This is a genomic window from Planctomycetota bacterium, assembly GCA_021414025.1.
Taxonomy (GTDB): domain Bacteria; phylum Planctomycetota; class Phycisphaerae; order Phycisphaerales; family SM1A02; genus SYAC01.
This window is the reverse complement of sequence record JAIOPG010000002.1, coordinates 1-112,655: the sequence shown is the minus strand read 5'-3', so window position 1 is coordinate 112,655 and position 112,655 is coordinate 1. Positions and strand designations below refer to the sequence as shown.

119 protein-coding genes, 3 tRNA genes and 2 pseudogenes (1 of these 124 running past the window's edge) are annotated in these 112,655 nt (G+C 62.7%); 85 read left to right on the top strand and 39 right to left on the bottom strand.

Features of this window, described 5'->3' with window-relative positions:
• A protein-coding gene (locus K8R92_01090; protein ID MCE9618487.1) for a DedA family protein crosses the window boundary here: on the top strand, nt 1–789 show its 3' portion. 81 nt of this gene lie to the left of the window's left edge; the window shows 789 of its 870 coding nt (coding positions 82–870); the start codon falls outside the window, past its left edge; it ends in the stop codon at nt 787–789.
• A 103-nt stretch (nt 790–892) separates the two neighbouring features.
• Nucleotides 893–974 (top strand) — tRNA-Tyr (locus K8R92_01085).
• Nucleotides 975–1,152: 178 nt separating this feature from the next.
• Here K8R92_01085 and K8R92_01080 read toward each other — a convergent pair.
• The 7 genes and pseudogenes from K8R92_01080 to K8R92_01050 all read right to left on the bottom strand — a co-directional run bounded on the left by K8R92_01080 (nt 1,153) and on the right by K8R92_01050 (nt 8,070).
• Nucleotides 1,153–2,232, bottom strand: a pseudogene (locus K8R92_01080) (site-specific integrase).
• Between the two features lie 3 nt (nt 2,233–2,235).
• Entirely contained in the window at nt 2,236–2,484 is a 249-nt protein-coding gene (locus tag K8R92_01075) for a helix-turn-helix domain-containing protein (protein ID MCE9618486.1), read from the bottom strand.
• A 33-nt stretch (nt 2,485–2,517) separates the two neighbouring features.
• A complete protein-coding gene (locus K8R92_01070) occupies nt 2,518–4,488 on the bottom strand; it encodes an AAA family ATPase (GenBank protein MCE9618485.1) in 1,971 nt (656 codons plus the stop codon).
• On the bottom strand, nt 4,485–4,697 hold the full coding sequence (locus tag K8R92_01065) for a helix-turn-helix domain-containing protein (protein MCE9618484.1): 213 nt from the start codon (nt 4,695–4,697) through the stop codon (nt 4,485–4,487). Before K8R92_01065 ends, K8R92_01070 begins: the two co-directional genes overlap by 4 nt.
• Nucleotides 4,687–4,887: a helix-turn-helix domain-containing protein gene (locus tag K8R92_01060; protein MCE9618483.1), complete on the bottom strand. Its 201-nt coding sequence runs from the start codon at nt 4,885–4,887 to the stop codon at nt 4,687–4,689. The genes K8R92_01065 and K8R92_01060 overlap by 11 nt, the downstream gene beginning before the upstream one ends.
• A gap of 126 nt (nt 4,888–5,013) precedes the next feature.
• On the bottom strand, nt 5,014–6,096 hold the full coding sequence (locus tag K8R92_01055; protein MCE9618482.1) for a hypothetical protein: 1,083 nt from the start codon (nt 6,094–6,096) through the stop codon (nt 5,014–5,016).
• 882 nt (nt 6,097–6,978) lie between these two features.
• Nucleotides 6,979–8,070 (bottom strand): FTR1 family protein, encoded by a 1,092-nt coding sequence (locus K8R92_01050; protein ID MCE9618481.1) that lies wholly within the window; start codon nt 8,068–8,070, stop codon nt 6,979–6,981.
• Between the two features lie 391 nt (nt 8,071–8,461).
• On the opposite strand from K8R92_01050, the gene K8R92_01045 reads away from it, so the two are divergent.
• The 4 genes from K8R92_01045 to K8R92_01030 all read left to right on the top strand — a co-directional run bounded on the left by K8R92_01045 (nt 8,462) and on the right by K8R92_01030 (nt 11,952).
• Nucleotides 8,462–9,658, top strand: a complete 1,197-nt coding sequence (locus K8R92_01045) for a hypothetical protein (GenBank protein ID MCE9618480.1) — start codon at nt 8,462–8,464, stop codon at nt 9,656–9,658.
• A gap of 48 nt (nt 9,659–9,706) precedes the next feature.
• Nucleotides 9,707–10,177: a GntR family transcriptional regulator gene (locus K8R92_01040; protein ID MCE9618479.1), complete on the top strand. Its 471-nt coding sequence runs from the start codon at nt 9,707–9,709 to the stop codon at nt 10,175–10,177.
• Nucleotides 10,174–11,064: a hypothetical protein gene (locus tag K8R92_01035; protein MCE9618478.1), complete on the top strand. Its 891-nt coding sequence runs from the start codon at nt 10,174–10,176 to the stop codon at nt 11,062–11,064. Before K8R92_01040 ends, K8R92_01035 begins: the two co-directional genes overlap by 4 nt.
• 219 nt (nt 11,065–11,283) lie before the next feature.
• Entirely contained in the window at nt 11,284–11,952 is a 669-nt protein-coding gene (locus K8R92_01030; protein MCE9618477.1) for a hypothetical protein, read from the top strand.
• A gap of 116 nt (nt 11,953–12,068) precedes the next feature.
• On the opposite strand, the gene K8R92_01025 is transcribed toward K8R92_01030, so the two are convergent.
• The 3 genes from K8R92_01025 to K8R92_01015 are packed head-to-tail and all read right to left on the bottom strand — an operon-like array spanning nt 12,069 to nt 14,197.
• Nucleotides 12,069–12,284, bottom strand: a complete 216-nt coding sequence (locus tag K8R92_01025) for a hypothetical protein (protein MCE9618476.1) — start codon at nt 12,282–12,284, stop codon at nt 12,069–12,071.
• 1 nt (nt 12,285) lies between these two features.
• Entirely contained in the window at nt 12,286–13,323 is a 1,038-nt protein-coding gene (locus tag K8R92_01020; GenBank protein ID MCE9618475.1) for a formylglycine-generating enzyme family protein, read from the bottom strand.
• 43 nt (nt 13,324–13,366) lie between these two features.
• A complete protein-coding gene (locus K8R92_01015) occupies nt 13,367–14,197 on the bottom strand; it encodes a hypothetical protein (GenBank protein ID MCE9618474.1) in 831 nt (276 codons plus the stop codon).
• 193 nt (nt 14,198–14,390) lie between these two features.
• On the opposite strand from K8R92_01015, the gene K8R92_01010 reads away from it, so the two are divergent.
• Together K8R92_01010 and K8R92_01005 are read left to right on the top strand one after the other, a co-directional pair.
• Nucleotides 14,391–14,705: a hypothetical protein gene (locus K8R92_01010; GenBank protein MCE9618473.1), complete on the top strand. Its 315-nt coding sequence runs from the start codon at nt 14,391–14,393 to the stop codon at nt 14,703–14,705.
• A gap of 86 nt (nt 14,706–14,791) precedes the next feature.
• Nucleotides 14,792–16,048, top strand: a complete 1,257-nt coding sequence (locus tag K8R92_01005; protein ID MCE9618472.1) for a methyltransferase domain-containing protein — start codon at nt 14,792–14,794, stop codon at nt 16,046–16,048.
• Between the two features lie 7 nt (nt 16,049–16,055).
• Here K8R92_01005 and K8R92_01000 read toward each other — a convergent pair whose 3' ends face one another.
• Nucleotides 16,056–17,048 (bottom strand): hypothetical protein, encoded by a 993-nt coding sequence (locus K8R92_01000; GenBank protein MCE9618471.1) that lies wholly within the window; start codon nt 17,046–17,048, stop codon nt 16,056–16,058.
• An 18-nt stretch (nt 17,049–17,066) separates the two neighbouring features.
• A complete protein-coding gene (locus K8R92_00995; GenBank protein ID MCE9618470.1) occupies nt 17,067–18,137 on the bottom strand; it encodes a diguanylate cyclase in 1,071 nt (356 codons plus the stop codon).
• A gap of 75 nt (nt 18,138–18,212) precedes the next feature.
• Between K8R92_00995 and K8R92_00990 the strand changes: the two genes are divergently transcribed.
• Together K8R92_00990 and K8R92_00985 are read left to right on the top strand one after the other, a co-directional pair.
• Nucleotides 18,213–18,722 carry a DUF1801 domain-containing protein gene (locus tag K8R92_00990; protein ID MCE9618469.1) on the top strand — a complete coding sequence of 170 codons (510 nt, stop codon included), beginning with the start codon at nt 18,213–18,215 and terminating at the stop codon, nt 18,720–18,722.
• Entirely contained in the window at nt 18,722–19,258 is a 537-nt protein-coding gene (locus K8R92_00985; protein MCE9618468.1) for an isoprenylcysteine carboxylmethyltransferase family protein, read from the top strand. Before K8R92_00990 ends, K8R92_00985 begins: the two co-directional genes overlap by 1 nt.
• 36 nt (nt 19,259–19,294) lie before the next feature.
• Here the strand turns inward: K8R92_00985 and K8R92_00980 are convergent, their stop codons facing one another.
• On the bottom strand, nt 19,295–20,191 hold the full coding sequence (locus tag K8R92_00980; protein MCE9618467.1) for a LysR family transcriptional regulator: 897 nt from the start codon (nt 20,189–20,191) through the stop codon (nt 19,295–19,297).
• 356 nt (nt 20,192–20,547) lie between these two features.
• On the opposite strand from K8R92_00980, the gene otsB reads away from it, so the two are divergent.
• The 41 genes and pseudogenes from otsB to K8R92_00775 all read left to right on the top strand — a co-directional run bounded on the left by otsB (nt 20,548) and on the right by K8R92_00775 (nt 58,106).
• Entirely contained in the window at nt 20,548–23,100 is a 2,553-nt protein-coding gene (gene otsB / locus K8R92_00975; GenBank protein MCE9618466.1) for a trehalose-phosphatase, read from the top strand.
• The gene (locus K8R92_00970; protein MCE9618465.1) at nt 23,097–25,412 is read left to right on the top strand and encodes a trehalose-6-phosphate synthase; all 2,316 of its coding nucleotides are present in this window, start codon (nt 23,097–23,099) and stop codon (nt 25,410–25,412) included. Before otsB ends, K8R92_00970 begins: the two co-directional genes overlap by 4 nt.
• A gap of 284 nt (nt 25,413–25,696) precedes the next feature.
• Nucleotides 25,697–26,395 (top strand): pirin family protein, encoded by a 699-nt coding sequence (locus K8R92_00965; protein ID MCE9618464.1) that lies wholly within the window; start codon nt 25,697–25,699, stop codon nt 26,393–26,395.
• A gap of 59 nt (nt 26,396–26,454) precedes the next feature.
• Entirely contained in the window at nt 26,455–29,223 is a 2,769-nt protein-coding gene (locus K8R92_00960; GenBank protein MCE9618463.1) for a serine/threonine-protein kinase, read from the top strand.
• A gap of 178 nt (nt 29,224–29,401) precedes the next feature.
• A complete protein-coding gene (locus tag K8R92_00955) occupies nt 29,402–30,532 on the top strand; it encodes a hypothetical protein (GenBank protein MCE9618462.1) in 1,131 nt (376 codons plus the stop codon).
• 301 nt (nt 30,533–30,833) lie between these two features.
• A complete protein-coding gene (locus K8R92_00950; protein ID MCE9618461.1) occupies nt 30,834–31,133 on the top strand; it encodes a hypothetical protein in 300 nt (99 codons plus the stop codon).
• A gap of 3 nt (nt 31,134–31,136) precedes the next feature.
• A complete protein-coding gene (locus K8R92_00945) occupies nt 31,137–31,814 on the top strand; it encodes a hypothetical protein (GenBank protein ID MCE9618460.1) in 678 nt (225 codons plus the stop codon).
• Nucleotides 31,811–33,658, top strand: coding sequence for a DNA cytosine methyltransferase (locus tag K8R92_00940; protein MCE9618459.1), 1,848 nt, complete (start codon nt 31,811–31,813; stop codon nt 33,656–33,658). Before K8R92_00945 ends, K8R92_00940 begins: the two co-directional genes overlap by 4 nt.
• A gap of 220 nt (nt 33,659–33,878) precedes the next feature.
• Complete coding sequence (locus K8R92_00935; protein MCE9618458.1) at nt 33,879–34,835, top strand: YdaU family protein; 957 nt, start codon at nt 33,879–33,881, stop codon at nt 34,833–34,835.
• Nucleotides 34,835–35,323 (top strand): hypothetical protein, encoded by a 489-nt coding sequence (locus K8R92_00930; GenBank protein MCE9618457.1) that lies wholly within the window; start codon nt 34,835–34,837, stop codon nt 35,321–35,323. The genes K8R92_00935 and K8R92_00930 overlap by 1 nt, the downstream gene beginning before the upstream one ends.
• Nucleotides 35,320–35,550, top strand: a complete 231-nt coding sequence (locus K8R92_00925) for a hypothetical protein (GenBank protein ID MCE9618456.1) — start codon at nt 35,320–35,322, stop codon at nt 35,548–35,550. The genes K8R92_00930 and K8R92_00925 overlap by 4 nt, the downstream gene beginning before the upstream one ends.
• Nucleotides 35,547–36,002, top strand: a complete 456-nt coding sequence (locus tag K8R92_00920; GenBank protein ID MCE9618455.1) for a hypothetical protein — start codon at nt 35,547–35,549, stop codon at nt 36,000–36,002. Before K8R92_00925 ends, K8R92_00920 begins: the two co-directional genes overlap by 4 nt.
• A 33-nt stretch (nt 36,003–36,035) precedes the next feature.
• Nucleotides 36,036–36,260, top strand: a complete 225-nt coding sequence (locus K8R92_00915) for a hypothetical protein (GenBank protein MCE9618454.1) — start codon at nt 36,036–36,038, stop codon at nt 36,258–36,260.
• Entirely contained in the window at nt 36,253–36,459 is a 207-nt protein-coding gene (locus tag K8R92_00910) for a hypothetical protein (protein ID MCE9618453.1), read from the top strand. Before K8R92_00915 ends, K8R92_00910 begins: the two co-directional genes overlap by 8 nt.
• Nucleotides 36,460–36,696: a hypothetical protein gene (locus K8R92_00905; GenBank protein MCE9618452.1), complete on the top strand. Its 237-nt coding sequence runs from the start codon at nt 36,460–36,462 to the stop codon at nt 36,694–36,696.
• A 287-nt stretch (nt 36,697–36,983) separates the two neighbouring features.
• Complete coding sequence (locus K8R92_00900) at nt 36,984–37,400, top strand: hypothetical protein (protein MCE9618451.1); 417 nt, start codon at nt 36,984–36,986, stop codon at nt 37,398–37,400.
• A gap of 143 nt (nt 37,401–37,543) precedes the next feature.
• Nucleotides 37,544–37,882 carry a hypothetical protein gene (locus K8R92_00895; GenBank protein MCE9618450.1) on the top strand — a complete coding sequence of 113 codons (339 nt, stop codon included), beginning with the start codon at nt 37,544–37,546 and terminating at the stop codon, nt 37,880–37,882.
• A pseudogene (locus K8R92_00890) lies at nt 37,879–38,496 on the top strand (site-specific DNA-methyltransferase). The gene K8R92_00895 and the pseudogene K8R92_00890 overlap by 4 nt, the downstream one beginning before the upstream one ends.
• Before the next feature lie 162 nt (nt 38,497–38,658).
• Complete coding sequence (locus K8R92_00885; protein ID MCE9618449.1) at nt 38,659–39,156, top strand: hypothetical protein; 498 nt, start codon at nt 38,659–38,661, stop codon at nt 39,154–39,156.
• A 91-nt stretch (nt 39,157–39,247) separates the two neighbouring features.
• Nucleotides 39,248–40,279 carry a site-specific integrase gene (locus tag K8R92_00880; protein MCE9618448.1) on the top strand — a complete coding sequence of 344 codons (1,032 nt, stop codon included), beginning with the start codon at nt 39,248–39,250 and terminating at the stop codon, nt 40,277–40,279.
• 96 nt (nt 40,280–40,375) lie between these two features.
• A complete protein-coding gene (locus K8R92_00875; GenBank protein ID MCE9618447.1) occupies nt 40,376–40,981 on the top strand; it encodes a hypothetical protein in 606 nt (201 codons plus the stop codon).
• Nucleotides 40,978–42,030: an ImmA/IrrE family metallo-endopeptidase gene (locus tag K8R92_00870; GenBank protein MCE9618446.1), complete on the top strand. Its 1,053-nt coding sequence runs from the start codon at nt 40,978–40,980 to the stop codon at nt 42,028–42,030. Before K8R92_00875 ends, K8R92_00870 begins: the two co-directional genes overlap by 4 nt.
• Nucleotides 42,031–42,178: 148 nt before the next feature.
• Nucleotides 42,179–42,514 (top strand): hypothetical protein, encoded by a 336-nt coding sequence (locus tag K8R92_00865; GenBank protein ID MCE9618445.1) that lies wholly within the window; start codon nt 42,179–42,181, stop codon nt 42,512–42,514.
• 184 nt (nt 42,515–42,698) lie between these two features.
• Nucleotides 42,699–43,328, top strand: a complete 630-nt coding sequence (locus K8R92_00860; GenBank protein ID MCE9618444.1) for a ParB N-terminal domain-containing protein — start codon at nt 42,699–42,701, stop codon at nt 43,326–43,328.
• On the top strand, nt 43,318–44,751 hold the full coding sequence (locus K8R92_00855) for a methyltransferase domain-containing protein (protein MCE9618443.1): 1,434 nt from the start codon (nt 43,318–43,320) through the stop codon (nt 44,749–44,751). Before K8R92_00860 ends, K8R92_00855 begins: the two co-directional genes overlap by 11 nt.
• Nucleotides 44,748–45,224, top strand: a complete 477-nt coding sequence (locus tag K8R92_00850) for a hypothetical protein (protein MCE9618442.1) — start codon at nt 44,748–44,750, stop codon at nt 45,222–45,224. Before K8R92_00855 ends, K8R92_00850 begins: the two co-directional genes overlap by 4 nt.
• 74 nt (nt 45,225–45,298) lie before the next feature.
• Entirely contained in the window at nt 45,299–47,413 is a 2,115-nt protein-coding gene (locus K8R92_00845; GenBank protein ID MCE9618441.1) for a phage terminase large subunit family protein, read from the top strand.
• Nucleotides 47,414–47,749: 336 nt separating this feature from the next.
• A complete protein-coding gene (locus K8R92_00840) occupies nt 47,750–47,947 on the top strand; it encodes a hypothetical protein (protein MCE9618440.1) in 198 nt (65 codons plus the stop codon).
• Nucleotides 47,944–48,153 carry a hypothetical protein gene (locus K8R92_00835; protein MCE9618439.1) on the top strand — a complete coding sequence of 70 codons (210 nt, stop codon included), beginning with the start codon at nt 47,944–47,946 and terminating at the stop codon, nt 48,151–48,153. The genes K8R92_00840 and K8R92_00835 overlap by 4 nt, the downstream gene beginning before the upstream one ends.
• A gap of 27 nt (nt 48,154–48,180) precedes the next feature.
• Entirely contained in the window at nt 48,181–49,752 is a 1,572-nt protein-coding gene (locus K8R92_00830; protein ID MCE9618438.1) for a phage portal protein, read from the top strand.
• Nucleotides 49,752–51,776: a Mu-like prophage major head subunit gpT family protein gene (locus K8R92_00825; GenBank protein ID MCE9618437.1), complete on the top strand. Its 2,025-nt coding sequence runs from the start codon at nt 49,752–49,754 to the stop codon at nt 51,774–51,776. The genes K8R92_00830 and K8R92_00825 overlap by 1 nt, the downstream gene beginning before the upstream one ends.
• 56 nt (nt 51,777–51,832) lie before the next feature.
• Nucleotides 51,833–52,168 (top strand): DUF2190 family protein, encoded by a 336-nt coding sequence (locus K8R92_00820; GenBank protein MCE9618436.1) that lies wholly within the window; start codon nt 51,833–51,835, stop codon nt 52,166–52,168.
• A gap of 2 nt (nt 52,169–52,170) precedes the next feature.
• Nucleotides 52,171–52,551: a hypothetical protein gene (locus tag K8R92_00815; GenBank protein MCE9618435.1), complete on the top strand. Its 381-nt coding sequence runs from the start codon at nt 52,171–52,173 to the stop codon at nt 52,549–52,551.
• Nucleotides 52,548–52,991, top strand: coding sequence for a hypothetical protein (locus K8R92_00810; protein MCE9618434.1), 444 nt, complete (start codon nt 52,548–52,550; stop codon nt 52,989–52,991). Before K8R92_00815 ends, K8R92_00810 begins: the two co-directional genes overlap by 4 nt.
• Nucleotide 52,992: 1 nt before the next feature.
• Nucleotides 52,993–53,415, top strand: coding sequence for a hypothetical protein (locus tag K8R92_00805; protein MCE9618433.1), 423 nt, complete (start codon nt 52,993–52,995; stop codon nt 53,413–53,415).
• A 47-nt stretch (nt 53,416–53,462) separates the two neighbouring features.
• On the top strand, nt 53,463–53,942 hold the full coding sequence (locus K8R92_00800) for a hypothetical protein (protein ID MCE9618432.1): 480 nt from the start codon (nt 53,463–53,465) through the stop codon (nt 53,940–53,942).
• Between the two features lie 35 nt (nt 53,943–53,977).
• Nucleotides 53,978–54,187: a hypothetical protein gene (locus K8R92_00795; protein ID MCE9618431.1), complete on the top strand. Its 210-nt coding sequence runs from the start codon at nt 53,978–53,980 to the stop codon at nt 54,185–54,187.
• Nucleotides 54,184–54,462 carry a hypothetical protein gene (locus tag K8R92_00790; protein ID MCE9618430.1) on the top strand — a complete coding sequence of 93 codons (279 nt, stop codon included), beginning with the start codon at nt 54,184–54,186 and terminating at the stop codon, nt 54,460–54,462. The genes K8R92_00795 and K8R92_00790 overlap by 4 nt, the downstream gene beginning before the upstream one ends.
• A 160-nt stretch (nt 54,463–54,622) precedes the next feature.
• The gene (locus tag K8R92_00785) at nt 54,623–55,456 is read left to right on the top strand and encodes a hypothetical protein (protein MCE9618429.1); all 834 of its coding nucleotides are present in this window, start codon (nt 54,623–54,625) and stop codon (nt 55,454–55,456) included.
• On the top strand, nt 55,453–56,100 hold the full coding sequence (locus K8R92_00780) for a hypothetical protein (GenBank protein MCE9618428.1): 648 nt from the start codon (nt 55,453–55,455) through the stop codon (nt 56,098–56,100). The genes K8R92_00785 and K8R92_00780 overlap by 4 nt, the downstream gene beginning before the upstream one ends.
• Complete coding sequence (locus tag K8R92_00775; GenBank protein ID MCE9618427.1) at nt 56,100–58,106, top strand: phage tail tape measure protein; 2,007 nt, start codon at nt 56,100–56,102, stop codon at nt 58,104–58,106. Before K8R92_00780 ends, K8R92_00775 begins: the two co-directional genes overlap by 1 nt.
• Before the next feature lies 1 nt (nt 58,107).
• On the opposite strand, the gene K8R92_00770 is transcribed toward K8R92_00775, so the two are convergent.
• Both K8R92_00770 and K8R92_00765 read right to left on the bottom strand, forming a co-directional pair.
• Nucleotides 58,108–58,509: a hypothetical protein gene (locus tag K8R92_00770; protein MCE9618426.1), complete on the bottom strand. Its 402-nt coding sequence runs from the start codon at nt 58,507–58,509 to the stop codon at nt 58,108–58,110.
• A 2-nt stretch (nt 58,510–58,511) separates the two neighbouring features.
• On the bottom strand, nt 58,512–59,042 hold the full coding sequence (locus K8R92_00765; protein ID MCE9618425.1) for a DUF4339 domain-containing protein: 531 nt from the start codon (nt 59,040–59,042) through the stop codon (nt 58,512–58,514).
• 301 nt (nt 59,043–59,343) lie between these two features.
• Between K8R92_00765 and K8R92_00760 the strand changes: the two genes are divergently transcribed.
• Genes K8R92_00760 through K8R92_00745 form a run of 4 tightly spaced genes read left to right on the top strand, consistent with a single transcriptional unit; the run spans nt 59,344 to nt 62,460 of the window.
• Nucleotides 59,344–60,045 carry a hypothetical protein gene (locus K8R92_00760; GenBank protein ID MCE9618424.1) on the top strand — a complete coding sequence of 234 codons (702 nt, stop codon included), beginning with the start codon at nt 59,344–59,346 and terminating at the stop codon, nt 60,043–60,045.
• Nucleotides 60,046–60,047: 2 nt separating this feature from the next.
• A complete protein-coding gene (locus K8R92_00755) occupies nt 60,048–60,986 on the top strand; it encodes a hypothetical protein (GenBank protein MCE9618423.1) in 939 nt (312 codons plus the stop codon).
• Complete coding sequence (locus K8R92_00750) at nt 60,983–62,011, top strand: hypothetical protein (GenBank protein MCE9618422.1); 1,029 nt, start codon at nt 60,983–60,985, stop codon at nt 62,009–62,011. The genes K8R92_00755 and K8R92_00750 overlap by 4 nt, the downstream gene beginning before the upstream one ends.
• Nucleotides 62,008–62,460 carry a hypothetical protein gene (locus tag K8R92_00745; GenBank protein ID MCE9618421.1) on the top strand — a complete coding sequence of 151 codons (453 nt, stop codon included), beginning with the start codon at nt 62,008–62,010 and terminating at the stop codon, nt 62,458–62,460. Before K8R92_00750 ends, K8R92_00745 begins: the two co-directional genes overlap by 4 nt.
• Nucleotides 62,461–62,722: 262 nt before the next feature.
• Here the strand turns inward: K8R92_00745 and K8R92_00740 are convergent, their stop codons facing one another.
• The gene (locus tag K8R92_00740) at nt 62,723–63,010 is read right to left on the bottom strand and encodes a hypothetical protein (protein ID MCE9618420.1); all 288 of its coding nucleotides are present in this window, start codon (nt 63,008–63,010) and stop codon (nt 62,723–62,725) included.
• A 273-nt stretch (nt 63,011–63,283) separates the two neighbouring features.
• Between K8R92_00740 and K8R92_00735 the strand changes: the two genes are divergently transcribed.
• Genes K8R92_00735 through K8R92_00710 form a run of 6 tightly spaced genes read left to right on the top strand, consistent with a single transcriptional unit; the run spans nt 63,284 to nt 66,851 of the window.
• Complete coding sequence (locus K8R92_00735) at nt 63,284–63,877, top strand: hypothetical protein (GenBank protein ID MCE9618419.1); 594 nt, start codon at nt 63,284–63,286, stop codon at nt 63,875–63,877.
• Nucleotides 63,874–65,424 carry a hypothetical protein gene (locus K8R92_00730; protein MCE9618418.1) on the top strand — a complete coding sequence of 517 codons (1,551 nt, stop codon included), beginning with the start codon at nt 63,874–63,876 and terminating at the stop codon, nt 65,422–65,424. Before K8R92_00735 ends, K8R92_00730 begins: the two co-directional genes overlap by 4 nt.
• A 3-nt stretch (nt 65,425–65,427) precedes the next feature.
• Entirely contained in the window at nt 65,428–65,706 is a 279-nt protein-coding gene (locus K8R92_00725) for a hypothetical protein (GenBank protein ID MCE9618417.1), read from the top strand.
• Nucleotides 65,703–66,107 (top strand): hypothetical protein, encoded by a 405-nt coding sequence (locus K8R92_00720; GenBank protein MCE9618416.1) that lies wholly within the window; start codon nt 65,703–65,705, stop codon nt 66,105–66,107. The genes K8R92_00725 and K8R92_00720 overlap by 4 nt, the downstream gene beginning before the upstream one ends.
• 1 nt (nt 66,108) lies before the next feature.
• On the top strand, nt 66,109–66,444 hold the full coding sequence (locus K8R92_00715; protein ID MCE9618415.1) for a hypothetical protein: 336 nt from the start codon (nt 66,109–66,111) through the stop codon (nt 66,442–66,444).
• 8 nt (nt 66,445–66,452) lie between these two features.
• Nucleotides 66,453–66,851 carry a DUF2335 domain-containing protein gene (locus K8R92_00710; protein ID MCE9618414.1) on the top strand — a complete coding sequence of 133 codons (399 nt, stop codon included), beginning with the start codon at nt 66,453–66,455 and terminating at the stop codon, nt 66,849–66,851.
• Between the two features lie 15 nt (nt 66,852–66,866).
• Here K8R92_00710 and K8R92_00705 read toward each other — a convergent pair whose 3' ends face one another.
• Nucleotides 66,867–67,106, bottom strand: a complete 240-nt coding sequence (locus tag K8R92_00705; protein ID MCE9618413.1) for a DUF2188 domain-containing protein — start codon at nt 67,104–67,106, stop codon at nt 66,867–66,869.
• 337 nt (nt 67,107–67,443) lie between these two features.
• Between K8R92_00705 and K8R92_00700 the strand changes: the two genes are divergently transcribed.
• Nucleotides 67,444–68,556, top strand: coding sequence for a tyrosine-type recombinase/integrase (locus K8R92_00700; GenBank protein MCE9618412.1), 1,113 nt, complete (start codon nt 67,444–67,446; stop codon nt 68,554–68,556).
• Here K8R92_00700 and K8R92_00695 read toward each other — a convergent pair.
• Nucleotides 68,538–68,611: transfer RNA gene (locus K8R92_00695), tRNA-Pro, on the bottom strand. The genes K8R92_00700 and K8R92_00695 overlap by 19 nt on opposite strands.
• Before the next feature lie 193 nt (nt 68,612–68,804).
• Complete coding sequence (locus K8R92_00690) at nt 68,805–69,449, bottom strand: hypothetical protein (GenBank protein ID MCE9618411.1); 645 nt, start codon at nt 69,447–69,449, stop codon at nt 68,805–68,807.
• Nucleotides 69,450–69,986: 537 nt separating this feature from the next.
• On the opposite strand from K8R92_00690, the gene arnB reads away from it, so the two are divergent.
• The 5 genes from arnB to K8R92_00665 are packed head-to-tail and all read left to right on the top strand — an operon-like array spanning nt 69,987 to nt 76,836.
• Nucleotides 69,987–71,174 carry a UDP-4-amino-4-deoxy-L-arabinose aminotransferase gene (gene arnB, locus K8R92_00685; protein ID MCE9618410.1) on the top strand — a complete coding sequence of 396 codons (1,188 nt, stop codon included), beginning with the start codon at nt 69,987–69,989 and terminating at the stop codon, nt 71,172–71,174.
• The gene (locus K8R92_00680; GenBank protein MCE9618409.1) at nt 71,171–72,160 is read left to right on the top strand and encodes a glycosyltransferase; all 990 of its coding nucleotides are present in this window, start codon (nt 71,171–71,173) and stop codon (nt 72,158–72,160) included. The genes arnB and K8R92_00680 overlap by 4 nt, the downstream gene beginning before the upstream one ends.
• 45 nt (nt 72,161–72,205) lie before the next feature.
• The gene (gene arnA, locus K8R92_00675; protein MCE9618408.1) at nt 72,206–74,245 is read left to right on the top strand and encodes a bifunctional UDP-4-amino-4-deoxy-L-arabinose formyltransferase/UDP-glucuronic acid oxidase ArnA; all 2,040 of its coding nucleotides are present in this window, start codon (nt 72,206–72,208) and stop codon (nt 74,243–74,245) included.
• Between the two features lie 12 nt (nt 74,246–74,257).
• Nucleotides 74,258–75,163: a 4-deoxy-4-formamido-L-arabinose-phosphoundecaprenol deformylase gene (locus K8R92_00670; GenBank protein MCE9618407.1), complete on the top strand. Its 906-nt coding sequence runs from the start codon at nt 74,258–74,260 to the stop codon at nt 75,161–75,163.
• Nucleotides 75,160–76,836: a glycosyltransferase family 39 protein gene (locus K8R92_00665; protein ID MCE9618406.1), complete on the top strand. Its 1,677-nt coding sequence runs from the start codon at nt 75,160–75,162 to the stop codon at nt 76,834–76,836. The genes K8R92_00670 and K8R92_00665 overlap by 4 nt, the downstream gene beginning before the upstream one ends.
• A gap of 24 nt (nt 76,837–76,860) precedes the next feature.
• Here K8R92_00665 and K8R92_00660 read toward each other — a convergent pair whose 3' ends face one another.
• The 4 genes from K8R92_00660 to K8R92_00645 all read right to left on the bottom strand — a co-directional run bounded on the left by K8R92_00660 (nt 76,861) and on the right by K8R92_00645 (nt 81,362).
• Nucleotides 76,861–77,307 carry a GNAT family N-acetyltransferase gene (locus K8R92_00660; protein MCE9618405.1) on the bottom strand — a complete coding sequence of 149 codons (447 nt, stop codon included), beginning with the start codon at nt 77,305–77,307 and terminating at the stop codon, nt 76,861–76,863.
• Nucleotides 77,308–79,314: an HD domain-containing protein gene (locus K8R92_00655; GenBank protein MCE9618404.1), complete on the bottom strand. Its 2,007-nt coding sequence runs from the start codon at nt 79,312–79,314 to the stop codon at nt 77,308–77,310.
• A gap of 30 nt (nt 79,315–79,344) precedes the next feature.
• Nucleotides 79,345–79,417: transfer RNA gene (locus K8R92_00650), tRNA-Thr, on the bottom strand.
• A gap of 10 nt (nt 79,418–79,427) precedes the next feature.
• The gene (locus K8R92_00645; protein MCE9618403.1) at nt 79,428–81,362 is read right to left on the bottom strand and encodes a tRNA uridine-5-carboxymethylaminomethyl(34) synthesis enzyme MnmG; all 1,935 of its coding nucleotides are present in this window, start codon (nt 81,360–81,362) and stop codon (nt 79,428–79,430) included.
• Between the two features lie 100 nt (nt 81,363–81,462).
• Between K8R92_00645 and K8R92_00640 the strand changes: the two genes are divergently transcribed.
• A complete protein-coding gene (locus K8R92_00640) occupies nt 81,463–82,935 on the top strand; it encodes a leucyl aminopeptidase family protein (protein MCE9618402.1) in 1,473 nt (490 codons plus the stop codon).
• Here the strand turns inward: K8R92_00640 and rpiB are convergent.
• Nucleotides 82,910–83,386 carry a ribose 5-phosphate isomerase B gene (gene rpiB, locus K8R92_00635; GenBank protein ID MCE9618401.1) on the bottom strand — a complete coding sequence of 159 codons (477 nt, stop codon included), beginning with the start codon at nt 83,384–83,386 and terminating at the stop codon, nt 82,910–82,912. The two genes, K8R92_00640 and rpiB, sit on opposite strands and share 26 nt — an antisense overlap.
• 10 nt (nt 83,387–83,396) lie before the next feature.
• Nucleotides 83,397–83,849, bottom strand: coding sequence for a hypothetical protein (locus tag K8R92_00630; GenBank protein MCE9618400.1), 453 nt, complete (start codon nt 83,847–83,849; stop codon nt 83,397–83,399).
• Nucleotides 83,850–83,945: 96 nt separating this feature from the next.
• On the opposite strand from K8R92_00630, the gene K8R92_00625 reads away from it, so the two are divergent.
• Nucleotides 83,946–84,530 (top strand): hypothetical protein, encoded by a 585-nt coding sequence (locus K8R92_00625; protein ID MCE9618399.1) that lies wholly within the window; start codon nt 83,946–83,948, stop codon nt 84,528–84,530.
• A 24-nt stretch (nt 84,531–84,554) separates the two neighbouring features.
• On the opposite strand, the gene K8R92_00620 is transcribed toward K8R92_00625, so the two are convergent.
• Nucleotides 84,555–84,935, bottom strand: coding sequence for a hypothetical protein (locus tag K8R92_00620; GenBank protein MCE9618398.1), 381 nt, complete (start codon nt 84,933–84,935; stop codon nt 84,555–84,557).
• 127 nt (nt 84,936–85,062) lie between these two features.
• Here K8R92_00620 and dnaN point away from each other — a divergent pair, with 127 nt between their 5' ends.
• The gene (gene dnaN, locus K8R92_00615) at nt 85,063–86,172 is read left to right on the top strand and encodes a DNA polymerase III subunit beta (protein MCE9618397.1); all 1,110 of its coding nucleotides are present in this window, start codon (nt 85,063–85,065) and stop codon (nt 86,170–86,172) included.
• A 90-nt stretch (nt 86,173–86,262) separates the two neighbouring features.
• Here dnaN and K8R92_00610 read toward each other — a convergent pair whose 3' ends face one another.
• Together K8R92_00610 and K8R92_00605 are read right to left on the bottom strand one after the other, a co-directional pair.
• Complete coding sequence (locus K8R92_00610; protein MCE9618396.1) at nt 86,263–86,988, bottom strand: redoxin family protein; 726 nt, start codon at nt 86,986–86,988, stop codon at nt 86,263–86,265.
• 75 nt (nt 86,989–87,063) lie between these two features.
• Entirely contained in the window at nt 87,064–87,903 is an 840-nt protein-coding gene (locus tag K8R92_00605; GenBank protein MCE9618395.1) for a hypothetical protein, read from the bottom strand.
• A gap of 58 nt (nt 87,904–87,961) precedes the next feature.
• Between K8R92_00605 and K8R92_00600 the strand changes: the two genes are divergently transcribed.
• Nucleotides 87,962–88,435, top strand: coding sequence for a hypothetical protein (locus tag K8R92_00600; protein MCE9618394.1), 474 nt, complete (start codon nt 87,962–87,964; stop codon nt 88,433–88,435).
• 31 nt (nt 88,436–88,466) lie between these two features.
• Here K8R92_00600 and atpG read toward each other — a convergent pair whose 3' ends face one another.
• Genes atpG through thiE form a run of 3 tightly spaced genes read right to left on the bottom strand, consistent with a single transcriptional unit; the run spans nt 88,467 to nt 91,255 of the window.
• Nucleotides 88,467–89,342, bottom strand: coding sequence for an ATP synthase F1 subunit gamma (atpG, locus tag K8R92_00595; GenBank protein ID MCE9618393.1), 876 nt, complete (start codon nt 89,340–89,342; stop codon nt 88,467–88,469).
• A gap of 39 nt (nt 89,343–89,381) precedes the next feature.
• Nucleotides 89,382–90,203, bottom strand: coding sequence for an MBL fold metallo-hydrolase (locus K8R92_00590; protein ID MCE9618392.1), 822 nt, complete (start codon nt 90,201–90,203; stop codon nt 89,382–89,384).
• Entirely contained in the window at nt 90,200–91,255 is a 1,056-nt protein-coding gene (thiE, locus tag K8R92_00585; protein MCE9618391.1) for a thiamine phosphate synthase, read from the bottom strand. Before thiE ends, K8R92_00590 begins: the two co-directional genes overlap by 4 nt.
• A 240-nt stretch (nt 91,256–91,495) precedes the next feature.
• On the opposite strand from thiE, the gene K8R92_00580 reads away from it, so the two are divergent.
• On the top strand, nt 91,496–92,125 hold the full coding sequence (locus K8R92_00580) for a superoxide dismutase (protein MCE9618390.1): 630 nt from the start codon (nt 91,496–91,498) through the stop codon (nt 92,123–92,125).
• 10 nt (nt 92,126–92,135) lie between these two features.
• On the opposite strand, the gene K8R92_00575 is transcribed toward K8R92_00580, so the two are convergent.
• On the bottom strand, nt 92,136–92,789 hold the full coding sequence (locus K8R92_00575; GenBank protein MCE9618389.1) for a hypothetical protein: 654 nt from the start codon (nt 92,787–92,789) through the stop codon (nt 92,136–92,138).
• Between the two features lie 18 nt (nt 92,790–92,807).
• On the opposite strand from K8R92_00575, the gene K8R92_00570 reads away from it, so the two are divergent.
• From K8R92_00570 to rplS, 5 genes are all read left to right on the top strand, one after another.
• A complete protein-coding gene (locus tag K8R92_00570) occupies nt 92,808–94,343 on the top strand; it encodes an amidohydrolase family protein (GenBank protein MCE9618388.1) in 1,536 nt (511 codons plus the stop codon).
• Nucleotides 94,344–94,380: 37 nt separating this feature from the next.
• Nucleotides 94,381–95,046, top strand: coding sequence for a site-2 protease family protein (locus K8R92_00565; protein MCE9618387.1), 666 nt, complete (start codon nt 94,381–94,383; stop codon nt 95,044–95,046).
• Between the two features lie 206 nt (nt 95,047–95,252).
• On the top strand, nt 95,253–95,639 hold the full coding sequence (gene rpsP / locus K8R92_00560) for a 30S ribosomal protein S16 (GenBank protein MCE9618386.1): 387 nt from the start codon (nt 95,253–95,255) through the stop codon (nt 95,637–95,639).
• Nucleotides 95,640–95,660: 21 nt separating this feature from the next.
• Complete coding sequence (gene trmD, locus K8R92_00555; GenBank protein ID MCE9618385.1) at nt 95,661–96,395, top strand: tRNA (guanosine(37)-N1)-methyltransferase TrmD; 735 nt, start codon at nt 95,661–95,663, stop codon at nt 96,393–96,395.
• A 70-nt stretch (nt 96,396–96,465) separates the two neighbouring features.
• The gene (gene rplS, locus K8R92_00550; GenBank protein MCE9618384.1) at nt 96,466–96,891 is read left to right on the top strand and encodes a 50S ribosomal protein L19; all 426 of its coding nucleotides are present in this window, start codon (nt 96,466–96,468) and stop codon (nt 96,889–96,891) included.
• A gap of 90 nt (nt 96,892–96,981) precedes the next feature.
• Here rplS and K8R92_00545 read toward each other — a convergent pair whose 3' ends face one another.
• The gene (locus K8R92_00545) at nt 96,982–98,361 is read right to left on the bottom strand and encodes a DUF1080 domain-containing protein (protein ID MCE9618383.1); all 1,380 of its coding nucleotides are present in this window, start codon (nt 98,359–98,361) and stop codon (nt 96,982–96,984) included.
• Nucleotides 98,362–98,412: 51 nt separating this feature from the next.
• Between K8R92_00545 and K8R92_00540 the strand changes: the two genes are divergently transcribed.
• Nucleotides 98,413–99,117, top strand: a complete 705-nt coding sequence (locus K8R92_00540) for a hypothetical protein (GenBank protein ID MCE9618382.1) — start codon at nt 98,413–98,415, stop codon at nt 99,115–99,117.
• Nucleotides 99,118–99,216: 99 nt separating this feature from the next.
• The gene (locus K8R92_00535) at nt 99,217–99,846 is read left to right on the top strand and encodes an HNH endonuclease (protein MCE9618381.1); all 630 of its coding nucleotides are present in this window, start codon (nt 99,217–99,219) and stop codon (nt 99,844–99,846) included.
• A 54-nt stretch (nt 99,847–99,900) separates the two neighbouring features.
• Here the strand turns inward: K8R92_00535 and K8R92_00530 are convergent, their stop codons facing one another.
• Nucleotides 99,901–101,319 (bottom strand): CPBP family intramembrane metalloprotease, encoded by a 1,419-nt coding sequence (locus tag K8R92_00530; protein MCE9618380.1) that lies wholly within the window; start codon nt 101,317–101,319, stop codon nt 99,901–99,903.
• Nucleotides 101,320–101,471: 152 nt separating this feature from the next.
• On the opposite strand from K8R92_00530, the gene rplM reads away from it, so the two are divergent.
• On the top strand, nt 101,472–101,933 hold the full coding sequence (gene rplM, locus K8R92_00525) for a 50S ribosomal protein L13 (GenBank protein MCE9618379.1): 462 nt from the start codon (nt 101,472–101,474) through the stop codon (nt 101,931–101,933).
• An 8-nt stretch (nt 101,934–101,941) separates the two neighbouring features.
• Nucleotides 101,942–102,454: a 30S ribosomal protein S9 gene (gene rpsI, locus K8R92_00520; GenBank protein MCE9618378.1), complete on the top strand. Its 513-nt coding sequence runs from the start codon at nt 101,942–101,944 to the stop codon at nt 102,452–102,454.
• 71 nt (nt 102,455–102,525) lie between these two features.
• On the opposite strand, the gene K8R92_00515 is transcribed toward rpsI, so the two are convergent.
• The 5 genes from K8R92_00515 to alr all read right to left on the bottom strand — a co-directional run bounded on the left by K8R92_00515 (nt 102,526) and on the right by alr (nt 108,653).
• On the bottom strand, nt 102,526–104,184 hold the full coding sequence (locus K8R92_00515) for a hypothetical protein (protein ID MCE9618377.1): 1,659 nt from the start codon (nt 104,182–104,184) through the stop codon (nt 102,526–102,528).
• Nucleotides 104,185–104,187: 3 nt separating this feature from the next.
• Complete coding sequence (locus tag K8R92_00510; protein ID MCE9618376.1) at nt 104,188–105,063, bottom strand: menaquinone biosynthesis protein; 876 nt, start codon at nt 105,061–105,063, stop codon at nt 104,188–104,190.
• Complete coding sequence (locus tag K8R92_00505) at nt 105,060–106,172, bottom strand: type III polyketide synthase (protein MCE9618375.1); 1,113 nt, start codon at nt 106,170–106,172, stop codon at nt 105,060–105,062. Before K8R92_00505 ends, K8R92_00510 begins: the two co-directional genes overlap by 4 nt.
• Nucleotides 106,169–107,275, bottom strand: coding sequence for an NAD(P)/FAD-dependent oxidoreductase (locus K8R92_00500; GenBank protein MCE9618374.1), 1,107 nt, complete (start codon nt 107,273–107,275; stop codon nt 106,169–106,171). Before K8R92_00500 ends, K8R92_00505 begins: the two co-directional genes overlap by 4 nt.
• A 97-nt stretch (nt 107,276–107,372) precedes the next feature.
• Entirely contained in the window at nt 107,373–108,653 is a 1,281-nt protein-coding gene (gene alr / locus K8R92_00495; GenBank protein MCE9618373.1) for an alanine racemase, read from the bottom strand.
• Between the two features lie 58 nt (nt 108,654–108,711).
• Here alr and K8R92_00490 point away from each other — a divergent pair, with 58 nt between their 5' ends.
• The 4 genes from K8R92_00490 to K8R92_00475 form a co-directional block, all read left to right on the top strand.
• The gene (locus K8R92_00490) at nt 108,712–110,070 is read left to right on the top strand and encodes a DEAD/DEAH box helicase (protein ID MCE9618372.1); all 1,359 of its coding nucleotides are present in this window, start codon (nt 108,712–108,714) and stop codon (nt 110,068–110,070) included.
• On the top strand, nt 110,070–111,029 hold the full coding sequence (locus tag K8R92_00485) for a pseudouridine-5'-phosphate glycosidase (protein ID MCE9618371.1): 960 nt from the start codon (nt 110,070–110,072) through the stop codon (nt 111,027–111,029). The genes K8R92_00490 and K8R92_00485 overlap by 1 nt, the downstream gene beginning before the upstream one ends.
• A 178-nt stretch (nt 111,030–111,207) precedes the next feature.
• On the top strand, nt 111,208–112,338 hold the full coding sequence (gene rho / locus K8R92_00480) for a transcription termination factor Rho (GenBank protein MCE9618370.1): 1,131 nt from the start codon (nt 111,208–111,210) through the stop codon (nt 112,336–112,338).
• 98 nt (nt 112,339–112,436) lie between these two features.
• A partial coding sequence (locus tag K8R92_00475) for a VOC family protein (protein ID MCE9618369.1) occupies nt 112,437–112,655 on the top strand: 219 nt, incomplete at its 3' end.

Sequence of the window (112,655 nt, the reverse complement as noted above, 5' to 3'; positions counted from 1 at the left end):
GCCGAACTCGCGGTTCATCAGGGGCAGGCACCGGCTGCAAGCCCGCCCCCCGCCGTTGCCAATCCGCAGGCTCCGTCGGATGAACATCAGGGCGGCGCTCCCGCCCCGCAAATGCCCAAGTGGATCGCCGAGGGCATCGACCGCTACGGAGCGATCACGGTCTTCTTTGCCTTCATCATCAGCGGCGTCGGCCTGCACCTGAGCGAAGACCTGATCCTGATCCCGGCGGGTTGGATCTCCGCCAACGATCCGCGGTTCTTCTGGGAGCTGGCACTGGCCGCCTATGCCGGCATCGTGCTGGGCGACCTGGGCTGGTTCCTGATGTGCCGCACCTTCGGGACCCGCATCGTGCACAGCCGCTTCTTCAAGCGCATGTTCCATCCGCGGCGTCTGCTGGAGGTGAAGCACCAGATCGACCAGCGCGGCGTGGTGGTGCTGATCGCGGCGCGGTTCATTCCCGGCACCCGGACGCCGGTGATCACCATGTGCGGTGTGCTCCACATGGCGACCTGGAAATTCATGCTGGTCGAGGGGATCTGCGTGCTCTTCTCCGCGCCGCTGCAGATGGCCATCGGCTGGCTGGCTTTTCATGCCGCGGCCAAGGCCGGCGTGACCGACATCTTTCATCAGATCATGGTCGCGGTTGGAGTGACTTTGGCGGTCGTGATCGGACTGTGGCTGGTGCACAAGGCGATTGACCGGCGCAAATCGAAGCGCCATCCGCCGCGGGCCAAGGTGGCCTGGCTGAGGACTTTTCGGGTGGAAGCCAAGGCTTCGTCCGCAGGCTGAATGCCGCCAACGGCCGTGTGGCTCGCCGCGGGCGTCGTCGTTGCCAGCGGATCAAAGGAACGGTATGTTTGAACGTTCGCGTCGGCGTTTGCATGACATTTCAGGGCGGTTACTCAAGTGGTCAACGAGGGCAGACTGTAAATCTGCTGGCTTAGCCTTCGGAGGTTCGAATCCCCCACCGCCCATTCCCAGTTTTTGCGTGCTGCTGCGCACTTTCGTATCTGTTCGCAAAGCATCGGAGAAACAAGACACATTTGATTGTTTCAGCGATTCGGCGCGTCCGTGTGCGGACGGGTGCTTCGCCGCATTTTGGACATTGAGTGCGCCGCTTTTTGCGCCGCCCGTCACAAGGTCAAAATGGGCATCCCGAACTTGAAGGTAGTGCTGCGCTGCGATCATCGGACTATGACCTAGCCAGCGTGCGGCTGAATGGGCTGGGACTCGTTCCACCCAATCAGTCGCGCAAGATGCCCGCAAATTTTGGATAAGCCGTGGCCAAGGTTTAAGACCCGCCCGAATGATGATTTTGGTGAAAGTCGTTCGTAAGTTGGCCGATGAATTGGGCAATCTTGGAATGATCGCTTCGGCTCCCGGCTCGGCATCGTCAAACAGTGCTTGCAGAATCGGCATGACCTCTTGTGAAATGGGGACAAACCGCATGGCATGGCCTTCGTGTCCAGCAGTCTTGGGGCTTCGAACCGTCAAGCGGCTAAGTTCCCAATTCACATCGCTCCATTTCAAACCGACCAATTCGGACGGGCAGCGAAGCCCCGCATAGCGGCAAAGCGTCAGAATCCCCCTCCATTGGTCATCGGGACACTCAGCAAGTATCGCCGTCATCATTTCGCGAGTGACATAAAACGCCCGCTCTTGGTTTGACTGCATCCCAGCCCGCAAATCAGCAAATGGGCTTTTTGGAATCATGCCCCATTTGATCGCTTTATTGAAGATTGCCTTGGCGACATGCACACGCTTGGCAACGGTTGCAACGGCAAGTTTTGATTCGGAAATTGATTTACGCCAGCCGTCCGCATCCGCAGTAGTCAACTTGGCAATGGGTACTTGACCGCCGAAGTAATCGCGCAGGCTTCCCGTGGTTTGTCGATATGCGGCCCGCGTGCCGTCTTTGACTATTGCCGTCGCATCGAATTGATGCAAAAGATTGTCCAGCGAGATAGTCGCAGCGCTCTCGCGTGATTCAACAAGCCCAACCCCCACCAGGCGAGTGTGCATCGAGTCTGGCAGGTCGCGCAGCCATGCGGACAATTCCCCGTCTAGTGGTGTTCCAGTGGTTCGAGCGGTTCGTAGCGCCTCAACGCGCAGTTTGAATGACTCAGCCGCCTTGGTCGATACCAAGCCCAGCCGAATTGTGCGGCGCTTGCCTTGGTCATCCGTAAATAAAACCCGCTTTGTACCGTTTGCATCGCGTGAAATGCTTGCCATGACTCACCCTGCCTTTCGTTTGGATTTTTTGACTGTCAGCCGTAGACCCAGCGGGCCGGCGATTTTGTCCAGGATCGCGATATGCATACCCCGGCCATTAACAAACTTTGAGAGTGCCGCTTGCGAAACCCCGCTTCGCTTTGCGAGTTCGTACCGGCTCATGCCGCTCGTTTCGATTGCTTTGCGTACTGCATCGCTGATCTTCATAGGCTCAATTGTATCACTTGCTTTCTGTTTGTCAAGTAGTGTCATTGGATTTCCTCATTGATCGAAGGCTCATTGGGTTCATAGATGCTCAATTTCTCCATTGGTGCTCACTGTTTTAGGGTGAGCATCTATGAGTTGGGGTGAGCATCTATGGTGTTCGGGAAGCATCCAGTACCATTTCGCACCTGGACCAAACCCCTCTCGCTTTGCCTCTACCCCGGCTTCACGCTTGGCGCGTCGAAGGGTTGCCGCACTAATACCGTTTTGTTCGGCCTGCTGCTTCACTTCTTCCGCCAGCATTGGGCCGTCAGCCAATGCTTTGCGTAACCAATCCACAGCATCATTTCGTTCGTTTCTATTACCGCCTTCAATGCGATCGCTTGCCAAGGCATCATCGGCGCTTAACGCCACCGGGTCTGCTTCCCACGCTACCACTGGGCAACCGATCAAACCCACAGGTTCGATCCGATATGCCAATCCGCCGGTATCCGGCGCGATGTTATTTTTGATTGGCAGTAGCAACCGCCTGAGCGGGTCGTTTTTGTCTTTGCTTACTGCCCATGCCGCACGCGCAGCAGCAGCAAACGCGAGCGAACCCATAGCCCGGTAGATCGCCGGACCGAATCCGCTCTTGTTCAAGTGCGTTACCGCAACCACCGCAACCCGATGCCGCGCCGCCAATTCACCAAGCGGGGCCAACAATCCGCGAATCTCTGCATTCTTATGCGAATCCACGCCACCCAAGTACGCCGTTACAGGGTCAATCACTACAAGCCTGCAATCTCCTACCAATTTGATCGCCACTTCCAAATTTGGCAGGTCACGGGAAAGGTTAAACATGCGCTCAGTGCCGCCAACTGAACGGATTGCCTTCAGCGCCTGAATTCGGCTCACATTCGCATTCGCTGCGTCAAGCCGTGGCCGGATTGTGTCCGCTAGATCATCTTCTGCGCTCAGTAACACAATGCCGCCACTTGGATTGGCTTCATTGGGTCGATCGGGCCAAGGCATCCCATTCGAAACTCTCGCCGCCATGTCCAAGGTAAGAAATGATTTCCCTAAACCCGGATCGCCAGCAATCAGCGTTAGTTTTCCAAGTGCGATTCGACCGGGCCAAAGCCATGCGACCTGTTCAGGCTCCACATCCGAAAGCCTCACAATGATTGGTTCAGATCGTCCATATTGCGATTGCGATTGATTTTCGGATGGTTGCCAGACAGGCGCTGCCCCGGCCAAACACGCCACTTCGTCGCGCAGTGATTCTGATTCGATGCATTCCCGCGCTTCGATCCAGTCGAAAATATCGCCTCCCTTTGGCAAATCCGGCAGGGTCACAATTCGCACAGTGCATCCCAAACCATGCAGAATGCCCGCCACATTCGCAGCGTAAATCTCGCCGGCGGAATCGTTATCCGGCAGAATCACTACATCTTTGCCGGCAAGTGGTTGCCAGTCTGATTTCGCTGCGCTCTTTGATCCATGCGCGGAAGTGGTTGCGATCAATTCGATTGACCGTGCCGCTTCCGCCGCTTTTTCACCTTCGCATACATAGACTCTCGCCGCGTCTTGCAATTCCGGCAAGCGATACAGCGGCAACAAACCAGGGGGATCGGCAATGATGAATTTGCCATCGTCGCACTTGTGAATCGGGCGGAATTGCTTTGACCCATCTTTCAGATTGAACCGGCAAACAATGAATGCTTCTATGCCTTCGCTGCGTTCATAGGACCAATGTTTCACAAATTCTCCGCCTGTAAATTTCGTTGCCGCTTCAATCGCTGCTTCTAGTGTCGAATAAGTCCTGGAATTCTTAGCCGGTTTGGTTTTCACGCCGGCAAGGTTTGCATGTCGATCCGGCTCACCATCACGCCGATACACCGTGCCGCCGTCATCATTTCGCTTCACTAATTGCCAACCAGCCGGCGGATCGCTGATTCTCATGCAGCGCACAGCGCCATTTTCCGATTGAGCGCACCAATCCGGCTTGCCACAGATCGGACATGGAAGTGACTTGTTCACGGCAAGCCAATCACCTTGAGAGGCTTTCATTCTTGACCTGCCTTGCTCGCTCGCGCAGTCAGCCACGCTTCCAATTGCGAAACTTGGTAGAGGACGCATGTACCTATCCGCACGGATGGAATCACCCCAGTCTTGGTCAGTTCCCAAAGTTTCCTTTGACCAATTCCCAGCGCACGGGCCGCTTCCCTTGGGCGAAGTGCAAGGGTTGGAGAAACTTGCTTTTTTGATTCATTGTCCACGGCACACCGCCTTTGCCGACCTGATCGAAAGCGCGGACAGCACTTCTTCGGATTTGTAACGAATGACTTTGGGTGACAGCCGCAATGAAGGGATGACTCCCCGCCTCGCCCACGCTCGGACCGTATCGGTTGAAACGCGCAAACGCTTTGCCAACTCTCGGGCCGTCAACAGATCAAATTCCTGATTCATTGAAAATGCTCCTAATGGGAAACCGAATTGGCTTCCCTTTGGAGTCATCGCATATTCAAGAATTACAGCGCATACAAGCGCATACCCCGAAAGAAACGAGGGTTTTTAAGCGCATATCACGCGCTATTAGTCGTCGTCATTTTCCCTCGCCCGATCGCTCGGGCGCGGGTTTCGCTTATCGACTCTAGGCCCTAGATTCAGCCGCCCAGGGTCAACCGTCATGGGCCGTTTGATCTTCCCTGCTACTTGTTCGGCCAATTTGTCCACCCCATTTGCTTCCGCGTGGACTTTGGCGCGGGCAATCATCCTCGACACTTGCCCTTGGTTGTAGGTCTTACGGTGTTCCTTGTTCAATGCTTCTGCGATTTTGCCTTGAGTCATCCCTTGCATCATTGACAATTGCCACGCTTGCCGATCATGCGGCCCCAGTTCAGGCAACTGGCGGCCTTCGTTCCCTGTGGGCAGTCCATCCGCTTTGGGACTCAAACGCGGCCGCAACCAATCAATCGCCGCGACCAGCGTGGGGCCGGCGTCGATCGTGCTTGACCACCAATCGGTAAGTTGGGAATTTTCCAGTGGCGACCCTCGGACACCGTATTGCTGGAGAACATGTTGCAATTCGGTCTTAGTCCTGTTCGCAAAGATTTTGCTCGGACACCCGCTGGGGAAGCGTTCATCCAAAGTCATAGATGCACCATTTTTCAAAGGGAACACTCGCCACCTCACTTTGGCGAGCCGATGATTCAAATGCCCCGGCCACGCTAGCCAATGCAGCAACCAGGACGGATCGGACGCGCCATTCTCGATTGTCGGCGCATCACTGACGCCAACGGCAAAGGCGTCGGGCAGGACCGTAGCGACGCGACTGCCGATCAAACCCCAGAGCGTTTCCCACAGTCGTTTCCAGTCGGCGCTGGATTCCGTATGCGGCTCAATGGGCCAAAGCAAGGTGTGAACCGATCCGTGGCCGTGGCGATGCCACATTTTCAACCCTTTGATACCTGCTTCGTCGTCACCGGGACAAGGAATACCAAGCAAGCGCAGCGTGCTCCGAATGTCACGCGCATCGTCGAACGATGCGGTTAATAATTCCTGCGCGCCCGGCACCCCTTGACTTGGGATAAAAACAAGCGTGTGCTGCATCTTTGGATTCGTCTTGGAAAATTCCCGCGCATCCTCGCGTAAATCGTCCCATTCGCTAGGTGTCATGCACTCTCCTTTAGTGGCCGGCCAGGCGTGGCAGCGGGGAGAGTGAATCGCCGCAACCACGCCCAGCCGTTCGCGGACGATCAATCCGCTACCTCATTTCAGTGATTTTATGGCGAGTCAACGGGGATGCAATAGGCGATATCTGAAATTAGAAAAAGTGCATGAAATGGATACCAGGCAAATTGATCGCATACCCTGATTCGACCATGAATCACACCGTCCAGGAAGCCATTGAAGGTGAAATTTCGCCTCTCAAGTTGTGCTAAGCGTGAACATTTCCCGCTGAAAATGCAAAAAAAGAACCTTCGTTATCCTTTCACGCGCGCAGTGAGAGGCATCCACGGTGGCAGGGAGAATCGGATTTATTTTTTGCCCTCCCCGGCTGTGCGCGGCTTCCCCTACCCCCACTGAAAGCGCGCTCTTTACATGGTTCCCCCCCACCCCCCTGGAGGGATTGTAAGAGTTGCGCCTTTCAAGTGCAATAATTCGGGCTTGCCCCCAACAAACTCGATACCGCTTCATGGCTCATCGTAGAGACCCCAAAAGCATTATTTGCGTGGAAGGACCCGTTCCACTTGCAGACATTGCACGGGTGAGCCGCATTTTGACCTATAAAGTGCACCCGCCCCTACCCCAATAGGGTATTGACCAATGTTGCCATTGCAAGGGTTCGTGCCTTGCGATTTGTCTATTGGCAGGGGCCGAAGTCGAGAAGCATCGATCCGCCATCAGCATCATCTACTTCACCAGAGCCGTCAAGGTCGCTTGGACAGCCTCCGCATGGACCAAAGTCGAGAGCGGTTGCGGATAAGAAACTCTTCAGCGGGGCAATCCATTGCTGAGATGCTGTAGACCGTTTTGGGCATCTAAGCATTGCTTTATTTATGGCGTGGCAGCCGACATCGTCATGGAATTTCCCGACGACATGCGGGCTGAGACCACTAGAGGGGTCGTGCGAATTTTCTCGCCACGACCTCTGCGCCCACCGCCGCTGCGCTTGGCGAGGAAGTACGATCCAATGACTAACAACGCCGCGATGGCCTGTGCCGCAAGCCCTTCCACATTCGGGAAAATCGCGAACCACATGCCCATCCATTCGGGCAGCGGCAGCCCGACCGGAGTCGTCTTGATCCATCCGGCTTGCTGCAGTTCCTGTGCGCTCTCGCCGACCATGACGAGCAAAACGGCACCGAGCATGATGCCGGTGGCTATGAGCATTTTGCGATAGGGCAACTTGCGCTGCGCGACAAATGTCAGCACGGCCACGATCCCTGTGAGTCCAAGCCCGATCGCTGTTCCAAGCAGCACCGGCGATTCGCCCGCGCGCAGGCGCAGACTCTGCAGGAACAGCACGATCTCGAAACCTTCGCGGTACACCGCCGTCACGCCCAGCAGCACCAGACCCCAGAAGATCGCGCGCTCGCTGCGTGCCGGCTCGTGAATGATCGCCTGCTTGCGGCGCTCGTGCATGCAGATCCACCCAGCCCAGTAAAGTTTGTGGAAGAACCAGTTCATGATGACCAGCAGGACCACGATCGCGAGCAGGCCAGTCGCCGCCTGCACATGAAGGGCGGGGGCGTTAATGCTGTCGATGATCGCGACCACGATGAACCATGTGGCCACCGACGCGAGAATCGACAGGCCCGCACCCAGCGCCACCGGCTTGGCGTATCCGCGGCCCGAGCGCACGAGGCTGGCTGTCAGCGCGGCGAGCACGAGGATCGCTTCCAGTCCCTCGCGGAAGACAAGGATGCCGGTGTTCATCACGGCGGCGGCGGGCGAAATGTTCTCCGCCAGCGGATCAGGGTTGCCGCCCGATGTGACTCCCTGCCAGACCAACACGCCCAGGATCACCACCGCCGCACCTGTGACCAGCAATGTGCGAACTTTGCTTGTTCGCTGGCATTCGCCTGGACCGCACGCGGTCGGACATTGCGATTCGGTCGAGCAGGGAGGTGAAGGCAAGTTATCCATGAACAAAGCACCTTATTGGTAGGCAGACATCGCGATGGGCAATGCAAACCAGTTGAGACGCCGTCCCAACGACACCCAATGGTAGCGGCTTGGCCGCTGTCTAAATTGCCGGCGAACCAACCCCTCTCACCATCGCCACTATGCCCGCCCGCAACGCTGGGGGAAGGTCAGGCCAGGCGGTTACAACCGCTGCCAAGTCCGGGTCAGTGGGGGCATTTGTCACTGTTGGAGTAATGGAATCGCTCCCAAGTGCGCCGCAATTTGCGCCGCCCGAAAGTGATTCTTCTACATTTCCCGATGAATTCGCTATAGGTTCGAATCCCCCACCGCCCATTCTTTGGTTTTGCGGGCAATCACGCCTGAGCTGCTCCGTTGCCAAACGAGGAGTTCCATGAAATTCACCACGCGCACTTTTGCCACCTCGCTCCTCGCAGGCGCCGCCTCGTTGTTCCTCTTCATCGAGCCGATCCAACCCGCCGCGGCCGCCAGCGCTCCTCCGCCCAGCGCCCCGGCCGGCACGAAACCCTTGTCGACGCCGAGCGGTGTCCGATCTCCTCCGCGCCGTCCGGTGCGCAAGGGAGCCATCACGCGCTCATCCCCGCGGGCCATCGAACCAACAGCGCCCGTTTCGCCTGGCGGCGCCACCACGGTGCCGGCTGTCGGCAACGAGAGCGGAAGCGCGACCATCCCGTCGGCTGCGGCGATCGAGCGGGCGCTCTCCATGCCGGAGAACGCGGACCTGCGCGCCTGGTATGAATCCCAGCGCGATTTCACTTCTCCGCGACACCGAATCCGCAGCCTGCCTTTCGACCAGTGGAGCGACGATCAGGCGTGCATCGTGCGACGCGACGGAGACACCAAGTTCCTCCGCAACGGATGCGCTGCCGAAACCTTCCGCATTTCGGCCTCGATCGACCAGGCCTGGGCCGACGCGCTTGAGCACTATTTCGGCTATCCCGAGCAGGTGCTGGACAAAGTGGCCTATCGGCCCGGCGATGGCTCGCTTGCCGCGATCGAATACGCGGTCGCGCAGTCCTTCGCGCAGCACGGCATCCTCTGCTCGGCGGAGCGCATCGCACCGGACCATCAATGGATTCTCGACCGTTCGGCCGCCGCGTTGCGACCGGTGGCCAAATCCATCATCGACGCCTACTGGCACGGGACGAGGGTCTCCTTGTCCGCGCGTCAGCGCATCGAGGCGCTGGCCAGCTATGTGCAGAACGCCGTTCCCTACCGCAAGGTGGACGATGGCCGCAACGACTTCGTCAAGGACGGCAAGGCCCGCTGCGGCCTGCGCACCCCGGCGGAAGTGCTGCTCGATGGCGGCGACTGCGACTCCAAGAGCCTGCTCCTGGCGACATTGATTCGCAGCATCGATATCCAGACCCCCGTGGCACTGGTCTACTGCATGAATGCCGACACGCCGCACATGTGCCTTGCGGTCGGATGCGATGCATTGCAGGGCGAGCAGTGCATCTCCGTATTGGGCACCCCCATGGTGCTCATCGAGACCACATCAGACTGGGACATCGGCAATGTCAGCGTGAATCTGGACGTCAAAGACGCCGAAGCTCAGCCCCTTCGATAAATTCCAGAATCCACTTGACATAGTATCAAAGTATGATACTATGAATCCATGCTTGAAATCAGCCTGGATTCGCCAATTCCACTGGGTGATCAGATTGTCGCGGGCATTCGACACCTGATCGCCAGCGGCCAATTGAAGCTTGGCGACGAGCTCCCGCCTGTCCGCCAACTGGCATCGGATCTGGGCGTCAACTTGAACACCGTCGCCCGCGCCTACCGCGAACTTGAGACTTCAGGTCTCGCCGTCGCCGCCCGTGGTCGCGGAACGCGCGTCACGGCCGTTTGCGAGGCTCCCGCGGGAGATCGCTCCGCCGCCGCCCGCAAGGAAAGCGCAAAGTCCGCATCCACTTCATCGATCACCACCGCGCTGAATGAAGCCATCGGCCGCATGCTCACGGATGCCAAGCTTTCAGGCTTTTCACCTGACGATGTTCGTTCCTGCGTGGAACGAATGATCCCCCGCTATTGGCCAGGCGCCGCATCCGATTCATCCGCCCCTCGCACAGGAGACCGCCCATGAGATGGTTTGACCTCTTTTTTCCCGTGGCCATGATTGCCTTTCCCTTGGTGTTCGTCCTTTGCTCGCCACGCGGACCCGCCGACGCCGTCACAACGGACTCTCTCGCGCGTGCCCGCGGCCTCGCGCTGGCCCTCCTGGTCGCCACCATCATCTGCCTCGGCGGGCATCTATTGCTCTGGCTCGGCCACGTTCGCTTTCTCTTCATCGACTTCTGCTTTTTCTTTCCACTGTGGTTCGGCATTGCGATGCCGGCATTGGCGGCTCGAAATCCCGACCTGGCGCATGCGCACCCCGTCGGCTCGACTGTGCGGCGCGCTTCACTGGTGCCGCGCGATCAATCGCCCCTGGCCCCCCGTTCGCTGTGGACCCTCTCCATCGCCCTTGGTGCAGCTTGCCTGCTGGGAATTGCGCTGCGACCATGGAGTGCATCCTTCGCGGCCTTTTTCGAAGCGATTGGTCTGCCCGGACCTGGCCCCTTTGACGAAGCGGCACAATCCCTGTGGCTGAAGGCGCTGGCCATCCAAGTGACGCTTCTGACCCTGACCTTCACGGTTCTGCATGGCAGCCTGGGAATGCTTCGCCGCGAACCCGAGCCCTTGGACGCGCGATCCAGTCCCGAGCTTGTGCGCAGCTATGCCGCGCTGCGCCAATTCAAGGCGCACGCCATGATGCTGCTCTTTGGCGTCGGCGGCAATTTGTTCTTTGGTCTTGCGATGGTGGCCCTGGCCTGGGTGGCGCCCGGCAGCCGCGAGCAAACGATGGTGCTCGCCATCGGCGGCGCCACCGCGGGCTCACTGCTTGGCATTGGCGGCGGCATCATCGGCACCGTGGCCAGCATGCGCCGCGCGAGGATCAACGCGCTGATTCGCTCGCTGGACAACGGATAAACGCCGCGATTTTCAAAGTCCGAAAAGAACCCTATGCGTTCGTGAGTTATGGACTGAATTGACGGGAATTCCGGGGAAAATAACCCGTTTCTCATTTAAAACCTTTCATTTCATTTCTCTTGCGTCATTTCGATGGCATCTGTGTGTGGCAGTCGTGACCGGCTGTTTCGTTCCTTTCGACCGGTTCCCCTTTTGCAAAGAAGCCACACCATGAAACCAATGATTCGTTCCGCCTCCCTTCTCCTCGCCTCCTCAATCTGCGCCGGCGCATGGGCGACCACAGTTGATGTGCAGGAGATCGGCATGGGCGCTTGCGAAGTCGTCAGCATCCTGTCGCCCGGCTACAGCGGCGGCGTCTACTCCGGCCAGCAGGTCCTCAACGTGACCAACAGCAGCAACACGTCGGCCTTCGCCAACGGCAGCTACCTGGTCTATTGCGGCGACGTCTACCAGTTCAGCCCGGGCGGACCGAGCCCCTACAGCGTGGTCGCCATCGACCTGATTCCCAACGCCGCTCCCATGGGCGCGGCCAAGGCAGCGGCGATCGCCGACCTCTACGCGTTCGCCAATGGAGCTCAGTTCAGCGCCAACGCCGCCTACGCCTGCGCCTTCCAGCTGGCCGTCTGGGAAACCATCACGGACTTCGGCGGCCCCCTGGGCGTCGGCAGCGGCGCCTTCCAGGCCACGGGTTATTCCGGCGCCGCCGGCGTCTACCTGGCGAATCTGCTCGCCGCGGTCGGCTCGGGCGGAAGCGCGAACCTGGTCGGTCTGCAAAGCCCCTCCTACCAGGATTACATCGTCGAGGTTTCGGGCAATGTCCCGGGCCCCGGCTCGCTGGCCTTGGTGGGCATGGGCGGCCTGCTCACCATGCGTCGCCGCCGCGCCTGAGTCGCGGTCGACCATTCATGTGCAACCCCGCGAGGGACGGCTCAGTCCGTCCCTCGCTTCTTTTTTGAATCGCATTCATGTGATGCGGCGGAAGCGCATTCACGCCGGGGATCGCGTCACCCTTCGAGGCGAATGACAAAGGGTGCAATGGCCAGGCCCGCGCACACCGCGATGAGAATGGTGTTGCTTTCGATGACGTAGGGCAGCACGATCAGGCCGAAGCCCGACACCAGCGGAATCAGTTTCTGTTCCTTCTTGCCGTAGATGATGTACGCCAAGCCGACAATGCCCGCGAAGATGTTGATGGCGAGCGAGGTCGGGTCGAAATTCAAACTAGGGTGTCCTCGCGGCGCGGAACCCGAGGTAGTTGACGGTCAGGGTGGGCGCAAAGTAACGGCGCATCGACGCGCGGCATCCCACCGAGCGACTGTCCCAGGAGCCGCCGCGCAACACATGCCCATTCCATTCGCCCTTTTCCGGCCCCGCGGGATCCACCACGCCCGAAGCGCAGGCCGAGTAGTAGTCCCCCTGGTACCAGTCCGAGCACCACTCCCACACATTGCCGATCATGTCCTGGAAACCCAGTGCGTTCGAGGCCTTCAGTCCCACGGGATGAGTCCTGTCCGCGGCATTTTCTTCGCTCCATGCGATCGATTCGATTTCGCCGTAACGGGATTTGGGATTCCCGGCCCGGCAGGCGTACTCCCACTGCGCCTCGGTGGGCAGCCGCAGGCCGGTCTTCTCGCAGAATTTCTGGCAGTCATCCCATGAAACCTGCTCCACGGGCAGAACCAGCTCCTGATCCTTTTTCTTCAGGCTTGCCGAATCGCTCTTCATCTTGTCGGAGATCAAGAACTTGCTTGGATTGTTCAGCATCACTTTCCGCCACTGGTCCTGCGTCACTTCGGTGCGGCCGAGGTAGAAGGGCTTGGTGATGGTGACCTCGTGAGCGGGATGCTCGGTGTACTTGTACTCGGGATATTTCTCGGCAAGAAACTTCTCCATCTCGGCAGACTCGTCGTCGCCGGGACTGGCGCCCATCATGAACTTTCCCGGCGGCACCAGCAGCATCTCGATGCCGCTTGCCTTGTCCTTCACCCGCCAGGGCAGGCCGGTGGCGGCGATGCGGCTGAGCAGGTCAGCATCGGTGACGACCTTGGGATCGGGCTTGGCCTCCAGCACCTCGGCCCAGGCCAGGTCGCCGGCGGCGCCGGCTGTGGCGGGAACGGCGGGAGGAGTTGTTTCAGGCTTCGCGGGGGCCGCGGCATTGGTGCCGGGCTTCGAAGGAGCGGTTGCTGGAGGCGCCGAGGGTGCCGCCACAACCACCGAACACGCCATCAACAACGCTGACAATGAAGTCTTGAAGTTCATCCCGCGATGATACAAGGCTTGATGCCGGCGGAACTCCAGCGTGTCAGGCATGCTTGGTGGTTTCAGTCGCATGCGCCGCGGGCTGCGGCGATTGAACCGACGCGTGCAATGGTGGCGGAGGCGGATTTTGCCCGGCCGCATGCTGATGCGCCGCCGGATGCGCGTTGGGAAGCAGGTCCTTCGAGGGAAACCTGGGAGTTCCATCGGCAAGCGTCTCCGCGAGGATTCTCAACTTGCCCTCCGTGTCGAGCCAGGCCACGCCCGCCTGGCCATCGGCGTAGGTTCCCGCGTTGAGCCGCATCTTCTTGTCCTTGTCGCGCCATCGCACCACCGCGGCGCCGTCGGTGTCGGTCGACGCGCTGATCCGCTTGTTCCCCGCCTTGTCGCTCCAGCCCACTCCCGCGTGGCCGTCGGCGCGGGTGACCGCGATGATCCGCTCCTTCCCATGCTTGTCGAGCCAGGACACGCCCGCGTGGCCGTCGGCGTGGGTTCCCGAGCTCATCCGCAACTTCTTTTCCTTGTCGCACCAGCGGACGACGGCGGCGCCGTCGGGAAGCGTGACCGCGTCGATCCGGACATCCCCGTCCTTGTCGAACCACACCACGCTCGCGGTGCCGTCGGGAAGCGTGACCGCGGCGATCCGCGGCTTGTTGAAAATGTCGTAGAGCTGCAGCACGGCCTGGCCGTTGGGCAGCGTGGTGGCGTTGATCCGCATGGTGCCGTGCTGGTCCACGATCTTCCAGGACTTGCAGGTGATGTTTTCGAAGGAACCCGCCTTCAACTTGTCCAGCTCGGCGCGCAACGCGACCTTGTCGGCCTGAAGCTGCAGAACCGCCGACTCCAATTGCTTGAGTTGCTTTTGAACATGATCCATACGCGCAACCTCCGATCTTTCGAGAGTGGTCACCGCACTACATCATTCCAGATTCTTCTTCGGCCCCAACGAACCGCCGACCATCGCCGGCGGCGACGCAACGTCATGCCGCTGCTTCATGGTACCACGCATGAGGCCTTTGGAACAATGCACGGGTCCTTGCCCCAGGCGTGTCCGTTACGATGGATCCATCATGGGATCAATCGCCGTCGCCTGCTTCAAACCGCGTCCGGGGTGCGAACAAGAATTGCTTGAGCTGGTGCGCGATCACCATCGTTCGCTTGACGCCGAGGGCCTGGTCACGGCCCGCAAGCCGATCGTGATGCGCACCGCGGACGGAATCATCATCGAAGTCTTCGAGTGGGTCTCCAAGGAAGCGATCGCCGGAGCACACACCAACCCGGCGGTTCTGGCTCTGTGGAAGAAATACGAGGCGGTGTGCTGGTACGAGACGCCGGCGAACATCGCCGAATTCCAGAACATGTTCTCGCACTTCGAGCCGATCTAGCGGCGCCGGGAAGCCATTGAACATCGACCGGGCTCACAACTCTGTTCCCGAACTTTCGGAATGGGAAGCCGACGAAGCCGATCGCCATGGCCATTGATGTCGCACCGCTGTGGGAATTTTCCGATCCGGCGCTCAGCGAGAGGCGATTCCGCGACGCGCTTGAAAACGCGTCGGGCGACGACGCCTTGATCCTGCAAACCCAGATCGCCCGAACGTTCGGCCTGCGAAAGCAATTCGTCCCGGCGCGGGAACTGCTGAAGGACCTTGAACCCAAGGTGGCCGCCGCGGGCTTCGAGGCGAAGGCTCGCCACGCGCTTGAGTTTGGAAGGACCCTGGCGTCGGCGGCGCACCCGCCGGAATCGACGACCGCGGAGGAGAGGGAGCAAGCCCGGGCCTGGTATGAGAAGGCGTTGCAACACGCGACCGCCGGTGGATTGGACGGATTGGCCATCGACTCGATCCACATGCTTGCTTTTGTCGACACCGCTGCGGCCGACCAGCTCACATGGGGACAAAAGGCGCTCGCCATCGTCCAGGCGTCCGCACAACCCGCGGCCAAGAAGTGGGAAGCCTCTGTGCGAAACAATGTCGGCTACGCGCTGCACAGGGTCGGCAGGCTCGAGGAAGCCATGGCGCAGTTCGAGCAGGCGCTCCGCATCCGGGAACAGGGCACGAACGAGGAGGCGATTCGATCCGCACGATGGATGGTGGAGTGGACTCGTCGCGCCATGGACCGGAAGCACCATTGGGAGCAGATCTACAGGACGAAGGACCACCGACAGGTCAGCTGGTACGCCGATCATGTCCAGACATCCATCGAACGGATTCGCGATCTCAACCTCCCCAAAGGGTCGCCACTCCTTGACGTGGGCGGCGGCGCCTCGACGCTGGTCGACGACCTCGTGGGGATGGGTTTTACGAATGTCACCGTGATGGATCTCTCGAGTGCGGCCCTGGAGATCGCCCAGTCGCGGATGGGTTCGCGTGCCACAGCCGTTCACTGGATCGAGGGCGATCTGCTCGCGCATGACTTTGGCGGAAGCCGATTCAGCCTCTGGCACGACCGCGCCGTCTTCCACTTCCTCGCCGACGAGGCGGACCGGACGAGCTACCGGGATCGGGCCGTGCAGGCGCTGGCGGCGGGCGGCTTTCTGGTGCTGAGCGTTTTCGCGGATGACGGCCCCTTGAAATGCAGCGGGCTGGAGATCAAGCGACATGGCGAGCGCGAGATCGAGGATTTTTTCGCAGAGCACTTCAAACCCGTCGCCGCCCGACGCTCCGTGCATCTCGCGCCCGGCGGTGCGGAGCAGAGGTTCGTCCATCTGGTCCTGCAAAGAAAATGACAGGCTCTCACGCAGTGCGACGGAAGTACTTCTTCACCAGGAGCATGTAGCCCAGGAGCGGCAGCACGAAGATCAGCGAACTCCAGACCAGCGAGTCGCCGCTGAACCACGCGAACTGCTTCGCCTGCTCGATCTGCTCCGGAGTCAATTCCATCAGGCGGTAGACGTCTTCCAAATTGTGGCGCGAATAGGTGATCGCGTTGGAGATGGCCATCAGCACACTGCCGGCCACCACCAGCCACCATGCCCGCACATCGAGCTTGTAGGTGGCGCGGGCCGCCCAGCCGAAGATGACGGCCATCACCACATACGCCAAGGTGCCTGCCGCACCCGAGAGAAAGTCGCCGAAGAAGGGAAACACGCTGCGGTAGGCCAGCGGCATGAGCAGCATCATGGGCGCCGTGGTTCCCAGCCAGAGGCTGACCGCCAGCACGGGCAGCGGGCAGCGGTCGGTCCATCGCTGCACCGGATCGCGCGCCTCGCAGGTCGCCTTCACATGGCGGCTGCGGTAGAAAAGAAAGTAGCTCAACGGCAGGATGAGGAAGATCACCGCGAAGACTGCCCCCATGACGACGGCCATCACCAGCAGCGCTTCCGGCGGCAACTTCTGTTGATTGGACGAACCGGCGGACTGCATCGCCTCCATGAACTGCGGGAAGACCAGCATCAAACCGCCGAGGATGAAGATTCCCGAAATCAACCACACCACGGAAAGAATGAGCAGCAGCGCCCTTGCCCAGCGACGAGCCCGGATGGAGCCGATGCCCAGCCAGATCAGGACCACGGCCATGGCGCCGTACATGACCGAGACCGGCCACGCGGGTTGCGTCGGCGGCGGCGTCTTGCCGGCCATCCCCACCAGCGTTTGCGCCACGAGCATCATGAGGGCGAAGAGCGCGCAGAGCCCGCCCAGCAGAAGGGTGACAATTCCAAAGAAGATCAGGCCCGAAGTGCGGCTTTTGAATGAAGGGGTCCCGGATGCGTGATCGATCTCATTCATGGTGTTTATTTGTACCACCTATCGGTAGGCGCACACCCGGTTGCGACCGGCGTCCTTGGCCTTATAGAGGGCACGGTCCGCCCTCTCGATCAGGACTTCGAGCCGCTCCACTCCCTCGGCCTTGGCGGCCACGCCGATGCTGACGGTGACGGAGGCCTTGTGCTCCTCGCGCTGGAAGGAGCTTTCGGAAATTTTCTTGCGGATGCGCTCGGCGATCTGCTCGGCGATCTTCTCGTCGGCTTCGACCAGCCCGATGACGAACTCCTCGCCGCCATAGCGGCCCAGGATGTCCGCCGGCCGCAGCAAATTGTGCATGACCTGCACCACCTGCTGCAGCACGAAATCGCCGAAGCCATGGCCGTGCTTGTCGTTGACCTGCTTGAAGTGGTCGAGGTCGACGAAGAGCACGGTGAAGGGACGGTGGAAGCGTCCGCTGCGGTGCCACTCCTGCTCCAGCGCCTCCATCAGGAAGCGCCGGCTGTTGACCTGCGTCAGGCCGTCCAGGCGCGAAACCTTCTGCAGCGAGTGCTGGACTTCGGTGAGCTGTTGCAGGGCGTTCTCAAGCTGCTGCGTCGCGGTCTTGTAGTAGGTCTCCACCACCAGTCCTGAGTCCAGCGTGAGGATCTTCTTCAGCGTGGTCATCAGTGCCATGAGCTCGCCGGATTTCAATCCGCCGATGGCGGCCAGGCGGCGGCCGATGATGTCAAAGAGAACCGATGAGGCGCCGAGATACCAGTTCTGCTGCAGCCCGGCCCGCTCAAGATTCACGCCGATCTGGAGCCGGCCCTCGAAATAGTCAAGTCGATTCGATTGCAACCCCATGCTGAGCAGGTATTTTTTCTGCGCCGCCTTGAGCCGATCCAGAACCGGCGGATCGCCCAGGAACCGCTCCAATTCGCCGTGGCGCAGCAGATGGTCGTAGAACTCGCTGACGATGGCGTCGAGATCGTCGCGAATGACCTCATGGATCCGGGCCAGACGGGTCTCGTCCTCCGCCGTGATTCCAAGGAAGGCCCGCTGCGCTTCGATCTCGTGGGGCGTGATCTGAAAGAGCTCACACAGCGGATGGTTGGGCATGGATTCTGGCATGTCGCGATGGGCACAAGCGAGCGTATCCGAGGCCGGAGGATAGCGGAATGCGAGGTTCGGTCTAGTATCGGGGCCATGAAGCCGACTGCGGAAACTCCGGCCGGGCAGTTGAGGAAGTTCATCGACAAGTATGAGCCGACGACCGCCGCGTTGGCGCGATCGACCCGCGCCGCGCTGCGCAAGCGCCTGCCCACTGCCCTCGAGCTGGTCTACGACAATTACCAGTTCCTCGCTCTCGGCTTCAGCGCAACCGAGCGCGCCTCGGACTGTGTGGTCTCGCTGGCCATCTCGCCCAAGGGAGTCGCGCTCTCGTTCTACTACGGCGCTTCGCTGCCCGATCCGAAGAAGATCTTGCTTGGCGCCGGCAATCAGAATCGCTTCATTCGCCTGGAGAGCGCCGCGACGCTGGCGATGCCTGCGGTGGAAGCCCTGATCCGCGCCGCATGCGCCATCGCCAAGACGCCGCTTCCCAAAACCGGGAAGGGTCGAACCATCATCAAGTCGGTGTCGGCCAAGCAGCGCCCCCGCCGTCCCGCGAAGAAAGCGATGGCCAAGAAAACCGCCGCTTCAAAGCAGGGCAGGTGATGAGAAACCACGAGGTCCCGGGAAGGGATTCCTCGCTCCGCAAGCGAACTCCCCGCTGGGCGGTCTACCTGATGCTGCTGGTCGTCGCGCTGCTCTATCCGGTCATGGCGTGCGTGGTGCCGTGGCTTCTCTCGTCGCTCACGCCGCGTTTCGGCTGGACGGAGAACGACCCCGCGACTGGGAACCTGCTCGGGCTGATTCCGATCGCGATCGGCGTCGCCGGGCTCATCTGGGTGTTCAGCGCAATGCTGGCCAAGGTCTCCGACCTGCCCGAGTTTGTGGAACTGGAATGGACCTCGCAGATTCTCATGACCCACGGCCCCTTCGCCATCTCGCGCAATCCAATGTTCGTCTCCGGAGTGACCCTTTTCCTGGGATGGTCGATCTTCTACGGAAGCCTGCTGATCCTGGGCGTGTCGATCGTCCTGTGGCTCTGGACCAACGCCGTCAAGGTGCCGCGCGAGGAGCGGGCCCTGGAAGCCCGCTTCGGCGATGCGTTTCGCGATTACAAGCAGTCGGTTCCGCGCTGGCTGTGAGATGCTTCGAGTCTGGTGTCCGGTTGCCGCAAGCCGCTAGGGTTCGCCGTGAAGCAGCTTCGTCGCGCGGGCAAGCAGACGCTGGACGACCGGGTGCATGACGCGACGATGCGCGGCAATCGCGTAATACGTCTCGCGCACCCCGTGGATCCGCCCGACGCGCATGACTCCGAATTGCGATTTCACCTCCGCTTCGATCGTTGCGTTCGCCGGAAACGCGGCCAGTCCGCCGCTCCCGAAGGTCTTCATCAACTCACGATCCTCGAATTCGGCAAGCACGGTCGGCACGACGCGGCTGGCCTCGAACCAGCGGTCCAACGATTCGCGCAGCATGGTGCTCCGGACCGGCAGGTACATCGGTGCGCCATGAAGGGACCGCGGAAAGCCCCGCCGGAGTTTGCGCGCCATCGCCGGCCTGGCGTAGAGGGCGATGTCGGATTCAAGAACCGGATGGCTGATGGTCCGGACTTTTCCGCTGGCGGGATGGGGCCGGTCCGCGATCACCAGATCGAGGTGGAAGAGGCCAAGCTCCGCGAGAAGCTCGTCGATTCTCCACTCGCGGCACACCAGCCTCACATCGGGATCCTCCTGAAGAAGCGGCTCGAGTAGTTTTCGAATGATCGGCTTCGGCACAAAATCCGAAGTTCCCACATGCAGCACTCGCGCCTGGCCCGTGAACCGGCCTGCCAGCGCGTCGGGAATCTCCTCGGAAATCCGGAACATCTCGTCGGCGTGCTGATACACGATCTGCCCCGCCTCCGTGAGCTCGATGTTGCGTCCGCTTCGCGCCAGCAGCGATGTGCCGAGCTGCGCTTCGAGAGCATGAATCTGGGCGCTCACCGTCGGCTGGGCCAATCCAAGTTTCCGGGCGACCTTGGTGAGATTGCAATGCTTGCCGACGAGCCAGAAGTAGTACAGGTGGTTGTGGTTCATGGCGGAATCAAGGATGGAACGAACGGAGTACGCCGACGGCCTTGGCTCACAACAGGTTTAATCTATTGGTCCGGGAGGTTGGACCGAATTAGGATCGGGCGTGGATTCGTTTACATGCTACACATGGCTGCACTGGCTGCTCTCGAACGGCCCCCCGGGATGCCCGCTTGATGCGAAGCGTGTGCGGAGTCCCTCTTGGTCGATCGAGTCCATCGACGATGCGACGTCCATGCATCATGCCCCTGATGGCGAATCCACCACGAAGGCTCCCTCACTTCGACCGACCTTGATCCATCCGGAACAGGGACGCCCGGAATCGCCTCTCGACGGATCACGCCGATCGGCCTAGGGGATTCATGCAAGAGGATCTTTTCAACCGCCTGACCTCGCTCGCCCGGACCCCGCAGCTGCTCGTGGCCTGCGACTACGACGGGACTCTCGCGGAAATTGCCGCAGACCCGGCACGCACGATTCCGAACGAGGCGTCACTGGATTCTCTTCGCGCGTTGGCAGAGCTCGAAGGCACCTGGGCTGCAATCGTGTCGGGCCGGTCGCTGAAGGACCTCGCCGCGTTGGTCCCCCTCGGCCGATCGGTGATGATGATCGGATCGCACGGAGCGGAATGGAAGAACCCCGGTGTGCCCCTTTCCCCAGAGCAGCGGGACCGGCTTGGACAGGTTGCCGGGATCCTGGCCGATGTCGCTCGCAAAACCAAGGGCGCGTCTTTCGAGCTCAAGCCCGCCGGCGCGGCGCTGCACGTCCGCGGCGCGACCGGCGATAGCGGCGACGCGGCGATCGCCGAGGCCGTGTCCCAGTGCGAGGTTCTGTCCGGGGTGTATGTCCGTCACGGCAGCAAAGTCGTTGAGTTCGCGGTTGTCGAGACCAACAAGGGAGATTCGGTCCGCCGGGTCCGCTTTGCCACCGGAGCAACGTCCGTGATTTTTCTGGGGGATGACCTCACCGACGAGGATGTCTTCAAATCGCTCGACGCCAACGACGTGGCGGTCAAAGTTGGGCCGGGTGAAACCGCTGCGCGGGACCGGGTTCCGGGCATTGCCGATGTCGCCGAGATCCTGCGAGAGCTCGCTGCGCTGCGGGCGCGCTGGATCAGGGAGCGGAACCTCGTTGCGCTCGACCAATGCGCGATCCTGTCGGATCAGCGAACGATGGCCGTCGTGTCGCCGGGCGCGAGGATCTCCTGGCTCTGTCTTCCACGACTGGATTCCACTGCAATCTTTGCCGAACTTGTCGGCGATCCAACGGCGGGGTTCTTTGAGGTCGCCCCCGCCGGAGGCGGCGAACCGCTGCGCTGCGGCTACGACGGAGATTCCTTCGTCCTTGTGACCGAATGGTCGAACCTGCGCGTGACCGATTATCTCGACTGCTCCGCTGGGCGGGCGTTCCAGAAAGCCGGCCGGACCGACCTGGTGCGCCTCATCGAAGGCACGTCCGCAGCTCGCATCCGATTCGCCCCGCGCCTCGAATACGGCCGGATTGCGACGCAACTTCGGGCGCGTGAAAACGGACTTGCCATCGAAGGGTCCAACGACCCGATCGTCCTGCGCTCCCCCGGCGTGCCATGGACCATTGTCGGTGAAGGTGTTCACCATGCCGCCGAAGCCATGGTCCATCCCTCCGAGGGACCGGTCGTGCTTGAACTGCGCTATGGAACCGCCAGCATGAACGCGTTGGCGGAGGAAGAACTCCAGCGGCGGGAGCAAAGTCGCCGCTTCTGGTCCGGCTGGGCGGGCACGCTCAGGCTTCCGGCCCAATGCCCCGAAATCGTCAAGCGCAGCGCGCTCGTCCTCAAGGCGCTCTGCTACGGACCGACGGGCGCCATCGCCGCCGCCGCAACAACCAGCCTGCCCGAGCAGCTCGGCGGCATTCGCAACTGGGACTACCGCTACTGCTGGCCGAGGGATGCATCGAAGACCGCGGCGGCTCTTGTTCGGCTGGGCAACACGGGGCATGCGCTCAAGTTCCTGGACTGGATGCTCGAAGTCGTGGATCACTGCGAGACTCCGGAGCGGCTGCATCCCATCTACAGCCTTTCCGGCGGACACCTTCCTCCCGAGGCCGAACTCAGCCACCTCGCGGGGTTTGCGCAGAGCAGGCCCGTGCGCATCGGGAACGCCGCCGCGAACCAGGTGCAGCTGGATGTCTTCGGCCCCATCGTGAATCTGGTTGCCATGCTCGTCGAGCGGGGCGCTCCGATCGCGCCGGACCACTGGCGGCTGGTGCGGTCGATGGTCCGCGCGGTCGAGAGCCGCTGGAGAGAGCCCGACCATGGAATCTGGGAAATGCGGTTGGAGCGAAGGCACCACGTCCATTCCAAGATCATGTGCTGGCACACGATCGACCGGGCGCTTGTGGTCGAGGAGGCGGTCTGCGGATCGCGCAATCCGGAATGGATCGCCCTTGGAAATTCAATCCGCGAGGAGGTCCTGGTCCGGGGATGGAGTCAAACGCTTGGCGCGTACTCCGGCGCCTACGACCACGACTACCCCGACGCAGCCGTGCTGAAGATTGGCCTGACGGGACTCATCGATCCGAAGGATCCCAGGTGGATCGCAACTGTGAACGTGGTGTCGGGCCAGTTGCGCTGCGGGCCGACGGTGCGCCGGTACCGCATCGACGATGGGCTTCCCGGCGCGGAAGGCGGCATGCACATCTGCACGGGATGGCTGGTCGAGTCGCTCGTCACGCTCGGTCGCATCGACGAGGCGGCTTCGTTGTTCAAGGATTTCTCGGCGCTGGTCAAAGGCCCGGGAATTTTGACGGAGCAGTTCGAACCTCGGCACGGAAGCGCCGTCGGAAATCTGGCCCAGGCCTATTCGCACCTCGCCTTGATCGACGCCGCCATGGCGCTGGATCGGGCGGGCACATCTCAGCAAAGGAGCCCGGCATGACCAAGACACGAAACCCCTTCATCTCAAAATCCCTCCGCTTCGGGCTGGTCATTGCGGCGTTCTCGGCCATCGCCACCGGACTGGTGTTCTGGATCCAAGTCGAGGGCGAGCACCACCGGGGACTCCAGGATCTCACGCGTCGAGCCCAGCTTCTTGGTCATCGCGTGGCACCCATGGCTCGACTCGCACTTGATGGCGATGATGCGAGGGCTGCTTCCGTGATTGACGACCGCTTTGACGGACACTCGCGACTGCTTGGCATGGCGCTCCACCGGCCGGATGGAAAAATGATCGCGTGCGGCCAGGGTCTCGCCGAGATTTCCGATTCGTTCACGGACTCCGTCAAACAAGGGCTCGCCTCGAAATTGGAATCGACCAAGATTCAACACGACGGCGGCGGCAGCACGCATGTGCTTGTGCAGCCGCTCATCGACGAGAAGGGCGATCTCAAGGGCGCGGTCGTCGTGCTTCACGATGCTCTCTACCTTGAGGAGCGCATGACCCGCGGCATCCTGAGTGGATTGCTTTGGTCGGTCGGAATCGGCCTGGGCATGTTCTTCATCACCACGGGACTGGCGTGGCTGGTGTTTGAGCGTCCGCTTCACAAGCTCGCCGAATGGATGCGCCGCCTTCGGTTCGGCAACACGCCCGAACTGCCGCCGCGCGGCCTGCCCGTGGGCCGACTCGCCGACGAAACAGTGCACTTGGCCGCTTCGTTTCGCGCTGCCCGCAGCAAAGAGCGCGAAGAAGCACAGGAAGTCGTCCGCTCCGACAAGGCTTGGACGCGCGATCGGCTTCGCGCCCACGCCATCGACGCGCTCGGCGGGCAGCCGCTGGTGGTCGTCAGCAACCGCGAGCCCTACATGCACCAGCTTCGCGACGGCAAACCCACACTGGTCCGACCGGCGAGCGGTTTGGTGACCGGACTGGATCCCGTCCTTCGCGCCACCGGTGGTTTGTGGGTCGCCCACGGCGCCGGCGATGCCGATCGACAAACCACCGACGCCTCAGGTTGCGTGCCGGTTCCGCCAAGCAACCCCCGCTACACGCTGAAGCGTGTTTGGATCACGAAAGAGGAGGAGCAGGGCTACTACTACGGTTTTTCAAACGAAGGACTCTGGCCGCTCTGCCATCTCACCCATGAACGCCCCGTCTTCCGCACCGGCGACTGGGATCAGTATGTGCGTGCCAACCAGCGGTTCGCCGCCGCTGTGCTTGAAGAAATCGGTTCCGAAAAAGCGGTCGTGATGGTCCAGGATTACCAGCTCGCACTCGTGCCCGGCATGCTCAAGTCCGCACGGCCCGACCTTCGCGTCGGACTTTTCTGGCACATCCCCTGGCCCAATGCCGAGGCGTTTCGGATTTGTCCCTACCGCGTTGAATTGCTTCAGGGAATGCTCGGGGCGGACCTGCTGGGGTTCCACCTCCAGCAGCATTGCAACAATTTTCTCGACACCGTGGACCGGATGGTCGAGGCCAAGCTCGACTGGGATCGGTTCTCCGCTGAGATCAAGGGGCATTCCACCCTGGTCCGGCCGTTCCCGATCAGCGTGCAGCGGTGGTCCGAGCGCGGCGTCGCGTCGGGGGAGCTGCTCGCGGCCGAGATTGCCCTGCTCCGCCAGCAACAACAGCTTGGAAGCTGCGCGATCGGCGTCGGGGTCGATCGCATCGACTACACCAAGGGCATCGCCGAACGGCTCCGCGCCATCGAGCGGCTCTTTGAAAAATACCCGCAACACCGCGGCAAATTCACTTTCGTCCAGCTGGGCGCCCCCAGCCGCACGCACATCCCGCGATACCGGGACCTGGTCACGGAGCTGGAGGAGCTCGCGGATGCGATCAACTGGAAGTTTCACGCCGACGGCTGGAAGCCGATCCACTTCCTGGTGGACCACCACGAAGGCCCGATGGTCTACGCGTTCCTCAAGATGGCTTCGGTCTGCATCGTCAGCTCGCTGCACGACGGCATGAATCTGGTCGCAAAGGAATTCGTCGCGGCCAAGGCCGAATCCGGCGATGCCGAATCCCCGGAGAGCGAGGAGGGCGTGCTGGTGCTTTCGGAATTCGCCGGAGCGGCGCGAGACCTGCCCGAGGCGATCATCATCAATCCCTATGACACCGAGGAGTTCGCCGATGCAATCCACCAGGCCATCGACATGGACCCAAGGGAGCGACGCCAGCGCATGACGCGAATGCGGATGCGCATCGAGGAATTCAACATTTACCGCTGGGCCGCCGATTTTCTGACTGCGCTCTCGCAGTCCAAGGGGCGATTGGAACCAAGTGCCGCAAGCGAAGCATCGCACAGTTGATGGCGCCCACGTTGGTTCGACGCAGCTTGCAGTCGCATCTTAGGACACCGTGCATTGCATCTGGCGCGTGGCTCTGAAGTTATTTGGAACGCACGAGTCGCCGACCATCCGATTTTCATGCACGCGGTGTAGGCCGAGCATTACACTCTCCACACATGCCTCCGCAGACCATCGGCTCCTTCCAGATCCTGCGCGAACTCGGTCGCGGCGGCATGACCGAATCGCTGGTGCTCGTGCAAAACTGGCTTTCCGCGATTTCGGTGCCACGTTAACCCAGAACAACCATGATTCAAGTGAGACTCGCAAAAGATCGCGGACATGCCGACCATGGCTGGCTGAAGTCGAGCCACACGTTCTCATTCGCCGACTATCACGATCCTTTGCACATGGGGTTCCGCTCGCTGCGCGTGATCAACGATGACTGGGTCGCGCCGGGCAAGGGCTTCGGCACGCATCCCCACCGCGACATGGAGATCTTCAGCTACATCCTCGAGGGAGCTCTCGAGCACAAGGACAGCATGGGCAATGGCCGCGTGCTCGAGCCGGGACAGATCCAGCTCATGAGCGCGGGCAAAGGAGTCACGCATAGCGAATTCAATCCGTCGCCGGGTCAACCGATGCGTCTCCTGCAGATCTGGATCCAGCCACGCGAGCGCGGCCTTGAACCGGGCTACACCGAGTGGCATCCGAAGGCCGAACAACGGGATTTTCCCAAGGTGCTCGTCATCTCGCCCGATGGACGCGATGGCTCGGCGACGATTCACCAGGACGCGCACATCCATCGCATTCGGCTCAAGCCCGGGCAATCCGTCGCGCATGAACTTGGGCCCGGCCGCGGCGCATGGCTGCAGATTGCCCAGGGGGCGATGTCAATCAATGGCGTGGAATTGAAAACCGGAGACGGGGCGAGCACCGAGCATGCCGGGTCGCTTTCCATGATTGCCTCGGCGCCAACCGAAGCCTTGCTCTTCGACCTCAAGTGAATTGTCCGAGTCGGTGACCTGCAAGATCCGAAAGACTCCCGCTCGTACACTCTCGGCACATGCCACCGCAAACCATCGGCTCCTTCCAGATTCTGCGTGAGCTCGGCCGCGGCGGCATGGGCGAGGTCTATCTTGCGATGGACTCGCGCCTTGACCGCCAGGTGGCGATGAAGTCGCTGCCGGCTCATTTGTCCTCCGACCTCGACCGCCTTGCCCGCTTCCAGCGCGAGGCCAAAGTGCTCGCCTCGCTCAACCATCCGGGCATCGGCGCCATCTACGGGCTCGAGGAAATCGGGGGCCATCGATATTTGATCCTGGAGTTCATCGAAGGCGAGACGCTGGCCGACCAGCTCAAGCGCGGCGCGATTCCAGTCGATGAGTCCCTGGCCATCGCCAGGCAGATCGCCGAAGCTCTTGAGGCCGCGCATGAAAAGGGAATCGTCCACCGCGATCTGAAGCCCGCCAATGTGATGATCACCCCCGACGGCGTGGTGAAAGTGCTGGACTTCGGTTTGGCGCGGACCGAGGATGGCCCGGTGTCGTCCACCTCGGCGCAGGGGTTCGCGGACTCGCCCACGCTAACCCGACCACAGCACAGCCCGACCATTCCCGGCGTGATCCTTGGCACCGCCGGATACATGAGCCCCGAGCAGGCCCGCGGCAAGTCCGTCGACAAGCGCTCCGACATCTTCTCCTTCGGGTGCGTGGTCTACGAGATGCTGACCGGCATCGGCCCGTTCGCCGGCGAAACCGTCACGGATTCACTGGGCGCGATTCTGCACCGGGAGCCGAGCTGGCCCCTGCTGCCGCCGGGCACACCGCCGCTGGTGCAGATGCTCTTGCGTCGCTGTCTGACGAAGGATCGCAAGCAGCGGCTCCACGACATCGGCGATGCGCGCATTGACCTTGATGCCAGCATTGCGGATCCCACCGGAACGAGCCTGCATCTCTCCGGCGCGGGCCTGGGCGCGGCCGCGGGGCGACCCTCAAGCGCATTGCGCTGGCTGCTGTGGACACTGGCCGCGGCGGTGCTGCTGCTCGGAAGCGGACTTGGGCTGATCCTTTCGCGCGGCGAATCCAGCTCGCCCACCAGGCCAATCGTGCGCTTCGACATCGAACCGCCCCCCGGGTACACGCTCGCTGCCTTCGGTGAAGGAATGGCTTCGCTGTGCATCAGCCCGGCCGGTGACAAAATCGTGTTCCAAGCGGAATCCGAAGGCACCTCAAAGCTCTTCCTTCGCACTCTCGGCTCCGCAGAGTCCACGCCTCTTCCGGGAACCGAGGAGGCCATCCTTCCCTTCTTTTCTCCCGATGGCCGTTGGCTCGGGTTCTTCGTTCAAAAGCAATTGATGAAATTACCGATCGCTGGCGGCCCGCCTCTGGCCATTTGTGAATCGAGCCTTGGCAGCACGGCCTGGCTCGACGATGGATCCATCGTCATCGGAAACTTCGACGGCGTGTGGCGCGTGAGCAGCGATGGAGGAAAACCGGCGCTGCTCTCCGCCGCCGGGCCATCCGAGCGCACTTCCGATGGGTCCGCCTCCGTGCTCGGCTACAACCGGGTGGTCGCCGTGCCGGGGGCGTCTTATGTGCTGGCCAGCGTGTGGGACGGCGACACGCTGCAGAGCTACTCCGTGGTGGCGGTGTCGCTTCAGGATGGCGCCAAGCGCCAGATCATCAAGAACGCCACCGACGCGCGATTCATCGCGCCCAACCACATTGTGTTTCTCCGCGAATCCACCCTGATCGCCGTTGCATTCGACCCCGTCCAATGCGTGGTCACCGGAGAAGAAGTCCAGGTCGTCGACGCGGTCCGCACATCGCGCTGGGCCGATGCCGCGGTCTGGGCGGCCTCGTCCAGCAACGGGAGCACGATGGCTTATGTGGCGGGCGGCCGGAGCGGGCCGGGGCGAAGGCTTGTGCGCGTGGACGCCGCGGGAAAATCCACCCCTCTGATGGACAATGCGGATTCGATCGTCGGCGGACTAAGTGTTTCGCCCGATGGACAAAATGTCGCCGTCGTCACGCTGCGCCAACGCGTGGAGCTGTGGTCGTGCAATCTCGAACGTCGTTCGTTGACGCTCGTCAATAAAATAGGCGAGAGCTGGTCTCCGGTGTGGACTCCCGACAGTGCGGCCATGATCTTCATGCAATCCATCCCCGGCCAGCGGGCCGAAGTCGTGAAAAAGCCGGTGGCGGGCGGTGTTGGCGGCTCTGCCGCCGCGTCCCTCGGCATCTCAAGCGAGGAAATTTTTCCATCCTGCATGACCCCGGACGGTTCGACGCTTCTCCTCAGCCAGCGCGGAACCACGAAGGATCCGGTCATAAAAAATTTCCAATTTCAATTGAATCAATCCGAGCCGAAACCCATGGAGCCGATTCCGGGAGCTCACGACGGGGAACATTCGTTCCATCTCTCGCCGGACGGCAAGCTTCTTGCGTTCGTGTCGGGCGAATCGGGGCGATCCGAAATTTTCCTGCGCACGTTCGGGGGGAACGGTCCTCGGCTGCAAATCACAACCGCGGGAGGATCCGAACCGCGATGGTCACGCGACGGGAAGAGGATTTTTTTCATTGACCCACGCGAGGTGATGCACGCCGTGGACATCGACACGACGGACGGACTCCGGTCTTCGCCGCCGGTCCGGCTCTTCGACCTGGCCCGCATTGCGACCACCGGGTTGTGGGGCGTGTACGACGCGCTGCCCGACGGGAGCTTTGTCATGGTCGAGCCGGCGGCGTGGGAGACGCAGCCCGCCAAGATCCGCGTGGTCCTGAACTGGTCCGAAGTGCTCCACCAATCGGCGCTTTCCAAAGCGATCCCGTGAACATGTCGACGGATTGCCCGAATCCCCCCGTTCCGCAAAACGACCCGCTGACGCGAGGCCGTTCACTGAGTCGGGGTGACAGGACACGGTTTGAATTTTTTGTGGAGGCAATCCGCCTTTGGGAGCCAGAAACGCGGGTTTTGATGGGAACCCACTGCTGCGCCGTGTATGCTCCAGCGTGAGAGTCTTCAACGTGCGTTGGTCAATCGTTGCTTCTGTTGTTGGCGTCACATTGTTGACCGTCGGGTGCACCAAACTGCCGGAATCCGCACAAAGATCCGACACGATCAGTCGTTCTGCGACAACGCCCAATCAAACGCGATCTGTTCAAGACGCTGCCCGATCTCCTCACACGCAAGACGTGCAGCCCCGCCCGACTTCTCTCGTTATCGACGTCGCGCCGACGTCTGAAATTCGCGGTGTCGTTCGAGCAGTGTTTCAGGATTCACGCGGCACTTTGTGGATCGGCGGCGAATGCGACCTGTTCCGCAACGACGGAAGCGCTTTGACCAGCTATGACATCAAAGATGATCTGGGCCGCGGTGTCACCATCAAGAAGATCGTCGAAGATAAGGCCGGCAATATATGGTGTGGAACAGACGGTGGCATCACCCGGATTGATGGCAAATCATTCACGAGCTATGGCGAAAAGGACGGCCTGATCAGCCGCGATGTCTGGAGCATGGCCGTTGACGCGAGCGGCGTGATATGGATCGGCACCATCGAGGGCGTCTGCCGATTCGACGGAAAAACGTTCTCCCCCTTCTCATTTCCGGAAGCCCAGCCCGATCCGACCCGAGGCGTGACCAGCGGCAAGTTCGTGCATTGCATCACGGTGGACCGCAAAGGGCGGGTGTGGCTCGGCACCAACGGAGGAGCGTACATCTACGACGGAAAGGCCTTGGCAAACATATCCGAGCGCGACGGTCTGCCGAACAACGCCGTCGGCAGTATTCTCGAAGACAAGTCGGGGAACATCTGGTTCGGGACGATTCACGGGGGAATAAGTCGGTTTGATGGAAAGAACTTCACCAACTTCACACAGCAAGGCGTCGTCGAAGGCAAGGAGATCTGGTGCATTCACGAAGGTCGATCTGGGAATGTGTGGTTCTCCGCCAAGCGATCTCCTTTGTACCGATACGACGGCAACGCATTCACGGAGTTGAAGGAGCAGGACGACATCACGTCGCTCGCGTTCACCATCCTGGAAGACAGCAGCGGACGGCTGTGGCTGAGCGGAACGCACGGCCTCTTTCGGCATGACGGCGAGTCGTTTGTCCGAGTCACAAAGGATGGCTCGTGGCGGTAGGTGAGCAGTAAGCAAACGCACTTCCGATGACGAGTGCGATCTTGCCCTTCTCGGCCGAACAACAAACACAAACGCCCGTGAGCGTTCGCTCGCGGGCGTTTGTAGTTTAGTCGGGGCAACAGGATTTGTACTTCCGACCCGATTGAACGCCTGATTCTATCGATCGACCGCTTGGCCGATCAGATTGGACGGCGGCATGGAAAATTCGAGTAACAAGGACTTTTGCGGTCTGGGGCGCTTGGTAATGGATTCAATCCAGTTTTTTGAGTTCGATCCCCGTTCCGCCAGGACGATCCGGGTCGTGGTCTCGACCCGTCTGGTCGATGTCATCGAGAACATCGACCCCTCAAAAATCTCGGGGATGAAGGAGTTCCCGCAGGAGGTCCTGAGGGTCTGCGAGGGCATCCTGGCCGGATCGATCGGGCAACGCAAGCGGGTGTTCGAGCACGGAACGAAGACGCCGCTGGTGATCATGGGCCAGGGTGAAACCGCCCGCGCGATCCACGAAAGCGACGTGGCCGGCACGGTGCAGCAATGGACGCTCGCCCGCAAGTGTTCGGAGCTGTGGCGGAGAATTCGCACCCGACGCGGAGTGGCCTGAACCATGGAGAACCAAGGAACACCATTGCAACCGGTGTCTGAACCCGAGCCGTCTGCACAACGGATGCTCATATTCAACAACGGCCGCGCGCTCGTGGCCGCGATCAGAGCGTGCATGATCTGCTGCGGTATCGTTGATCGTAGCGACGCAAAATATCAATCCGGTGGCATCATGATTGATCATCGCGGTTTCGTCATCGGGACGGACGGCCGTCGTCTGTGTGTGGCTCAACTCACGGAGAAACCGCGCTGCACCGATGACGTGATCATTAACCAGCACGCCGCTGAATGGATCTCTGACTCATTTTCATGCCAGGTCGATGACAGCGAGATTGGATGCTCAGTGTCCATCACGCTCGGGACAATTCCGGGTCGGGCAATCATCGGATGCGGTGACGAATCTTTGACGGGAAGCTTTTTGCTGCCGGGGATTCCGCCACCGTGGATGGCCGTGATCCCAAAGGAAGTGAAGATCGGGATCGGGCACCTGAGCTCAATGTTCCTCGGGGACATCGGTGAAATCGCCATGGAAGCGGGAACCGTGATGAATGGTCGAGCCAATGTCGAATGCAGCATCAGCACCTGCGGTGATGGCGAAGGACCATCGTTGTTCACCTGGACTGCAAAATATGGAACCGTCATCAAGTACGTGGTGATGCCGCTCAAAAAGGACGCCGAATGATTGGCGAGGCGCAGGACCTCATCATCGACCTCTTCGCCGGTGGCGGCGGCACCAGCGAGGGCATCCGCGCCGCGCTGGGTCGAGATCCCGACCTCGCCGTCAACCACGACGCCGAGGCGATCGCGCTGCACAAGGCCAATCACCCAGGAACCATGCACCTGTGCGAGGACATCCGCAAGGTGGACATCGGCGATGCGCTGGCGAACTTCCCGGGCCGGAGAGTCGGGATCCTGTGGGCGTCGCCGGACTGCAAGCACCACTCCAAGGCAGCCGGAGGCCGCCCGAAGGACAAGAACATCCGCGGCCTCGCGTGGGAGGTGCTCCGATGGGCGGCGGCGATCAATCGCTCAACAGGCCACGTCCCGCGGATGATCGCATTGGAGAATGTCGAAGAATTCCGGGAATGGTGCCCGCTGCACCGCTACGGCGACAAGGCTGGCAAGGTGCAGAAGAGCCGCAAGGGCGAGACCTTCCACGCCTGGACCGCCAACCTGCGATCGCTTGGTTTTACTCGCATCGAATGGCGCGAGCTCGTCGCCGCCGACTACGGCGTTCCAACGACACGCAAGCGACTCTTCTTGGTGGCGATGAGCGAGGACTACTCGGCGGCGTGGCCGGAGCCGACGCATGCGCCACGCGCGAAGGTGGAGGCTTGCGGCCTGGGTCTCGACGGATCCCGGCTCAAGCCCCACCGCTCGGCGGCTTCGATCATCGACTGGAGCCTGCCGATTCCGTCGATCTTCGGTCGACGCAAGGAGCTCAAGCCCAAGACGCTGGCCCGGATCGCCAAAGGAATCTGCCGCTACGTGATCAAGAGCCCGCGGCCGTTCATCGTTTCGCCGGCGCACAGCACCACGACCGGCCGCGCTCCAAATGTGTGGTCGGTCGACGAACCGCTGCGCACGGTCACCAGCTCCAACGACAAATGCTTGGCTTCGGCGTTCTTGAAGCCGCGCTATGGCGAGCGCGCTGGCCAGGAGCCGCGGGCACTGGACATCGAGGCGCCGGCCCCTACCACTGTGCCAAGCGGAAACGGCGGCGACCTAGTCGGCGTGTTCCTCGGGCGCCAGTTCGGAACCACGGTCAGCGGATGCGACATCGAAGAGCCTCACCCCACGGTCATGAGCGACGGTGGAGGCGGAAAATCGCAAGTGGTCGCGGCCTACATGTCGCAGCACAATTTCGATTGCGTTGGCCGCGAGATGGATCAGCCACTCACCACGGTCATGAGCGGAGGCGCTCACCAGAAGATCGTGGCCCCGATCATCGACAAGTATTTCGGCACCGGAGTCGCCGCAAACCCTTCCGATCCATTGGACACGGTCACCACAAAGGATCGCTTTGGCCTGGGTGCCGCCTACATGGAGCAGGCCGCGGCGAAAGGCAGCATCGGACGGTCGCTCGAGGATCCGGTCTCGACCATCATGGGCAAGGGCTGCCAGCAGCGGCTCATCGAACTGCAGCTCGGCCGCATCGAGGCCGAGGAAGGCCCGAAGCGCCGCGCCGTGCTCGAGCTCCTGTGGGCCCACTTCGGCGAACCAACCGAGGACGAGTGGCAAGATCCGCTCGCCACCGAGCGCGGGCGCCTTCGGTTCGGGCTGGTCCTGGCTGCCGGATCCGTCTTCCGGATCGTCGACATCGGCATGCGGATGCTCGTCCCGCGCGAGCTCTACAGCGCCCAGGGCTTCCGCGATGACTACCTGATCGAGATCCAATTCAACGGGAAAGCGCTCACCAAGACCGCGCAGACACGCATGGCCGGCAACAGCGTCTGTCCGAAGCTCGCGGCGGTGGTGCTGGGCGCGTTCATGCCGCCGTCGATGCGATTGCAGGTGGCCGCATGAACCGAATCAATCTCTCAAACCCGCAGGGCGACACCCAAGGGAACGGCGATGCATCCGAGGTCCGGCGTCGGAGCCGGACCTCGGGGCACCGCTCGTTGACCGCGTTACATGGGAACTGTGACGCCAGAGCCATGACCGCCAGCGGGTCGGGCTGGCAAGCACGCGGAGCGTGCCGGAGCGCATGGACGCGTTCCAGCCAGACATAGGGCAAGGATCAGCGATGCAAAACATGGACACCAAGGAACCCCAGCAGACGAGCACCGACGCCACCGAATTGCCGTCGCCGCTGACCACGTGCAATTGCGATCTGCGCGATTTTCCGCACACGCCGATCTTCCGGGCGAGACTGTTTGGATCGTCGTTCCACGCCAAGAGCAGCGATTCGGAATGGCGGGCCGGTGTGACACTTTGGCTGAGGTCGTGGGACCAGGTGCCCGCAGGGAGCCTTCCATCCGACGAGGTCGAGCTGTGCCGCCTGGCCGAGCTTGGACGAGATCTGAAGGCGTGGCGCAAGGTGGCCAAGAACGCTCTCCGCGGCTGGAACCAATCCAACGACGGACGCCTGTACCACGCCACGGTCGCCGAGGGCGTGAACACGGCCTACCAGGCGAAGCAGGCCCAGCGGTTCAAGACGCTCAAGGCCCGGATCGCGGCCCTGCAGAAGCACCTGCGCGAGTCGAAGTCACAGACGGAGTCGGATCGGCTTGAATCCGAAATTAAGCGTCTGTCACTGACGCTTGAACCCTGCTCAACAGACTCAGTTACAGAGTCTGTGACAGACTCAGTAACTGAGTCCAAGGAGAAGAGAAGGGAAGGGAAGGAGAAGGGAAGAGATATAAAACACTCTCTCTCCGGCTCCGCCGGCGGGAGTGAGTGCGCGCGTGATGGCCAAGGCCATGGGCAGAGATTCGAGATCCCGGACAGCGAGTGCGAGCGTGTGTGGGCCGAATATCCGAAGCAAACCGGGAAAATCGCGGCGTTCGAGCTGATCCGCCAAGCGTGCTGGCGCATCGCCGACGCCAACGACCTGGAGAATCCGGTCGAGGCGATCGAGCTCCTGATCGAACGGGTGCGAGCCTATGCGAAGGCGTGCCGCGGCCGCGAGAAGCGGTTCATCGCCGAGCCAAAGACCTGGTTCAGCGACGGCAAATATCTCGATCCGAAGGAGGCGGCGTAATGCAAGCCGAGACACTGAAAATTGTGCTCGAGTTGTTCTCTTCAGCCAAGTGGGCCAAACCGACTTCGATGAAATACCAGACCGCGCTCGACGCGCTGGCCGAATTCGAAGATCAGATTGTGATCGATGCGACTCATTACCTTCGCCGCGCTCTGACTCGGACTTTCATCACCAGCGACGAGCTGCTGCAGGAGTGCAAGCGTTTCGCCAGGCGAATGGCTGGTCACGGCGAAAATAAGGCGCTCGCCGCGAGACTCGCACACGAAACGATTTGCGATTCTGAGCGACAGGAATCAATCGCGAGGATCAAGCGATCGAGCCCCGACGCAATCCGGGCGGCGTTTCAAAACATCCGCGAGTCCGGAATCACGCTCACCGAACCGACTGAATCCGATCCGGCTTCATGGCCGCGCAGCGTGATCGGGTTTGTGGACGCCGCACTCGCACGAATAGCGGCCGCATCGGAACAGGAAGGAATTTTCGTATGAGCAATGTCAAGTTCAAGCGCGAGCCGTGGCGGTTCGCATTCGTGATCCGCAATGGAGTCGGAGCGTGGAAGTCATACCAGTCGTTCGATGAAGCCATGAAACACTGGGAGGGATTCAACCTTCCGTACCTCGAGCTTGACGGTGTCCGCGAACCATTCAAGCGGGCCTATGCCCGGTTGAAGCGATGGCAAAAATTAAAAACGAAAATGGAGAAGCAACTGCCATGAAGTACGCCAGCACGACCAGCGTGAGCTGTGAGAAGTCCCGCAACGAGATCGAGCAGATCCTCGCCCGCTACGGCGCGTCGACATTCGCCTACATGAACAGCTCCGCCGGCGCCGAGATCATGTTCGTCTCGTCGAACAGGAAAATCAGGCTGCGGCTTCCGATGCCCGATCGCGAAAAGTTCACCGTAACCGACGCCGGACGCAGGCGGAGCAAGCCCGGGCTCGTGCAGGCGGCCATGGAGCAGGCTATTCGCCAGCGATGGCGTGCCCTCGCCCTCGTGGTGAAGGCGAAGCTGGAAGCCGTTGAGAGCGGCGTCGCGACCTTCGAGCAGGAGTTCATGGCCTACACGGTGCTGCCCGAAGGCGACACCGTCGGCGATCGGATCATGCCTGGCATCGAGGACGCCTACCGGACGGGCAAGGGAAAGCAGTTGCTGTTGACCGCGGGATGAGTCACCAACGCCGAAAGGCAGAAAGCAGGAAGCATGGACGCTACAGCGAAGAATCAAAAACGCAGCAGGCTCAACGGACTCCATCTGTGGCGCGTCACGCGCGACCACAGCCACTCTCGCGGCCTGTGGATCACTACCAAGACCGAATCCATGACGCAGGCGCTCGCCAAGGCGAAGCGCGTGATCAGGGAGAAGTTCGGGGACGGCAAGGGAGCCAGGGTCACTCAGATCAATCACCGCGGGACGCTCAATGGCTGATCGGAAGCTCGACTACCGCAAGCCCGAGTTCGTGATCGTCGGCGAAGTTCCGCTTCCGATCAACGCGGACATGCTGGTCGCGATCATCCGAGACTACGAGGTCAAGCACGGGCCGCTGGTGTTGCGCCACATTCGCGACAAGTCGGCGGTGCTGCGATTGACGAAGGATGTCATTCAACAGGCAGATAAGGAAAACTAAATGAAGATCGAACTGAAACCGCAAGCGTTTGAGGTTCCTAGAGCAACCTACTACACAGCGTCAAAGAACAAGCACGACACGGGTTCGGAGGAAATCCAGCGTCGAATCGAATTGCCTGGAATCCCGCTCGATGATCTTGTTCGACTCTGCGAAGAGTGGCGCGCATCGGTGTTCAAATACGCCCGCAAGAGCGATCCGGCCATGCCCTCCAGTCGCGGGCGGAAAGGCAAGAAATGAGAATTGAAAAGTTGGCATACAGATTTCTGCTGGTCATCGGAGCCGTGTCCACATTCGTGTTTTGCCTTTACGCATGTTCCGTTGTCATCAAGAGGATTCCATAAATGAGCGACTGCCCAATACACGGCCAATCGTGGTGTACCTGCAAACAGGATCAACCGCTGTCTACAGATCAAATCAACGCAACGGCCTCGAAAATCTTGCTTTGCGCCGAGTATCGGCACGCGGATGGGTGCAATGTCCACTCTCCGAAGCTCGGCCTTTGCAGTTGCGGTCTGGAAACGAAGATGCGCGACGAAATCTACACACTCCGCGAGCGCCTCAAGCATGATGAATCCCTGTCTTTTAATGCGCTGCGCTCCGTCAATGTCGAACGGGCCATGAGATGGCATCCGGGCGGACTGGAAGATTGGAGCGTCAACGACTGGCTACTGGCCTTCGGTGGTGAAGCTGGCGAAGCGTTGAACGCCGGGAAAAAGCATCGCCGCATTCTGAGCTCGATCCAGCAACACGGCAATGTGCCGGCCGGTTTGCAAGATGCCGAGGAAAAGATCATGGAGGAGCTGGCGGACGCCGTGATCTATGCGGACCTGTGCGCGGCCAGGCTGGGCAAGAGTCTCGGTGAAGCTGTGGTCAAGAAGTTCAACGCCATCAGCGTTCGGGAAGGTTTCCCGGAAAGGATCTGCAAAGAGGCATCAGAATGACGAATCCGAACGAGTCATCATCGACGCGCATGGATCCTCCGCCGGCGATGATGCTGTTGCCGGCAGCGCCTGGTACATGCCCCGAGTGTGCTACGGCCCACGATCCTCACCTCCCGCACAATCAGCAGAGCATTTTTTACCAAATGAAGTTCCAGATGGCTCACAAGCGCTGGCCCACCTGGGTGGACGCGATGGAGCACTGCACGCTTGAGATGCGCAATTTCTGGACACTTGCCCTGGCCGAGAAAGGAATCGACATCGCTAGATCAGCGACCCCGAACCCGGCGGCAACCCCGAGATCTCCAGGACTGTGGCTCGCGAGCCACGGGAACAAGAAGGCGCATTTCTGGTCATCACCGCGAAAAACTTTGTGCAACGCATCCGATGTGGAGGCGTTCGCAAGCCTGCAAGAACATCGCCCGGGCAGGCAATGTCAGAATTGTGCCCGCATCCTGGTCGCGCGGCAGCGTTTCAAGCGATGATCCACCAGGGCGACTGCATCCAGGTCTTGCGGACCATGAAGGCCAATAGCGTTCAGACCTGCATCACTTCGCCACCCTACTTTGGCCTTCGCGACTACGGCGTCGATGGGCAGCTCGGCCTGGAGGAAACGCCCGATGCCTACATCGATCGCATGGTGACGGTTTTTCGAGAGGTCCATCGCGTGCTTCGCAATGACGGCACGCTTTGGCTGAATATCGGCGACACCTACAACGGCCAAGGTGCGCGGAAGCCGAACATTCAGGAAAATGGAACCCTGTCACACCGAGCCGGCGGTCAAGCTGTGCGCCACAAGAAGATTTCCGTTGTTCGATCGAAGCGAACCGGCCGCGGATCCGGATCTGGCCGGAGAAGCTCGAGCGTCGTTGCGTGCCAAGACCTCAAGCCCAAAGATCTGATCGGGATTCCGTGGCGCCTCGCCTTTGCCCTGCAGGCCGATGGGTGGTGGCTCCGCCAGGACATCATCTGGTTCAAGACCAACCCCATGCCGGAAAGCGTACGCGATCGGTGCACAAAGTCGCACGAGTACATGTTCCTGCTGAGCAAAAGCAGACGGTACTTTTTCGACGCCGAGGCAATCAAAGAGATTTCGGTGAACCTCAAATCTGATCGGCCCGAAAATCACACCATCAGGTCCGGCAACCTCAAGCGAAAGCCAGCCGCGATGCGCGGCATTCCTGTCGACGATCAAGGCCAAACCTCCGGCAATGTCGCAGGCTCGGTCCCGTGGGAAGGGACATCACGCAACAAGCGCAGCGTGTGGCAGGTCGCGACCCTGCCATACCGCGGCGCCCACTTTGCCACCTTCCCACCCAAACTCGTCGAGCCTTGCATCCTCGCCGGCACCAGCGATCGCGGCTGCTGCCCGAAGTGCGGGGCGCCATGGGTCGGGATCAAGAAAAAGACCCGTGTCGCCACCCGGCCAGGCAGGCAGACCAAGTCAACCGGCAATTCAGCTGTCGAAGGCCCGCGAGATCCGGGCAGGCACGTCACGCACACGGAAACGGTCGGGTGGAAGCCAGGCTGTGGCCACCACCAGCAGCCCGTCCCGTGCTTGGTGCTAGACCCATTCGCCGGCACCGCGGTCACTGGCGCCGTCGCCCTCAAGCATGGTCGCCGGTTCGTCGGAATTGAACTGAACCCAGACACGATCAAACTTGCCTACGAACGGCTCGCCGAGCACCGGAACCTCTTCACTGAACGGTTCATTCAGGACCAGCCCGAGGCACGAAAAGGAAAAAAGCGATGTGCCTAGCCCGATCACCTATCAGAAGCATCGGGAAAACGCTCTACATATGGAAGGTTTCGAGAATAGATGTTTCCATCCCCTCAACGGCGGCGGATTTATGAGCCAGTCCAAGCCATCGAAATCGGACGGTTTGAGCGACCTGGACGAGGCCCTGGTCAAGCTCGCCGTGGCATCGCCGGCCGCGGCGTTCGTCAGGACCATGTCCACCCACGAAGGGCGGCGAGCCGCCGCTTCCGCCATCGCCCTGGCCGCCCAGATTCTTGTCCCTGCCCGGTTCAAGACCCCGGGCGGCGCCGATCGCACCTTCGGATCAGTTTCCAGATTCGCCGCGGCCTGTGAACTCAAGTGGCACCTGCTGGGCAAGTCCCGCTTCGGAGAGCTCCGGGCCGCCCTACTCTCCCGCGGCCTGGCTGTGGCCACCGTGAACCGTGTCCTGATGAGCATCCGCGGCGTGATGAAACAGTGCTGGCTGGCCAGGCGGATCGACGCCGAGGGGCTCGAGCGAGCCCGCGAGGAACTGCAGGCGGTCAGCGGATCCACCGTTGCCCGCGGCCGCCACCTCACTAAGCCGGAGGTGGCCCGGCTCTTCCAGGCGTGCAGCGGACCCGGAATCTCGGATGCACGCGATGCCGCGCTGCTGGCCCTCATGGCCGTCGGCCTGCGGCGAGCAGAGATCGCAGTCCTACGCATGGCCGATCTCGATCTGACCCGCGGCCGCCTCAGGGTCCAGGGCAAGGGCCACAAGGAGCGGATTGTCCATCTGACCGGCGGAGCATTGAAGGCAGTCGAAAGCTGGATCCAGCGTTGGCGCGGCAAGCTTCCGGGCCCGATCTTCTTCCCAATCCACCGCGGCGGAGGTGCGCAGGCAGACAGGGCCATCACAGCCCAGCTGATCTACAAGCGGCTACGGTTCCGGGCAAAGATCGCGGGTGTCAGCTGCTCGCCGCACGATTTGCGGCGCACCTTTGCAGGCGACGCCCTCTCGGCCCGCGTCGACATCAGCACGGTCCAGCAGATCCTCGGCCACGCATCACCGGCCACCACGGCCCGCTACGACTTGCGGCCGGAAGAGACGCAGCGTGCCGCGATGGATAGCGTTGAAGTTCCCTTTTTGGGTCAAGCGGACTGAATCTGAACACCAAGTCACACCACGTCAGGATCTGGCATGAATAAAATGTTGAATATTTGTACTTGATTTCCATGACACCAGTGGCATAATGCGGGTATGGCAACACAACTACTCAAGCTTGATCAGGCAAAACCGCTCTTGAAACCACTGCTGAAACCTCTCATTGATTCCTATTGGAAGGCATCGGAGCACTTATTGACTTTGTCCGCCTCGGACCCGCTCTTTGCGCGTGCAACATCTTCATCATCTCGGGCAAGTTTGCTTTATGAATTTTTCAACCATTCTGTCCGACAACAGATGAGCGATCTCCGTGTCCGTTGGTGCGAGAAGGGAAGGTTAGAGTTCGGCATCGTGCAGGAGACCCTGGGGATCCGTTTCAAGAAGCTCACCGAGCAACTCATCCCGAGAAACATCCACACCGAAGCGCAGCGACGGATGTACCACCAAGAGCCAGTCTTGGACAACGCCAGACCCATCACTTGGGTGACCTTTGGCTACACGACCGCCAGAGAATCAGGCGTAACGACTGGTCTGTACTTCGTTGCCACATCCACATGGGAAGACCTGTTGTGGCATTGGCGCGTCTATGGGGATGATTGCGGACAACTGAACTTCTTTGACGGCCCGACTCGGGACCAGCCCGCCGCACTTGCAGCCGAGCAGCAGTTCACACTCAAGATCAGGAAGCCAAAGGAAGCATGATTAATCGGCCATTCAACTCTGACATGTTGCGCCTTGCCCGCGATATCCGAGACATGACGCAAGGCAATTTGGCCAAGCGGGCGGGAGTGTCTCAAGCCTTCATTTCTCGTATGGAATTAACGAATGATGCCGCACCGGAAATGGTCGAGCGGGTATCTGCAGCCACCGAATTTCCAATTGAGTTCTTCTTTCAAGACGAGCGATACTCTGGTCTTGGATTGAGCACAATTTTCTTTCGAAAGAAGTCCACCTCATTACAGAAGAATGTTCGGCGATTACAGGCCGAGGTGAATTTGCGCCGCATCGCAACCAAGGCACTTTTGCGCGATGTACACATCCAAACCAAGAACGAGTTTCGGGCCTACGACATTGAAGAAACCACGGCAAGCCCGGAAGAAATTGCGCGGATGGTGCGCGGAAACTGGAGCCTCCCAGCCGGACCAATTATTAATCTCACCGATGCCATAGAGGGCGCCGGAGGCATTGTGTTCCGATTCCCGTTCGGTACAACAGATATTGACGCAATCAGCCAGTGGCCCGACGATGGGGTGCCTCTTTTCTTCGTGAACTCCGAAGCCCCGGCCGACCGAATCAAGTTTTCGCTTGCACATGAACTTGGGCACATGGCCATGCACAGATCAGCATCAGAGTCAATGGAGGACGAAGCAAATCGATTCGCCAGTGAGTTTCTGATGCCAAGCAGCGAGATCAAGCAGTATTTGTTCGGAATCAAGAGCCTTGCCACACTTGCATCCATGAAGCCGTACTGGCGAGTGTCTATTGCATCCCTTTTGCGGCGAGCGCACAGCTTGGAATGTATCACCCCATTTCAATATAAACGTTTTTGCGTGCAGTACAGTCAGTTGGGATATCGCCGCGGTGAACCGAATCCGCTGCCACATGACACGCCGAAATTTATTGAGGCACTGATTGATGTCCGGCATCAACGGGATGGAACGATTGCAGAACTCGCACGGCAAGCCCGCATGAGCGAGGGCGATTTCAGGCTCCGATTCGTCCCCTCAAACAACCTACGCATTACGGGATGATCCCCACCGCGTCTTAGCTCCAAGTGGGACAAAAAGGTACTACCAACCCCAAAATCGTTTCCTAGGTCTCTACGATGAGCCAGGGAGTTCAATTGAGTTTGTTGGGGAAGTTGTTTCAGGAAAAAGAGTTATGAAAGCGAGGCAGCAAATGTCACAGAACGAATTAATCAAACCACTCAGAATCCAGGTCGAGAAACTGCTCACGTTGGCCGAAGAACTGGCCACGAAGCAGTGGTCGGATCCATCCCTTCCCGTGCGGACAAACGAATACATCCTTTCCGTTGATGGGCTTCGATTTCACATCAACCAAGCTTTCGATGAGATTCAGAAGCCAGCGGCTCCGTCCCCGCAACTTGAGATCTCGGTTGGATCCCAGCTCGGCGGGGCGATCAGCCATGACCTTGCTTCACAATTGAAGCACGGAACCGCCTTGTATTGGAATTCGACTCGGAAGGTGTTCACGACCACAAAGCCCGCCGACTAGCCCACCGATTTCATCGGCACGGATTTACGTACATTGTTCCCCCGATAAATTTCAAGGGAACAAAGTACATAGGCCGCAAAAATGTGAACACCGGACCCTTGACACCGATTTGAAAATTTGTATTGTGCTCTGGTCGCCCTGCAGAAAGTCTGCGGTGTGCGATGCTGCAAAAAAAATTTGAATCGTGCTCGCGAGGTGTCGGATGCTGATCCGCGACCGCATCCGCGAGCTTCGCCGCGTCCCCGCGAGCCAGCTCTCCCCGAACCCTCGCAACTGGCGCCGCCATCCCGCCGCCCAGGAGAATGCCCTGCGCGGCATGCTGGCAGAGATCGGCTGGGCCGGCGCCGTCCTTGCCCGCGAGCGAGCCGACGGCGTCCTCGAACTGATCGACGGGCACCTGCGCGCCGACACGGCGTCCTCGGCGATGATCCCCGTGCTGGTGCTCGATGTCACCGAGGAAGAGGCCGCCAAGATCCTCGCCACGCACGACCCGATCGGGGCCATGGCCGAGGCGGATCCGGCCATGCTCGAGCAGCTGCTGGCCGAGATCGAGACCGAAAGCGATGGTGTTCGGGCCCTGCTGGACGAGCTTGCCGAGAAGGCCCAGGCCAAGGACCTCGAGCCGATCGAGCCGGGCGATGGGGAATCAGCCTCCGGCGCTCACATCGCCTATCTCACGCTCGGCGACTGGAAAATACCGATCGACGAAGAGGAATTCGCCGAGTTCGACGCCGCGATCAAGGCTTACTCGGACACCAACGGAACCACCTTCGGATTCTGCCGCCACGTGCTGGAGAAGCTCCATGCCGGATGAACACGGGCTCAATCCGTCATTCGACATCCGCGAGCTCGAGGGCGCGGACTACAACCCCCGGAAAATCTCCGCAGAATCTTCTGCACGACTTGCCGAGTCCCTCAACCTGATCGGCTGCGCCAAGCCCATCATCGCCCGCGGCCGCCGCATCGTCGCCGGCCACCAGCGGGTGAAGGCGCTGCTGTCCCAGGGCCTGCTCCATGCGCCGGTGTTCTTCCTGTCCTGTGGTACCACGGTCTACGACGAGATCCGATTCAACCAGCTCCACAACGGCACCGACATGGACTCGGGCGATGAGCAGGCCACGATTCCGGCTCAGCTCAACGGCACGCGCGGCTTCGTCACGATCGACCCTGCACAGATCCGCGGCAATATGCGCTCCGCCGGGGCGACGATCCGCAAGGAAATCATGGTCCTGATGCACCGCTTCGGGCCATGGGGCGCGTGCGTGGCCGACCAGGACGGCCGCGTTTTCCACGCGGCTCAGTACGCCCTCGCTTGCAAGGTGCTCAAGCGTCCGCTGCTCGCCTACATCGTGCCGCCGGAGATCGATGCACGCGCCCGCGAGTTCCTCGGCGCCAGCTACGGCACCTTCTCCTACGAACACCTGCCGCGGCAGACCTTCATCCAGACATTCGCGCAGCTCTACCGGCTCCGCGGCAAGACGAACGAGAACTACAGCCCGCTCTACGAAAAACACGTCATTCCGTGGCTGAAGAAGAACCCGGGCGCCAAGGTCCTCGACTTCGGATGCGGCCAGGGCGACTACGTGAAGCGGCTCACGGGCGAAGGGCATCCGATCCTCGGCCTCGAGCTCTTCCGCCGGTCCGGCGCTGCAAAGACAATCGATGTCGGCGCCGTCAACCGCATGGTCGACCGGCTCTGCCTCGCCATCTCCCACCCACGAGCCCCGCGCTTCGATGCCGTGGTCTGCGACTACGTCCTGAATTCCGTCGATTCACAGCAGGCCGAGGACGATGTCCTGAACTGCGTGTCCGCGTTCACGCGGCCAGGCGGCACAATCTTCTTCTCCGGCCGCCCGCTCAAGCGCGTGCAGGACCAGGCGACGTACAAGCGGACGGTCAGCACCAAGGGCATCGGCCAGCGCCGCGTCGAGTTCCTCGACGAAAACAACATGACCGCGTTGTACCGCTCCGGCAGCTGGTTCTTCCAGAAGTTCCACGACCGCGCCGCGGTCGATGCGATCTGCGCCCGCATGGGCTGGCGCCAGCTCGCCTACGACACCTCGCACTCCACCGGATTCCAGGTGGTGGTCGGCAAGGAGCGCGAGCCCGCCGATGCCGCGATCGCCGCCAGCCTGGCCCGCGAGTTCGACCTCCCGATCAACGACAAGGGCCGCACCCTCGGCCGCTCCGCCGATGTTCTGGCCGCGTTCGGCCTCGCCTCGAGGCCGGGACCATGACCGGAATTCAGGCGACGCCAGGGAAGGTGATCACGATCCAATTCGCGGCGATGGGCCAGCGACTGGCAGGATTCCGCTACCTGTGGGCCAAGCGCGTCCGCGGCTTCGACGTTTCCTGCCACTGCGCCAACTGCCTGATCGGGCCGTACGTGAAGGAGATCTCGCCGCGGACCCTGACCGACACCGAGCTCAAGATCGAGCTCCATGGCCACGAAGCCCTCTACATCTGCGGCGTTTCAAGCCCGTACCGGTGGGAGCACAACTTTCATTTTGTCGTAGAACCATCCACCGATCCAGAAAAAATTGTCCAGGCCACGACGTACCTGGGCGACATGGTGACGGCTAGTGGGGCCGCCACTCTCTGGTTCGACGATCGCGTCGCCCGCGATCGGTACCCGCACCTACCAGAAAGATTTCTGACCTGCCGAAACTTCCAGTTCGGCGCGTTTCACGCCCAGCGCTACAAACAGTGACCGCAGGATCTTCAGGCCCGCCGCGTGGGGTTGATCATGCTCGCCTAAACGAAGCGCGTCGGCGATTGGCTTCCATGACCAAAAAGCTGAAGGACATCGCAGGAGGGAGGACCCACAGCGGCGAGGACTATGAGGTCCACCGCCAGCGCGAGGCCCAGCGCAGCCGCGACAAGTCACGCTCTGGGCGCGACATCGGCCCGATCCCGCCGTGCCTCAATCCCGAGCGCCGCGCGGCGTGCTCCAAGTCGCTGAAGCTGTTTTGCGAGACCTACTTCCGCGCCATTTTCTATCTGGCGTGGTGCCGAAACCAGCTCAAGACAATCGAAAAAATCGAAGTCACCGTCTTCCGCGGAGGTCTTTTCGCCGTCGCCGAGCCGCGCGGCGAGGGCAAGACGCGGCTGTGCGAAGCCGGGGCGCTGCTGGGAATACTGGAGGGCTATCGACGGTTCATTGTTCCGATCGGAGCCACGACCGAAGAGGCCAACAACAGCCTTGAATCAATGAAAAACTCGCTCGCGCACAACGATCTCCTGCTCGAGGACTACCCGGAGGTGTGCTATCCGGTCCGCTGCCTTGAGGGCATCACTGCCCGCGCCCGCGGCCAGTTGTGCGAGGGCCGCCCAACGAACATGGTCTGGACGCGAAACAAGATCGTGCTTCCGAGCATCCCGGGTTCGAAATCTGCCGGCGGCGTCATTCGAACCGCCGGATTGACCGGCCAGATCCGCGGCATGTACCACAAGTGCGCCAGCGGCGAAGTGATCCGCCCCGACCAGGTGATCCTGGACGATCCGCAAACGGACGAGAGCGCCATGAGCCTGTCGCAGAACCGCCAGCGCGAGAAGATCATCTCCGGCGCCGTGCTCGGCCTGGCCGGACCGGGCAAGAAGATCAGCGCCGTCATGCCGTGCACCGTGATCGCGCCCGGCGACATGGCCGACTCCATCCTCGACCGCAAGAAGCACCCGGAATGGCACGGGGAGCGCATGAAAATGGTCTATGAGTGGCCCAAGCGGATGGACTTGTGGGAGCAGTACCGAGAGATCCGTCACGAAAGCCTGCAGAACGACGGCGCCGGAGAGCCGGCGACCAAGTTCTACCGAAAGCACCGCAAGGAAATGGACGCCGGCGCCGTGGTCGCGTGGCCAGAGCGAAAGGAAGATGACGAAATCAGCGGGTTGCAATGCGCCATGAACCTGCGTTTTCGCGACGAAAAGGTTTTCTTCAGCGAATATCAGAACGACCCCCTGCCGCTAGACGATGCCCCAAGCTCCGAAGTCCGCCTCGATCCGGACCTCATCGTGCAGCTTGTCAACGGAATCCCGCGGTGCACCGTTCCGTTGTGGTCGACGCGCATCACGGCGTTCATCGACGTGCAGAAGGCGTGCCTGTGGTGGATGGTCTGCGCCTGGAGCGACGGCTTCACCGGGGCGATCGTCGACTACGGCACCTGGCCCGACCAACAGAAGGAAAATTTCACGCTCTCCCAGGTCAGCAAGACGCTGCAGCGAGCGTTCCCGCGTGCCGGGCTCGAGGGCGCGATCCGCGGCGGCCTGGACGGTCTCGGCGCGCACCTGCTCGCCCGCGACTGGATCCGCCAGGACAAGTCGATCGCACGCATCGACCGGCTCTTCGTCGATGCGAATTGGGGCGACTCCACCGACACCGTCTACGGCTGGTGCGAGCAATCTCCGCACTCCGCCGTGATCACACCCGCACACGGCCGCTTCATCGGGGCCACGAGCACGCCGTTCAGCGAATACAAAAAGCGGCCGGGCGAGCGCGTCGGCACACATTGGCGCATGCCGCTCTCCGCTGGAAAGCGATCCATCCGCCACATCGTGACCGACGTGAACTGGTGGAAGTCGTTCATGTTCCGACGCTTCGCCACGAACAAGGGCGACAAAGGCTCGCTGAGCATGTTCGGTCGGCGACCGCAGCAGCACGAAATGCTCGCCGAGCACCTGACCAGCGAGAAGCCGGTTCCTGTCACGGCGAAGGGCCGCACCGTCAACGAGTGGAAACTGATCCGCCCGGGCCGCGACAACCACTGGTGGGACTGCCTCGTCGGCTGCGCCGTCGCCGCGTCCATGCAAGGAATCTCGCTTGAGGGAGAGGCCGGGGCCACCGCAACCCGCAAGAAAACCAAACTTTCCGAACTTCAAGCACAAAAGAGGGCTCACCGATGAGTTCAAAACCTGCGCCGCGGATTCCAAAGGCCGTGAACAAGCTCCGCCCCTTGACCACAGCGCCAGCGGAGCTTCAACCGAAGGAGGAAGGATTTGGCCTGGAGTGCCGGGGCTGCGGATGCAGGCATTTTGATGTGACGAAAACGCGCCCGTGCAGCAACAACCGAATTCGTAGAGTCCGAATGTGCCGGCATTGTGGTCGCCGTCTCGTGACCTTTGAGGCTGTTGGAGAGGAGCCCGATGGCTACCGGTAGCCTTTTTGTGATTCAAAACAAACAATTTTCACCCAAAAGACCAAAAATTGAAAGTTTGGGGTCGGTCTCGTGTCTGTATACGGTGAATGACCTTCCACCGGTCCACAACCTGCAGAAGCTTCTCACCGAGCTCAGCAAGATCGAGCGCAGCCTCCGCGCCGAGGCTCTGCAGGTCGCCTGGTTGGCCCACCTTGAGAATCGAAATGCTGCCACCGCGATCAACACGTGGAGGCGCCGCGAGCGCCGTCACGTCAAACGCATGAAGACGAACTTCACATGAGCGAAGATCCCCCAACCACGCTTGAGCAAGCCATCCTCGACACCGCAGCCAGCCCGGCCAGCGCATCGAACGATGCCGGCAGCGTCACGGGTCAGAGCATCCCCGACCTGATCGCGGCGGACAAGCACTTGGCCGCCAAAAAGGCCGCTGGAAACCCGCGAAAGTCGCTGCGTTTCTCGAAAATCATCCCCCCGGGGCCAGAGTAAATGGCCACGAAGGCATCCAGTAAAGCCATGAAGCGACGCGCCAGCGTTTCAAAAATGCGGGCAAAGTCCGCACCTGCGATCGCCCGAGCGAAGCACGGAACGGTTTCCGCGTCAACCGCGCGAATCTCGATCCGGCAAAAGGCGTCCCCGCGCAGCTTCCACGCCAGCAGCCAGCCCAAAAATGCAGCCCCGGCGCGGTCACGCCGCGGAATCATCAAGGCGAGGTTCGACAGCGCCGCCAACACACCGGAAAACCGAAAGCATTGGGCCAATTCGGACAGCCTCTCCGTCAACGCTGCGCTGAGCACGGGCGTCCGTAGCACGCTTCGCTCCCGCGCCCGCTACGAGGTCGAGAACAACTCCTACGCCAAGGGCATGGTGCTCACCCTGGCCAACGACACCATCGGCGCCGGTCCCCGCCTGCAACTGCGGACACCGGACGCAGGGGTCAACAGCGCCGTCGAGGATGCTTTCAGCGAGTGGGCCGCGGCCGTCCGACTCGGCGAAAAGCTGCGGACGATGCGCATGGCCCGCGCGTCAAGCGGCGAGTGCTTCGCCGTGCTTGCCCGCAACGACAACCTGAAAAGTCCGGTGAAGTTCGACATCCGCCTGGTCGAGGCGGATCAGTGCGCAGAGCCCACCGGGAATTTCGCCAGCGATCCGTCCGCTGTCGACGGCATCAAGTACGACAAGTTCGGTAACCCGACCAAATACTTCATCCTCTCCGCCCACCCGGGTTCTGGCTCGTCATTCTCTCAAGACGGGGATTGGTTCGACGCCTCAAAGGTGCTGCACTATTACCGCAGCGATCGACCCGGCCAGGGCCGCGGCATCCCGGACATCACTCCGGCGCTGCCTTTGTTTGCGATGCTGCGCCGATACACGCTCGCCGTGCTCGCCGCCGCCGAGACTGCGGCAAACTTCGCCGGCACTGTTGAATCGGACGTGCCGCCTGATGGCGCCGCCGATGACATCGGAGCCATGGACACGGTCGAGCTCGAGCGCAACATGCTGCTCACGCTTCCCGCAGGCTGGAAGATGGGCCAGGTCAAGGCCGAGCAGCCGACCACCACCTACGGCGAGTTCAAGAAGGAAGTGCTCAACGAGATCGCGCGGTGCCTGAACATGCCGTTCAACATCTCCGCCGGAAATTCGTCGGGCTACAACTATGCCTCGGGCAGGCTCGACCAGCAGACCTACTACAAGTGCGTCCGCGTCGAGCAGCATCACATCGGCGACACCTTGCTGAACCCGGTTTTTGACGCCTGGTTCGACGAAGCGATTTTGGTCACTGATCTTCTCCCGCGCCGCGCCCGCCTGCTCAAGCGAAAGCCGCGTGAGTGGTTCTGGCCGGGCTTCGAGCACGTCGATCCGGCCAAAGAAGCAACCGCCCAACAGACCCGCCTGCAATCCAACACCACCACGCTTGCATCCGAGTATGCGCGGCAGGGCAAGGATTGGGAGGCCGAGGTCGAGCAGCGCGCCATCGAGGTCAAGCGGCTCGCCAAGCTCGGGCTGTCGCCGCTTCCGCTGCCGGGAACCAACCAGCCATCCGTGGACCCGGCTGATGTAGCCGAACAACTTTCGGAGGACAACTGATGCCGGCACCAAAGGACGCGATTCTGCGCATTGTTTCGACCGGCCTGAAGGCGACGGCGATTGTCTCCGCTGGCGGCACCGACTCCAAGCTCAAGAAGTTCGACATGCTCGCCTACTCCGGCGGCCTGCTCTACATGGCTTACTGGGACTACCCGTGCGTCTGCGACTTGGCTGGCCTGCAGATCGACGGGCAAACTTTCCCGGTCTGGCTTGAGCACGATCGCATGCAGATCGTTGGTCACACCGACAAGGTGAGCAAGACCGCGACCGATCTCTCCGTTTCCGGATTGATCAGCGGAGCCACGCCCGCCGCGGAAATGGTTACCAACAGCTCAGCCAACGGATACCCGTGGCAGGCATCGATCCAAGCTCCAGTCCACTCCCTTGAATTCGTCGAGGCCGGCGCCAGCGCCACCGCCAACGGACAAACATTCGAGGGCCCCGTCTACATCGCCAGGCAATCCAGCTTGGCGGAAATCTCCTTCGTCTCAATCGGTGCCGATGACGGCGCCTCAGCAAAGGTCGCCGCGACCAGAAAGAACCCCATGCCCCAGCTCAAGACCTCAAAGAAAATCACCGCCTCCAACCCCGCCGGAACTGACCCGGAGATCGATCCCGCAGGGACCGATCCCGAGGTGGATCCAGCCGCCGAACCCGCCGGTATTCCTGCAGGTGGAAATCCGCCGTCCCCGAACAACCCCGCGCCATCGACCGCGGGGGAGTCCATCCAGGCATCGCGCCGCTTGTTCGCGGCGGAAGCCAAGCGAGTCGCCGACATTAACCGGCTTTGCGCCGGTGCAGATCCCACCATTGCCCCCAAGGCGATCTTGGAAGGCTGGGATGCAGACAAGACCGAGCTCGAGGTGATGCGCGCTTCGCGCCCGACCATGGGCGGCCCTGCAATTCACGCCAAGGACAGCAACATCACCTCCGAGGTGATCGTGGCCGCCCTCTGCCAAAGCGGCAAGATTCCCAACATGGAGAAGGCGTTCAAGCCGCAGGTGCTTGAAGCGGCCGCATCATCGTTCCGGCACGGCTTGGGCCTCCAGGAGCTTCTGCTCATGGCCGCGGCCGAAGGAGGATTCCAATGTCGCTCGCTGCGTCAGGGCGGCCTGGAGCAAGTTCTTCGCGCCGCGTTCAGCACGGCGAGCCTCAGCGGAATTCTGTCTGCTGTGTCCAACAAGGCCCTGCTGGCAGGCTTCACATCGGTCGAGCAGGTATGGCGAATGGTATTCGCCACCCGCCGAGTCAACGATTTCAAGACAACGACCTCTTATCGCATGACGATGGGTGGATCGTTCGAGAAGGTTGCCGCAGGTGGCCAGCTCAAGCACGCAACCGCGTCTGAAGACTCGTTCCCGAACAAGGCCGACACCTACGGCAAGCTGTTCAGCGTCGATCGCCAGGCCATCATCAATGACGATCTTGAGGCACTGACCGGGGTTCCGCAGGATCTCGGCCGCATGGGTGCTCAGTCGCTCAACGAGATCGCATGGGCAAAGTTCTTGGACAACTCGTCGTTCTTCACCACGAACAACAAGAACTACATTTCCGGCGCGGGTTCAGCGCTCGGAATCGCAGGCGCCAGCGCGGCTCTGCAGAAGTTCCGAGACCAGGTGACGAAGGCTGGCAAGCCCACCGGGATTCAGCCCAAGACACTCCTGGTGCCGACGGCGTTGGAGGGCATGGCCATCGCCCTGTTCGATTCGCAGTTCGTCCAGGACACCACCGCCAGCACGAAGATTCCGACGAACAATCCTCACAAGGCCAAGTTCAACCCAGTCTGCAGCGCGTACCTGGGCAACACCTCGTTCACCGGCGCCAGCTCGACCGCGTTCTACCTGCTGCCCGACACGAAGGATGGCGCCGTCGCCGAACTCGTGTTCCTCAATGGCAAGGAAGAGCCGACCGTCGAGAGTGCGGACGCGAACTTCGACGTGCTCGGCATCCAGTTCCGCGGATTCTTCGACTTCGGCGCGGCGCTGCTTGATCCTCGTGCCGGTGTGAAGTCTGCCGGAGCGTGATCCACGACGTAACCCCTGATTCTGATTCTGAATTCCAAACTTTGAAAGGATGAACAATGGCAAGTAACTATGTTGCGAGAGCTGAAACGGCCGACTACACGCCGACAGCCGATGTCGCTGCTGGAACCATCGTGGTGATCGGCGCTCTGGTGTGGATGGCAAACTCTTTCATCGCGGCCAACACGACCGGAACGCTGGTCCTCACCGGTACCTGGGATCTTCCGCAGACCTCGGGCTCCGCCATCGCCGGCGGCGTGCAGATGTACTGGGATGCCACCAACGGAGTCGCCACGATCAGCTCGGCCAGCGGCGCCAACAAGGCGTGCGGATTCACGGTTCCCGACGGAGCCGCGGCAAGCACGACCACGGTTCGCGTCATCAAGTCCGCCTGATCATGTCTGACCTCTTCGCCAAAGGCAACGCCTGGCTGACCGGTCAGTGTCAGCAAAGCCTCTCCCGCGCTGTGACGTACCAGCGCGGGGAGGCTTCGGCTTCGCTTTTGGCGATGGTCACCAAATCGACATACGAGGAGGACGATGGCAACGGGCTCGTGGTCCTCACCAAGACCCGGGACTATGTCTTCCCAGCCAGTTCCTTGGTGTTCGCCAGCGACGATCCGGTCGCCCCGCAAGAGGGCGACCGGATTGTCGAGGTCGATCCCGACACGGAGGCCGTGCTCACCTTCGAAGTGGTCTGCCCGGCCGGCCAGCCCGCCTGGAACTATTGCGACACCTCCAGGCTGCAGATCCGCGTCCACTGCAAGGAGGCGGCATGAGCATTTCCGATGTCGCCGCCGCGGTCGTGGTGGCCGTGCAGGCGTTCCAGTTCAACGAGACCGTCATCGTCGAGCAGAAGTTCCGGCCGCGTCGAGAACGAACCGAACTGGCCACGCTCACCGTGACCGTGGTCCCGACTCCGAGCGAAAACCTCGTCCGTGACCGGGTCACGCGAGGACTGAACCAGGTCGACTACTCGATCGACATCGGCATCCAGAAGCTGCTGGACACCACCGAAGAGGAGTCTCAGCTCTCGCCCCTGGCCGCGATCGCTGAGGATCTGTCCGGCCACGTCTTCAACTACGACTTCTCATCCAGCGAGCTCGAATGCCTGTCGGCCAGCGCCGCGCCATTCCTCGACCACGAGCAGCTCTCCACCAATCGTTTGTTTCAATCCGTCATCCGCGTGCAATTCAGCACGCTCAAATCAGGAGCATAAAATGGCCACGTACTACCTCGGAAAAGACGCAGTGGTTCTTCACGGCACCGCCGGAACAACCGCGGCCACTGCGACCAACAACACCAAGGATGTCTCGATCAGCCTAAAGGCGTCGGAATCCGATGTCTCGATCCGCGGATCGAAGTTCGAGAAGACGGCGACGGGCATGATCGCGCTCTCCTACTCGTGGGAGATGGTCTACGACATGGCCGATGCCGCGTGCGCCGCTCTTCATGCGGCGTTCATCGGCCTCGGCCCAATCGCGATCAAGATCCTCGACAAGCCCGACGGTCAGGGCTTCGATGGCGATTTTTGCGTGACTCAGTTTGAGCCCGGCCTGCCGTTGAAGACCCACATCCCGCTCAAGATCGAGATCAAGCCCACACTATCCAGCCGCGACTTGGCCTGGGTCAACGACGAATAATCGGCGCCCGGAACTGAACCAACTCACCCACCAAGGAGATCCTCGGCATGCAGAGTTTCAAGACCAGCGACGAAACAGTTTGGACGGTTGAAGTCGACATCAACTCGCTCAGGCGGGTTAAAAGGCTTCTCGGCATCGACCTGCTGCAGATCATCGACAAGGACAGCAATCTGCTGCAGCAGCTCATGCACCCGGTCATGCTCTGCGACGTGCTCTATGCGCTCTGCAAGCCGCAGGCGGACTCGATGCAGGTGACCGATGAGAAGTTCGGAAAGCTGCTCGGCAACGCCATCGAGCCCGCGACTGTGGCGCTGATTGACTCCATCACCGATTTTTTCCAGAACCCAATCGAAAGGGAGAACATGAAGAAGGTGATTCAGGCGATGCGGTCGACCAGGGAGAAAGGGCGGATGATGGTGGCGGAGAACCTGGACGCCGTTCTGGAGAGGGCGACCGAGCAAACCCTGAGTCAAACGCGGAAAGAGCTTGGGCTACCTGTTACGAGTGCGCCGGTGTCATCGGCATAGATCCGGGGCCATTCACCCTTCGCCAGCTTTGGGCGATGAGTGAGGCCAGGATCAACCAGCAGTGGGACCACACGGCCTCGTTGATGGCGGTACTGGCGGAGATTAATCGGAACAACGAAGAGAGAAAACAACCCTTCACCATGATGGACTTCCACCCCAAGCATCTTCAGCAACGTCCGGTCGAGAAACCGACGATCAGCATGGCCGCGCTCAAGGCTCTGGTCTGTCCGCAGAAGAAGCCATGAATCCAACCGCAACCAGCATCGATATTCAGCTGATCTTCAGCGGGATCCAAACCCTGGTCTACCTCGGCAGCATCGCCGGGGTGTTCATGGTGCTGGGCCGTAAGGACGAGGCGCTCAAGAACAACACCAAGAACATCGCCGAACTGGCAGAGCTCGTGAAGGAGGTCTCGCATTCGGTTGGATCCCTCGATGGAAACCACAAGGAACACGCGGCCCGCCTGGATGGGATCCATCACCGACTTTCGCGCCTCGAGCAAGAGAGCAACGCCTCCTAACCGCCCCAAAGGGGCAAGGAATTGACATGGATGCATTTATTGCAAGCCTTCTTGGAAACCTTTGGTTCGTTTGCTTCGTGGTCAGCGTCCCGGTCGTTTGGGTCGTGGTCTCGCTGAAGCCGTTTTTCCCGTTCCAGAAGTTCTTCGGCAACAAGAGCTGATGCGAGCCCGCTTCCTGCTGGCCCTTGCCTGCGTGGCGTTCCTGTGCTCCTGCGCCTCGGCGCCGGTGGCGCCGGGCGCCGACACTGCATTCAGCGTTGGCAGCGAGGTTGCCCAGCAGTCCAGGCTCGTCTCCCGTATGGACGCCAGCGTGCAGTCGATCGCGGCCGCCGCCGCCGAGATTCAAGCTCAGGCCAAATCGATCGGAGCCCCAGCCGGCACGATCTGGAAGCCCGCGGGAGAGATCTCACGCAATGCCGGCACAATCTCCACCGCACTCGCCGATCTGAAGGAGTCGATCGCTGCAGTCGCCCGCGAGATCGGGTCCATCCGCAAGATGCAGGCCGAGCTGGCTGCGGAGAAGCGGCGCATGGCCGAGATCGTCGCCAAGGCGAATGAGAAGCTGATCGGCCTGGGATTTTACGGGGGCATTTTTGGCGGACTCATGTCGATCGCAGGGTTCTTCATCTGGTGGCTGGTCAAAGCAGATGCGGCCAAAAACCTCGGCTACGCGCTGATGCTGGGCGGGATCCTGGTGGTCGGCGCGTCGGTGGGTTTCACCACGCACTACGAAGCGTTTGGGCTCATCGCCGCGATCGTTGGCGGGCTTGCGTTCCTGGGCACGGTTTTCTTCGTGGTCAAGACCGCGTGGAAGAGCCACCAGGAATCCAAGACCGTGGCGACCGTCGTGGCTGCGCTCCCGATCGACACGAAAGCCGACCTGATGAGCACCGTCCCCAGGGCACAGGCGAAGATCATCGCCGCCGTGGACAAGGTCAAGGCAACGGTCTCAGCCGTGTCGTCGCCACCTGCGGCCGATGGAGGCAAGCTTTGAGCGGCCTCTCAATCACGACAAAAATCAGCTTCGACAAGGCCAAGATCCTGGCCGCCGTCGCCAAGGGCGAGAAGACCGCCCTGATGCGTGGTGCCGGACTAGTTCGAATCATTGCCAAGCGTCTGATCCGAAAGAGAAAAAAGGTCAGTCTGCCCGGCCAGCCGCCCAGCTCGCACAAGGGCCAGCTGCGGAACCTGATGCGGTTCGATTTTGACACCCAAAGTGGATCAGTCGTGGTTGGCCCAGAGTATTGGAGCCAAGCCGCCCAGCGGCATGTACCCCAAACGCTCGAGTTTGGCGGCCCTGCGACCGGGAAAGATCGCCGCCGTGTCCGCAAAATCGGCGACGGCGGGGAAATGCGGGTGTCGAGTGGTCGATTCGCCGGCCCAGGCCGTGGCAAGGGCGGGCGTTTCACCGGTCGCGGAAAAACGACCAAAGCCGTCAACACGACCGGCGGCAAGGTGGTGCAGGTCACCTACATGAAGATCAAGACCGCCGCCCAGGCCGCTCGAGCAACCGCGATCAATGCCGACCTATTCCGTCCCGGCAAAAAGACTGTGGCTCCTCGTCCATTCATGGGTCCCGCGCTCAAGTTCGCAACCCCAGCCCTGCCGGATTACTGGCGAAATTCGGTGGTGGCGTAATGGGCGCTGGCGCAATCAAAGCCGGAGAGGCGTACGTTGAACTGTCCGCGAAGGACAGCCTAAACGCAGCCCTAGCCCGCGCGCAGAAGCAGCTCAAGGATTTCGGTGCTGCCGCCAATGTGGTTGGAAGTGGAGTGCAAAAGGCTGGCGTTGCGGTTTTTGGCGTTGGCGCCGCCGCAATAGGAGCAGGTTCGGCAGCGGTGGCCGCGTTCACCCACATCGGCGGCAAGTTTGCTGACTTGTCCGATTCGACTGGCCTCTCCGTCGAATTGATGAGCGAACTGGAAACAGCCATCAAGGACGCAGGCGGAACAGTCGAGGATTTTGCGGGCCAGTCTGTGAAAATGCAGAAAGCCATCTTCGCCGCAAACGAGGGCTCCACGGAAATGCAGGCGTCATTTTCAAAGCTAGGACTTGATTTTGCCAAGCTGAAGCAACTGACTCCGGACCAGCAATTTACTGAGATCGCCGAAGCAATCTCAAAAATTCAGAATCCAACCGATCGCATGGGTGCGGCCCTGCAGATCTTCGGCAAAAGTGCCAGCACACTTCTGCCGGTTCTGTCAGGAGGCGCGTCCGGTCTTGCTAGATTCCGCGAAGAATCAAGGCAACTCGGCCTCTCGATGAGCGGAGGCGCGGCCCGCGCCGCCGACCGATTGGGCACCAATTTCGACATTCTCAAGGACCAGGTGCTGCGCGTCGCGTATTCGATCGGGGAAGCGCTGGCGCCACAGCAGGAGCGATTCGTCGAAATCATGCAGTCGGTGGTCGGGACAACGATCAACTGGATTCAGAAAAACAATGATGTGGTGGTCGGCGTGATGAAGTGGGCTGGCATTGTCGCTTCCGCGGGTGCCGGACTCATCGCGCTCGGTGGTGCGATCAAGCTTGTCGGAGTTGCCGCTACCGGATTGTCGACCATCGGAAAAATTGGCGGCTTGTTCGCTTCCGTTGCCTCGATGGCCACCGGCGCAATCTCGGCCATTGGTTCAGCGATCGCGTCCGTCGCCATTCCAATGATTGCCGCCATTATGAGTCCGATTGGATTGGTCATTGCCGGAGTCATTGCCGCCGGAGCCGCGTTCGTTTATTTCTCGGGTATTTTTTCTGGGGTGTGGCAGAGCGTCTTGGATATCGGATCATCGGTGGTCGAAGATTTCAAGGAAATCTGGAAGAATGTCACAGGCGATGCCAACACTGCGATCGGCGGAATCACCGACGCGTTGCAGGCTGGCGATATCGCCCTCGCCGGTAAAATCGCAATGGCTGGATTGCAAGCGATTATTCAGGATGTCTGGATTGGCATTCAGAAACTTTGGACAAAGGCCATTTATTCTCTCGCCGAAGCTTGGGAGGTGATTTTTAGCACCGTGTCCGATGTTTTTGACCGCGTTGTTACCGCCATCAAAAACGCGTTTTCAAGCGCGGTCTCGTTTGTTGCGAAAAAGATTGTCGAAGTGACAAGATTCCTAGGAATCGATGAAATTGTGTTGGGTGTGAAACTGAACGACAAAGAAGTCGAGGACATGTTCAAGTTCATCGACACCGACACTAAGCGGATCACAGACCAGCGCAACAAAGAAGTGGAGCAGCGAAGCGCCCAACGGGAAAGAGATTTGAATGACAAGATTGCGGCCCTGGAGGCGGCCTATGCCGCAGACAGCACGATTGACACATCGAAGCTGGACGCCGCACGAAAGGAGCTGAAATCACTTGTCGATCAGGCAAAGCAGAAAAAGGATGATGCGGACGCCACAAAGCACAAGCCGATCGCCAAGCCAGCGTTCAAATCGTTTGATCCCGAGGCTGTTGGAGCCACAGTTTCTCAAGTCTCTCACAAGCTCGCATTTCGAGGAACCTTCAATGCGGCTTCGGCTGGCGGCCTTCTTTCCAGCGAAGACATCTTGAATAAAATCGCAGAATCAAACAAGCAAACCGCCATGAACACCGGGAAGATCGCGGATTATCTGAAGAACCAGGCCGCGACACAAATGCGATTTGGATGAATCAAAACGCTTTGGGGTTGTGCCACTTCGCCCACATGGTTCGTCGAAGCAGGCCGCCCATGAGCACGCTTTCAGCCTTTGCCCAACCAATCAAATCTTCCTTGCAAACCCCGATCTTGGGTGAAAGCGTCCACGTCTCGCCCGTTCGATCTGCGGTGGCGTTGTGCCCACCCGTCCTTGTTGCCCCCATAATCCCGCCGCTGCGTTTGGATAGACAGACGTCGTGCACAACGACTTCACCATCTTTGATGCTGAAGCAAATGTCCAGACACAGCTTGACCTTGGTGACCGTGCTTCCGCCCGGAGTCTTCATCTTGCTGATGCTGATCGGCTTCTCCTGCCAAAAGGCGTGGAGCCATTCCTGGCGTTCCGTTGCGAAAAGTTTTGCGATGAATTCAAGCATGATTAGTCGTGGTGCCACCAAATGCGAATCCGGTTTACGATGAACCACAACACTCCCACGAGCGTGACCGCGAATGCCAGAAACATCATATTTTTGCTCGTTTGAGATCGCCCCTCGACGATGATCCAAGCAAAGCCGCCCAGAAACAAGATTGACGAAAGCAACGATTGGAGCTTGAGCTTTTTGCTCGTCCGCTGGGTAGTAACGTACATGTGCTGCTGTACCGGTTGCTGTTGTCCCTGCTGAGTCGGCACATACACAACGCGAGCCTGCGCTTGCACTGGACGCTCAATTACGGCAAGATTTGAACCCGACTGCACTTGTGCAGTTTCCCGAACCGGCGGCGGTGGAGGTTCCGCAGCGAACTCCAACCCCTTCACCTTTCGCGCGCTGGTCCATGGTCCATTTCGGGACTGTGCAACCCGATCATCGGGCGTCACTAGACCGTCCCGTGCGTGCTGCTTCAACTGGCTCGAGCTGTAAGGCCCGAAGGTCTTTGCATCGCGCATGATGAACCATTGACCGGAAGACATGACCACCAATTTATGCCACGGCTCCGGGCTACCGGTAGCCCAAATGTCACTTTTTCAACACGATTTTTCATGTAACCCGCGATTTTTCTGGTTTTCGACCCCCTCTCATGTCTGTATAGGGTGAGCAGCTTGCGGTGGCAGCGGTTTGGATCCGCTGTCGCTCCACGCGCTCGCCCCCATGAGCGCCGTCGCGACAGAGCTCCTGATTGGCACCACGACAAGCGGAAGCGGGTCCGCGCTCACGGCCACGCGAAGGTACATCGTTGAGGGTGCAACCACAGAGAATGAAGCCCTCACTGCCGTGAAGGCTGTAGCACCCTCCTACTTGACCTTCGACGGGTTCATCATCAAAGCAGGTTGGCCTGGCCAGGTGGAAAGCTTCGGCTCCTTCAAGTTTTTCGTTACGGTTCAGTACGCGCTGAACCAAATTGATTTTTCGTCGGCTCCGGATCCCACGTGGGAGTTCGACACCGGTGGCGGCAACGAGACAATGTTCGTCTCGCTCCAAACCAAACAGAAGATCATGGCCACGGGCATCTCCGGCACGGCCCCGGACTTCAAGAGCGCAATCAATGTCACCGACTCCGGGGCTCAGGGGGTCTCGCGCGTGGTGTCAACCTACGCCTGGAGCGACACCCGGTATTACGACCCAGCGGACGTTGACACTACGTTCAAGAACAAACTCTTCCAGTGCACCGGGAAGGTCAACGACGCCACTTGGAACGGCTATGCCGCGGGCGAGGCGCTGTTCCTGGGTGCACGTGGCGCTTCGCCAAACGGCGGCTGGTGCCCGATCACCTACCGATTCCTGGCGAGCGCCAACTTGGTCAGTGGATCCATCGGGCCCTTCAGCGGCATCAACAAGGACGGCTGGGACTACCTCTGGTTCCTGTACGACGAAACCGAGGATGCCACGGCCAAGCGCGTGATCAAGCGGCCCGTGTCCTGCTACGTCGAACTGGTCTATGAGCGGAAGAGCTTCAACACGCTTTTGGGGTGGTGAGCATGGCCACCGGCGAAGACATGCAGCCAGTCAAGCCAGGCGACCCGCTGCGGATTGGCGCCGGGATCTGGAACGATGTCGAGAGCATGGTCCGGGACCGCCGGGGCGGCCGGGCTGGCCTGGTGTCGGATGGTGGTGACGCTGGCCGCGACCCTTCCATCGTCCTCATCAAGAACACCACCGGCTCCAGCATGCCCCGCCACGGCGTGGTGCAGCTGGACGGCCCGATCTTCACCCCGGCCAGCGGAGACCCGAACCAAGACTTGCTCAAGCGCGTGGTGATGAAGGGAAAGCTCCCTGAGCCCGCCAGCGGAGTTGGGCTCTTCGCCGTGCTGCTCGAGCCAGTCCAGGACGGCAGGGTCGCTCGAGCGTCCATTGACGGTTTGCTGGGGGTCTACCTCAATATCGGGTCCGCGGCACACTTCAGCGCCGACATTCCCCACGTTCAGGCCACCCCGAGCAGCGGCGCCATCGGCGACGATGGGCTCCTGGAGTCCAGCTACTGCGGATCCGCCGACATCCTGTGGAAGGAGTCGGGCACCGGCAAGAAGCTTGCCATCGTCCGCCTGGGCCGACAGACGCATAATTTTACCTTCAAGGCGATCCTCACCGGATACACCTCGATCGGGACCAACCGCTGGAAGAGTCAGTGGAAGGACACCGCCCTGGGATCCGGCGGGGTGTGGGCCACCGATGGGGCTTGGACCGGCGGCGCCGGGTCCGGCGTGAACGCGATCGACTACGCCTACAACGGGGTCGAGCGAGTGCAGGAGCTGGACGCGACCAAGGTCGGGCCAGGCATCACCGTGGCCAACTTCAACGGCCTCACCCTGCAGCCGATCGCCAATGAGACTGTGGTGACCATGACCCGCAGCTGGGACGGGACGGCCATGCGGTACTCGTACTCGTTGCCCAACGCCCTGGACGGGACCTGCGGATGAGCATGATGCTGGCGGCTTGCTGTTGCGGCGGGGGCACCGGCGCCTGCTGCTACCGGGCCATGGTCACTGATCCATGCCCCAGCTCGTGCTGCGCTGTTGACGCTGAAGACAATCCCGTTGGTTGCGAATATGGATTGACCGAAGAAGAGTGCAGCGCGCTGGCCGCCGAATTTCCAGAGCTGACGGTGACCTACACCGCCGTGCCGGTTGACTGTGGGAACGAGCCATACGAAGTGTGCGCGTGCGCCACGGACAAGACCGAAGCTGAGTGCGACGAGCTCGATGGCGTGCTGGTGCTCGCCGACAACACCTGCCCAGATGGGTGCCTGGGATCCTGTTGCGTCACCAACCTGACCGACGGCAGCAAGTCCTGCCTGGACAACAAAACCGAATGCGAGTGCGAGGAAGAGACTGTCTCGGGTGCCAGCGTTGGCGTGTTCCGGCGCGGGGTCGAGTGCGATGGCAACCCATGCCCCAATACCGGCGACGTGTGCACGCTGGTCTTTCTTCGCTTCATCGTCCACGGTCTTTCCACTTGGGGCGGAACCTCTTGCTGCACGCACGGCCCCGAGACCCTGCGCGATGCCTCATTCATTTCAGAATCAACTACGGCGTGGAGGCTCTACACCTTCGTCGCCGGGGATCCGCAAATCGAAATCGTGACCGCCGCGCTGGTTGGAGAAGCCACCGATTCCTTTGGTGACGAGAATTGCCCTGGTGAAACCACGGTCACGGTCACCTGCGAATCCACCACGCTCGGCGGCGCCAGCTGTGCTGCGGTCATTGCCGCCTACGCGGGCTCGTGCTACTGCAACACTGAATCGTGGAGCGGCGAAGGCGATGTCTACATCTCCGGAAGCTTCGACCACCACACGAGCTGCTGCAAGTGCATCGAAACAGGCCTGGTCGAGGACACCGATTCAGGGTTTGAAGACTTGTGTGATCCGGTCGACTCTTATGTGTGCGCGACACCGATCATCGGCGGCTACTCAAGTTACGCATTCAGTTCCTCCACCTGCCCATGAAAGAATTCATCGAACAACATCGACAGCAATTCCTGGCAAAGCAGGAGGCGAAGTTGAACGCTGCCCTTGGACTCGACCCACCCGCGCCGGCGAAGGAAAAGAGTTTCACAAGCAAGGCGAAGCAGTACCTCACTATCGAGGCCGAGCACGCGATCCATGGCCCGGCGAGCGCCGCCGACGCCGCGGCCCGTCGCGCGAAATGTGACCCCTGCGAATGGAACAGGGGCGGCCACTGCCAGAAGTGCGGTTGTCGCGGCAACCCGCGCGGCCAGATCGTCGTCCGTGTCACCCTGGCCGGTGCGGAGTGCCCCCTCCCGGAGCCGGAGAAGAAGTGGCGGGCTGTCAAAGGGATTGGCGGCTCGCTCAAGACCGCGGGCCAGGCCCTCGTCGGAGTGGCTGGGACAATCGCGCACCAGTTGATTGGCAGGCGAGTCCAAAATCCAAAATAAGAACGGGAACTACGAGGCCTTCATCAGGCGTTTGACGATCGCGTTGTAATCGGTCGATCTATCTTGGCCGCGGCCATCGGTTCCTGCCTGTGCGGCCGCAGGAGCGCCACCAGCGCCTCCCTTACCCGAACGGTGGCAAGCAGCCAATTCGGCAAGGCTTGGATTCTCTCCGGCGAACTCAGCCCAGTGCTCCTTGACGATGCTCTGTGCGTAGGCGAGTCGGAAACAATCCTCCTACTTCCCATTCAACTTTGGATTGTGCTCAACGGCCGCCTCCCAATATTTTTTGGGAAATCTGATACGGTCCAATGCGCATTCCATCCTTGTTGCGGAGCTGGTCGTTTCCGGCACACTCAGCCTGCCTCATGGCGTTGAGCAGTCGCTGGATGTCGGTCTTCGAATGCTCTCCCTTTGCATCCATCTCAGAATCGGGCCGCCCACCCCGGCTGAAGCCCGGCTGGTTCGATGGTTGACTCGGCGGCGCGGTTCTTGGCGGCGCCGCAAAGACAACAGAGGTGAGACAGAGCACGATTGAAATGGCGATCTTCATGTCGCTGATTTTATGCGAGGGGCGGATCTAATTCAATGTCTGTGGATGCCTGCATTCCACCCCAAACCGTGGTGCCCTCTGACCGACTACCCAATTGACCAGCAACCGTTTCGCAAAACACGTGGGGGTTCGGTGCGGGCCACCGGTAGCCGTTCGGGCTCTCTTTTCTGACCAATTTTCAAGAAATCAGGAAATTTTGGAGTTTGGGTGGCTTCTCCATGTCTGTATAGGGTGAACGACTGCGCTACATCCAAGCCTCACGAGGACCTCACCATGTCCCTGCTCAACGCCCAAGACGATCCAAGACTGTGCCAAGGCACGCGACAGTGGCCGCTTTCACTGCTGCCGATGGCGGCGGCGTCCACCGGTGGCTACGCCGGAAGGCTTCCGACCACAGATCTGCCCAGCGCCGGAGTGCTCTGGGATGGCGACAAGTTCTGGAAGCCGAGCCTCGGCTTGCTGATCCCGTGCATTTCACTGGATCCGACCGACGAGCTTCCGACGGGCTGTGGATTCATGCTCTACCGCGGTAACACGGACACCTCCTACAGCTCCGACGGGAAGACCAAGCTCGTCAATTACGCCTTCCAGCCGTTCGCGGCTTTCACCTGCGGTTTTGCGGACACGCCCAGCGCCGACTGCAAGATCAACCGCTACGTGGAAGGGGAGCTGGTCGATCACTTCCTCTTCAACAAGATCGAGCAGGTGTGGGGCCCCGCGGTCGATGTGCTCAATCCCTACGACCTCAATCCCGACAGCCTGGATTCGGCCGCGTGCATGGCTGATCCCAGGGGCGGCGAGTTCTTCCTGGCCGACATGATCTGCGACATCGAGGCCGACATGGGCCTGTTCTTCCACCCGCTATGAGAACACGAAACTGGTTCGCGTCTGGTGGTGCGGTCGCCTTGCCGGTCGGCGTGCATGGATCCTCGCGCTTCTCATCCTGGCTCGCGGACGCGGAGCGAGGCGAAGTCGGATTTGAGATCGCAATGGTCGGAGATTCCACCACGATCAACCCGAACTATCAGGGCTATGGCGTCGGCATTCCTGATGCTTTGGATTCGCTTGGCATCCCGATCATTTCAACACCGATGGTCATGAGCGCGTCGGCGGGTGGATCGTTCGCGCCGAGTGGTGGAATGTGCGGACAGGGCGTTCAGATGCACATCGAGGCGACTGGAACCGCGCCCGCAGCCGGCACGGGGAACCTGTACACGCTTTCGGCGCGAGCCGCGGCGGCCGATGCTCCCGCCGTGGAATTGTGCCAGTATCTGATCGGCGCCGACAATTTCAGTGGCATCACGCTGCCTTACATGTTTGCGGGCTTTGCGTGGGATGGCGCGTACATCAAGACCGGAGAGACCTTCACGAGCGGCGCAAATCAAAACTTCGTGAGGATGCTCGCGACGAATGCGCTAGTCCGCGGGGACGGAAGTGCTGGCGTGTCGTTGGCCTACCGCCTGACTTACGGGAAGTTCTCGCAGACAGGTGGCTCGTTCAAGATCCGCCCCATGAAAAGTACAAACACGCTCATCAGCGGAACTGGCAACACGGGAAGTATTTCGACCGCTGGCGGGCCCGGCGTGGAGACAGCGGTCTACAGCTTCGTGTCGCCGCTCACTGGCGCGGCAGGCACTGCTCCACTTGCGGTTGCGTGCTCGTGGGATGGCTGGAACACGGGTAACGGCGTCACGGGTCCAGCATGCCCGCTTTGGCATTCGGTGGTTCGTCAGGGCATCTGTGGCTGCGGCTACTCAACGCTGGTCGGCCAGGGTGGATTGACGACTGCGCAACTGGCAACACGACTTGAAACGCTCACGGGAGGTGTGGGCGGAACGGGAATGTTCCTCGCGGAGTACCTGCGCGAGCTATCTGCCCGCAATCCGTCGAGCAGCGGTCGAGTGTGCATCGCGATCACGAGCGGGCAGAATGACGCCGCGAGCCTCGGCACAGACGGAACGACCTACCTCACTGCCGCCCGCCGAATCCTTGCCGCGCTCAAACACGCTTGGGTCGATCAACTCGGATTCGACGAGGAGAATTTTGTTGTGTGGTTCATTCCATCGCACGCGCGAGTCGCGAGCGTGGCCGAGGACCGGCTTCAACTCATGCGGGTCGCCTCGCGCTCCTGGGCGGCGGGCGGAGCGCGCGCGGCGGATGGAACGCGAATCCTCAATGGCGTCACCGTCACGGACTCATCGGAGATGATGTCGTACGACTGGCTGCGTGCTCGCGGCCTTTACAATGTGAGCAGCAACGCCGAGGACTCGGCGCACCTTCGCAACAGCGACCTTCTGACGGTCGGCGCGTCGGGCCTCTATCCGGCGACGCAGTACACCGTTGGTGGATCGCCCGACGGCTACCGGGTCGCGGCGACGAAGATGTTCCGCGCGCTGATGAATTTGGCGGCGTGATCGATGCCGCGGACCGAAGCCTTCACCGCCGAATCAGTCGATCGGTTCCCCGACATTAAGCCGGGTGTGCTCTACGTCTACAAGAACAAATTAGTGTTGGAGTGCCCGTGCGGTTGCGGCGACAACATCTTGCTGAACACGAATCCGGCTGTGCGGCCGTGCTGGTCGGTGTCGCTCTCGGGGGACGCAAAGAACATTCCCACGCTGACGCCTTCGGTTTGGATCACAAAGACCTGCCTGGCCCACTTCAAAATCACCGATGGAAAGGTGGTGTGGGCTTGAGCGGATCGACGGACAATCCAGCCCCAGCCGAGCGCACGAAGACTTGCTATGTCGGCGCTCCGTCAATCTTCGCGCTCGAACAAGCGTGCCAGATGCTCGGCGACGCCTTCGGACGCTTCAACTGCTACCTCGTCGGCTCTGCGATGGTCCGCAAGGACTGGCGCGATGTCGATGTGCGCATGATCCTGCCCGACGATGAGTTTGCGAAGCTGTTTCCGGCGGCGCTGGCGGACGCAAATCAATTTCAATTCGATCCTCGTTGGCTGCTCTTGACGGTCGCGATTTCAGAACGGCTGTCGAAGCTCACCGGGCTGCCGATCGATTTCCAATTTCAGCCCATGACCATTGCGAACAAGCGCCATACAGGGCCACGCCACGCCCTTGGACTGCGAGTCGCGTAGGATGGCCTTCAAGGCCGTTTTTATTGAGTTTCTTGCCCAAGTGGCAAACGCATGCTATTGTTCTTCACTAATGCAACAGGGCTGCGTCGCCGATAGAGAAGAAACCAAAATGCATCATCGCCTTCGAAATTTTTTGTCAGGCGCGGGATCGATCGTGGTGCTTTTGCCGGCACCTTCGCCGTCCCGATTTTTGGACTTGCTGCCCAAGGAGTCGATCGAGGACACCCTGCGCGCCGACTGGTTCGCGGTCGGAAACGACATCGCCGGTGCAATGGGCCGTGTCAGTCAGGAGAAGGAATGGGCCGGGCGAGCCGAGAAAAACGCGAACGTCAGCTAGCGGCGCACATGGCGAACAATCCCCAGGGCTCCGGGCGGTTGGTGACGCAGCAGATTCAGCAGGTCCGAACCGGTCCGATCCCCGACCACAACGAGCTCGCAGGCTACGAAGCGATCACGCCGGGATTTGCGAACCGGATTCTGGTCATGGCCGAGAGCGAGGCGAGCTCGAGACAGAAGCTCAACGCCGACGCGCTGGCCGCAGGCATCGCCGACGGCAAGAGCGAGCGCACCGAGAAGCGAATCGGCCAAGTCTGCGCCTTCATCCTCGCCATCATTGGAATGACGCTCGGGTACTTGGCCGCAACCAATGGCCACGAGACCTTCGGATCGATCGTTGGCGGTTCTTCGCTGGTGCTGTTGTGCCTGGCGTTCCTGACCGGGAAACTCCCGACAAAATTACCGTGACGTGCGCGGTGAGATCTAGTGCTTCCGGTCGCGCGGCGGATTCGGATCGTGCTTGCCGTAGGTGTCGCTATCGCGGATTCTTCCATCCCTGCCCTTGATCCTGAGCTCGCCCTCGCTCTCCTTGGCAAGGGCCGCCCCGGCCTTGATTGCCTTTGCTTGGGTTTCGTGCACCGATGAACACCGGCTTGCACCATCCCGCTTGACTCCCCAACCGTTTTCGTTCGGCCCGACGCTGTAATTGTTGCCTGTTGTCATTCCTTGGTTCCTTTTTGTGCTCGGTTTCGTCTTGGACAACTATCCAAAGTGATTGGCGGAATTGTATCCACCAAATATTGAGATCGGCATTCTCAAGGTCGCAGGGGAATTCGAATCGGTGCTGCCAATTGTTAATTTTTCTTGAGTGGTGTGGGCTGTTATTGACATGGCTGCGAACATAGCAAGGTGAATTCCGGTGAACCCTTCCCTTCCCTTTTTTCTGCAAAATCTCATCCACGCTGCAAAATGCCACGTTTTGTTAACGTTTTGTTGGCCGACTTTCAAAAATAAGCCAAATTCACTTTGTTTGAATGGGGCGGCCAAGTACCGTGGTCCGATGCTTTCGCTCGTCGAAGAGGTTTCCGCGTGGGAATTGTGGCAAACCCAGCAGCTTGGTTTGGCGCCGCGGCACGCGAAGCAGACGTCCCTGTGGGCCCGGCGCTGGGTGGAGTTCGCGGGCGACGAGCTCACCCCCGGAAGTTGCGTGGCCTGGCTGGCGGGCATGACTCGGGGGCATCAGCTGGCGCCGCACACCGTGCGCAACCGCATGAGCGCGTGCCGGCAGTTCGCGGGGTGGCTCGTGGTGCAGGGCCGACTCGAAAACAACCCGTGGCTGCACATCCCGGCTCCTAGAGGCCGCAGCGGAGTCGGGGCCGACACCCTGACCCAGCAACAGGTCGAGGACCTGATCGAGGTGGTGGACCGTGCCAGGCGATTTGGCGACGGCCGCTCGCGCAAGAGTGCCGAGGCTCGGTGCACGTTCTATCGCCTGCTGGTGGCCACGGGCATGCGCCGGGGCGAGTGGGGCCTGCAGGAGTGGGTTGACATCGACCTGGACAACGCAAGTCTTGTCGTGACCAAGGACAAGAGCAGGCGCCGCGACTCGATTCCGCTGAGCGCGGCGGCGGTGAAAATCCTTCAAAAATGGCGGGAATTCAGCACGGATCGGCTTGTATTCCCGAGCATGCCGACCTTCAAGGCGCTCAACCGCGACCTGAAAGAGGCCGGGATTTCGGGCCGGGGCAAGTTCCACCGCTTCCGTGTGGGATTCATCACCAACGCTTTTGACATCGGAGTCGAGCCCCGGTTCATCCAACAGCTTGTGCGCCACAAGTCGATCGACCAAACGCACCGGTACCTGCGCCACAAGTCGGAGGATTTGAAATCGGCAACCGAAAAAATTTCAACAATCGGGAAAGATTTTTCCAGATCGCCTCTTGACAGGACAAAAAGTGTTCGTTCCACTGCCCGCATGCTGAAGCCCTCACACCAAGATGAACAGCACTCAACCCCACACGCGGGTACTGGGCTTCAGCAATTCAGCCTGCGTGATGGGTTGGGCGCTGTTCGATCAGGTGTTCATGGACGCGGAACGGATCCTTCCCCGACAACGAAAACGGCCCTGCTTTCGCAAGGCCGTCTCGATCAAAGTCGGGGCAACAGGATTTGAACCTGCGGCCTCTTGGTCCCGAACCAAGCGCTCTACCAAGCTGAGCTATGCCCCGCATGCTGCTGCAGACATTCACCGCAGCCGCAAACTTTAGCTCTTTCATCAGAGTGCCGCAACCCGAAGATTCGTGCCCGGGCGCGGGCACGCCGCTGAAATCATCGATGCCGATCGAAAAAGAAGAGAGCCCCGCGACGAATCGCGGGGCTCTCTTTGATATCAAATCAATCCGTGAAGTGAATCGAAGCGACTCAGGCGCGTCGACGACGGCCGAAGAAGCCGGCAAGACCCACGAGGGCAACCGCTCCAGGAGCCGGAATGACATCGCCGGTGATCTGGAGATTCAGGCTCTCGGCGAGGCGACCCGGAGTTCCGAAGAACACCTGCCAGCCGGCGGCGGCCGGGTTGGCATCGACGCCCGCATCCCAGCCCCATTGCGGCGGGAAGGCGACATCGGGAATGATCGACACCCAGGCATCGCCGGTGACGAGCGTTGGATTCAGGTTCATGTCATAGAGGTAGCTCGCGCCGGTCGCGCCACCGACAAACGTCTCGGTGAAGCTGCCCGCGGCGACATAGGTGCCGCCAAGGAACGCGCCAGGAACATTGCCGGCATCGCCCCAGATCTGGATTGTGAATCCAGCGATTGGTGCCTGAGCGGGCGGATTGAAATACTGGCCGACGAAATGCAGGTCGGTCACATTCCAAGTGGCGCCGCCGGTGGAGAAGAAGCCGTAGCAGGTGGCGAAATTGCCGTAGCCGCCGCCGGCGATGTCATTCTGGGAAGCGTACGAGGTCGCTCCGCCAGCCCAGGGGTTGGTGTAGAGAATGGCTGCGTTTGCCGCTCCAACAAAAGTAGTGGCAACAACAGCAGCGAGGGAAAGAGATGTCTTCATGAGGGAACTCCAGAAAGGGTTACTGAATCTCTAACGCAACCATGCGCCAGAGATAGGGAACAAGACACGCTCAGCTGGTTGACTCAACATCTCAGTCCACCCGGAGACTCCTTCATGAGCTGGAAACCAGATTGCCAAGGGGGCAAAACGGAAAACCAATTCATAAATGGAACCACCACCGAGCCCTGATCCTTCCTTCCTGTGACAGCGGGTCAATATATCAACCGGCAGCCAATTCAATATGAATTGGCAGGACTTTTAAGAAAATTTCAGTGAAAAATGCATGAATCATGATTGCCTAGAAATTCGGTTTTGAGGTGTAAGTCATTATTTTTCAACAATTTATATTCTTTCAAATGCCGAATTTCGAGCATTTTTCAAATTGAAACCAGCACTGTTCTGAAAATGTTCGGGTCGATGATCTCGAAAATTGAATTCCTGATGGCTGATGGGACCCGCACCCCAATGGAACCGAATTTGCGACCTTGGGAACGCAGGAATTGGGGTTCTTTCATCTTTCCCCTATCATCGCGCCACATGCGTGAATCGTTCCTCCCCTTCTGCAAATCCCCGATTTCCGAGGCGGATATCGAAGCGGTTGTGCAAGTCTTGAGGAGCGGATGGATCACCACCGGACCTAAAGTCGCCGAACTCGAGGGGCTCTTCGCCAAGCGCTGTGGCGCGAAGGAAGCCATTGCCGCCACCAGTGGCACGGCCCTGATGCACTTGTATTTGAAAGCGATCGGGCTGGCTCCCGGCGATGAAGTGGTCGGCCCTTCGATGACCTGGGTCTCGACGCCCAACATGGTGGAGCTGATGGGTGGACGCAACGTCTTCGTGGACGCCGATCGCGAGACCTTGCTGGCCTCGCCCGAAGCCCTTGAGGCGGCGATCACGCCGCGCACCAAGGTGGTGATTCCCGTGCACTACGCCGGCGCGCCGGTCGACCTTGATCCCATCCGAGCGATGTGCCAGCGCCGCGGCGTGCTGATGCTCGAGGACGCCGCGCATGCGATCGGCACGCGCTACAAGGGCCGCGAAATCGGCAATGGCGGCACGGCGATCTTCTCGCTGCACCCCATCAAGACCATCACCAGCGGCGAAGGGGGCGTGCTGGTCACCGACGACTCCGCGCTGGCGGCGAAGATTCGCCGTCTCCGCTTTCACGGCCTCGCCGTCGACGCGCACGATCGCGCCCAGCAGGGACGCTCGCCGCAGGCGGAGGTGCAGGAGCCCGGCTTCAAGCAGAACATGCCCGACATGAACGCCGTGCTGGCGTTGAGCCAGTTCACGCGGCTCGACGCCTTCATCGAGCGCCGTGAATCGCTGTCGAAGCTTTACCGCGAGTTGCTGGCCGAGGTCGACGGCGTGACGCCGCTGGCCGATCCGGCATGGCCACACCGGCACGCACGGCATCTGATGGTGGTGCGCGTGGATGAGCGCCGCTGCGGCATGGAGCGGGCCGCGTTCATGGAGGCGCTCAAGGCGCGAAACATCGGCACCGGGATCCATTTCCTGGCGGCGCACACCCACCGCTGGTACCGGGAGAACCGGCCCGAGCCCGCCGGCCGGCTGGCCAACACCGAGTGGAATTCCGCAAGAATCTGCACGCTGCCGCTCTTTCCCGACATGACCGAGGCGGATGTGCGCGGCGTGGTCGGCGCCATCAAGGAGTCGCTGCCGAAGTCCACCGCGAAAGTCGCCGTGACGGGATCCGTCCGATGAAGTCCAGCGTCTCCATTGTGATTCCGGTTCACAACGAGCGGCCGAACCTGCCGCAACTGATCGAGCGCTGCGTGAAAGTGGGCCGCGAACTCGGCCGCCCCTGGGAGCTGCTGCTGATCGACGATGGCAGCCGCGACGGCTCCAGCGAGATGCTCGTCGAGGCGGCGAAGTCGCACGCCGGCGAGATCAAGTCGCTGATTCTCAACCGCAACTACGGTCAGCACAACGCCATCCTCTGCGGCTTCGCCAACGCCCAGGGCGACGTGATGGTCACGCTGGATGCGGACCTGCAGAATCCGCCCGAGGAAATTCCCAAGCTGCTCGCGGCGATCGACGAGGGCTACGACGTGGTGGGCAGCGTGCGCGCCGACCGCCAGGATGTCTTCGCCCGAAAATTGTTCTCCGGCATCATCAACTCCATCGTGCGCCGCTCCACCGGAGTGATGATGCACGACTACGGCTGCATGCTCCGCGCCTACAAGCGTCACGTGGTGGACGCCATGCTGCAATGCCGCGAACGCAGCACCTTCATCCCGGTGCTGGCGAACCTCTTCGCCAAGCACGTCACTGAGATTCCGGTGGCCCACGCCGCGCGGACCGCCGGGGACAGCAACTACTCCGTGATCAAGCTGGTGAACCTGCAGTTCGACCTGCTGACCTGCATGACCGCGGGCCCGCTGCGACTGCTCTCCTGGGTCGGCGGGATCATCTCGGCCCTGGCCATCGGCTTCGCGGCGATGCTGTTCATGCTGCGCGTCTTCTTCGGCTCGGACTGGGCGGCCAACGGCGTTTTCACCCTCTTCGCCGTGCTCTTCTTCTTCATGGGCGCGCAGTTCGTCGCCCTGGGCCTTCTGGGCGAGTACGTCGGCCGCATCCACGCCGATGTCCGCGAGCGGCCCCGCTACATCCTGGACGATATTGTTGGAGAAACGCTGGCTGAAGTACCATCCCGGGGCTCGGCGTCGACGCGGACGCTGGCGTCGTGAACGATCCGCGCGTCGACCATTCGCATTGCCATTGAAGGAAAAACCATGAAGACCGTCATCCTGGCCTACCACGAGCTCGGCGCCGCCGGGCTCAAAGCAGCTCTTCGAAATGGCCTGGATGTGGTCGCGGTGTTCACCCACCGCGACGATCCCTCCGAGGGCGGCTGGTACGCCTCGGTGGCGCGAGAAGCCGCCGCCGCGGGCATCCCCGTGCACGCGCCGGAAAAACTTGATCACCCGATCTGGATCGAGCGCATCCGCGAGATGAAGGCGGACCTTCTGCTGTCCTGCCACTATCGGCTGATGGTGGGTCCGAAGGTGCGCGAGCTCTTCCCCAAGGGCTGCATCAACCTGCACTCGGCCATGCTGCCCAAGTACCGCGGCCGCTGCCCGATCAACTGGGTGCTGGTCAACGGCGAGAGCGAGACCGGCGTCACGCTGCACCACATGAGCGACAAGGCCGACGCCGGCGACATCATCGCCCAGCGCAAGGTGGCGATCGACATCAACGACACGGCGCGCACGCTGACCGCCAAGATGAGCGCGGCAACGTCCGCGCTGCTGGACGAGGCGCTGCCGCTGGTGCGCACGGGCAAGGCGCCGCGCACTCCGCAGAACGAAAAGGACGCGACCTCCTTCGGGCGGCGCACCCCCGAGGATGGCGTCATCGACTGGACGAAGTCCTCCGAGGAGATCCGCAACCTGGTCCGCGCCGTGGCCCATCCCTGGCCCGGCGCCTTCACCTTCGCGGGCGAGCGCAAGTTCATGGTGTGGAGCACGCGCACGGCGAAGGGCTCGGGACAGCCCGGCGAAATCCTGAGCAAGGATCCGCTGGTCGTGGCCTGCGGCACGGGCGCCCTGGAGATCGTCGAAGCCCAGCCCGCCGAGGGCGTGTGGAGCTCCGGCGCCCAGATCGCCAAGGACATGAACCTGGTCGCCAAGATGAAGCTGGGCAAGCGCGTGCTGACTGCGCAGAAGAAAACCACCTCGGTGCTGATCCTGGGCGTCAACGGCTTCATCGGCAGCCACCTGACCGAGCGGCTCCTGAAGAGCGAAAATTACGAGGTCTTCGGCATGGATCTGCGCTCGGACAACATCGGCACCATCGCCGAGCACCCGCGCTTCCACTTCATCGAGGGCGACGTCTCCATCAACCGCGAATGGGTCGAGTACCACGTCCGCAAATGCGACGTGATCCTGCCGCTGGTCGCCATCGCCACGCCGATCGAGTACGTGCGCAACCCGCTGCGGGTCTTCGAGCTCGACTTCGAGGAAAACCTTCGCGTGGTGCGCGACTGCGTGCGCTACAACAAGCGCATCGTCTTCCCCAGCACCAGCGAGGTCTACGGCATGTGCAAGGACGAGCACTTCGACGAGGAGACCTCCAACCTGGTCACCGGGCCGATCCACCGTCAGCGCTGGATCTACAGCGCCTCCAAGCAGCTGCTGGACCGGGTGATCTGGGCCTATGGCGCCCAGCGCGGCCTGCAGTTCAGCCTCTTCCGCCCCTTCAACTGGCTCGGCCCGCGGCTGGACACGCTGGACTCGGCGCGGATCGGCTCCTCGCGGGCCATCACGCAATTAATCCTGAACCTGGTCGAGGGCACGCCGATCCTGCTGGTCGACGGCGGCGAGCAGAAGCGCTGCTTCACGGACGTGGACGAGGGCATCGACTGCCTCTTCCGCATCATCGAGAACACCGGCGGCAAGGCGACCGGCGGCGTCTTCAACATCGGCAATCCCGACAACGAGGCGAGCATCCGCGAGATGGCGGAGATGCTGGTCGAGGCCTTCGACCGCCACCCGCTGCGGGCCTGCTTCCCGCCCTTCGCCGGATTCGAGGAGATTGAAAGCGCCCGCTACTACGGCAAGGGCTACGAGGATGTGCAGCACCGAACGCCGAGCATCCGCAACGCCAGGACCATTCTGGGCTGGCAGCCGAAGATCTCGACGCGCGAGAGCGTGGAGCGGACCATGGACTGGTTCATCCGCCAGCATGCGAAGTCGCACAACCTGACCGCTCCCGCCGGAGCCCCCTCCACGGAGAGCAAGAAAGTCTCCGCGACCCGCAGCCCGTCGCGCTGACTCGCACCCCCCGTGGCCATCGCCCTTCGCGTGGATGTGGACACCGTTCGAGGAACCCGCGACGGGATTCCCCGGCTGCTCTCCATCCTGGAGCGGCATGGCGTGCGCGCCACCTGGTACCTGACGCTTGGCCCGGACAACATGGGACGGCACGCCTGGCGCCTGCTGCGACCGGCCTTTTTCATGAAGATGATGCGATCGCAGGCGGCCTCGCTCTACGGCTACGACATTCTCTTTCGCGGAACGCTCTGGCCGGGCACGGTGATCAGCCGGCATTTCAAGGAGCAGCTGCGCATGCCGGGCAAGGCGGGACAGGAAGTCGGCGTGCACGCCTGGGACCACCATCGCTGGCAGGTCGGCATCGACGCGCTGACCGACTCTGCGCTTGAGGCGCAGTTAAATTTGGCGTGCGACGCCTTCGAGCAGGTGATCGGCCGCGAACCCGAGAGCGCCGCCGCGCCGGGATGGCGCTGCAGCGAGCGCGTGCTGGGTTTCGCCCGCTCGCGCCGCTTCCGCTTCCGCAGCGACTGCCGCGGTCCCGCCCGACCCTTCCGTCCGCGCGTGGACGGCGCCGCGCTCGATCAGCCGCAGATTCCCGTGGACCTTCCCACCTACGACGAGGCCGCGCTTCCCCGCGAGGGCCGCGATGAAGCCTGGAACGAGCGACTGCTCGGGTTGATTTCCGATGGCAAGCCCCATGTGCTGACCGTGCACGCCGAGAGCGAAGGCGGGGCCAAATCCGCGTGTTTCGACGACTTTCTCGGCAGGTCCCTGGCCGCGGGACACCGGTTCACGCCGCTGAGCTCGATGCTTCCGGCGGAGGCGTCCTTTCTGGAGAGCGGAACCATCGGACCCGGAAGCATTCCCGGCCGCGAAGGGTGGGTTTGCGTGCGAACGGATACTCTGCAGCGGACATGAGCGCACGAGCGATCGCGGTCCGCACCGCCCTACTCTTCCTGCTGATCTACCTGATTCCACTCGCGCTGCGGCCGATCATTTCGCCGGATGAATCCCGCTACGGGGCGATCGCGCTGGAGATGCTGCACAGCAAGGATTGGTGGACGCTCAAGCTGCTGGGGCTGCGCTACTACGAGAAGCCGCCGCTGGGGTACTGGCTCACCGCCGCAAGCATGTCGCTCTTCGGCGAGAACGCCTGGGCACTGCGCCTGCCCGCGGCACTGGCGGCGCTGGCCACCGCGGTCGCCACCGGGCGCATCGCCGCGCGGGTGTCCACACTCCCCGGTATCGGCGGCGCCGCGTGCCTGGTGCAGCTCACGCTCATCTTTCCCTGGGTCTTTGGCAGCGTGGCGATCCTTGACGGCGTTTTCACCGCGTTCGTCACCGTGTGCGTGGCGCTCTTCGTGCACGCCGCCACGGAAGCGCGTGCCCGGCGGAGACTGGGGTTTCTCGCCCTCAGCGGCGTCGCGGCGGCGGCGGCCTTCCTGACCAAGGGCTTCCTGGGGCTCGCCATTCCGGCGCTGATCGCAGGAGGCTGGCTGCTCTGGCAGCGCCGGATCCGCGATCTTCTCCTGCTGCCGATCGTGCCGATCCTGGCCGCGGCCGCGGTCGCCGCGCCGCTGATTCTGGTCCTGCACCAGCGCAATCCCGGATTCTGGAACTACTTCTTCTGGGTTGAGCACGTGCGCCGCTTCACCGCGCCCGACGGCAACCAGCACCCCGAGTCGTGGTGGTTTTTCCTGCCGCTGATTCCGCTGGGCGCGCTGCTGTGGTCGCTCAACATCGAGAAGATCGCCAAGGGTTTTCGCCGCTCGCTCTTCCACAGCCACGGCCTGTCGCTCTGCGCCGCATGGATCCTGCTGCCCCTGCTGCTGCTCTCGGCCAGCAGCGGCAAGCTGCCCTCCTACATCCTGCCCGTCTTTCCGCCGGTGGCGATCCTGATCGCGGCGTCGCTGCTCCAGTATTTGAGCATCGCGACGCGCAGGACCTGGTGGATGGACCGGGCCGGCCAGTGGATGCTGGTCGCGGCGGCGCTGCTGTCGGCGACGCTGATCATGACCGGCCACCGTTGGATCTACGCCGAGCCGCTCTGGCACGGCGATGAGCGCACGCGCTTCGGCGTGCTCGCCCTGGCCCTGCTCGCGTGGGCGGCGCTGGACCGCTGGACCCAGCGCGCCAAGGACCCTGCGTGGCGGCTGACGCGGATGGCCTTTTCGCCGGCGCCTCTCTTTATGGTTATTCCGCTGCTTTTTCCCGTTGCAATGGTGGAGCGCAGCCGGACGGCGGTCGAATCCCTTCGCGGCCCGTCGGCGGAGATCGCGCGGGCCGCGACCATCCTGTCGGACTGCTCGGTCGCGACCTCGGTCGCCTACACCACGGGCCGCTTCGACATGACCCTGATCGGGCCGCCGGGCGAGTTGGACAACGAGTTGAAGCTGCCCGAGGAGAAGGCGCGGTTCATCGCCCGCGACGCGATGATGGGGCGGATCGCCCAGGCGCAGGCCCGCGGCCCGGTCGCTTTGATCCTCACCAACAACGACTTGAAGGCCTTCCACGAGCCCGGCGCGCCCAGGCCCCAGAGCGAATTCCGCGACGCCGACATCTCGGTCGCGCTCTTCCCGGCCGCGAAATAGTTTCGCGACGCGTCCCTCCACGATTCAATCGAGCAGCTTTTCCACCGGGATCGAGCAGGGCGTCGAGTTGCGGTACTCGAATCCGACCTTGTCGTAGAAGGGCTGCGCTTCGATGCGAGCATCCAGCAGCAGCGCCGGAACCCCCAATCGCCGCGCCTCGCCGGCGAGGAAGCGCAGCATGGCGCGACCCGCGCCGCCGCCGCGCCGGGACTTCGTCACCACCAGGTCGTCCACCCGCAAATGGGAACCTCGCGAGAGCCCGTGGTTGGGATGGACGCCGGCGAGACAGACCAGCTGTCCCTCCCGGAATCCGCCGGCCATGCGATAGCCGTTGACGGAGTGAATCTCGCGGACAGTGGCCACGAAAGCATCACGCGATAATTCTTCGCGCAGCTCACGCATCAGGTCGAAGGCGGCGTCGATCTGCGCGTCCGATTCAAGCCAGCGAAATTCAAGCGGAGCACGCGTCACTCAAGCCTTCGCTTCGCTCTGCTCGGGATACTTGGAGCGCGCCGCGCGGATGCGCTCAAGGCGCTCGAAGAAAATCTCCAGCAGTTCCAGGTCGAAGGCCTTGCCGCCCTGGCTCCGCATCTCCTCCTCCACCTTGTCGGCGGTCCAGGGCTCCTTGTAGGCGCGGCGGCTGGAAAGCGCGTCGAACACGTCGGCGATGGCCACGATGCGCGCGAAGAGCGGAATGTCGTCGCCGGCGATCCCGGTCCGGGGCAGCTCCTGCTTCGAGAGGGCGGGAATGTCGTTGCCCAGATTTTCGGTGCTCACCGGTCCGGGGTAGCCCTTGCCGTCCCATCGCTCATGGTGGTGCATCGCGACTTCGCGGGCGGCCTCGTCGTGCGGGCCGTGGCCCGGCAGCAGCGCGGCGCCGAGCAGGGTGTGGTGCTTCATCGTGCCGTATTCCTCGTCGGTCAGCTTGCCGGGCTTCTTCAGCACCAGGTCGCTGATGCCCACCTTGCCCACGTCGTGCAGGATCGCCGCCATCCGCAGCGTGCTCCGCGCGAACTGCACGTCCTCGTCGCGCATGCCGCGACGCTTGGCCCAGCCGTCGAAGATCTCCAGCGCCGTCGCCGAAACGCGCTTGACGTGCGAGCCGGTCTCGCTGGGATCGCGCGTCTCCGCCATCTTCACCATGCGCCACAGGATGGTCTCGTTGGCGGCGCGGCGCTCCAGCGCCATCGACACCAGGCTGGCGACGTGGCGCAGATCCGCCAACTCCTGGTCGGTGAAGGGCTGGGGACTCGAGCCGCTCTCCCGCGCCACCACCACCACGCCCAGGGTCTCACCCGAGCCCGACTTCATCGCGATCGCCGCGGCGGGCACACCATCGAGCCCCGCGGCATCCACCCAGGCGCCGCTGGAGGCGTCGATCCGTTCGACGCGCGCCGAAGCCTGCTCGATGGCCTCGGCCAGGATGCCGACCGAGCGGGTCGAGTGCCCGATGACCGCCTGCCGGGCCTTGCGTGACTTTCCCGCGTGCACTGCGTAGCCCAGCGTCAGCTCGCCGCCCTCGGCGAGAAAGATGCCGCAGAAGCGCGAGTGCGTTACCCGCGGCACGGTCTCAAGCACGCGGCCCATCAGCAGGTCGAAGTCGGTGAGCTGCGAGAAGTCCACTTCCAGCGCGCTCAGCGCGTTGGCCCGCGACTCCTGGGACTCCACGGTGCCGCGCAGCTGCCGGTTGCGCTGCACGAGCTGCTCGCGATCGGCCAGGTTTCGGGCGAAGCGGTTGAGGTCCGCGAAGAGCGCCTTGATCTCCGCGGGGCCCGCGGGCTCAAGCCGCTTCTCGAAATGACCCTGGTCCAGCGCAGTGGCGAAGCTCCGGATGGCCTGGATGGGGCGGACCATCCGCTTGGAGAGCGGCCAGGAGACGAGCACGCCCAGGAAGGCCACCACGGCGAAGGCGATGGCGGTGGTCTCGAAGATCTCCAGAAAAATGCCGGTGACCATTTCCTCGCGGGCGCCGATCAGGATCACCCCCTTGTGGTCGTCCAACGGCTCGGCGGCGCCGAAGAATCTCGCCCGCGGAGTCTGGAACCATCCCGCGGTTCGCTTGTCCACCGAAATCCTCGGCGTGTGGGCGTCCATGGGTTCGACCGAGATGATCGAGCCCACGGGTGCGTAGTCGGTGTCGGGCGGATCCTGCCGGGCGATGATGCGCCATTTATCCCCTTCCGGCACCGCGATGACCGTGCTTTCCCAGATGCTCGGCGTCTCATCCATCTCCAGATCCATGGTTTCCTTGGCTGCGTTCAATTTCTTGAAGAGCTCCGGATCGCTCTCCAGCTTCTCGATGGTCAAGCCGGAGCGGGTCAAAAAATGCGCCGTGGAGACGGCGATGTCCTGCGACCAGCCGATGGCGGCGATCTCAAGCTCTTTGCGCATGATGCGGAAGCAGAGCACGCCCATGAACAACGCGCTGATGGCGGCGACCGAAATCAGGATGAGGGTGAGTCGAAATCGGTAGCTCATGGGTCCTCGAAATGGTTTGATTGAGTGAGAAGCCACCGATCGGAATCGAACCGACAACCTCATGATTACAAATCAAGTGCTCTACCAATTGAGCTACGGTGGCAAAAATACGCTCAGGCAAGGGTACCGTGGCGCCGAAGCGCCAGTGCGACCAGCGTGACGTCGGCAGGATTGACTCCCGCCAGGCGCCCCGCCTGACCCAGCGTGGCCGGACGATGGCGAAGGATCACCTCGGCGGCCTCGGAGCGCAGGCCGCGCACCTGCAGCACGTCGAACTCCCTCGGAATCGGCACGTTCTCGCTCTCTTTTTGCCGGCGGATGTCGGTCCGCTGATGCACGAGGTACCCCGAATAGCGCAGATCGCTGGAGACTCGCGCGAGCAACTGCCGATCAACGCCTTCAACGCAGACGCTCGCGAGTTGCTCCAGCGTGGCCTCGGGCCGCCTCGCCCACTCATGCGCGCGGACGCCTTCGATCTTGCCGCGGGTGAGCGATTCGCGGATCTGTGCAAGATCCCGCTGCCGCCGTTCGTAGGCCCCCCACTGCGCGTCGCCGACCAGGCCGAGATCGCGTCCCATTGGCGTAAGCCGCTGGTCCGCGTTGTCGGCGCGAAGCGAAAGCCGGTGCTCGGCGCGGCTGGTGAACATGCGGTAGGGTTCGCGCGGCTTGCGCACCACCAGGTCGTCCAGCAGCACGCCCAGGTAGGCCTCGTCACGGCCAAGCCGGACGGGTTCCTCGCCGCGCACGCGCAGCGCCGCGTTCATGCCCGCGACCAGCCCCTGTGCCGCTGCCTCCTCGTAACCGCTGGTTCCGTTGATCTGTCCCGCGAGAAAGAGCCGCTCGACCCGCTTGGTCTCGGCGGTCGCGTCGAGTTGATGCGGCCAGACCATGTCGTATTCAACGGCATAGCCGTAGCGCAGGATCCGTGCGTGTTCACAGCCGCGCATCCCCTTGACGATGCCTTCCTGCACTTCCGCAGGCAGGCTGGTGGAGATGCCGTTGCAGTAGATCTCATTGGTGAAGAGGCACTCGGGCTCGAGAAAGACCCCGTGATGGTCGCGCTGAGCGAAGCGCACCACCTTGTCCTCCAGGCTCGGGCAGTAGCGCGGGCCGCACTCCGCCTCCATCTCGCCGGCGTACATCGGGGCGCGGTGCAGATTCGCCCGCACCAGGTCGTGAATCGCGGCGCTGGTCTCGGTTTGCCGGCACTCCACCTGCGGCAGCTTGGGAAACTCGCCCGCGGGCGTCCTGTCGCTGAATCGCTGCGGCGCTTCGTCGCCCCACTGCGGCTTCAGGTTCTCCCAGTCCAGCGTCTCCTTGGCCAGGCGCGGAGGCGTGCCGGTCTTCAAACGCCCCAGCTCGAAGCCGAGCGAAGTAAGCGCCGCGGAAATGCCGACGGCGCTGCCTTCGCCCACGCGTCCGCCCGGAGTCTTCGTCTCGCCCGTGTGCATCAGAGCCCGCATGAAGGTTCCGGTGGTCAGCACCACGGCCCTGGCGGCGATGGTGAGCGCTGAAGTCGTGGCGGCGCTTTCGGGATCGGCGACATAGATCGGCCTCGCCTGCTGCGCGCCGCTGTCGTTGGCGTGCAACGCCCCCGGATCCACGATGAAGCGACGGGCTCCAACGGCCAGCGTCACGCCGACGCACACACCGTCGCGCACCTCGATGCGCTCGACGGTTCCGGCGCAAACCTGAACGCCATGCCGGGCCACGATCCGCTGCACTTCGGCGGGATAGGCGTGCTTGTCGCACTGGGCGCGCGGCCCCCACACCGCGGGACCCTTGGAGGCGTTGAGCACGCGGAACTGGATGCCGGCGCGGTCGGCGGCCTCGCCCATCACGCCGCCCAGCGCGTCAATTTCCCTCACCATTTGTCCTTTGGCGAGACCCCCGATGGCCGGGTTGCAACTCATGGCTCCGATTCGGGTTGGATCCATCGTGATCATCAGCACCCGCGCGCCGCTGCCGAGCATGCGCGACGCAGCCGCCGCGGCCTCCACGCCCGCGTGCCCGCCGCCAATCACGATGACATCCGCTGCATCCATCACGCAAGCCTAGCGAAGAACCCCGTTCCTTTGAAATGTTCGCCGTGCGCATCGGGATCAGCGCCGCGCGTGCACCTCGCGACAGCCCTTACACTGGCCGCCCATGTACCAGAACATTCGAGCGCGGCGTGGCGCAAAGCCCTGCACCCTGATCTTCCTCTTCGACGGCGACAAGTCCATCCGCGGTTCCAAGCACGCGGCGGCGGTCGCCGCGGCCCTGGCGCATCCCGGGTTCCGGGCCGACAACGGCGAGGCGGTATCCGCCGGCAAGAACATTCTCGCCCTGGGCCTCGGGGAGCGGAAATCATTTTCGGCCACCAGCATGCGCATCGCCGGCGCCCGCCTGGCCAAGACCCTGGCGCGCATGAAGGTCGGCGCACTCGAAGTCGAAGTGCCCGCGGGCATCGACCGCCGCCACACGTCGCCGGGCACGCTTGGTCAGAGCTTCGCCGAGGGCATCTCGCTGGCTGCGTGGCGCTTTGATGACTTCGACGGCAAGGCGACGAAGAAGACCAAGAAGCTGCCGAGCCTCGACCTGCACTCGAGCGACAAGGCCTTCCTCGCGGGCATGTCCCGCGGCGTCACCATCGCCTCCGCCGTCAACGCGGCCCGGGCCATGGCGGCGACTCCACCCAACATCTGCCTTCCCGACTGGGTGGCGCAGCAGGCGAAGAAACTCGGCCGCACCAGCGGCCTGCGCACCCGCGTGATCGGCTTCAAGGAGGCGCAGAAACTGGGCATGGGCGGCATCGTGAACGTCGGCAAGGCCAGCGCGTCCAAGCCCTGCCTGATCATGCTGGAGCACAAGCCGCGCACGATCGCCCCGCGCTCGCGGAACCAGCACATCGTGCTGGTCGGCAAGACCATCACCTACGACACCGGCGGTTATTCGCTCAAGGTGAACAATGGCATGAAGGGCATGAAGTACGACAAGTGCGGAGGCATGGCCGTCATCGGCGCCATGCGGGCCATCGCGGCCCTGAAGCTGCCCATCCACGTGACCGGCGTGCTGCCGACCGCGGAGAACATGGTGGGCGGTGACAGCTACCGCCCCGACGACATCATCACCATGCACAACGGCGTGACGGTCGAAGTGACCAACACCGACGCCGAGGGCCGGCTGGTGCTGGCCGACGCCTTGAGCTACGCGTGCCGGACCATGAAGCCGACCGCGATCATCGACCTGGCCACCCTCACCGGCGGAGTCGTGGTCGCGCTGGGCCACTTCAGCGCCGGCCTCTTCTGCGAGAACGAGCCGCTGCGCCGCAAGGTGGAGGAGGCCGCCGCCGCCGCGGGCGAGGCGGTGTGGCGCCTGCCGCTGTGGAAGGAGCACCGCGATTTCATGCGCGGCCAGCACGCAGACCTGATCAACAGCAATCCGCAGCGTTCGGCGCATCCCATTCAGGGCGCCGCCTTCCTGAGTTTCTTCGTCGACGAGAAAATGCCCTGGTGCCATCTGGACATCGCCGGCATGGCCAACACGGAGAGCAACCAGGACCTCGGCGCCGCCGGCCCCACCGGCTGGGGCGTGCGCACTCTGGTCGAGCTGCTCAGCCGCTGGTCTGGGGTTTCGTAGCCGACGGGTTCTGGCCGTTCTCGATCATCGCGATCTTGGCGAGGCGCCGCTCATGGCGGCCGCCGTCGAACGCGGTGCGGAACCACATGTCCACGATGCGCTTCATCAACGTCTGTCCGAGCAGGTCGGCGCTAAGGCAGAGCACGTTGGCGTCGTTGTGTGTGCGGCTCAATTGGGCGCTCAGTTCGTCCTGGGCCAGGGCGGCGCGGATCCCCTTGATCTTGTTGGCGGCGATGCACATGCCGATGCCGGTTCCGCAGATCAGGATGCCCCGATCCGCCTCCTTGTTGGCGACGGCGATGGCCACATGCCAGGCGGAGTCGGGATAGTCGGACATCTGACCGCCGCTGTCTCCCAGCAAGTTGACCTCATGCCCGTCGGTCCGGAGCTGGGTCAGCAGCGTCTGGGCGACATGGTTCCCGCGGTGGTCCGAACCCAGCACGATTTTCACTTGGTCACCGTCATTTCAGGTTCTCCGCCAGCTGCTTGGGAATGATCTTCATGAAGCGGTTCGACAGGGCATCGTAGGCCGACTGGCCCTTGCCGATGGGATCGTCGATGTCCCCCTTGGGATCGAGCAGCACGATCCTATCCTGATTCTCGTCATGGTCGACCAGCCGTTGCGCGGCCAGCAGGTGGCTTTCCGTCATCACAAAGGTCACGTCGGCCTTGCGGATCATGGCCGGAGTGACGCGTTTGCTGTGCCCCTCATGGGCGATGGCGAGCTTGTCCAACGCCGCCACGGTTTCGCGGCTCACCGGAAGGCCATCCCCCGCGGACAATCCGGCGCTGGCGAAGAAGACATCCTTCGAGAGACCCGGCACGGCACCCCGATCGACGAGCGCCCGGGCAATCGCCTCCGCCATCGGCGAGCGGCAGGTGTTGCCGGTGCAGAGGAAGAGCACCGTTTTCATAGGGCGCGTAGGGTACAACTTTTGGCCCGCGCTCGCCGCGCAAAACTGCTGTAGCATCCCTGCCACGCCCTCGTAGGGCCTTCAACCGAGACACCCGTGGAATTTGTCACATTTGAAGAAGCGTGGTCCCTCCTCCGCCGGCTTGGCGTGACCAAGGCGACGGACACCCCGAAGGAATTTCGACTCGAGCTCGCCGACTCCCCCTCCGTGGTGGTGATCGATGTCGCCGCCGCCGATCACGCCGAGATCAAGTCGCTTCCGGCCGACCTGCGCCGCGTCCCGCGCAACGCGATCGCCAATTTCATCGAGGCCCTGGTGCACAAGATGCACCTGCAGCGCACCTATCTGATTCCCGTGGGCAACTGGCGGAAGGTCTTCGAGGCCGTCAGTCCGGGCATGGCCTCCAGCCCCGCCTGGCGGATGGTGGACGCGGCCGCCTGCGTCGAGTTGAACACGCGGGATCCGCTGGTTTTCACGCTGGCCGATGCCCACACTTTGCGCGACCTCATCCGGGTGATTCTCAAGGACGGACGCGGCATCGAGCACGGGGTGACCCTGTGCAGCGATGGCGCCCCGCTGGTGATCGAGGTCATGCCGGCCGGTGAAATGATCATTTTCGCGGGCCGTCCGGAACTGGCCCGACAGTGCACCGAACTGCTGGCCCACGTCAAGGCGGATTGACTCAATTCGATCGGCGGGCCGCGCTCACTTGACCGCGGCGAACTTCGCCTCGGCCGGTGCCGGCTCTTCTTCCGCGTCGACGGCCGCCGATCCGTTGGACTCGAATCGACTCCCGCACCCGAGGCAATGGAAGCGCGTCGAATTAGTCTGGACCGGACCCATGCGGCAGGCCGGGCAGCGGCGCCTGCGCAGCGCCCGGCGCGCCAGGATTCTCTCGACGCCCAGAAGCACTTCGCCGACGAAGACCACCAGGGCCAGGCTGAGCACACTGCCGATCACCAAGACCAGCGCGCCCAGCGGAAAAGAGAACATGCAGATGAACGCCAGCACGAAGGCGGCCAGGTATCCGAAGAACACCACGAACGGATAGGAGCGATTCAAGGCCCGCAAGACGCGCAGAATCATCCCGCGAGTTTAGGCTGCGGAAACACCTCGGTCGAGTGCTCCGGCGGCGGGCCACCGGAATTTTTATGCTGGTTACACTTCCGGTTGGGCTATTCCGGCCCGGGAACCACTCCTTATGCCTGATCAAATGAAACTGATTTGCGACCGTGCCGCTTTCGTCGACGCCGTGCAGATTGCCGCGGCGGTCGTCGCCACACGAGGCAATGTGCCCGCCCTTCTCTGCATCAAGCTGACCGCCAAGGACGGCCGGCTGCACCTGCAGGCCGCGGACAAGGACATCTCGCTCGAGATTCCAGTGGCCAGCGTCGACGTGAAATCCCCCGGCGAGGCCCTGGTGCCCGCCGAGCGACTCTCGCAGATCGCGCGGGAATGCGCCGGCTCCACCCTGGCGTTTGAATCGAACAAGTCGGTCCTCTCGATCAAGGCCGAGGGCATGCGCTTCAACGTGCACGGCTTCGATCCCAAGGAATTTCCGGCTCCGCCGCAGCTCAACTCAAAGCCCGAGTGCACCGTCAGCGCCGGGGCCTTCCGCAAGCTGGTCGGACGCACCATCTTCGCCACAGCGGTGGAGAACAATCGCTACGCCATCGGCGGCGTCCTGGTGGAACGCGTGGGCAAGCGCCTCCGCCTGGTGGGCACCGACGGCCGCCGCCTGGCGGTGGCCAAGGGCGAATGCCTTTCCGCGACCGAAAGCGACTCCTCGGTGATCGTGCCGACCAAGGCGCTCAATCTGCTCAATCGACTTTCCGTCGACCCGGAGGATCCCATCGAGATTTCCAAGGCGGAGGGCCGCCTGGTCTTCTCCATCGGCAAGGGTCCCGACGCCGCCAAGCTGGTGACCAGCCTGATCGAGGGCACCTTCCCGCCTTTCGACGACGTGATCCCCAAGGAGCACGACCGCCGCGTCACCTGCGACGTCGCGGCGCTGACCGCCGCCGTGCGCCGTTCGAGCGTTCTGACCAGCGAGCAGAGCAAGGGCGTCAAGATGAGCTTCACCCCGACGCAGCTGACCCTCTCGAGCAGCTCGCCGGATGTCGGCGACTCGGAGATCACCATGCCGCTGAGCGGATTCCAGGGCGAGGCGATCGAGGTCGGATTCAATCCCCACTACATCATCGACGCGCTCAAGATCGTCGATGCGACCGAGGTCACCATCGAGCTCAAGGCCACCAACAAGCCCGGCGTGCTCCGCATCGGTCAGGAATTCACCTACGTGATCATGCCGCTGAACGTCTAAGCAGCGGACGATGCCGCCCTTCGGCAAGGGCAAAAACAAAAGGGGCCCGACCGGATGGTCGGGCCCCTTGTCAATTCAATTTCGAAGGATTCAGCCCTTCTTCTCGGCCTTCTCGCTGCCGTATTTCACGCCGCAGCCGTAGGCCTTGGTCTCGGAGGGCGAAACCGCCTTGCCTTCCTTGAGCTGGGTCAGGGCGTTCAAGACGTAGTTGGTCTTGCCAGGAGTCTGGCCGTTGTCCGCGCTGTCGTCGAACGCGCCGGAGTACACCAGCGTGCCCTTGGAATCGATGACGAACATGTGCGGGGTGGTCTTGGCGTCGAACATCTTGCCGATGACGCCGCTGCCGTCGATCACGACCGCGTTGGTCGAGACCTTGTTGGCCTCAAGATAGGAGGTAGTGGACTTCGGATCGCCGGCGGTCTTGGCGGTGCTGTTGACCATGACGAACACGACGTTCGGATCGATCGCCTTGGCATCGGTGATCATCTTGGTAACGAGTCCGCCCTTGGTCACGGCCTGGCAGACCGGGCACTCGGGATTGCACCACTCAAGGACGACGGTCTTGCCGGCGAAGTCGCTGAACTGCAGGCTCTTGCCGGAGGCATCGGTCATGGTGAAGTTGGAGACCTTGTCGCCGACCTTGACCTTCTTGTTGTCCTTGTGATCCGCCTTGTCCTTGTGCTCGGCCTTGTCCTTGCCGGTGGGGGCGGTCTGGGTTCCCTTGTCCTTCTTGGTGTCGTCGGCCATGGAGTAGCTGGCGGCGCAGAACAAGAGGGCGGAACATGCGAGAATCGGAGTGATACGGCTGTGCTTCATTGAGTGAATCCTTTCGAGGGGTGGTTAAAAGTGCTAAAAACTGGAAGTTCGATAATAGAACTACGCAGTATATCCCTAATGCGTTGCAGCTTCTTTGTTCAGGGAAAAACGGATCGTTTCGCAGCGGTCACCTTTGGAATCACCATATAAAATCAGGCCCTTGAATATAAGTGCCTTCCCCAGCGAGTCTTGTGGTCTGATTTCGACTGGGATCGTCACCTCCAAGCGGCCCTGAACGGGAATGGATTGAATTGGCGGAATTGCCTTGATTTTCACGCCGGGCATAACGGAAGGAATGAATTGAGCTTTTGTCGCCGTTGAGGAAATGGAAAGAACAACGGTTTCATCCTTGGCGACATAAGTCGTCTTGGCACCTGGTTCCGGCAGCGACCGTCCCATCCGCGCCGCGCCCAGCGGAGGAAGGTCGCCTTCGGCCGCGGCAAACACCACCCGGGCTCGTCCCACTTCGCAATGTTCCTTGCAGACCATCCAGGTCAGGTCGATCGTGCACGCCGGCGGCGACGATCCGGCAGGACCGGAGATCGGAAGGATCCATTCCCAGGCGCCTTCATAGACGAAACCGATTTCATCCCCCGTCTTCAGAATGCTGGGTCGCGGATAGATGGGCTCAGCCAGGCTCCATCCCGCAACGGGCTGCAGCTTTGCCGAGGGCGGCCCCCCGCTGTCGCCGGGATTCTCCCAATACATGTGCCAGCCCGGCTCGATCTCGAAGCGCACCACCGCCGCGGCTTGTCCATCGGCGAGGCGGGTCCACCCGGCGGCCGTTGCCTTCACGCGCGTCTTGGCGCCTTCGGTATTCATTGTGCCGGGCACGATCGCGGGGATGTTTTGGGAGAGAAGGATCGCATTGGTGAGGCACGCCACCACTCCGAGACATGTGCCGATCGACATCATCGCGAATCATCATAGCCCCGTGGTGGACGCGCACCCCGAATGCGGTGACAATCCCTCCATGCGAATTCCTCCGATCCTCGCGATCCTGACACTCGCCGCCGCCGCGGCCTCCTGCACCAAGAGCACCAGCGACCGCGACCTCACCTATGTGACGCCCTTCAAGGCCGTCGAGTTGATGAACCATCCCGCCAGCCTCCTGCAGCGCGCCCCGCTGAGCGCCTGGGTCGATCCGAGGAGCCCGGAGAAATACGCCGAAGGACATATCCCCGGAGCCATCAATCTTCCCTTTCCGCGCATGACCGCCGAAGCCGCCATGGTGCTGGGCAAGTACGACCTGCTGGTGGTCTACGACACGTCCTACGACGACGCCATCGCCAAGGCGGCGAGCAAGCGCCTGATCGAGCTTGATTTCAAGGAGGTCTACACGCTGGAAGGCGGCCTGAAATCATGGACGCGCGATGGAAACCCGGTTGAAACCGGCTTCGCGGCACCGCCCGCTGATTCGAAGAATTCGGCTCCCGCCGCCAAATAAGGCAACGTCGTGGCCGCTGCCGACCGGTCGATCACTCGAGCGCCGCGGCGCCGGAGATGATTTCGGTGAGCTCGGTGGTGATGCGGCCCTGGCGGGCGCGGTTGAAGCTGCGGCGCAGCGACCGGCCGATGCCCGAGGCGTTGTCGGTGGCGGCCTTCATGGCGACCATGCGCATCACGTTCTCGCTCACGACGGCGTCGATCACCGCCTGGAAGAGGCTGATCTTCACGGCGCGGGGCAGCAGTTCGTTGAGCAGCTCGCCGGCGTTGGGACTGAACTCGTAGAGGGCCTCGGCGGTTTTCGCCGTGCCCTTGGCGGCGGCGGGCAGGCGCATCGGCAGCAACTGCATGGTCTCGGGAACCTGCTTGCTGTTGCTGATGAATTTCATGTAGACCACGCGGCAGGCGTCGAACTGCCCCGCCCGGTATTCGCTCATCAATCGCTCCGCGAGGGGCTCGACCATCTCAAAGGTCGGGCGGTCGCCGAACTGGTGCTTCTGCGCCACCGGCACCCTCTGGAACTTGAAGAAGGCGGTGGCCTTTTTGCCGATGGTCTCGACGATCGATTCGATCTTGCGCGACTTGGCATCCTTCAGCGCGGTCAGCGAGGTGCGCAGCACGTGGCCGTTGTAGGCGCCGCAGAGGCCGCGGTCGCTGGCGATCACCAGGACCAGCTCCTTGCCCGAAGGCTTTTCGGGGGCGAGACAGAGCGGATGGCTCTCGTCGCCGGCGCGGGCGGCCACTTCGGCGACCAGCTCGCGGATGCGCTCCATGTAGGGACGGCTGGCCTTGGCGCGGGCGAGGCTCGCGGTGAACTTCGCCGTGGCGATCATCTGCATCGTCTTGGTGATGCGCTGGATCGTTCGGACCGCCACCATTCGTTTCTTGATTTCGCGAATCTGCGCCATGGGGCTGAAAGTCTAGCGATTTTTTCCCGCCCGGCGACCCTAGGAAATCCTCATTCCATCGAAGCCCAGCCGCATGCCCGAGGGCAGGGTCGGCTCGAATTCCCCGTGGAGCAGGTCGTGGGTCATGTGCACGAACACCGTCTGATCGGCCCCAATCCTGCCCGCCATGGCGATGGCTTGGTCGCAGGTGAAGTGAGTTGGATGGGCGCGGGGCCGGAGCATGTCCAGGATCAGGGTCCGGATGCCCTCGAGGTGGGGCCAGCTCTCAGGGGGAATGTGGTTGACGTCGGTGCAGTAGGCGATGGGAAAGAGCGGGTCCGGCTGCGGCGCGTCGAAGCGCCAACCGAGAATCGGCGCGCGGCCGTGGTGCAGCGTGAAGGCCGTCGCGGTGATCCCATGCAGGAGCACCCGGCTGCCGTGGCCCACGCGCTGCGGGGTGAGCGAGGCGACGAAGGAGTCGTTCTTGTTCTCGTGCCGGAAGAAGATGTGGCGGTAGACCCGGTTCAGCTGCTCCCAGGTGTCGTCGTCGGCGTAGACGGGGATCGACTCCTGCATCAGGGCGTTGTAGCGGCGCACCTCGTCCAGGCCGAAGATGTGGTCGACGTGTCCGTGGGTGATCAGGATCGCGTCGCAGCGGTCGATGCCCGCGCGGAGGCTCTGCTCGCGATGATCGGGCGGCACGTCAATCAGGATGGAGCGCCGCTGTCCGGTCGGATCGGTGAAGCGCAGCAGCGCCCCGGTCCGCAGCCGCTTGTCGCGCGGATCATCGCTGGTGCAGGTGGTGCAGCGGCAGCCGATCACCGGCACGCCCGAGCTGGTTCCGGTGCCGAGCAGGGTAAGTTCCGCGTCAAGCGAACTCACGGCGCGGCGCACCCTGCGGCCGCGGGCACGAGGGCCTCGCGCAATCGACCTACAGCCGCTGCGGGATCGTCCGCGGCGCAGACCGCGGAGCTCACCGCCACACCACGGCAACCTGCGGCCGCAAGTTGGCCGATGTTTTCCACGGTGATGCCCCCGATTGCCAGGTGCGGAACCCTTGGGTAGTGGCGGATAAACTCCGTCACCAGCCCGACGCCGCACGGCGCGCGATCGGGCTTGACTCCGCTGGCAAAGATCGTTCCAACGCCGCAATAGTCGGCGCCTTCGGACACGGCGGCGAGCGCCTCGGAGGTGTCGTGCGTGCTGGCGCCGAGCAACAGACCCATGCCCGCCAGCTTCCGCGCTTCCCGAATGGAAATATCGTCGCTGCCCAGATGCACGCCGTCCGCGCCGGCCGCCAGCGCGATGTCCGTCCGGTCGTTGACGACCACCAGCGCATTCGCCGCATGCGCCACCTCGCGGATCCTCCGGACCCGCTCCAGCAACGCGCGATCCGTGAGATTCTTCTCGCGCACCTGGATCATGTCGGCTCGACCCTCAAGGGCGCCGCGCAGCACCTCCATCCACGGCCGCTTGCACAGAGACTCGGTCAGCAGCACGCAGACGCGCGGCTGGCGCCGCAGCGGCGAACCCAGCGCCAGGATCGCGTCGCGCTCGAGGTCGTACATGAGGTAGCGCATCGCGGCGATGTCTCTGGCAAAGGCCGCGTCGACCATCTTGCCGACCTCTTCCAGCGAACGCAGCGCCTCGGTTGCCCGCTTGGTCGCGGCCACGGCGACGTCGCGCAGATCCCCCCGCTCCATCTCCCGCTCGGTGCGCACATGCCGACCTTCGTCTCCGACGGCGTCGCGGTGCGCCTCCAGCAATCCGGCGGGAAACCGCCCCAGCGCGGCCGCCAGCCGATGCCGCACCTGCTTCGCCCGCTCCAGCAGATCCGCACGGTCGAGGGCAAACCTCAACACATCCTCCAGCGTCCGCAGACCCTCGCGGGCGCGGTTGGCCGCGGCGTCCAGAAGCCGATGTTCGCTGCGCATGGCCTCCAGAGTACGCCATTCGCACGGCAATTTCCCCCACCGCACTTATGCGCGTGGCGAAATGCCTCGCCACACCCTATCGTTTTCACCATGTCCGAACCCGCAGATGATCGCCGAAACTTCCTGCGCCGCTCCCTTGTTGGGATCGGCGCCTTCACGGCGCTCGCTCCGACCGGACTCACCCGCACCCTACTCGCGGCCAATGCCACCGCCGCGTCAACATCTCAGAAGGAGAACTCCATGCCGTTCACGCTTCCCAATCTTCCCTATCCGGAAAATGCCCTCGAGCCCTCCATCGACGCCGAGACGATGAAGATCCACCGCACCAAGCACCACCAGGCCTACGTGGACAACCTGAACAAGGCGCTTGTGGGGCACGCCGATCTGCAGGGCAAGAGCGTCGAGGAACTCTGCGCGTCGCTGCCCTCGCTGCCCGAGGCGATCCGCGGCGCCGTCCGCAACAACGGCGGCGGCCACTTCAACCACAGCATGTTCTGGGTGCTCATGGCCCCCAAGGGCCAGGGCGGCGCGCCGAGCGCGGAATTGTCCGCGGCCATCACCAAGGCCTTCGGCTCCATGGATGATTTCAAGGCGAAGCTCGCCGACGCGGGCATGAAGCGCTTCGGCAGCGGCTGGTCGTGGCTCATGGCCAAGCCCGGTGGCACGCTGGAGATTGTCAGCACGGCCAACCAGGACAATCCCCTGATGAAGGGCACCATCGACACGCTCGGCACGCCCCTGCTCGGCGTGGACGTGTGGGAGCACGCCTACTACCTGAAATACCAGAACCGCCGCGCCGACTACCTGAAGTCCTGGTGGGACGTGGTGAACTGGAACGAGGTCAACAAGCGCTTCGCCGCCGCGAAGTGATCCGCGGCATTCATCTGGGCTTGAGGCCGTCGATCATGGCTTCGAAGTTTTGGCGCGCGCCCTCGACGGCGCTCTCGGGACCGACCAGTCGGATGTAGATGGTTTCCTTGGGCAATTCGATTGCCGCCGCGAGCTGCGCCGATCCGGGCCGGGCTTCGCTCATGCCCATGCCTTTCCACGCACCCTTGAGGTCGACGCGCGTGACCGCCGCGCCGGCGATGCTGCGCTGCGATCGCGCGGGCTCCGCAGGAGTTCCGGCGGATCCCAGGAATTGATTCCTCCAGCGGTCGATGTTCGCATCAACGCTTCCGCCGTCGCCCGACTTGAAGACACTCACGATCAGTTCGGCTCCACCGGCTTCGCCCGGCACGCTGTATTGCAACGTGCGAAAGGCCATTGTCGGCTTGGTGAAGGTCCACGCCGCGGGCTTGGGCAAGGTGAGCGAAGGCAACTCAATCCGCTCCGGATTGGACGTTGCGGAGCTGGTCAGCGCATCGGCCACGCTGGTTGTCGCCGTACCTCCCGCATGCGCATCGGCCGCGCCTGAGACCTGCGCCGATTTCGCGGGGAAGGGCGCGGGAAGTTTCGGCTGCGGCACATCGCTGCCACAGGAGATGACGGCCGCCGACAACGCGATCGCCGCGATGCAACATGGAATTCGCATGCCTCTACGATACCGGCGATGCCCCGAACCCGAATCAAGGCACGTCGCATCTGGACCGGCGATCCGGCAAGGCCCTTCGCGAACTCGGTCACGGTGGATGGCGGAACGATCTGCGGGATCGACGACAGCGGACCGGTCGATCGCGAGCTGGATGGCGGCGCCTTCGTCGGCCCCGCGTTCATCGACTCGCATCTCCACCTGATGCTGGGAGGCCGATCGCTCGAGCAGGCTCAGCTCGCGGGAGTCGCCTCGCGGCAGGAGTTCGATCGCGTCATCCGCGCCAAGCATGAATCGCTCTCCAAGGATCGCTGGCTGGAGGCCGGCGGATGGGACCAGGGCCTGTGGGGCGAGATGCCCGATCAATCCTGGCTCGCATGCTGCGGTGACCGGCCCGCGATCGCGTGGCGCATGGATCAGCATGTCTGCGTGGTGAACCGCGCCGCCCTTGAAATCATCGGCAAGCAGCACAACCTCTCGGTCGATCCTGCGGGCGGAACGATCGCCCGCGATGCAAAGGGAAGTCCGACCGGATTGCTTCTGGAGCAGGCCGCCTGGAAGTACGCGATCCCCTGCGTTCCGATGCCGGATGCCGCCGCGCTGCGCGAGGCCGCCCGCGCCGCCGCACGACATCTGCACGCGCATGGAATCGCCACCGTCGGCAGCATGGAGTATTCGCGCGATCTGGTCGGCACGCTCGATCCGCTGCGCCGCGAACTGGGCGTGCGGATCCGCGCCACCATTCTTGACCGCGAGTGGCCGGTCGACTGGAATCTGGGCGGGTGCGTCGCGGCCGACGACGCGCTCACGATCATCGGGTTCAAGAGCTTCATCGATGGAACGCTCGGCTCGCGCACGGCGCGGATGCTCGAGCCCTATTCGGACGAGCCGGCCAGCCTCGGGCTCTTCGTTGAGCTCGCCGAGTCGGGCAAGCTCGCCCAGTGGCTGCGCGAGGGGCTCGCCCGCGGCTGGAGCATGTCCATGCACGCCATCGGAGACGCGGCCCTGCGCGCCGCCCTCGACGCTGCGGACGCTGCGGAATCCGCGGGCGTCTCAGCGCGGGAGGCGCTGCGGATCGAGCATGGACAGACGGCGCATCCGAGCGACCTCCCCCGATGCAAAGGCCGATGGCTGAGCATGCAACCGCTGCACAAGTACTACGACGCCGCGCCGGCGCGCACCCGGCTCGGCCCCTCGCGCATGGATCGCTTTTTTTCGTTCCGGCAGCTCCAGCGGGCCGGCGCGAGGCTCGCCTTCGGAAGCGACTGGCCGATCGTTCCCCCCGACTGCCTGCAGGCGATGCAGACCGCCATCGTCGGCCTCGCCGCCGGCGGCACCCTGACCCGAGCCGAAGCCTCGATCTCCGCCGAAAGCGCCCTTCGCGCCTTCACCTGCGACGCGGCAAAGTGCCTGCGCGCCGACCGAACCTGCGGCTCGATCGGGAAGGGACTCACCGGAGATCTGGTTTCATTGGACTGCGACCCGCTCGCCAACGATTGGCACAGCAACCAGCCGAAAATCCGCTTCACGCTCGTCGCCGGCGAAGTGGCGCCGTGAACACGCACGCATCGCCGACATCTTCTACTCTTTGACCATGCAGACGGGCTGGTGGATCCACGACCTCTACGAACGAAGCCCGGTGCTCCTGGCGAGCTGGGTCTTCTGGGTGCTGCTGAGCATCATGCTGCACGAGCTTGCCCACGGATGGGCCGCGATCTGGCAGGGCGACGACACGCCGCGACACATGAACCGGATGAACCTGAATCCGCTCACGCACATGGGCCCGACCTCACTCATCTTCTTCGCGCTCACCGGATTCGCCTGGGGCATGATGCCGATCGATCCCAGCCGTTTCCGTTGGGGACGCCGCGGCGAGGCGCTGGTCGCCCTCGCGGGCCCGCTGATGAACGTCGCCATCGCGGCGGTCGCGCTGACGGCGCTGGGCATCTGGCTGGCGCGCGGTCCGAGCCAGAAGCCGATCTACGACAATCTGCAGATTTTTCTTTATGCCGGCGGCTGGCTCAATCTCTTCCTGGCCGCTTTCAACCTGCTGCCCATTCCCCCCCTGGACGGAGCCCGGATTCTCGCGGGCATTTCGCGGCCCGCCCGCGACCTGATCGAAAGCCCGCAGGTGATGCAGTATGGATGGCTGGGCATCTTCGCCCTGAGCATGCTGGGGTTTTTCAACCCCGTCCAAAAGTTCGTCCAGACGATTGCCATCAACTATTCGGAGCGCATCGCCCTGTTTTTCAATCCCTGAGGCCCATTTCAAGGCCGAATCGAGGTTTCTTCGAATCGTTGAAGCGGTTGGCGTGAAATGAAACTTTGGTTACACTCGTCGATTCGCACCTGCCCACCGCATGTCGCGGCACGGCGGACCGTAATGGTTCGCCCCACCGAGACACGGAACTGCCGAGTCGATCGCTGATCGACGGGTTCTGAGGAGGCGGCTGATGGAGAACCCCAGTGGTCGTATTACGTTTCAAGCGTTTCGGTCGGATCCACCGTCCAACTTATCGCCTTTGCGCCGCGGACAAGCGCTGCCCGCGCAACGGAACGGTGATCGAGGAACTCGGCTGGTTCGACCCGGCCGGCCCCGAAGGCAAGCAATATGAATTCAACATGGAGCGCGTGCAGCACTGGTTCAGTGTCGGCGCCCAGCCCTCCCCCACGGTCGCCAACCTGATCAAGAAGGCTGGCGGAACAATTCCGGCGGCTGCCATCAAGGCTCTCGCCGTGCGTTCGAAGGTTTCCAAGCATCCCAAGCCCGTCGTTGAGGCCAAGCCCGCCGGCGAAGCGAAGCCGGCCGAAGACGCTGCTCCGGCTGCCGAGGAGACTCCGAAGGGCGAGTAACGCCTTTCGAGGAACACGGAGGTGCGCATTGACCTCCTCACGATTTTCCCGGAGATGATGGCCACGCCTCTGGCGACCAGCATCCCCGGCCGAGCGGCGAGCTGCGGAGCCCTGGAGTGCCATGTGCATGACATCAGGTCTTGGAGCAGCCCGCCCCACCGCAAGGTGGATGACCGACCCTTCGGGGGCGGGCCCGGAATGGTTTTCATGTGTGACCCCCTCGTCGACGCGGTCGAGGCGGTCGAGAAACTGGACGCACGAGCAGCGTGCCGCGTGCTGCTCACTCCGCAGGGCGAACCCCTGCGGCAATCCCGAGTGGAATGGCTTGCACAACAGCCGCGTTTGCTGCTGATCGCAGGCCACTACGAGGGGATCGACGAGCGGGCGATCGAAGAGCTTCGCCCTCTCGAGTTGAGCGTCGGCGACTTCACGGTGTCGGGCGGCGAACTGCCCGCACTGCTGGTCATCGACGCGGTGTCCCGGCTCCTTCCCGGAGTGCTCGGGCACGAATGTTCGGCGGCGCAGGACTCCTTCAGTCTGCGCGACGAACAGGGCCATCCTCTTCTGGATTGCCCTCACTACACCCGCCCGCGCTCGTGGCGCGGCCGGGAGGTTCCCGAGATCCTGCTCTCGGGAGACCACGCTTCGATCGAGGCGTGGCGTTTGGAACAGTCGGTCAGTCGCACGCGTGTGCGTCGGCCGGATTTATTTGGAAGTGCCACCCCTGGGACGCAGAGCCCAAGTGGAAAGTGTTGAACGGCGGATTGGCGAGAGCCAAAGCTGAACAACCAAACGGATCCGTCCCGGATCCAGATTGAGACTGGATATGAACCGTCAACTGTTGATCGAAGAGCTTCTTTCCTCCCAACTCAAGAGCGGCAAGCAATTGCCCAATTGCAACGTCGGCGACACCATCGACGTGCATTACAAGATCGTCGAAGGCGACAAGGAGCGCGTCCAGGTTTTCCAGGGCGTGCTGATCGCCCAGAAGGGCCGTGGCGTGAACCACACCATCACCGTGCGCCGCATCGTGGCCAACGAGGGCGTGGAGCGCATCTTCCCGATGCACTCGCCGCGCATCGCCAAGATCGATGTGGTCCGTCGCGGCGACGCCCGCCGCGCCAAGCTCTACTTCCTGCGCGAGCGCACCGGCAAGAGCCGCCGCCTGCGCGATCAGCGCCGCGGCTTGAAGGGTCTGGAGGCCGCACTGCAGGCCACCGACACGACACCGGCCGCCGCTGCCGCGGAATAAGCTTCGTTTCCCATTGATTCAAACTATCGCCCCGTGAATGACACGGGGCGATTTTCATTTTCCGCCTGCGCCCAACCCGGTCGGGGACGATCAGGGCTTGGCTTCGGCCGGCGGTTCCATCGTCGGGGGCAGTTCCCGAATGTAGAGGTTGGCGAATTCGATCGGCGCGCCGTGATGTTGCAGCGCAATCGGGCCGTCCACGGGCACCCCGGGAAGTCGGGCATTGCTCACCACCGACTTGCCGTTCAACTCGACCCAAAGCCGCTCACCCTGAATTCGAATCTTCATGCGGTTCCACTTGCCCGGCTCGGCGTCGGCCTTCTCAGTGGGTGTCACGCCCGCGCGCACTTCGGGGGGTTGCGATGGATCCGTTCGATAGCCGTAGACCTCGCCGCTGCCGATCGGCCAGCACCAGATGTTGACCTGGCTCTTGTCGTTGCCGCGCAGATAGATGCCGCTGTCGCCGAATTCGTCGATCTCGACCGTCTCCTGCTTGCCATCCGTGCCCACCGGCGTGGTGCCGTCCTTGCGAACCACGGGCACCTTCGCCTTGGTCGAGGTGCCGCTCCATCGCCAGTCCGCGATCATTTCAAAATCGCCGTAGCGCTTGACGCTCCACAGCGTTTCGCCGCGACCGTCATAGGCCAGTTTCCAATCCTGCGCCTTCCAGTGGCCTGCGAAACCAGGCAATTCCTTCCATCCCCGGAGCGATCCGTCGAAGATGGATCGGAATCCTTCGTCGGGCAGACATTTCGAATTGGCGGCAAGCGCGTCGCCCGCGGGCAGCTCCTTGATGCGAAGATTTCGGAAGTGAACGGGCGAACCCTCGCTCTCCAGGCAGATGTAGCCCTCGCGAGGATTCACGTCGCGGGCGCCGCTGACTTCCTTGCCGTTGATCTCGAGCTTGATGGTGCCGTCGAGGGCCGTGACGCGGTAGTGGTTCCATTCGCCGGCGCCCTTGGTGCGATTCTCGCTGGGCAGGCAGCGCGACCAGCCCGCCGGATGGGGTCGATCCGGCGTCATCACAGCGCCGTGGATCGAGAAGATGTCCCCCTGGCTCGTGTAGAGCAGCTTGTCGCCGTCGCGCGACTCGCCGCCGAGCATGATCTGCACCTCGACGGCGCGGGTAAAGGGCTGCCCCTTGGCGGTGACCGGATCGCTCCAGATGAAGAGCCCGGAGTTGCCATCGGGTTTTTCATGCATCCACTCCAGCTCCAGCACAAAGTTGCGATAGGGCTTCTCGGTGCGGAGCACGCCCGTCGGCGAGCCGGTGCAGAAGATCTCGCCATTCCGTGCGCTCCAGGTTTCCGGCGACGTGTTGACGTTCACCCAGCCGGACAAGTCCTTGCCGTTGAAGAGCGGCGTGAATCCGTCGGTGCCGGCCGACGGAGCGGGAGACTGGGCGGCCGCAGTCAAACTCATCGCGAAGGCCGCAAGCATTCCAACCACTGCGTGTGCATGGATCTTCATCCTTCTAATCTAGCTGCGCTCCCGCAGCGGCGGAGGGATTAGCATCGCGGCGTGAACCTGCATGTCCTTCATGACTGCCGCGCACTCGCCGCGATGACCGGGCAGACGCCGCTGCCCTGCGACGGCATCGTGACCCGGCTGGGGAAGGCGAACGAGATCGCCGCGGCATGGATCGATGGCAATCCGCTGGGCGCGCACTTCCTCGCCGACATCGATCAGATCTCGCCACGGCTTCTGATGTACAGCGGAACGCTTGCCGCCGATCTTTTCGGCGAGGATCCGCGCAACTGGCGAAGCCCCGGCCGCGCGGCACTGGATGCGTTTGCCCGGCGCGTTGGTCCGATGCTGACCGCCTCGAAGCGCACGATCTGTTTCCGCCCGCACGCGCGGCATGTGCTGGCGGATCCGCAGGGCGGCCTGCAATTCCTGCGCGACCATCCGGATGAGCCCTTCGAACTCGCCCTGAACCCCGCCGAGATGCTCACCGCCGACATGCTGGAGCGCGTCGAGGACCATCTTCGCCGGATGATGGAGTCGCTGGCGCCGCGGGCCGCGCTGGTGATGCTGGGTGACCTCCGCATCAACGCCGCGGGCGAAACCGAAGCCGCCCCGCTGGGCGAGGGAATTCTGCCGCGGAAACTGCTGCTTTCGCTCATCCGCGAGCATGTTCCGGCCGATACCCCCATCGTGCTTCTACCTCAGAAACTGGATCGACAACTCGCGTGGCTCGACCTGGAGCCGTCCATAACCTCGTAATATGCCCCCTCTGTGCAACTCTTCGATGGACTCGGTCCAATTGAGCGTTACGATAGACTCGCAGTGCCCGCGGAAGCGGGTGTTTGGAGGTTCGTCCGGATGACTTCGCTCGCATCGGCTCTTGATGCCCGCGTCTTGGTTCTGAATCGGCTCTACGGTGCGATCCGCATCATCGATGCCGCCCGTGCCTTTTCGCTCCTCTTCCGTGAACTCGCCGAAGTCATCTCCGTCGAGGATGGCTCCTACATGAACTACTCCTTCACTTCGTGGAGCGAGGTCTCCGCGCTGCAGCGCGAGTACGAGTCCGAGCAGCACGACTGGGTGCACACGGCGCGACTGGTGATCGCGGTGCCCAAGATCATCCGGCTCTTCCGCTACGACCGCTTCCCGAAGCAGCAGGTGAAGCTGAACCGACGCAACATCTACGCCCGCGACGAGAGCCGCTGCCAGTACTGCGGCCGGCACTTCTCGACCAAGGAGCTCACCCTGGACCACGTCAAGCCGCGCGTGCAGGGCGGCGAGAACATGTGGGAGAACCTGGTCTGCGCCTGCGTGAAATGCAACGCCCGCAAGGGAGGACGCACGCCGATCGAGGCGGGCATGCGACTGATCCGTCCGCCCTTCCGCCCGAAGCGGAATCCGGCGATCGCCCTGCGCCTGGGCAGCCCGAAGTACCAGAGCTGGAAGACTTTCCTGGACGAGGCCTACTGGACCGTCGAGCTCACCTGAGCCTCGCGGCGCTGTGGGCATCGATGCACCGGTTGCCAGGATGCGCGGCCGGCTTCAGGCATGGAAGAGAATCACATTCAGCCCGATCACGGTCGCGTTCTGGATTCCATGCGCGACCATCCCCGGGAAAACGCTGCCGCTCCACTCGCGGGTGATGCAGAAGCCGCAGGCGAGCCCCGCCAGCGCCGGCGCCACGAACATGCCCTGCGGATGGATGGCGGCGAAGAGCCCGCCGCTGATCACCATCGAGAAAAGCATCGAGCCGAGCACGCCCCACGTGGCGGTGCCCTGCCGAAGATGCCCGTACAGCAGGCCGCGAAAGATGGTTTCCTCGACGATCGGCGCGGCGATGCACGCCAGAGCGAAGAGCATGCAGAGTTCCAGCGGATCCGCGTGATCAATGAGCTGCTGGATCGGATGCGAGGGATTGCCGAGGTTGGGTACGTCCATCAGCCAGCCCATCGCCATGCCGATGAGCAGGCCCAGCCCCATCAACGGCAGGGCCGTTGCGTAGGAAATCGCCGATTGCCAGAGGAAGCGGAAAAATCCGCCATTCCAGCGCAGCCCCGCAAGGTCCCGGATTCTCGCGAATGAAAGCCCGCGGTATTTGGCCCAGCCCAGCGAGCCCAGGCTGGCGAACATGATCGCGCCGGTGAGCACCAGTCGCAGCGGCGACTCGTGATCGATCGGCATAAGCATCGTTGCAAATTGAAGCGCCAGGAAAAGAACGAACCAGGCCACGAAGGTCTCGCCGAGAATGAGCGAAGTGCTTGGCTGCACCGCGAAGCCCGAGCGAATCTTGGCGCTCAGCCCGAGGATGCCCAGGACTATCAGGGCGACGAGGCCGCAGAGCCCGACCCCGAAGAACCACAGGGCCGCGATCATGAGCACCACCAGGAATCGCATGTCGTCCATGCGAAGCTGCTCGGTCAATTGCGCGTCGCCGGCGATTCGGGCCTGGGCGAATTCGCCGAACCAGCCGAGGCGCTCGCGCAGCAGTTCAAATTGCGCCGAGTTGGGCGAGAGGACCTGCCCGTTGGAATTGACCGCGCCTTCCATCGGCCAGGAGTTCACGGCGGCGCGGGTCGCCTCGACCAGCGGGGCGGCGTCCTGCGCCTCGTCGTATTCCTTGAATCCCTTCTCGGCGAGATCGATCTGCTCGGTGGCCTCGGCGTTGGCGCCGCGGCTGGCCAGAAGGATCGCGCTGGCCAGCTGGTCGAAGGGCTCGTCGCCCAGGATCAGCTCCTTCAAGGGCAGGGCTCCCGCGGGCCCGCTCATGCTCTGCGAGAGCACCAGCAGCCGGCCGCGCATTTCCGTGGCGGAAGAGAGGCTCTCCCCCTCCCACATGGCCTTCGAAGCGGCGTCGTCGCCATCGATTTCCTGGGTCTCGGATCGATGTGGCTCGTAGATCGAGAATGCCGCCAGCCCAAGAATCAGCAACCAGATGGCGGTGGCGTGCAGAAATCGGTGCATTTTGCGAAGGTACCTGAATCGGGAACCCCGGGATTCCTCCCTTGAAGCGGCTCCGAGGCTCGATCCGGGGCCGAAAGACCCCCCGACCTCTTGACAGAAACGCCATACTTTCTATCCTCCTCAACCCGGCTTATTTGCCGGAAACAATTCAAATGCCACGCCAAACCACATTCATCAAGCCCGGCACCACCAAACTTTCCTGGAGGCATGTCGACGCCTCCAAGATGGTGCTGGGCCGCCTTGCCACCGAAGTCGCGACCGTTCTGATGGGCAAGCATCTGCCCAACTACACGCCCAACGTCGATTGCGGCGAGGGCGTGATCATCACCAACGCTTCCAGCGTGGCGATCACGGGACGCAAGCTCGATCAAAAGACGCTGCGCCGATGGAGCGGCTATCCGGGCGGACTGCGCGTGCGCAGCTACCGCACGGTGCTGGCTGACGATCCGACGACACTGGTCTCGGAAGCCATCATCCGCATGCTGCCCCGCGGCCGCCTCGGCCGTGTGATGCGCACCCGCCTTCGCGTGTTCGCCGGCACTGAGCACACCTTCGCTGCGCAGAAGCCGACCAAGCTCGTCATCAAGTCACGAAAGGCACCGGCCACGCGCTGAGCAACTCCATGAGAAACCAAGACAAATACCAGGATCGAAACCAGGATCGCGACGAGGGTGAGTTCGCCCCGGCGGTCGCCGTGAAGGCCCCGCCCGCTCCGCGTCCGCTTCGCGCCCAGGAGCCGGCCGACAAGTTCGGCTGGTGGTGGGCCACCGGCCGCCGCAAGACTTCCATCGCCCGCCTGCGCGTCAAGCCCGGAGCCGGCGAGTTCAAGGTGAATGACCGCGACTTCGAGCAGTTCTTCGTCGAGGAGCGCGATCGCAAGAACATCCTCGCCGTGGTCGAGAAGACCGGCATCAAGGGTCAGATCGACATCCGCGCCAGCTGCAACGGCGGCGGCGTGACCGGGCAGACCGGCGCCATGATCCTGGCCCTGGCCCGCGCCGTGATGGCCTATGACCCGACGCTGGAGACCGTGCTCCGGGACAACAACTTCCTCACCCGCGACGCCCGCAAGGTCGAGCGGAAGAAGTACGGACAGTCCGGCGCCCGCCGTCGCTTCCAGTTCAGCAAGCGTTGATTTGATTCTGTCCGCGTTGAACGCGTCTGCGCGATCGCTCTGTTGCGGCTGCGTCGATGTGACCGCTGCGCTCAGTCGCGCGCGGGCCGCGTGAGTTTCTGATTCAACTCGCGCAGGGCGCTCGCCGCGATCATCGCGGCCCGCCGGGGATGGATCCGAAGCAGCGACGCGGCTTCATCCAGGGCGAGCGGCGCCCGACCTTCCCAACCATATCGAAGTCCCAGCAAAACGCAGCCCGGGTCGCCGGCGACCGCCCACGGCGCCAGATCGTCGCGCAACGGCGACACGCGCAGCCAGGGCACGCACCTCAATTGCAGCGCGTCGGAAAGAAGCGTCCGCTCGCCCAGTGCGGGGAGTTCCCGCGGTTTCCATTCCTGCGCGGCGCGCTGCTCCGCGAGGGCGGCCGCCAGGGAACCCAGTCGGATGGCACGGTCGCTCGGGGGAGCCGACATTGCCTCGTCCAGCACCGCGCTGGATGCGTCAATCGCGATCTCGATCGCCTGACGTCGTCGCGCCTCGGGCAGCGCGTCGAAGGCGACCCACGCCATCGCCTGCAGCCGACCGAGCGCCTCCCCGACGGTCCGCTGCAGGAGGGAAAGGCGCAGCCTCGCCGCCCAACGAAGCGCGGTTTCGCTCCGGTCCAGGGCGGACCATTCACCCGCCGCGCCGGCCTTGCCCAGCTCCTTCGACGCCTGCCAGAGCAGGAATCGAAGCGCCGCCAATTGCACCCGGTCGAGGGCGGCGGCCTGCCGCGGACCCTTCAGGAGCGGCGGATAGGCGGCAAGAAATTCGCGCGGATGCGCCGGCCACGATCCCTGGGCGAGCTGCTCGCGCACCCCGCGCGGCGCCAGGAGCGTTTCCGCGGCGTCGGCCCGCCCGAAGGTTGCCAGCGGCGCGACCGGGATCCGGCATGCCTCGATTCCCTTCCGCCGCATCTTCGCGATGGAGCGCAGCGCGGCCGCGTGGCTCTGGCCGGTGCGCTTGGCGATGGTGCGCAGATCGACCCCCCGCATCCAGCCCCGCCAGGCCAGCGCCGCCCGGGCTTCCGACAGGGCCACGCGCCGTCGCAGCGGTTCAATCTTTTTCTGCCGCTCCAATTGCTCGATGGCCCGCCGGGCGACATCGACCGAGATGCCCTCGCTCCGCGCCAGCCGCGTCGCCGCCGCGTTCAGCGTTCCGCCGCGCTGTGCGGCGAGCTCCGCCTGCGCGAGCAGACGCTGCCGCGCATGCTGCGAGGAGGCAGGCCGCCGGATCCGGGCCAGCGCTTCGGGGTGGTGCGAGCGGAACCAGGCAATCGCCGCGCCGGTGCATCCCACCCGGCGATTTCGTCCGAACTGGATGCGGACGCTGGTCAGTCCAAGCTTTCTCCAGCGCTGGACGCTGCGCACGCCCACACCAAGCTGCTTGGCCGCCTCCTCCAGCGTGAAGGCTCCACCCTCGGCGTCGCCCGCGGCGATCGGCGCTCGGTCCGTCAATCGGATCGCCAGGGCCGCGAGATCCTCGATCACCGCGGAACCCACCAGCGAGGCGGTGGCGTCCGCGCTGCGCGAGTGGACGCCGGTCACCGTCTCGATGAGCCAGGACTCGCTGACCAGCTGGTCCGCGCCGAGGCTCCGAGCCAGGCGCTCGGCGCTCATTGCCATGCGCCGCAGCACCTCGGGCTTGGCGTACTCGACTTGCGACAGAAGATTCGCCGCGGCTTTCGTTCGGAATCGTGGGCGCCGGGCCACGGGCTACGCGCCGAGGAAGGCGAGGGGCCGGCACGCCGGGGTCAGTCCGCGCTGCCGGGACTCGAACCAGAATCGCTCGAGCCCCTGCTGCTGGCTTGGAGTCCAGGCGTAGCGCAGCAGCTCGCCCAAGTAGCGCCGCGCATGGGCCGCCTCCCATCCGCGCTGGACCGCCTCGTTGGCCGCGATGCAATCGATCCGCGAGGCGTTGCGCCGCCGCTGATGATCGAGAATGCTCGACAAGGTCTGCAGTCGCGCGACCGACTCGGGGTTTCGCGGGGATGGGGCCATCCAGATGGCGAAGGTGAAGGGAAGCCCGGTCCACTCCTTCCAGGCGGCGCCCAGATCCAGTTGATGGGGGAATTCACTCATTGGCGGCGGACTCAGCACCGCCTTGTCGCCGATCAGCAGCACCCCGTCGGCAAGGGGCCAATGGCGCTGCTCGCCGGGGTCCTGAGCGTCGGAGAGATCGACCGTTTCCGGCCGCACGCCGAATCGTTCCTCCAGCAGGATCGCCGCAAGCACGCGGCTGGTGTGGCTTTCGGCGTCGGCGGCGAGGGAGCGCATCTCCTTCAGGGGCTTGCGGGAGTAGAGGCGCACGGTCAGGGTCTCTCCGTCGCACCCCAGCAGGCCGCAGGGCAGCACAATCATCGGCTCCTCCGAACGCTGATAATCGATGCTCGAGCAGAGCGCCGCGTCGACCTCGCCCGCGGCCAGCCGGCCGAAGAGGCTCGCCGGGACATCGCGTCGCAAGTGAAGACCGCGCAGATGATCGAGCCCGGCGATCAGCGGCAGCGTGTTCAGATATTGCACCACACCCAATCTCGTCGCGGCGGCGGCGTCGCGGGCGCTTGGTGCGGGCTGTTCGACGAGCAGGCTCATGGGATGCGGAATGTAGCAGCGTCGGCGGCGGCTTCCACGACGAGGCATCCGGCGAGGCGCCCTTCATCCACCGCGGGTGGCGCCGCGCAGAGGTCAATGCGGTCGACGGTCAGGCCCGGGCCGAAGGCGATGGCGGCGAGCTCGCCGGTCGCGCCGCCCTCGAGCAGGCGGTCCAGGACGAAAAACACGCTGCCGCTGCTCATGTTGCCATGGTCGCGCAGGACGCCGCGCGCCGCGCTCAGGCTTTCCGGTGCGAGTCCGCCGCAGGCGCGGGCGTTGGCCCCCCGCTCCATCGCGTCCAGAATGGCGGCTCCGCCCGGATGAATCGCGCATTGCCTGAGATCGCCGAGCATGGCCGGGGCGGCGCGCTCGAGCTGCTCCGGCACACCGCGGTCCAGGGTCATGGCGAACCCCGCGTCGGTCACCTTCCAGCTCATGGCGTCCGCGGTGCCCGGCACGCGCATCGCGAATCGCGGGCCCACCGTCGCCGCGCCGCCGCGTCCCGGCTCCCCGCGCGAGACCACGACCGCCGCGGCCCCATCGGCGAAGAGCAGGCTGGCGACCATGTTCTGCACGTCGCGGTCGTCGCGCAGATGCAGCGAGCAGAGTTCGACGCACACCAGCAGCACCACCGCCCCCTCGTGGCGCAGGGCGGCACCGGCCGCGGCATCCAGTCCGCAGATGCCGCCGAAGCACCCCATGAATCCGATCTGCGACGTCCGCACGCGATGGGGCAGGCCCGCCTGCACGCAGAGGTCGTGGATCGGCCCCGGCGACTCGAACCCCGTGCAGGTCACCACGATCAGATCGGTGATGTCGCCGGCGCTGCGGCCGGCGCGGGCCAGCGCCTCGGCGACGGCCCGGGCGGCCAATGCGGGCGCGTGGCGGGCGAAGCATTGCATGCGCTGCGCGGTGGTGAGCGTGACGATTTCATCCAGCGGCATGACCGCCGCACGGCGCTCGATGCCGCAATGGTCGATCATGCGCTCCCATCGATCCTGCGACGAGGCCTTCAAGTTCCACAATTTTGACTGCTCGCGCCCGATGTCCCGCTGGGTCCTGGAAAGCGCCGGAGTGGCGAAGCCCATGGACTCGATGCGGACGCTCATCGTGTCATGCTACCGGCGAGCCACGAGGCGACCCCGGGGAAGCGCTTCGCCGCGCGGCAGGTCAGCGCCGCCCGCGCCGGATTGCGCAGCAGCCAGGCGGCTTGAAGCGTGCCGCGCTGCCGCCGCGCGATGCGTGCGCGATGCCAGTGGGCGTACTGCTGCGCGGCACGCGGCGTCCATCCGCCCTCCTCGCGCCACGCCCGGGCGAGGCCGCCGGCGCACTCGAAGGCCCAGCGCATCCCTTCGCCGGAATAGGGCTCCGCGTATCCGGCGGCGTCGCCCACCAGCGCCGTCGATTCGTCGGCAACGCGCGTCGGTCGCCACGGCAGCGGTCCTGCTGCGATCCACCGGTCGGGGCGCCCCTCATCGATCGCCTGCGCCAGCAAGGGCCACGACCGCGCGACCTCAATGAGAAGTTCATCGGGACGGCTCACCCCCGAGGTGCGATCGATCATGCCCGCGACATGGATGCGCTCACGGGACTCGGCGACGATGCCGAGGTAGCCGCCCCGCGCCACGCGCATTTCGATGCGCCCATCGGGCCACGGGAGCAGCGCGCGCGGCGCACGCCAGGAACCCGCGAAGCCATATTTGCGGCCGGGCCGCGCGGGACTCCAGCCCCGGGCCCGCGCGATGCCGCTGCCCAGACCATCGGCCGCGACCACCAGACGTGCTTCGACGAAATGTTCCTCGCACTTCTGGCGGACCCCGATCAAGCCCTTGGAGTGCCACCTTGCCGTGGCGGACTGGATCACGCGGACTCCGACTCGCTCGGCTTCCTCCTGCAGTCCCGCATCCAGGAGGCTCCTTGGAACCAGGATGCCCGAATGAGGCAACTTCATTTCAAATCCCCGCGTTCCGCTGCGCCAGGCGACCTGCCGCGTGACGCCTGAGGCGCTCGATTCGACTACGTCCCGAACCCCGAGTTCCTCCAGCGCCGTCCAGGCGCCGCCGGAGAGACAGTGCCCGCAGCACTTGTCCCGTCCGCGTGCTCCGGCGTCGATCAGCACAACCTTGGCGCCCGCGCGAGCGAGCGCGATGGCGCTGCAAGTTCCCGCAGGACCGCCGCCAACGACCACCGCGTCCACCGTTTGATTCGCCACGCCAGGATCCTAGGGCAAGCGCCCCGAGGACGGCGACGCATCATGAGCGCGATGGAGCCGCGCGGAGTCGCACCGTCGGGAGGACGCAGAACGAAATTCAGGAAGCTTGCGAGATGGCGTTCGTCGGCGCCTCGGACGAGTCCACGCGGTCCTTGACCGAAGGAAGCGCGGCGGCGATGGGTTCGACGAACCTTCGCGGAACGCGCGACGGGATCCGGCAGAGCAATTCGTAGGCGTGGTGCCCGGTCATCGAGGCGACGCGGGCCGCGTGGTTGGTCGCCGCGACATCGGAGCTGATCAATTCGACGGCCGCGTGATTCCAATCCGTCGCCAGGGAATCCGGCAGCTCGGTGAGATCGACCGCGATCTGGTCCATGCTGATCGCGCCCACCACCGGCGCGCTCATCCAGCGCGCCGCCCCATCCACGGCCACTTCGACGCGCACCGTGCGGCGCTCCTGCCCGAGCGGCCGCCGCGTCGTGGGGTTCATGGGCAGCAGCGGATAGCCGTCGCCGTAGCCGACCGGCACGAGTCCGATCCGACTGGTTTTCTCGCTTTTCCAGCGGCTTCCATAGCCCACCGCCGTCCCTGCCGGAACCGTGCGGACTTGCACGAAGGAACTGCGCCAGCTGAAGACCGGGCGCAACCTCCGCGCAAAGTCCATGAATTTCCCGTCGCGCGTGCCTTCGAACGCCAGACCGGTCCAGGCCAACCCGACGCGCACCATGTGGTGGTGGAATCGCGGCCCGCGGATGGCGGCGAAGGTGCTCGCCGAATGCACGATGCAATCCTCCGGCAGCGAGGCGCTCTTGCACCACGACTCGAAGTGCCGCCGCTGCTGATCGGTGGCGCTCTCGCTGCCGCCGGCGTTGGCGAAGTGGGTGAAGACGCCGGCGAGGCGCAGATTCTTGTCGGTGCGGATCCGTGCGGCGACGGCGGTCGCGTCGGCGGGCAGGCAACCGCCGCGGCCGAGCCCGGTGTCGATTTCCAGATGCAGCGGCAGCGCCGCGCCGAAGTCGCGCGCGCAGGCCGCCAGCGACTCGACCTGGTCAAGGTCATGCGCCGAGAGATGCAGGCGCCCCTTGAGCCACATGCCATGCGCGATGGAGCCGCGCTCGATTGAGCGGATCGGCATCAGCGCGATCACCGGTGTGCCGGGGTCGGCCGCCCCCACCACTTCGGCCTCCTCGATCCCGTAGACGATGAGAAAATCGGCCTTGCCGGCCATGCGCCGGGCCAGCCGGGCTGCGCCCAGGCCGTAGGCGTCGGATTTCAAGACAAGTCCAAGCCGCACCGAGGGTTCCAGCGCCTCCCGGATCACCGAGACATTATGATCCACGGCTCCAAGATCGACGACCACTTCGCTGCGGGGGCTCATAAGGTGTGCGTTGTATCGACTTTGAAAGGGAACTACCATTAGATTCCCAAAGGATTTCATGAACTCAACAGAAACTTTCGACACCACCAAGCGATTCGCAGACCTCGGACTTCCAGAATCTCTCCTCAAGGCCATCACGGAAAAAGGCTTTGAGCACCCCACGCGCATCCAGGCCTCGCTGCTTCCCGTGGCTCTCTCGGGCCGGGACTGCCTCGGGCAGGCCAAGACCGGCACCGGCAAGACGGCCGCCTTCGCCCTGCCCATGCTCGCGCGGCTGGAAAAAGGCGCGGCCTTCAGCGGCCTGGTCCTGGTCCCCACCCGCGAGCTGGCCATCCAGGTCGCCAAGGAATTCCTTGAGTTCGCCCAGTACAGCGGACACAAGGTGGTCGCGGTCTACGGCGGCAGCAGCATCAACACCCAGACCGCGCAGCTGAAGCGCGGCCCCGAGATCATCGTGGGCACGCCGGGGCGCGTGATGGACATGAACCAGCGCGGTCTCCTGCCCTATCACCAGGTGAAGATCGCGGTGCTGGACGAGGTCGACCGCATGCTCGACATCGGATTCCGCGAGGACATTCGCAAGATCCTCGGCAGCATGAAGCAGCATCCGCAGACGGTCTTCGTCTCCGCGACCATCAGTCCCGAGATCGAGAAGCTGGCCCGCAGCTACATGCGCGACGCCGAGAAGATCGTCAGCTCCGAGAAGAGCCTGACCGTCAGCCAGGTCGATCAGAGCTACCTGCCGGTGGACTACTGGTGCAAGCGGCGCCTGCTCGTGCATCTGCTGACGCACGAGACTCCCGAGCTCACTGTGGTCTTCTGCCGCACCAAGCGCACGGTCGACGATGTGACCGAGTACCTGCAGAAGAAGAAGATCGACGCCTTCGCCATCCACGGCGACATGTATCAGAAGGCCCGCGACAAGGTGATGGAGCGCCTGCGCGGCGGGCACCTGAGCGTGCTGGTCGCCAGCGACCTGGCCGCGCGCGGGCTCGATGTGGACGACATCAGCCACGTCATCAACTACGACATTCCCGAGGATCCCGAGGTCTACGTCCACCGCATCGGCCGCACGGCCCGCGCCGGTCGCCGCGGCATCGCCTGGAGCTTCGTCTGCCCCGACCAGGGCGAGCTGCTGACCAACATCGAGATGCTGACCAACGTCGAGATCGTCCGCAAGGAATATCCCGATTTCGATCCCGGTCCGCCCCCGGTCGAGGTGCAGGCGCGGCGCGATCAGGAAATCCAGCGCCGCGAGAAGAACGAGTCGAGCAAGAACCGCTTCAGCAACGAGGTGGCGGCACCAGCTCCCGCGGCGGCGGCGGCGGACCCGACCAAGTTCCCCGGCGGCATCGTGCCCACGAGCAGCCACATGAAGCGGCTGGGCGGCAGGGTGAACTCGCGGCGCCGCAAATGATGACGGGGCCGCGCATCCGGATCCATCCCGAAGTCGCCGACGCCCTCACCCGAAGCGCGCCGGTGGTCGCATTGGAGACCGCGGTGCTCACGCATGGCCTGCCGCGCAGCGCGGTCCCATCTCTGCGCGAAGTCTCCGCGCTGTGGAGCGAAACCAAGCCGGCCAACTTGGCGCTGGCCATGGCCATGGAGTCCGAGGTCCGCGCCGGCGGCTGCGTTCCCGCGACCTGCGCCGTGATCAAGGGAGAGCTCGTCGTCGGCCTCGCGCCGGAAGAGCTTGCATCGCTCGCCTCGATGTCCGAACCATTGAAACTGAGTGCGCGGGATCTGGCGCCCGCCATCGCCAACGGAAGTTCCGGAGGGCTCACCGTCGCCGCAACGCTTTCCGCGTGCGCCGCCGCGAACATTCGCGTCTTCGCCACCGGAGGCATCGGCGGCGTGCACCGGGGATGGAACCGCACGCTCGACATCAGCGCCGATCTGGCGGCGCTCGCCCGCATTTCGGCCGTCACGGTCTGCGCCGGAGCCAAAAGCATTCTGGATCTGCCTGCCACGCTGGAAGCCCTTGATTCGCTTGGAGTTCCGGTGATCGGCATGGGAACCCGCCACTTCCCCTGCTTTTCCTCGCCGCCCGATCCATCGCTGCCGCTTCCGTCCACGGTCGAAAATCCCGAATCGATTGCACCGATCGCGCGCGCCCACTGGTCGCTGGGACACCGCACGGGAGTTCTTGCCGTGCAGCCCTGCCCCGCCGAGCACACCGTGCCGCGCGACGAATTCGAGAAATGGTTCGCCCTCGGTGAAGCCGCCGCGAAAGCCCGCGGCGTCCGCGGTCCTGAGGTGACTCCCTTCCTGCTCGCGCATCTCGCGGAACTCTCCGGCGGCCGCACCCTCCGCGCCAATGTCGCGCTGCTGCTGGCCAACGCCCGGGCCGCCGCTGCCATCGCCCGCCGCATCTGAAATCACGCGCGAAATCTGAAATCGAACTTGACTTGAGGCCGGTTCTGTGCTCCACTGTGGGCGTCGAGAATCTCTCGACGACTCGTCAAACCCAGATCGGTGATGGGGCCTCAAGTGGTCCGTCGGTAATCGGTTCTTGTTTGGAACCATCCGGTTTGTGGCGGGAAGAATGATTTCGATGAACACCAAAAGTGGAGTCCTTGAGCTGCATGCGAGCGGCGAGGCGCGTCTGAGACAATTCGAGCAGGGACTGGCCGACAATCCCGGCGATCCCTACATCCCGGCGGAGCTGGTGGCGAAGTTCTCGCTCCGCGCCGCCCAGCAGATTTCGGTCGAGGTCGAGGAGCGCCACGCGCCCAATCGGCCGGAGGGCGTCAAGCGCGTCGCCCTCAACGTGCTGGACATCGAGGGCCTGGACCCCCAGACCTATCTGGCCCGCAAATCCTTCAATGAACTGACCGCCCTCGATCCCTCGCCGCGTCTCACCCTGGAGCACCGCGGCTGTGCCCCGGCCTGCCGCCTGATCGATCTCTTCTGCCCCATCGGCTTTGGCACCCGCGGCCTGATCGTGGCCCCGCCCAAGGCCGGCAAGACCATCCTGCTGCAGAACATCGCCTCCGGCATCAAGCACAACAACCCGCAGGTGGAGCTGATTGCCCTGCTCATCGACGAACGCCCCGAGGAGGTCACCGACTTCAAGCGCAACGTCCCCGCCCACGTGCTCGCCAGCAGCAACGATGAGTCCGTCGAGCGCCACACCGCGCTGGGCATCCTTGCGATCGAGCGCGCCAAGCGACTGGTCGAGGCGGGACGCGACGTGGTGGTGCTGCTCGACTCGCTCACCCGCGTCGGCCGCGCCTTCAACAACAACCGGCGCTACGCCTCCGGCGGCCGGACCATGAGCGGCGGCCTGGACAACCGCGCCCTTGAGGTTCCCAAGCAGCTCTTCGGCGCCGCCCGCAAATGCGAGGAGGGCGGCTCGCTCACCATCATCGCCACGTGTCTGGTCGACACCGGCAGCCGCGCCGACCAGGTCATCTTCGAGGAGTTCAAGGGCACCGGCAACATGGAGGTGCACCTCGACCGCGCCCTCGTCGACCGCCGCATCTTCCCCTCGATCAACATCGAACGTTCCGGCACCCGCAAGGAGGAACTCCTCTACCATCCTGACGAGTACAGCCGTGTGGTGCTGTTGCGTCGCGCGCTCACAGGCGTGCCTCCCGTCGAATCGATGGAACTGCTCCTCGGCAAACTCAAGAAGACCCGCAGCAACATCGAGTTCCTGCTGGGCATGGGGGCGTTCAAATAAACGTAAGCCGCGTCGAGGGCGAGAGCCCGAGTCATTGGTACATGCAGGCCTGACCTTCAATCGATCCGTCGATCCATCGATCAACCGACCCATCATCCATGAGCGCCGTCAAAAAACTGCTTCACACCCGTTATCGGCTCAACGATCTGGAACGCAGTGTCCGGTTCTACACCGAGGTGCTCGGCCTCAAGGAAATTCGCAGACATAAATCGCCGCGCGGTTCGGAGCTTGTGTTCCTCGCCACCCCCGGGAGCGAGGAACTCATCGAACTGTGCTCGTTCCCATCGAGCGGGCCTGTGCAGGTCCAACCGGACCTC

Bases quoted from the DNA above. Each gene is read 5' to 3' on its own strand.
- K8R92_01075 (MCE9618486.1), bottom strand. From the start codon at position 2,484: ATGACACTACTTGACAAACAGAAAGCAAGTGATACAATTGAGCCTATG.
- K8R92_01070 (MCE9618485.1), bottom strand. From the start codon at position 4,488: ATGAAAGCCTCTCAAGGTGATTGGCTTGCCGTGAACAAGTCACTTCCA.
- K8R92_01060 (MCE9618483.1), bottom strand. From the start codon at position 4,887: ATGAATCAGGAATTTGATCTGTTGACGGCCCGAGAGTTGGCAAAGCGT.
- K8R92_01055 (MCE9618482.1), bottom strand. From the start codon at position 6,096: ATGACACCTAGCGAATGGGACGATTTACGCGAGGATGCGCGGGAATTT.
- K8R92_01050 (MCE9618481.1), bottom strand. From the start codon at position 8,070: ATGGATAACTTGCCTTCACCTCCCTGCTCGACCGAATCGCAATGTCCG.
- K8R92_01045 (MCE9618480.1), top strand. From the start codon at position 8,462: ATGAAATTCACCACGCGCACTTTTGCCACCTCGCTCCTCGCAGGCGCC.
- K8R92_01040 (MCE9618479.1), top strand. From the start codon at position 9,707: ATGCTTGAAATCAGCCTGGATTCGCCAATTCCACTGGGTGATCAGATT.
- K8R92_01035 (MCE9618478.1), top strand. From the start codon at position 10,174: ATGAGATGGTTTGACCTCTTTTTTCCCGTGGCCATGATTGCCTTTCCC.
- K8R92_01030 (MCE9618477.1), top strand. From the start codon at position 11,284: ATGATTCGTTCCGCCTCCCTTCTCCTCGCCTCCTCAATCTGCGCCGGC.
- K8R92_01020 (MCE9618475.1), bottom strand. From the start codon at position 13,323: ATGAACTTCAAGACTTCATTGTCAGCGTTGTTGATGGCGTGTTCGGTG.
- K8R92_01015 (MCE9618474.1), bottom strand. From the start codon at position 14,197: ATGGATCATGTTCAAAAGCAACTCAAGCAATTGGAGTCGGCGGTTCTG.
- K8R92_01010 (MCE9618473.1), top strand. From the start codon at position 14,391: ATGGGATCAATCGCCGTCGCCTGCTTCAAACCGCGTCCGGGGTGCGAA.
- K8R92_01005 (MCE9618472.1), top strand. From the start codon at position 14,792: ATGGCCATTGATGTCGCACCGCTGTGGGAATTTTCCGATCCGGCGCTC.
- K8R92_01000 (MCE9618471.1), bottom strand. From the start codon at position 17,048: ATGAATGAGATCGATCACGCATCCGGGACCCCTTCATTCAAAAGCCGC.
- K8R92_00995 (MCE9618470.1), bottom strand. From the start codon at position 18,137: ATGCCAGAATCCATGCCCAACCATCCGCTGTGTGAGCTCTTTCAGATC.
- K8R92_00990 (MCE9618469.1), top strand. From the start codon at position 18,213: ATGAAGCCGACTGCGGAAACTCCGGCCGGGCAGTTGAGGAAGTTCATC.
- K8R92_00985 (MCE9618468.1), top strand. From the start codon at position 18,722: ATGAGAAACCACGAGGTCCCGGGAAGGGATTCCTCGCTCCGCAAGCGA.
- K8R92_00980 (MCE9618467.1), bottom strand. From the start codon at position 20,191: ATGAACCACAACCACCTGTACTACTTCTGGCTCGTCGGCAAGCATTGC.
- otsB (MCE9618466.1), top strand. From the start codon at position 20,548: ATGCAAGAGGATCTTTTCAACCGCCTGACCTCGCTCGCCCGGACCCCG.
- K8R92_00970 (MCE9618465.1), top strand. From the start codon at position 23,097: ATGACCAAGACACGAAACCCCTTCATCTCAAAATCCCTCCGCTTCGGG.
- K8R92_00965 (MCE9618464.1), top strand. From the start codon at position 25,697: ATGATTCAAGTGAGACTCGCAAAAGATCGCGGACATGCCGACCATGGC.
- K8R92_00960 (MCE9618463.1), top strand. From the start codon at position 26,455: ATGCCACCGCAAACCATCGGCTCCTTCCAGATTCTGCGTGAGCTCGGC.
- K8R92_00945 (MCE9618460.1), top strand. From the start codon at position 31,137: ATGGAGAACCAAGGAACACCATTGCAACCGGTGTCTGAACCCGAGCCG.
- K8R92_00940 (MCE9618459.1), top strand. From the start codon at position 31,811: ATGATTGGCGAGGCGCAGGACCTCATCATCGACCTCTTCGCCGGTGGC.
- K8R92_00935 (MCE9618458.1), top strand. From the start codon at position 33,879: ATGCAAAACATGGACACCAAGGAACCCCAGCAGACGAGCACCGACGCC.
- K8R92_00930 (MCE9618457.1), top strand. From the start codon at position 34,835: ATGCAAGCCGAGACACTGAAAATTGTGCTCGAGTTGTTCTCTTCAGCC.
- K8R92_00925 (MCE9618456.1), top strand. From the start codon at position 35,320: ATGAGCAATGTCAAGTTCAAGCGCGAGCCGTGGCGGTTCGCATTCGTG.
- K8R92_00920 (MCE9618455.1), top strand. From the start codon at position 35,547: ATGAAGTACGCCAGCACGACCAGCGTGAGCTGTGAGAAGTCCCGCAAC.
- K8R92_00915 (MCE9618454.1), top strand. From the start codon at position 36,036: ATGGACGCTACAGCGAAGAATCAAAAACGCAGCAGGCTCAACGGACTC.
- K8R92_00910 (MCE9618453.1), top strand. From the start codon at position 36,253: ATGGCTGATCGGAAGCTCGACTACCGCAAGCCCGAGTTCGTGATCGTC.
- K8R92_00905 (MCE9618452.1), top strand. From the start codon at position 36,460: ATGAAGATCGAACTGAAACCGCAAGCGTTTGAGGTTCCTAGAGCAACC.
- K8R92_00900 (MCE9618451.1), top strand. From the start codon at position 36,984: ATGCGCGACGAAATCTACACACTCCGCGAGCGCCTCAAGCATGATGAA.
- K8R92_00895 (MCE9618450.1), top strand. From the start codon at position 37,544: ATGAAGTTCCAGATGGCTCACAAGCGCTGGCCCACCTGGGTGGACGCG.
- K8R92_00880 (MCE9618448.1), top strand. From the start codon at position 39,248: ATGAGCCAGTCCAAGCCATCGAAATCGGACGGTTTGAGCGACCTGGAC.
- K8R92_00875 (MCE9618447.1), top strand. From the start codon at position 40,376: ATGGCAACACAACTACTCAAGCTTGATCAGGCAAAACCGCTCTTGAAA.
- K8R92_00870 (MCE9618446.1), top strand. From the start codon at position 40,978: ATGATTAATCGGCCATTCAACTCTGACATGTTGCGCCTTGCCCGCGAT.
- K8R92_00865 (MCE9618445.1), top strand. From the start codon at position 42,179: ATGTCACAGAACGAATTAATCAAACCACTCAGAATCCAGGTCGAGAAA.
- K8R92_00855 (MCE9618443.1), top strand. From the start codon at position 43,318: ATGCCGGATGAACACGGGCTCAATCCGTCATTCGACATCCGCGAGCTC.
- K8R92_00850 (MCE9618442.1), top strand. From the start codon at position 44,748: ATGACCGGAATTCAGGCGACGCCAGGGAAGGTGATCACGATCCAATTC.
- K8R92_00845 (MCE9618441.1), top strand. From the start codon at position 45,299: ATGACCAAAAAGCTGAAGGACATCGCAGGAGGGAGGACCCACAGCGGC.
- K8R92_00835 (MCE9618439.1), top strand. From the start codon at position 47,944: ATGAGCGAAGATCCCCCAACCACGCTTGAGCAAGCCATCCTCGACACC.
- K8R92_00830 (MCE9618438.1), top strand. From the start codon at position 48,181: ATGAAGCGACGCGCCAGCGTTTCAAAAATGCGGGCAAAGTCCGCACCT.
- K8R92_00825 (MCE9618437.1), top strand. From the start codon at position 49,752: ATGCCGGCACCAAAGGACGCGATTCTGCGCATTGTTTCGACCGGCCTG.
- K8R92_00820 (MCE9618436.1), top strand. From the start codon at position 51,833: ATGGCAAGTAACTATGTTGCGAGAGCTGAAACGGCCGACTACACGCCG.
- K8R92_00815 (MCE9618435.1), top strand. From the start codon at position 52,171: ATGTCTGACCTCTTCGCCAAAGGCAACGCCTGGCTGACCGGTCAGTGT.
- K8R92_00810 (MCE9618434.1), top strand. From the start codon at position 52,548: ATGAGCATTTCCGATGTCGCCGCCGCGGTCGTGGTGGCCGTGCAGGCG.
- K8R92_00805 (MCE9618433.1), top strand. From the start codon at position 52,993: ATGGCCACGTACTACCTCGGAAAAGACGCAGTGGTTCTTCACGGCACC.
- K8R92_00800 (MCE9618432.1), top strand. From the start codon at position 53,463: ATGCAGAGTTTCAAGACCAGCGACGAAACAGTTTGGACGGTTGAAGTC.
- K8R92_00795 (MCE9618431.1), top strand. From the start codon at position 53,978: ATGAGTGAGGCCAGGATCAACCAGCAGTGGGACCACACGGCCTCGTTG.
- K8R92_00790 (MCE9618430.1), top strand. From the start codon at position 54,184: ATGAATCCAACCGCAACCAGCATCGATATTCAGCTGATCTTCAGCGGG.
- K8R92_00785 (MCE9618429.1), top strand. From the start codon at position 54,623: ATGCGAGCCCGCTTCCTGCTGGCCCTTGCCTGCGTGGCGTTCCTGTGC.
- K8R92_00775 (MCE9618427.1), top strand. From the start codon at position 56,100: ATGGGCGCTGGCGCAATCAAAGCCGGAGAGGCGTACGTTGAACTGTCC.
- K8R92_00770 (MCE9618426.1), bottom strand. From the start codon at position 58,509: ATGCTTGAATTCATCGCAAAACTTTTCGCAACGGAACGCCAGGAATGG.
- K8R92_00765 (MCE9618425.1), bottom strand. From the start codon at position 59,042: ATGTCTTCCGGTCAATGGTTCATCATGCGCGATGCAAAGACCTTCGGG.
- K8R92_00755 (MCE9618423.1), top strand. From the start codon at position 60,048: ATGGCCACCGGCGAAGACATGCAGCCAGTCAAGCCAGGCGACCCGCTG.
- K8R92_00750 (MCE9618422.1), top strand. From the start codon at position 60,983: ATGAGCATGATGCTGGCGGCTTGCTGTTGCGGCGGGGGCACCGGCGCC.
- K8R92_00745 (MCE9618421.1), top strand. From the start codon at position 62,008: ATGAAAGAATTCATCGAACAACATCGACAGCAATTCCTGGCAAAGCAG.
- K8R92_00740 (MCE9618420.1), bottom strand. From the start codon at position 63,010: ATGAAGATCGCCATTTCAATCGTGCTCTGTCTCACCTCTGTTGTCTTT.
- K8R92_00735 (MCE9618419.1), top strand. From the start codon at position 63,284: ATGTCCCTGCTCAACGCCCAAGACGATCCAAGACTGTGCCAAGGCACG.
- K8R92_00730 (MCE9618418.1), top strand. From the start codon at position 63,874: ATGAGAACACGAAACTGGTTCGCGTCTGGTGGTGCGGTCGCCTTGCCG.
- K8R92_00725 (MCE9618417.1), top strand. From the start codon at position 65,428: ATGCCGCGGACCGAAGCCTTCACCGCCGAATCAGTCGATCGGTTCCCC.
- K8R92_00715 (MCE9618415.1), top strand. From the start codon at position 66,109: ATGGCCTTCAAGGCCGTTTTTATTGAGTTTCTTGCCCAAGTGGCAAAC.
- K8R92_00710 (MCE9618414.1), top strand. From the start codon at position 66,453: ATGGCGAACAATCCCCAGGGCTCCGGGCGGTTGGTGACGCAGCAGATT.
- K8R92_00705 (MCE9618413.1), bottom strand. From the start codon at position 67,106: ATGACAACAGGCAACAATTACAGCGTCGGGCCGAACGAAAACGGTTGG.
- K8R92_00700 (MCE9618412.1), top strand. From the start codon at position 67,444: ATGCTTTCGCTCGTCGAAGAGGTTTCCGCGTGGGAATTGTGGCAAACC.
- K8R92_00690 (MCE9618411.1), bottom strand. From the start codon at position 69,449: ATGAAGACATCTCTTTCCCTCGCTGCTGTTGTTGCCACTACTTTTGTT.
- arnB (MCE9618410.1), top strand. From the start codon at position 69,987: ATGCGTGAATCGTTCCTCCCCTTCTGCAAATCCCCGATTTCCGAGGCG.
- K8R92_00680 (MCE9618409.1), top strand. From the start codon at position 71,171: ATGAAGTCCAGCGTCTCCATTGTGATTCCGGTTCACAACGAGCGGCCG.
- arnA (MCE9618408.1), top strand. From the start codon at position 72,206: ATGAAGACCGTCATCCTGGCCTACCACGAGCTCGGCGCCGCCGGGCTC.
- K8R92_00665 (MCE9618406.1), top strand. From the start codon at position 75,160: ATGAGCGCACGAGCGATCGCGGTCCGCACCGCCCTACTCTTCCTGCTG.
- K8R92_00655 (MCE9618404.1), bottom strand. From the start codon at position 79,314: ATGAGCTACCGATTTCGACTCACCCTCATCCTGATTTCGGTCGCCGCC.
- K8R92_00640 (MCE9618402.1), top strand. From the start codon at position 81,463: ATGTACCAGAACATTCGAGCGCGGCGTGGCGCAAAGCCCTGCACCCTG.
- K8R92_00630 (MCE9618400.1), bottom strand. From the start codon at position 83,849: ATGAAAACGGTGCTCTTCCTCTGCACCGGCAACACCTGCCGCTCGCCG.
- K8R92_00620 (MCE9618398.1), bottom strand. From the start codon at position 84,935: ATGATTCTGCGCGTCTTGCGGGCCTTGAATCGCTCCTATCCGTTCGTG.
- dnaN (MCE9618397.1), top strand. From the start codon at position 85,063: ATGAAACTGATTTGCGACCGTGCCGCTTTCGTCGACGCCGTGCAGATT.
- K8R92_00610 (MCE9618396.1), bottom strand. From the start codon at position 86,988: ATGAAGCACAGCCGTATCACTCCGATTCTCGCATGTTCCGCCCTCTTG.
- K8R92_00605 (MCE9618395.1), bottom strand. From the start codon at position 87,903: ATGATGTCGATCGGCACATGTCTCGGAGTGGTGGCGTGCCTCACCAAT.
- K8R92_00600 (MCE9618394.1), top strand. From the start codon at position 87,962: ATGCGAATTCCTCCGATCCTCGCGATCCTGACACTCGCCGCCGCCGCG.
- atpG (MCE9618393.1), bottom strand. From the start codon at position 89,342: ATGGCGCAGATTCGCGAAATCAAGAAACGAATGGTGGCGGTCCGAACG.
- thiE (MCE9618391.1), bottom strand. From the start codon at position 91,255: ATGCGCAGCGAACATCGGCTTCTGGACGCCGCGGCCAACCGCGCCCGC.
- K8R92_00580 (MCE9618390.1), top strand. From the start codon at position 91,496: ATGCCGTTCACGCTTCCCAATCTTCCCTATCCGGAAAATGCCCTCGAG.
- K8R92_00575 (MCE9618389.1), bottom strand. From the start codon at position 92,789: ATGCGAATTCCATGTTGCATCGCGGCGATCGCGTTGTCGGCGGCCGTC.
- K8R92_00570 (MCE9618388.1), top strand. From the start codon at position 92,808: ATGCCCCGAACCCGAATCAAGGCACGTCGCATCTGGACCGGCGATCCG.
- K8R92_00565 (MCE9618387.1), top strand. From the start codon at position 94,381: ATGCAGACGGGCTGGTGGATCCACGACCTCTACGAACGAAGCCCGGTG.
- rplS (MCE9618384.1), top strand. From the start codon at position 96,466: ATGAACCGTCAACTGTTGATCGAAGAGCTTCTTTCCTCCCAACTCAAG.
- K8R92_00545 (MCE9618383.1), bottom strand. From the start codon at position 98,361: ATGAAGATCCATGCACACGCAGTGGTTGGAATGCTTGCGGCCTTCGCG.
- K8R92_00535 (MCE9618381.1), top strand. From the start codon at position 99,217: ATGACTTCGCTCGCATCGGCTCTTGATGCCCGCGTCTTGGTTCTGAAT.
- K8R92_00530 (MCE9618380.1), bottom strand. From the start codon at position 101,319: ATGCACCGATTTCTGCACGCCACCGCCATCTGGTTGCTGATTCTTGGG.
- rplM (MCE9618379.1), top strand. From the start codon at position 101,472: ATGCCACGCCAAACCACATTCATCAAGCCCGGCACCACCAAACTTTCC.
- rpsI (MCE9618378.1), top strand. From the start codon at position 101,942: ATGAGAAACCAAGACAAATACCAGGATCGAAACCAGGATCGCGACGAG.
- K8R92_00510 (MCE9618376.1), bottom strand. From the start codon at position 105,063: ATGAGCCTGCTCGTCGAACAGCCCGCACCAAGCGCCCGCGACGCCGCC.
- K8R92_00505 (MCE9618375.1), bottom strand. From the start codon at position 106,172: ATGAGCGTCCGCATCGAGTCCATGGGCTTCGCCACTCCGGCGCTTTCC.
- alr (MCE9618373.1), bottom strand. From the start codon at position 108,653: ATGAGCCCCCGCAGCGAAGTGGTCGTCGATCTTGGAGCCGTGGATCAT.
- K8R92_00490 (MCE9618372.1), top strand. From the start codon at position 108,712: ATGAACTCAACAGAAACTTTCGACACCACCAAGCGATTCGCAGACCTC.
- K8R92_00485 (MCE9618371.1), top strand. From the start codon at position 110,070: ATGACGGGGCCGCGCATCCGGATCCATCCCGAAGTCGCCGACGCCCTC.
- rho (MCE9618370.1), top strand. From the start codon at position 111,208: ATGAACACCAAAAGTGGAGTCCTTGAGCTGCATGCGAGCGGCGAGGCG.